Origin of the sequence: Vibrio sp. SCSIO 43136 (genome assembly GCF_023716565.1) — a bacterium.
GTDB lineage: Bacteria > Pseudomonadota > Gammaproteobacteria > Enterobacterales > Vibrionaceae > Vibrio.
Genome location: NZ_CP071849.1, coordinates 1,672,476 through 1,787,818, shown reverse-complemented (window position 1 = coordinate 1,787,818; position 115,343 = coordinate 1,672,476). Strand labels below are relative to the sequence as shown.

At 46.1% G+C, this 115,343-nt stretch carries 103 protein-coding genes (2 of these 103 cut by a window edge); 55 read left to right on the top strand and 48 right to left on the bottom strand.

From position 1 onward, the window contains the following. The 3 genes in view from J4N39_RS22880 to J4N39_RS22870 are tightly spaced (at most 6 nt apart) and all read right to left on the bottom strand, a layout consistent with a single transcriptional unit that may run on beyond the window. Positions 1 to 922, bottom strand: the 5' end (the start) of a protein-coding gene (locus J4N39_RS22880) for a bifunctional diguanylate cyclase/phosphodiesterase (RefSeq protein WP_252025290.1). Its footprint begins 995 nt before the window's first position; only the first 922 of its 1,917 coding nucleotides appear in the window; its start codon is at positions 920 to 922; the stop codon falls past the left edge of the window. Positions 923 to 927: 5 nt separating this feature from the next. Then, positions 928 to 1,602, bottom strand: coding sequence for a transglutaminase-like cysteine peptidase (locus J4N39_RS22875; RefSeq protein ID WP_252025288.1), 675 nt, complete (start codon positions 1,600 to 1,602; stop codon positions 928 to 930). Between the two features lie 6 nt (positions 1,603 to 1,608). Next, on the bottom strand, positions 1,609 to 3,000 hold the full coding sequence (locus tag J4N39_RS22870) for an HlyD family type I secretion periplasmic adaptor subunit (RefSeq protein WP_252025286.1): 1,392 nt from the start codon (positions 2,998 to 3,000) through the stop codon (positions 1,609 to 1,611). 456 nt (positions 3,001 to 3,456) lie between these two features. On the opposite strand from J4N39_RS22870, the gene pdxH reads away from it, so the two are divergent. Then, positions 3,457 to 4,092 (top strand): pyridoxamine 5'-phosphate oxidase, encoded by a 636-nt coding sequence (gene pdxH, locus J4N39_RS22865; RefSeq protein WP_252025284.1) that lies wholly within the window; start codon positions 3,457 to 3,459, stop codon positions 4,090 to 4,092. Between the two features lie 68 nt (positions 4,093 to 4,160). On the opposite strand, the gene J4N39_RS22860 is transcribed toward pdxH, so the two are convergent. Further along, positions 4,161 to 4,859 carry a helix-turn-helix transcriptional regulator gene (locus tag J4N39_RS22860; RefSeq protein WP_252025282.1) on the bottom strand — a complete coding sequence of 233 codons (699 nt, stop codon included), beginning with the start codon at positions 4,857 to 4,859 and terminating at the stop codon, positions 4,161 to 4,163. A gap of 358 nt (positions 4,860 to 5,217) precedes the next feature. Between J4N39_RS22860 and J4N39_RS22855 the strand changes: the two genes are divergently transcribed. From J4N39_RS22855 to J4N39_RS22840, 4 genes are read left to right on the top strand one after another with little or no spacing between them, the layout of a single operon-like run. Further along, positions 5,218 to 6,105, top strand: coding sequence for a metal ABC transporter substrate-binding protein (locus tag J4N39_RS22855; RefSeq protein WP_252025280.1), 888 nt, complete (start codon positions 5,218 to 5,220; stop codon positions 6,103 to 6,105). Next, entirely contained in the window at positions 6,095 to 6,973 is an 879-nt protein-coding gene (locus J4N39_RS22850) for a metal ABC transporter ATP-binding protein (RefSeq protein ID WP_252025278.1), read from the top strand. Before J4N39_RS22855 ends, J4N39_RS22850 begins: the two co-directional genes overlap by 11 nt. Positions 6,974 to 6,978: 5 nt before the next feature. Then, entirely contained in the window at positions 6,979 to 7,863 is an 885-nt protein-coding gene (locus J4N39_RS22845) for a metal ABC transporter permease (protein WP_252025276.1), read from the top strand. After that, on the top strand, positions 7,851 to 8,729 hold the full coding sequence (locus tag J4N39_RS22840; protein ID WP_252025274.1) for a metal ABC transporter permease: 879 nt from the start codon (positions 7,851 to 7,853) through the stop codon (positions 8,727 to 8,729). The genes J4N39_RS22845 and J4N39_RS22840 overlap by 13 nt, the downstream gene beginning before the upstream one ends. Here the strand turns inward: J4N39_RS22840 and J4N39_RS22835 are convergent. Further along, positions 8,726 to 8,968: a hypothetical protein gene (locus J4N39_RS22835; RefSeq protein WP_252025273.1), complete on the bottom strand. Its 243-nt coding sequence runs from the start codon at positions 8,966 to 8,968 to the stop codon at positions 8,726 to 8,728. The two genes, J4N39_RS22840 and J4N39_RS22835, sit on opposite strands and share 4 nt — an antisense overlap. A gap of 645 nt (positions 8,969 to 9,613) precedes the next feature. Here J4N39_RS22835 and J4N39_RS22830 point away from each other — a divergent pair. Next, positions 9,614 to 10,744, top strand: a complete 1,131-nt coding sequence (locus J4N39_RS22830; RefSeq protein WP_252025271.1) for an MFS transporter — start codon at positions 9,614 to 9,616, stop codon at positions 10,742 to 10,744. Between the two features lie 125 nt (positions 10,745 to 10,869). Here J4N39_RS22830 and J4N39_RS22825 read toward each other — a convergent pair whose 3' ends face one another. After that, entirely contained in the window at positions 10,870 to 11,910 is a 1,041-nt protein-coding gene (locus J4N39_RS22825) for an IS481 family transposase (RefSeq protein WP_252025269.1), read from the bottom strand. Between the two features lie 212 nt (positions 11,911 to 12,122). Further along, positions 12,123 to 12,911: a substrate-binding periplasmic protein gene (locus tag J4N39_RS22820; protein ID WP_252025267.1), complete on the bottom strand. Its 789-nt coding sequence runs from the start codon at positions 12,909 to 12,911 to the stop codon at positions 12,123 to 12,125. 405 nt (positions 12,912 to 13,316) lie between these two features. On the opposite strand from J4N39_RS22820, the gene J4N39_RS22815 reads away from it, so the two are divergent. The 4 genes from J4N39_RS22815 to putP all read left to right on the top strand — a co-directional run bounded on the left by J4N39_RS22815 (position 13,317) and on the right by putP (position 19,825). After that, complete coding sequence (locus J4N39_RS22815) at positions 13,317 to 14,108, top strand: AraC family transcriptional regulator (RefSeq protein ID WP_252025265.1); 792 nt, start codon at positions 13,317 to 13,319, stop codon at positions 14,106 to 14,108. Between the two features lie 334 nt (positions 14,109 to 14,442). After that, complete coding sequence (gene putA, locus J4N39_RS22810; RefSeq protein WP_252025263.1) at positions 14,443 to 17,538, top strand: bifunctional proline dehydrogenase/L-glutamate gamma-semialdehyde dehydrogenase PutA; 3,096 nt, start codon at positions 14,443 to 14,445, stop codon at positions 17,536 to 17,538. Positions 17,539 to 17,553: 15 nt separating this feature from the next. Next, the gene (locus J4N39_RS22805; RefSeq protein ID WP_252025261.1) at positions 17,554 to 18,237 is read left to right on the top strand and encodes a 1-pyrroline-5-carboxylate dehydrogenase; all 684 of its coding nucleotides are present in this window, start codon (positions 17,554 to 17,556) and stop codon (positions 18,235 to 18,237) included. Between the two features lie 97 nt (positions 18,238 to 18,334). Further along, positions 18,335 to 19,825 (top strand): sodium/proline symporter PutP, encoded by a 1,491-nt coding sequence (gene putP, locus J4N39_RS22800; RefSeq protein WP_252025259.1) that lies wholly within the window; start codon positions 18,335 to 18,337, stop codon positions 19,823 to 19,825. Between the two features lie 59 nt (positions 19,826 to 19,884). On the opposite strand, the gene cra is transcribed toward putP, so the two are convergent. After that, positions 19,885 to 20,883: a catabolite repressor/activator gene (gene cra, locus J4N39_RS22795; RefSeq protein WP_252025257.1), complete on the bottom strand. Its 999-nt coding sequence runs from the start codon at positions 20,881 to 20,883 to the stop codon at positions 19,885 to 19,887. A 269-nt stretch (positions 20,884 to 21,152) separates the two neighbouring features. Between cra and fruB the strand changes: the two genes are divergently transcribed. The 5 genes from fruB (at position 21,153) to J4N39_RS22770 (ending at position 28,247) form a co-directional block, all read left to right on the top strand. Then, a complete protein-coding gene (gene fruB / locus J4N39_RS22790; protein WP_252025255.1) occupies positions 21,153 to 22,289 on the top strand; it encodes a fused PTS fructose transporter subunit IIA/HPr protein in 1,137 nt (378 codons plus the stop codon). Positions 22,290 to 22,299: 10 nt separating this feature from the next. Beyond that, complete coding sequence (pfkB, locus tag J4N39_RS22785) at positions 22,300 to 23,289, top strand: 1-phosphofructokinase (protein ID WP_252025253.1); 990 nt, start codon at positions 22,300 to 22,302, stop codon at positions 23,287 to 23,289. Between the two features lie 18 nt (positions 23,290 to 23,307). Next, a complete protein-coding gene (gene fruA, locus J4N39_RS22780; protein ID WP_252025251.1) occupies positions 23,308 to 25,026 on the top strand; it encodes a PTS fructose transporter subunit IIBC in 1,719 nt (572 codons plus the stop codon). A 294-nt stretch (positions 25,027 to 25,320) separates the two neighbouring features. Next, positions 25,321 to 26,463, top strand: coding sequence for a Gfo/Idh/MocA family protein (locus J4N39_RS22775; protein WP_252025249.1), 1,143 nt, complete (start codon positions 25,321 to 25,323; stop codon positions 26,461 to 26,463). A 14-nt stretch (positions 26,464 to 26,477) separates the two neighbouring features. Next, complete coding sequence (locus J4N39_RS22770; RefSeq protein ID WP_252025247.1) at positions 26,478 to 28,247, top strand: sodium:solute symporter family protein; 1,770 nt, start codon at positions 26,478 to 26,480, stop codon at positions 28,245 to 28,247. Positions 28,248 to 28,432: 185 nt separating this feature from the next. On the opposite strand, the gene J4N39_RS22765 is transcribed toward J4N39_RS22770, so the two are convergent. Next, a complete protein-coding gene (locus J4N39_RS22765) occupies positions 28,433 to 28,852 on the bottom strand; it encodes a GtrA family protein (RefSeq protein ID WP_252025245.1) in 420 nt (139 codons plus the stop codon). Positions 28,853 to 29,144: 292 nt separating this feature from the next. On the opposite strand from J4N39_RS22765, the gene J4N39_RS22760 reads away from it, so the two are divergent. Both J4N39_RS22760 and J4N39_RS22755 read left to right on the top strand, forming a co-directional pair. Further along, on the top strand, positions 29,145 to 30,056 hold the full coding sequence (locus J4N39_RS22760) for a DMT family transporter (protein ID WP_252025243.1): 912 nt from the start codon (positions 29,145 to 29,147) through the stop codon (positions 30,054 to 30,056). Positions 30,057 to 30,260: 204 nt separating this feature from the next. Next, on the top strand, positions 30,261 to 30,812 hold the full coding sequence (locus tag J4N39_RS22755) for a hypothetical protein (RefSeq protein ID WP_252025241.1): 552 nt from the start codon (positions 30,261 to 30,263) through the stop codon (positions 30,810 to 30,812). 118 nt (positions 30,813 to 30,930) lie between these two features. Here the strand turns inward: J4N39_RS22755 and J4N39_RS22750 are convergent, their stop codons facing one another. From J4N39_RS22750 to J4N39_RS22700, 11 genes are all read right to left on the bottom strand, one after another. Further along, a complete protein-coding gene (locus J4N39_RS22750; RefSeq protein WP_252025240.1) occupies positions 30,931 to 32,241 on the bottom strand; it encodes a C45 family autoproteolytic acyltransferase/hydrolase in 1,311 nt (436 codons plus the stop codon). 256 nt (positions 32,242 to 32,497) lie between these two features. After that, positions 32,498 to 33,388 carry a LysR family transcriptional regulator gene (locus J4N39_RS22745; protein ID WP_252025239.1) on the bottom strand — a complete coding sequence of 297 codons (891 nt, stop codon included), beginning with the start codon at positions 33,386 to 33,388 and terminating at the stop codon, positions 32,498 to 32,500. Positions 33,389 to 33,553: 165 nt separating this feature from the next. Then, a complete protein-coding gene (locus tag J4N39_RS22740; protein WP_252025238.1) occupies positions 33,554 to 34,561 on the bottom strand; it encodes an AraC family transcriptional regulator in 1,008 nt (335 codons plus the stop codon). A 4-nt stretch (positions 34,562 to 34,565) separates the two neighbouring features. Continuing rightward, positions 34,566 to 35,348 carry an SDR family NAD(P)-dependent oxidoreductase gene (locus J4N39_RS22735; RefSeq protein ID WP_252025237.1) on the bottom strand — a complete coding sequence of 261 codons (783 nt, stop codon included), beginning with the start codon at positions 35,346 to 35,348 and terminating at the stop codon, positions 34,566 to 34,568. A gap of 207 nt (positions 35,349 to 35,555) precedes the next feature. Continuing rightward, complete coding sequence (locus J4N39_RS22730) at positions 35,556 to 36,251, bottom strand: fibrobacter succinogenes major paralogous domain-containing protein (protein ID WP_252025236.1); 696 nt, start codon at positions 36,249 to 36,251, stop codon at positions 35,556 to 35,558. Positions 36,252 to 36,312: 61 nt separating this feature from the next. Further along, the gene (locus J4N39_RS22725) at positions 36,313 to 37,257 is read right to left on the bottom strand and encodes an SDR family oxidoreductase (RefSeq protein WP_252025235.1); all 945 of its coding nucleotides are present in this window, start codon (positions 37,255 to 37,257) and stop codon (positions 36,313 to 36,315) included. Between the two features lie 243 nt (positions 37,258 to 37,500). Further along, entirely contained in the window at positions 37,501 to 38,754 is a 1,254-nt protein-coding gene (locus J4N39_RS22720; protein ID WP_252025234.1) for a sensor histidine kinase, read from the bottom strand. Further along, positions 38,754 to 39,437: a response regulator transcription factor gene (locus tag J4N39_RS22715; RefSeq protein WP_252025233.1), complete on the bottom strand. Its 684-nt coding sequence runs from the start codon at positions 39,435 to 39,437 to the stop codon at positions 38,754 to 38,756. Before J4N39_RS22715 ends, J4N39_RS22720 begins: the two co-directional genes overlap by 1 nt. A gap of 27 nt (positions 39,438 to 39,464) precedes the next feature. Then, a complete protein-coding gene (locus J4N39_RS22710; RefSeq protein WP_252025231.1) occupies positions 39,465 to 42,617 on the bottom strand; it encodes an efflux RND transporter permease subunit in 3,153 nt (1,050 codons plus the stop codon). Positions 42,618 to 42,620: 3 nt separating this feature from the next. Continuing rightward, positions 42,621 to 43,826, bottom strand: a complete 1,206-nt coding sequence (locus J4N39_RS22705; RefSeq protein WP_252025229.1) for an efflux RND transporter periplasmic adaptor subunit — start codon at positions 43,824 to 43,826, stop codon at positions 42,621 to 42,623. Continuing rightward, positions 43,823 to 45,175, bottom strand: coding sequence for a TolC family protein (locus J4N39_RS22700; RefSeq protein ID WP_353505629.1), 1,353 nt, complete (start codon positions 45,173 to 45,175; stop codon positions 43,823 to 43,825). Before J4N39_RS22700 ends, J4N39_RS22705 begins: the two co-directional genes overlap by 4 nt. Positions 45,176 to 45,607: 432 nt before the next feature. On the opposite strand from J4N39_RS22700, the gene J4N39_RS22695 reads away from it, so the two are divergent. Next, the gene (locus tag J4N39_RS22695) at positions 45,608 to 46,486 is read left to right on the top strand and encodes an NAD(P)-dependent oxidoreductase (RefSeq protein WP_252025225.1); all 879 of its coding nucleotides are present in this window, start codon (positions 45,608 to 45,610) and stop codon (positions 46,484 to 46,486) included. 333 nt (positions 46,487 to 46,819) lie between these two features. Here the strand turns inward: J4N39_RS22695 and J4N39_RS22690 are convergent, their stop codons facing one another. Then, positions 46,820 to 47,656, bottom strand: coding sequence for a DMT family transporter (locus J4N39_RS22690; protein ID WP_252025223.1), 837 nt, complete (start codon positions 47,654 to 47,656; stop codon positions 46,820 to 46,822). 179 nt (positions 47,657 to 47,835) lie between these two features. Between J4N39_RS22690 and J4N39_RS22685 the strand changes: the two genes are divergently transcribed. From J4N39_RS22685 to J4N39_RS22670, 4 genes are all read left to right on the top strand, one after another. Beyond that, on the top strand, positions 47,836 to 48,087 hold the full coding sequence (locus J4N39_RS22685) for a hypothetical protein (RefSeq protein ID WP_252025221.1): 252 nt from the start codon (positions 47,836 to 47,838) through the stop codon (positions 48,085 to 48,087). Between the two features lie 23 nt (positions 48,088 to 48,110). Continuing rightward, positions 48,111 to 48,575: an acyltransferase gene (locus J4N39_RS22680; protein WP_252025219.1), complete on the top strand. Its 465-nt coding sequence runs from the start codon at positions 48,111 to 48,113 to the stop codon at positions 48,573 to 48,575. 536 nt (positions 48,576 to 49,111) lie between these two features. Beyond that, entirely contained in the window at positions 49,112 to 49,552 is a 441-nt protein-coding gene (locus J4N39_RS22675; protein ID WP_252025217.1) for a PACE efflux transporter, read from the top strand. 202 nt (positions 49,553 to 49,754) lie between these two features. Beyond that, a complete protein-coding gene (locus tag J4N39_RS22670; RefSeq protein ID WP_252025215.1) occupies positions 49,755 to 50,585 on the top strand; it encodes a molybdenum cofactor biosynthesis F family protein in 831 nt (276 codons plus the stop codon). Between the two features lie 48 nt (positions 50,586 to 50,633). Here J4N39_RS22670 and J4N39_RS22665 read toward each other — a convergent pair whose 3' ends face one another. Next, complete coding sequence (locus J4N39_RS22665; protein ID WP_252025213.1) at positions 50,634 to 51,332, bottom strand: response regulator transcription factor; 699 nt, start codon at positions 51,330 to 51,332, stop codon at positions 50,634 to 50,636. Between the two features lie 198 nt (positions 51,333 to 51,530). On the opposite strand from J4N39_RS22665, the gene J4N39_RS22660 reads away from it, so the two are divergent. Next, on the top strand, positions 51,531 to 51,689 hold the full coding sequence (locus J4N39_RS22660; RefSeq protein WP_252025211.1) for a hypothetical protein: 159 nt from the start codon (positions 51,531 to 51,533) through the stop codon (positions 51,687 to 51,689). A 45-nt stretch (positions 51,690 to 51,734) separates the two neighbouring features. Here J4N39_RS22660 and J4N39_RS22655 read toward each other — a convergent pair whose 3' ends face one another. Further along, the gene (locus tag J4N39_RS22655) at positions 51,735 to 52,382 is read right to left on the bottom strand and encodes a glutathione S-transferase family protein (protein WP_252025207.1); all 648 of its coding nucleotides are present in this window, start codon (positions 52,380 to 52,382) and stop codon (positions 51,735 to 51,737) included. Between the two features lie 114 nt (positions 52,383 to 52,496). Here J4N39_RS22655 and J4N39_RS22650 point away from each other — a divergent pair, with 114 nt between their 5' ends. Both J4N39_RS22650 and J4N39_RS22645 read left to right on the top strand, forming a co-directional pair. Continuing rightward, positions 52,497 to 53,333 carry a LysR family transcriptional regulator gene (locus tag J4N39_RS22650; RefSeq protein ID WP_252025205.1) on the top strand — a complete coding sequence of 279 codons (837 nt, stop codon included), beginning with the start codon at positions 52,497 to 52,499 and terminating at the stop codon, positions 53,331 to 53,333. Next, a complete protein-coding gene (locus J4N39_RS22645; protein ID WP_252025203.1) occupies positions 53,334 to 53,681 on the top strand; it encodes a VOC family protein in 348 nt (115 codons plus the stop codon). Between the two features lie 59 nt (positions 53,682 to 53,740). Here the strand turns inward: J4N39_RS22645 and J4N39_RS22640 are convergent, their stop codons facing one another. The 5 genes from J4N39_RS22640 to J4N39_RS22620 all read right to left on the bottom strand — a co-directional run bounded on the left by J4N39_RS22640 (position 53,741) and on the right by J4N39_RS22620 (position 58,946). After that, complete coding sequence (locus J4N39_RS22640) at positions 53,741 to 54,784, bottom strand: 3-oxoacyl-ACP synthase (protein ID WP_252025201.1); 1,044 nt, start codon at positions 54,782 to 54,784, stop codon at positions 53,741 to 53,743. A gap of 410 nt (positions 54,785 to 55,194) precedes the next feature. After that, positions 55,195 to 56,154, bottom strand: coding sequence for a transposase (locus tag J4N39_RS22635; RefSeq protein ID WP_252025199.1), 960 nt, complete (start codon positions 56,152 to 56,154; stop codon positions 55,195 to 55,197). 189 nt (positions 56,155 to 56,343) lie between these two features. After that, positions 56,344 to 56,823, bottom strand: coding sequence for a nuclear transport factor 2 family protein (locus J4N39_RS22630; protein WP_252025197.1), 480 nt, complete (start codon positions 56,821 to 56,823; stop codon positions 56,344 to 56,346). Positions 56,824 to 56,831: 8 nt separating this feature from the next. Next, the gene (locus tag J4N39_RS22625; RefSeq protein ID WP_252025195.1) at positions 56,832 to 57,413 is read right to left on the bottom strand and encodes a TetR/AcrR family transcriptional regulator; all 582 of its coding nucleotides are present in this window, start codon (positions 57,411 to 57,413) and stop codon (positions 56,832 to 56,834) included. A 243-nt stretch (positions 57,414 to 57,656) separates the two neighbouring features. Then, entirely contained in the window at positions 57,657 to 58,946 is a 1,290-nt protein-coding gene (locus tag J4N39_RS22620; RefSeq protein ID WP_252025193.1) for a serine hydrolase domain-containing protein, read from the bottom strand. 196 nt (positions 58,947 to 59,142) lie between these two features. Between J4N39_RS22620 and J4N39_RS22615 the strand changes: the two genes are divergently transcribed. Further along, on the top strand, positions 59,143 to 60,066 hold the full coding sequence (locus J4N39_RS22615) for a LysR family transcriptional regulator (RefSeq protein ID WP_252025191.1): 924 nt from the start codon (positions 59,143 to 59,145) through the stop codon (positions 60,064 to 60,066). Positions 60,067 to 60,126: 60 nt separating this feature from the next. On the opposite strand, the gene eamB is transcribed toward J4N39_RS22615, so the two are convergent. Next, entirely contained in the window at positions 60,127 to 60,711 is a 585-nt protein-coding gene (eamB, locus tag J4N39_RS22610) for a cysteine/O-acetylserine transporter (protein WP_252025189.1), read from the bottom strand. 108 nt (positions 60,712 to 60,819) lie between these two features. Between eamB and J4N39_RS22605 the strand changes: the two genes are divergently transcribed. Both J4N39_RS22605 and J4N39_RS22600 read left to right on the top strand, forming a co-directional pair. Further along, positions 60,820 to 61,695, top strand: coding sequence for a LysR family transcriptional regulator (locus tag J4N39_RS22605; protein WP_252025187.1), 876 nt, complete (start codon positions 60,820 to 60,822; stop codon positions 61,693 to 61,695). A 102-nt stretch (positions 61,696 to 61,797) separates the two neighbouring features. Then, complete coding sequence (locus J4N39_RS22600) at positions 61,798 to 62,397, top strand: chromosome partitioning protein ParA (RefSeq protein WP_252025185.1); 600 nt, start codon at positions 61,798 to 61,800, stop codon at positions 62,395 to 62,397. Between the two features lie 130 nt (positions 62,398 to 62,527). On the opposite strand, the gene J4N39_RS22595 is transcribed toward J4N39_RS22600, so the two are convergent. Further along, positions 62,528 to 64,606, bottom strand: coding sequence for a DUF4962 domain-containing protein (locus J4N39_RS22595; RefSeq protein ID WP_252025183.1), 2,079 nt, complete (start codon positions 64,604 to 64,606; stop codon positions 62,528 to 62,530). Between the two features lie 375 nt (positions 64,607 to 64,981). Between J4N39_RS22595 and J4N39_RS22590 the strand changes: the two genes are divergently transcribed. Then, positions 64,982 to 66,364 carry a hypothetical protein gene (locus tag J4N39_RS22590; protein ID WP_252025181.1) on the top strand — a complete coding sequence of 461 codons (1,383 nt, stop codon included), beginning with the start codon at positions 64,982 to 64,984 and terminating at the stop codon, positions 66,362 to 66,364. A 55-nt stretch (positions 66,365 to 66,419) separates the two neighbouring features. On the opposite strand, the gene J4N39_RS22585 is transcribed toward J4N39_RS22590, so the two are convergent. Further along, positions 66,420 to 67,058, bottom strand: coding sequence for a hypothetical protein (locus J4N39_RS22585; RefSeq protein ID WP_252025179.1), 639 nt, complete (start codon positions 67,056 to 67,058; stop codon positions 66,420 to 66,422). A gap of 301 nt (positions 67,059 to 67,359) precedes the next feature. Here J4N39_RS22585 and J4N39_RS22580 point away from each other — a divergent pair, with 301 nt between their 5' ends. The 3 genes from J4N39_RS22580 to J4N39_RS22570 all read left to right on the top strand — a co-directional run bounded on the left by J4N39_RS22580 (position 67,360) and on the right by J4N39_RS22570 (position 70,596). Next, positions 67,360 to 68,547: a C45 family autoproteolytic acyltransferase/hydrolase gene (locus tag J4N39_RS22580; RefSeq protein ID WP_252025177.1), complete on the top strand. Its 1,188-nt coding sequence runs from the start codon at positions 67,360 to 67,362 to the stop codon at positions 68,545 to 68,547. A 186-nt stretch (positions 68,548 to 68,733) separates the two neighbouring features. Continuing rightward, on the top strand, positions 68,734 to 69,987 hold the full coding sequence (gene gltS / locus J4N39_RS22575; RefSeq protein ID WP_252025174.1) for a sodium/glutamate symporter: 1,254 nt from the start codon (positions 68,734 to 68,736) through the stop codon (positions 69,985 to 69,987). Positions 69,988 to 70,173: 186 nt separating this feature from the next. Further along, positions 70,174 to 70,596 carry a universal stress protein gene (locus tag J4N39_RS22570; RefSeq protein WP_252025172.1) on the top strand — a complete coding sequence of 141 codons (423 nt, stop codon included), beginning with the start codon at positions 70,174 to 70,176 and terminating at the stop codon, positions 70,594 to 70,596. A 44-nt stretch (positions 70,597 to 70,640) separates the two neighbouring features. Here J4N39_RS22570 and J4N39_RS22565 read toward each other — a convergent pair whose 3' ends face one another. From J4N39_RS22565 to kduD, 7 genes are all read right to left on the bottom strand, one after another. After that, positions 70,641 to 71,069, bottom strand: a complete 429-nt coding sequence (locus tag J4N39_RS22565; RefSeq protein ID WP_252025170.1) for a hypothetical protein — start codon at positions 71,067 to 71,069, stop codon at positions 70,641 to 70,643. A gap of 342 nt (positions 71,070 to 71,411) precedes the next feature. Continuing rightward, positions 71,412 to 72,110 carry an SDR family NAD(P)-dependent oxidoreductase gene (locus J4N39_RS22560; RefSeq protein ID WP_252025168.1) on the bottom strand — a complete coding sequence of 233 codons (699 nt, stop codon included), beginning with the start codon at positions 72,108 to 72,110 and terminating at the stop codon, positions 71,412 to 71,414. A gap of 182 nt (positions 72,111 to 72,292) precedes the next feature. Beyond that, positions 72,293 to 72,889 carry a short chain dehydrogenase gene (locus J4N39_RS22555; RefSeq protein WP_252025166.1) on the bottom strand — a complete coding sequence of 199 codons (597 nt, stop codon included), beginning with the start codon at positions 72,887 to 72,889 and terminating at the stop codon, positions 72,293 to 72,295. Between the two features lie 112 nt (positions 72,890 to 73,001). Further along, a complete protein-coding gene (locus J4N39_RS22550; protein WP_252025164.1) occupies positions 73,002 to 73,889 on the bottom strand; it encodes a LysR family transcriptional regulator in 888 nt (295 codons plus the stop codon). Between the two features lie 158 nt (positions 73,890 to 74,047). Beyond that, positions 74,048 to 75,973, bottom strand: coding sequence for a hypothetical protein (locus tag J4N39_RS22545; protein ID WP_252025162.1), 1,926 nt, complete (start codon positions 75,971 to 75,973; stop codon positions 74,048 to 74,050). Positions 75,974 to 76,208: 235 nt separating this feature from the next. Then, a complete protein-coding gene (locus J4N39_RS22540) occupies positions 76,209 to 76,847 on the bottom strand; it encodes an RpiB/LacA/LacB family sugar-phosphate isomerase (protein ID WP_252025160.1) in 639 nt (212 codons plus the stop codon). 124 nt (positions 76,848 to 76,971) lie between these two features. Then, on the bottom strand, positions 76,972 to 77,730 hold the full coding sequence (kduD, locus tag J4N39_RS22535; protein ID WP_252025158.1) for a 2-dehydro-3-deoxy-D-gluconate 5-dehydrogenase KduD: 759 nt from the start codon (positions 77,728 to 77,730) through the stop codon (positions 76,972 to 76,974). A gap of 530 nt (positions 77,731 to 78,260) precedes the next feature. On the opposite strand from kduD, the gene J4N39_RS22530 reads away from it, so the two are divergent. The 12 genes from J4N39_RS22530 (at position 78,261) to manA (J4N39_RS22475) (ending at position 93,003) form a co-directional block, all read left to right on the top strand. Beyond that, positions 78,261 to 79,133, top strand: coding sequence for a carbohydrate ABC transporter permease (locus J4N39_RS22530; protein WP_252025156.1), 873 nt, complete (start codon positions 78,261 to 78,263; stop codon positions 79,131 to 79,133). 1 nt (position 79,134) lies between these two features. Continuing rightward, complete coding sequence (locus tag J4N39_RS22525; RefSeq protein WP_252025154.1) at positions 79,135 to 80,073, top strand: carbohydrate ABC transporter permease; 939 nt, start codon at positions 79,135 to 79,137, stop codon at positions 80,071 to 80,073. A 9-nt stretch (positions 80,074 to 80,082) separates the two neighbouring features. Next, positions 80,083 to 80,691, top strand: a complete 609-nt coding sequence (locus tag J4N39_RS22520) for a DUF624 domain-containing protein (RefSeq protein ID WP_252025152.1) — start codon at positions 80,083 to 80,085, stop codon at positions 80,689 to 80,691. Positions 80,692 to 80,719: 28 nt separating this feature from the next. Further along, positions 80,720 to 81,955, top strand: a complete 1,236-nt coding sequence (locus J4N39_RS22515) for an AGE family epimerase/isomerase (RefSeq protein ID WP_252025150.1) — start codon at positions 80,720 to 80,722, stop codon at positions 81,953 to 81,955. Positions 81,956 to 81,965: 10 nt separating this feature from the next. After that, on the top strand, positions 81,966 to 83,048 hold the full coding sequence (locus J4N39_RS22510; RefSeq protein WP_252025148.1) for an ABC transporter ATP-binding protein: 1,083 nt from the start codon (positions 81,966 to 81,968) through the stop codon (positions 83,046 to 83,048). A gap of 156 nt (positions 83,049 to 83,204) precedes the next feature. After that, positions 83,205 to 84,209, top strand: coding sequence for a LacI family DNA-binding transcriptional regulator (locus J4N39_RS22505; protein ID WP_252025146.1), 1,005 nt, complete (start codon positions 83,205 to 83,207; stop codon positions 84,207 to 84,209). A gap of 177 nt (positions 84,210 to 84,386) precedes the next feature. Continuing rightward, positions 84,387 to 85,757 carry a phosphohexomutase domain-containing protein gene (locus J4N39_RS22500; RefSeq protein WP_252025144.1) on the top strand — a complete coding sequence of 457 codons (1,371 nt, stop codon included), beginning with the start codon at positions 84,387 to 84,389 and terminating at the stop codon, positions 85,755 to 85,757. An 87-nt stretch (positions 85,758 to 85,844) separates the two neighbouring features. Continuing rightward, positions 85,845 to 86,837 carry a glycoside hydrolase family 130 protein gene (locus J4N39_RS22495; protein ID WP_252025142.1) on the top strand — a complete coding sequence of 331 codons (993 nt, stop codon included), beginning with the start codon at positions 85,845 to 85,847 and terminating at the stop codon, positions 86,835 to 86,837. A gap of 77 nt (positions 86,838 to 86,914) precedes the next feature. Beyond that, complete coding sequence (locus J4N39_RS22490) at positions 86,915 to 88,087, top strand: glycoside hydrolase family 130 protein (protein WP_252025140.1); 1,173 nt, start codon at positions 86,915 to 86,917, stop codon at positions 88,085 to 88,087. Positions 88,088 to 88,388: 301 nt separating this feature from the next. Next, complete coding sequence (locus J4N39_RS22485) at positions 88,389 to 89,684, top strand: carbohydrate porin (protein WP_252025138.1); 1,296 nt, start codon at positions 88,389 to 88,391, stop codon at positions 89,682 to 89,684. A gap of 79 nt (positions 89,685 to 89,763) precedes the next feature. After that, entirely contained in the window at positions 89,764 to 91,749 is a 1,986-nt protein-coding gene (locus J4N39_RS22480) for a methyl-accepting chemotaxis protein (protein ID WP_252025136.1), read from the top strand. A 72-nt stretch (positions 91,750 to 91,821) separates the two neighbouring features. Continuing rightward, positions 91,822 to 93,003, top strand: a complete 1,182-nt coding sequence (gene manA / locus J4N39_RS22475) for a mannose-6-phosphate isomerase, class I (RefSeq protein WP_252025134.1) — start codon at positions 91,822 to 91,824, stop codon at positions 93,001 to 93,003. Between the two features lie 68 nt (positions 93,004 to 93,071). On the opposite strand, the gene J4N39_RS22470 is transcribed toward manA (J4N39_RS22475), so the two are convergent. After that, positions 93,072 to 93,962, bottom strand: a complete 891-nt coding sequence (locus tag J4N39_RS22470) for a sugar phosphate isomerase/epimerase family protein (RefSeq protein ID WP_252025132.1) — start codon at positions 93,960 to 93,962, stop codon at positions 93,072 to 93,074. Between the two features lie 56 nt (positions 93,963 to 94,018). Beyond that, positions 94,019 to 96,028, bottom strand: coding sequence for a cellulase family glycosylhydrolase (locus J4N39_RS22465; protein WP_252025131.1), 2,010 nt, complete (start codon positions 96,026 to 96,028; stop codon positions 94,019 to 94,021). A gap of 348 nt (positions 96,029 to 96,376) precedes the next feature. Between J4N39_RS22465 and J4N39_RS22460 the strand changes: the two genes are divergently transcribed. Next, positions 96,377 to 97,651, top strand: coding sequence for an ABC transporter substrate-binding protein (locus J4N39_RS22460; protein ID WP_252025130.1), 1,275 nt, complete (start codon positions 96,377 to 96,379; stop codon positions 97,649 to 97,651). A gap of 490 nt (positions 97,652 to 98,141) precedes the next feature. Here J4N39_RS22460 and J4N39_RS22455 read toward each other — a convergent pair whose 3' ends face one another. Next, complete coding sequence (locus J4N39_RS22455; protein WP_252025129.1) at positions 98,142 to 100,013, bottom strand: fructose-specific PTS transporter subunit EIIC; 1,872 nt, start codon at positions 100,011 to 100,013, stop codon at positions 98,142 to 98,144. A gap of 202 nt (positions 100,014 to 100,215) precedes the next feature. On the opposite strand from J4N39_RS22455, the gene J4N39_RS22450 reads away from it, so the two are divergent. Continuing rightward, the gene (locus J4N39_RS22450; protein ID WP_252026894.1) at positions 100,216 to 100,518 is read left to right on the top strand and encodes a PTS fructose transporter subunit IIB; all 303 of its coding nucleotides are present in this window, start codon (positions 100,216 to 100,218) and stop codon (positions 100,516 to 100,518) included. Continuing rightward, positions 100,515 to 101,297 (top strand): PTS sugar transporter subunit IIA, encoded by a 783-nt coding sequence (locus J4N39_RS22445; RefSeq protein WP_252026892.1) that lies wholly within the window; start codon positions 100,515 to 100,517, stop codon positions 101,295 to 101,297. Before J4N39_RS22450 ends, J4N39_RS22445 begins: the two co-directional genes overlap by 4 nt. Positions 101,298 to 101,315: 18 nt before the next feature. Here the strand turns inward: J4N39_RS22445 and J4N39_RS22440 are convergent, their stop codons facing one another. Beyond that, the gene (locus tag J4N39_RS22440; protein ID WP_252025128.1) at positions 101,316 to 102,155 is read right to left on the bottom strand and encodes an AraC family transcriptional regulator; all 840 of its coding nucleotides are present in this window, start codon (positions 102,153 to 102,155) and stop codon (positions 101,316 to 101,318) included. Positions 102,156 to 102,489: 334 nt separating this feature from the next. Between J4N39_RS22440 and J4N39_RS22435 the strand changes: the two genes are divergently transcribed. The 3 genes from J4N39_RS22435 to J4N39_RS22425 all read left to right on the top strand — a co-directional run bounded on the left by J4N39_RS22435 (position 102,490) and on the right by J4N39_RS22425 (position 107,273). Beyond that, positions 102,490 to 104,391 carry a PTS fructose transporter subunit IIABC gene (locus J4N39_RS22435; protein ID WP_252025127.1) on the top strand — a complete coding sequence of 634 codons (1,902 nt, stop codon included), beginning with the start codon at positions 102,490 to 102,492 and terminating at the stop codon, positions 104,389 to 104,391. A gap of 66 nt (positions 104,392 to 104,457) precedes the next feature. Next, positions 104,458 to 105,672, top strand: coding sequence for a mannose-6-phosphate isomerase, class I (gene manA / locus J4N39_RS22430; protein WP_252025126.1), 1,215 nt, complete (start codon positions 104,458 to 104,460; stop codon positions 105,670 to 105,672). Positions 105,673 to 105,875: 203 nt separating this feature from the next. Further along, complete coding sequence (locus J4N39_RS22425; protein ID WP_252025125.1) at positions 105,876 to 107,273, top strand: PTS fructose transporter subunit IIBC; 1,398 nt, start codon at positions 105,876 to 105,878, stop codon at positions 107,271 to 107,273. 99 nt (positions 107,274 to 107,372) lie between these two features. Here the strand turns inward: J4N39_RS22425 and J4N39_RS22420 are convergent, their stop codons facing one another. Then, on the bottom strand, positions 107,373 to 109,010 hold the full coding sequence (locus tag J4N39_RS22420) for a cellulase family glycosylhydrolase (protein WP_252025123.1): 1,638 nt from the start codon (positions 109,008 to 109,010) through the stop codon (positions 107,373 to 107,375). Positions 109,011 to 109,274: 264 nt separating this feature from the next. Beyond that, positions 109,275 to 109,946: a type 1 glutamine amidotransferase domain-containing protein gene (locus J4N39_RS22415; RefSeq protein WP_252025121.1), complete on the bottom strand. Its 672-nt coding sequence runs from the start codon at positions 109,944 to 109,946 to the stop codon at positions 109,275 to 109,277. A 143-nt stretch (positions 109,947 to 110,089) separates the two neighbouring features. On the opposite strand from J4N39_RS22415, the gene J4N39_RS22410 reads away from it, so the two are divergent. From J4N39_RS22410 to J4N39_RS22390, 5 genes are all read left to right on the top strand, one after another. Beyond that, positions 110,090 to 110,974: a LysR family transcriptional regulator gene (locus tag J4N39_RS22410; RefSeq protein ID WP_252025120.1), complete on the top strand. Its 885-nt coding sequence runs from the start codon at positions 110,090 to 110,092 to the stop codon at positions 110,972 to 110,974. A gap of 160 nt (positions 110,975 to 111,134) precedes the next feature. Next, positions 111,135 to 111,401: a DUF3081 family protein gene (locus J4N39_RS22405; RefSeq protein ID WP_252025118.1), complete on the top strand. Its 267-nt coding sequence runs from the start codon at positions 111,135 to 111,137 to the stop codon at positions 111,399 to 111,401. Positions 111,402 to 111,476: 75 nt separating this feature from the next. Then, positions 111,477 to 112,013, top strand: coding sequence for a CIA30 family protein (locus tag J4N39_RS22400; protein WP_503064168.1), 537 nt, complete (start codon positions 111,477 to 111,479; stop codon positions 112,011 to 112,013). Then, complete coding sequence (locus J4N39_RS22395) at positions 112,010 to 112,225, top strand: TIGR02450 family Trp-rich protein (protein WP_252025116.1); 216 nt, start codon at positions 112,010 to 112,012, stop codon at positions 112,223 to 112,225. Before J4N39_RS22400 ends, J4N39_RS22395 begins: the two co-directional genes overlap by 4 nt. Positions 112,226 to 112,458: 233 nt before the next feature. Then, the gene (locus J4N39_RS22390; RefSeq protein ID WP_252025114.1) at positions 112,459 to 112,749 is read left to right on the top strand and encodes a hypothetical protein; all 291 of its coding nucleotides are present in this window, start codon (positions 112,459 to 112,461) and stop codon (positions 112,747 to 112,749) included. A gap of 59 nt (positions 112,750 to 112,808) precedes the next feature. Here J4N39_RS22390 and J4N39_RS22385 read toward each other — a convergent pair whose 3' ends face one another. The 4 genes from J4N39_RS22385 to J4N39_RS22370 all read right to left on the bottom strand — a co-directional run. Continuing rightward, on the bottom strand, positions 112,809 to 113,231 hold the full coding sequence (locus tag J4N39_RS22385; protein WP_252025112.1) for a hypothetical protein: 423 nt from the start codon (positions 113,229 to 113,231) through the stop codon (positions 112,809 to 112,811). A gap of 217 nt (positions 113,232 to 113,448) precedes the next feature. Next, on the bottom strand, positions 113,449 to 113,817 hold the full coding sequence (locus tag J4N39_RS22380) for a hypothetical protein (RefSeq protein WP_252025110.1): 369 nt from the start codon (positions 113,815 to 113,817) through the stop codon (positions 113,449 to 113,451). Positions 113,818 to 113,920: 103 nt separating this feature from the next. Then, positions 113,921 to 114,910 (bottom strand): GGDEF domain-containing protein, encoded by a 990-nt coding sequence (locus J4N39_RS22375; protein WP_252025108.1) that lies wholly within the window; start codon positions 114,908 to 114,910, stop codon positions 113,921 to 113,923. Between the two features lie 147 nt (positions 114,911 to 115,057). Continuing rightward, a protein-coding gene (locus tag J4N39_RS22370) for a LysR family transcriptional regulator (protein ID WP_252025106.1) crosses the window boundary here: on the bottom strand, positions 115,058 to 115,343 show its final stretch. It continues 593 nt past the right edge of the window; 286 of the gene's 879 nt are visible here — the last part of the coding sequence; its start codon lies off the right edge, out of view; the stop codon is at positions 115,058 to 115,060.

Genomic DNA, 115,343 nt, shown 5'->3' with positions numbered 1-115,343 from the left:
TAATGTCTGGAGAGGCTAATGTCGTTTTTAAGTGATCGGCAAGGCTACGTACCTTGGCGTCACCCGCTTCATAGCCATGTTCTTCGTAAGCATCGGCAATAAAGGTGGATTCCAAAATGGCCACGCCACCAATAGCCGACTCTTTCAACCAAGTGTTGAGCTGCGCCATGAAGAAAGAGCGGTTACCCAGTTGAGATACAGGGTCAATGAAAGCACGTTGGCGAAGCTGCTCGGCTTCCTTAGCTTGCGCCTGAAAGCTCTTCTCCACTTGGGCAGACATAAAGTTGATGCCTTTTACTACGGCAATCAAGTCTTTAGTTCGAGGCAGAGGCAGTGGCTTCCCAAACTGGTGATTCGCCACGTCATTCATTTTTTGCACAATTTGGCTTAATGGTAACAGCGCTCGTTTGACTACCATGGTGATCACTAGCACACCAATCAAGAAGATGGCTGAGAAGATGGTGAGTAGATCCACCGCCGCTCCCCAAAGCTGCGCATTAGCATCGCCAGGGTGGCTGATAATCTCGACTTCAGCCAACTGCATCCAGCCGCTGGTCACGACCCGGCGATCGTGAATGGTACGAAACAGGTGAAGTTCGGTGAACCATTCAGGAACATTTTGACGATGAATAGGGTAGGTGCGCACGATTTCTTTGTCGTTGGCCAGAAAGATAAGGCGTACGGCTTGATATGAGCTGCCATCAAATAGGGCGTTAATCACTGACTCAACGGCGACCTCATCTTGGTCTTCAAGATATGGAGCCAGAGCCAAGCCTACCGTATTGATGGTGTTGTTGACCTCAGAGCGTTGCTGCTGCTCAAGAAAGTCTCGCGTGGTGTTAAACTCGATAGCAAATACTGAAGTAATCAGCATGATAAAGACGGCTAACATCCATGCGACAAGCTGTTTATATAGTGTCATCTTGTCTACTCGTCAAAATTGATGATCGGTTTGTTTAATTTAAGAGTCTTCTCTCGTGAGCGTAGATCGTTCCATAAACTCAAACGAGATGACTTCCCAGCCAACTTACCGGCACCACGTTCTTTCATTAACCACAGGTTGGTACCGTTAAAACTATAAATCGGCAGCAAATCGCGGCGTGTTGATGCACGGGTAATGTCGTATTTTAAGTTGTCGAGCAGTAACGGCTCGGCACTTGGGCTGGAGTAGTAGGCCAGCACCATGTGGAACTGATTAAGCTCGATGGCTTTTACATAGATAAGGCGTAGTTTTTTGTCTGGCACGCCTAACTCCAGCAAGGAAAAATATTTGGCAATAGTGAAATCTTCACAGTCACCACCTGCGCTACCGATGAACTCTAGTGGGGTTGCCCAGTAGTCTTTTTGGCCCCACATGTGGATATCGTCGATGAAGTTCATCTGGTTAAAAAAGCGGTTTACCGCTTCTAGTTGCTCAGATTCTGGCAGACCTTTGTAGCTGTGGATCACATCACGCCACGCATACATGCGTTGCGCAGCGCGATCGCCATAAGTACGCTGTACGGCATCAACCCAACGCTGCTCTTGGGTGTTGAGTGCGCCTGAGGCAAAGCTCAGAGCAAGCAATCCAAGAAGGGCGAGTTTAGGTCGCTTCCATGCCATGCCCGCTTACTCCCGCAGCGCCGTTTGGCTAGCTTTGGTGATTGGCTTGAGCAGGTAGTCGAGTACCGAACGCTTACCTGTGATGATGTCTACCGAGGCGGTCATACCCGGAATAATCGGTAAGTCGTCATTGAGGCCAAACTTATCTTGAGTGGTACGCACACGTACTAAGTAAAAACTGTTGCCCTCTTCGTCCTGAATGGTGTCGGCACTGATGTGTTCCAATGTGCCTTCTAAACCACCATAGCGAGTAAAGTCATAGGCGCTAAATTTAACCAAAGCAGATAAGCCCGGACGCAGGAATGCAATATCTTGCGGTGCAATTTTAGCTTCGACGAGAAGCGTATCTTCGGTCGGCACGATCTCAACTAAATCCATCCCCGGCTGGATAACCCCACCCACGGTATTGATGTAGAGTTTTTTAATCGTGCCAGTTACTGGAGAGACTACCGTGGTTCGATTGACTCGGTCTTCTAGGCCAACGGTTGATTCAGTTAATGCAGAGAGCTTATCTTGGGCCTGATTGAGCTTTTCTTGCTGCTCAGAACGGAAATCTTGAACCGCATTAATGCGGCTTAAAATCGCTTCTTGAATGGCGGAGTTGAGCACTGGGATTTTAAGCTCGTTAGAGGTCATTTCGCGGCGAGTATCATTCACTTGGCGCTCAAGCTTTAACAGTTCAATTTTTGGCACTACGCCTTCTTCAGCAAGCGGACGAGTAATGTCGAGCTCTTTTCTCGCAAACTGGTAACTCTGTTTTAAGTTATCGACCCGCGCCCGCAGTTCAACCAGATCTTGCTGTTTCTGTTTCACTTGTTGAGTCAATACTGATACTTGGTTGCGTAGGTTATTAAGATCTTGTCTATATTCTGCCATTTGGCGAGCAACCAGATCCGGAGCGCTTTCGCGGATCTGTTCGGGGAAGATCAGTTTGGTGGCATCGATCTTGACACTGTCTTGCCAAGTGGCCGGAGTGAAATCTTCATTGACGGTAATACTGGATAGGGAAGCAGTCAGCTGTAATACCGATGCGGTTAAGTTGGTGACTTGCTGCTCACGCTCACGAAAGTCACTGCGAAAACGAGTATCGTCGATTAATAGCAGCTGCTGGCCTTTGGTCACCGATTGGCCTTCTTTTACCAGCAGGCTTTTGACCAATCCCCCTTCGAGGTTTTGTACGATTTGCAGCTGGGAAGAAGGGATGACTTTGCCTTCCCCGGCGGTGACTTTATCGATTTGCGCCCATGCAGCCCATACCCCAGCACAGACGAAGAAAAGCACCACAACCCACAAAAGGATTCTGGCACTGGTTGGGGTGTTGAGCAGCAAGGCTGCGGTTTTGTCGTCAACGTAGTCGAGCTCGGTTGAATCTAACTTATTTAAGCCCTTCCTATCCATTTTCATTCCCTGAATAACAATTAATGCGGCGTAGTTTCATACCAATCCAACTAATTATCTGATCAGCCTAGCTAGTCCATATTTCCTCTAGCCGCGTCAGAAATCGTATCCCTAGTCCCAGCTAGGCATAAGATTTCTTCCCCGGAATGCCGGACCATGCTAGACAAAATCTGTCCGTCGCTATGCAAGATCACATAATTAGTCGTATTGGTATCGCTTTCAATCAGTTGATTTCATTACGCCTTTAACAGCATGTTAATCGATTCTGTTAAGTATAGGCTAGGGTTATATGGGTTTTGTAAACTAATTAAGGTTGGAATGAGAACCTTGCCGATGTTTGAGTCGTAGAAATTGTAGGTACTTAGCTAGCGAAATGCTTAGCCCAAGTAATTGATTTAACGCTTGAGTAAAGCCTCGGTTGATCGCACAATCGCAGCAACGACAAAGGAGCTTTCAATGGAACTTTCAGATATTCGTCGCGAGTACTCAAAAGGCGGTCTGCGCCGACGCGACTTAAAAGCCGACCCGATCGATCAGTTTAACCTTTGGCTTGAGCAAGCTGTGGAGGCAAAATTGACTGACCCTACGGCGATGACGATTGCTACAGTGGATGAAAATGGCATGCCTTTCCAGCGCATTGTTCTACTGAAAAGTGTCGATAAAGACGGCTTTGTGTTTTACACCAACTTAGGCAGTCGTAAAGCGCAGCAGTTGGAAAACAACACCAACATCAGTTTGCATTTTCCTTGGCATCCGCTTGAGCGCCAAGTACATATCACTGGTGTGGCGCAGAAACTGACAGCATTGGAGAACATGAAGTACTTCACCTCTCGTCCTAAAGAGAGTCAGATTGCAGCGATCGCTAGCCACCAGAGTAGCCGCATTTCAGCGCGCAGCCTACTATTAGGCAAGTACATGGAGCTGAAAAAGCAGTTTGAAGAAGGTGAAATCCCAGTTCCTAAATTCTGGGGTGGCTTTAGAGTTAAGCCGCAAAGCATTGAGTTTTGGCAAGGTGGTGAACACCGTTTACACGACCGTTTCTTATTTACTGAAAACGGTGGTGACTGGGATGTGGATCGCCTAGCGCCATAGCTCGTTATGGTTAAATTACTAGGTCAACACGCCCTAAACCCCTGATGTTTGTGCATTGGGGGTTTTTCTTACCCTAGTACCACGGATATCTGAGTCTGCAATAAACTTTCTGGGATCACCGACCCGTAGCCTGCATCCAGCGCCATTTCGATAAGCTCAGCTTTACTGTTGGCACCAAACTTAAGCCTAAGCCTTGCAACATGCCCTTCAACGGTTTTGACCGATATCTTCATGGCGTTGGCAATAAATTGTGGCTTCTTACCGTAAAGCAGTAAAAACAGCACCTGAGATTCTCTCTGATTGAGCTTTTGTGGCGCTTGGTTTGCCTGAGTGCTGAAAATATGATGCGTTTGGCTTAACCCCGTAGCGCGGCAGATCCAGTGCCCGACTTCCAAAATTGCTGTGTTTTCTAACTCTATACCATAGAAAATTGTGCCTTGAATCTCACCAGCATCATCAAACCAAGGGCACTTGGTAAAGATATGTGCTCGCCAATGGCCGTCAGGGTAAGGGTGGATATCAAGAATGCGCAGTGTTTGGCCGGTTTCCATGACCTGCTTGTCTTGTCTTTGAAAATCAGCGGCGCAAGCCGTGGTTGGGCTCGGCATCTCAAAATCAGTGAGGCCGATACAGTCTAAGTGATCATCAACGCCTATGAGTTCGCCATAGGCAACATTTGCATAGACAAAGACGGAGTTTTTATCCTTACATCCCCAGCAGCCAGGCAGTTGAGAAAAAAGGGATTCGAGCTGAGAAGTTAATGCCATTGATACAACTTAATGACGGCTAACGGGTGATAAAGCATGTTACCAGTCACATATTCAAACGAGCAATAGTCCCTACAAAAATAGTTGTTATTTATAGGATGGGGCGCAATTTAGACAAAAAAATGCCAGCCTGAGGGAGCTGGCAAATACAAGATAAAATCTTGTCGACGTGTAGAAGAGGTATAACAAGCTTAGGGTCCAAGTTGTCATACCTGTGAGACTTAACTATTCAGCAAGTTTCACTACAAATACGTTAATAGATATTTTCAGATCTCGAAAGGGGGGATTCCCCCCTGTTGACATTGTTACTAAATAGTCTTTTAATGAGAATAATTCTCAATGCTATTTAGGTCACACAATGAAATCGTGGATCATCGCAGCGGTGAGCGCTGCCCTTTTATCTGTCGCCACTCAAAGCCAAGCGAAAATCAAGGTCGTTACCACCTTTACGGTGATTCAAGATATGGCGCAAAACGTGGCCGGTGATAAAGCCGATGTCGTCTCAATCACCAAAGTGGGCGCTGAAATTCACGACTATCAGCCGACGCCTCAAGATATCGTAAAAGCACAATCGGCCGATCTGGTACTGTGGAACGGTATGAACTTAGAGCGTTGGTTTGAACGCTTTTTTGGCAATATCAACAAGGTGCCGGCCTTTGTCGTGAGTGATGGTGTAGAGCCATTGTCTATTTATGAAGGTCCGTATCAAGGCAAACCAAACCCCCACGCTTGGATGTCAGCTAATAACGCTCTTATCTACATTGATAATATTAAAGAGGCGCTGATTCAAGTCGACCCTGACAATCGTGCTGCATACCAAGCTAACGCACAAGCCTATGCCAACCAAGTCACAGCGCAGATTGAGCCCATTCGTCAGCGACTTGCAAGTATTCCGGCCTCTCAGCGATGGTTAGTGACCAGTGAAGGCGCATTTAGTTATCTGGCTAAGGACTACCAGCTTAAGGAAGCTTACCTTTGGCCTATCAATGCTGATCAGCAGGGTACGCCAAAACAGGTTAAGCAGCTCATTGATACCGTGAGGCAGCACCAGATCCCGGTGGTGTTTAGCGAAAGCACCATTTCTGACAAACCAGCACGCCAAGTTGCAACCGAAACCGGGGCTCACTATGGCGGCGTGCTATATGTGGACTCACTATCCAGTGCAAGTGGCAAAGTGCCTACTTATTTGGACTTACTGCGCGTGACCAGCAACACCATTGCCAAGGGATTTGATCATGAACATTAATCCCACCGCTCAACTAGAGATCAATGATGTTAGCGTTGTCTATCGCAATGGTGTGACGGCGATTGAACAGGTCAATGTTGCGCTGGAGGCGGGTACGATTTGCGCACTAGTGGGGATCAACGGCGGCGGAAAGTCGACCCTGTTTAAATCTATTATGGGGCTAGTCGAGCCTCGCAGCGGCTCGATTCGAGTCAATAACGTTGCCATCAAGCAAGCACTAAAATGCAACATGGTGGCTTATGTGCCTCAAAGTGAGGACATTGACTGGGATTTTCCAATTTTAGTCGAAGAAGTGGTGATGCAAGGTCGCTTTGGCTTCATGGGCTTTTTTAAAAGGCCAAGTGGCGAAGACAGGCAATTAGTATTGCAGGCCATGCAGCGTTTAGGTATTGCGCATCTAGCCAAACGGCAGATTGGTGAACTTTCGGGTGGGCAGAAAAAGCGAGTGTTTTTGGCTCGAGCACTTGCCCAGCAAAGCAAAATCATCTTGTTGGACGAACCATTTACCGGCGTCGACTTCACCACAGAGTCAGCCATCATGGCGCTACTGCAAGAGCTCAAATCGCAAGGGCACCTGATCTTGGTATCCACCCATAACCTTGGTAGTGTGCCTGATTTTTGTAATGAAGTGATTTTTATCAATCGCACCGTGGTGGCCTCTGGGCCAGTGGACACAACGTTCACCCAATCTAACCTTGCCAAGACTTTTGGCGGCGTATTGACCAAAGTGGGGATTGATGGTAAGCAGCTGCATACTGATGATGACCCTCGTGCGGTAACCATATTTTCTGACCACGATAAGCCCGCTGTCTTTTATGGACGAGACAAAGAGAGTGCGACTGTGGTCAGTGGCAGTGATAGGGGGTAGCGGTTATGGAGAGCCTATTCACCTTCCTGTTTGAACCTTTTGAGTATCAATACATGCAGCATGCCATGGTGGCTGCTACTTTAGTCGGCGCTGCTTGCGCTTTGCTGTCTTGCTATTTAATGCTTAAAGGTTGGTCGTTAATTGGTGATGCTCTATCTCACTCTGTAGTACCCGGTGTCGCTGCAGCCTATGCCCTTGGACTGCCGCTTGCACTCGGTGCTTTTTTCTCAGGATTCCTTGCTGCCCTAAGTATTGCGGCACTTAAAGCCTTCAGCCATCTACGAGAAGACGCCATTATTGGCTTTATCTTTACCACTTTTTTTGCCGCAGGCTTGTTATTGATATCGCTCAACCCGACGTCAGTGAATGTGCAGACTATTATCCTCGGCAACATTTTGGCAGTAAGTGCCAGCGATCAATGGCAAATTGTCATTATCTGTCTAACCACCATTGCCCTGATAGCGCTTAAGTGGCGAACCTTGATGCTGGTTTTCTTTGATGAACCGCAAGCAAGTGCAGTGGGGATTAATGTCAACGCTGTTAAGATTGGCTTTTTTACCTTACTGAGTGCTTGCACCGTAGCCTCTCTACAAACCGTCGGTGCCATCTTGGTGATTGCGATGGTGATTACACCCGGTGCGACGGCATATCTGTTGACCGACCGATTTGAGCGACTATTAGTGATTGCCTCTGCAATAGGCGCATTGAGTGGTTTGCTCGGGGTTTATTTCAGCTATTTCTTTGATGCTACGACGGGCGCTGTCATTGTGGTGTTGCAAACGGTCTCATTTATTTTGGCATTCTTGTTCTCTCCAAAGCACGGCATTGTCACCGCAAAACTCAATCGTTCAAGTGCGATTAAGCTGGAGGAAAAACCATGCAAGCTTTAATCGATTGGCTCGCTTTTCCCATGCAGTTTGGCTTTATGCAAACGGCACTGCTGGTGGGTGTTGCGGTTGGCATCGTGTGTGCTCTGCTGTCCTGTTTCTTGGTTCTAAAAGGCTGGTCCTTGATAGGGGATGCGATATCCCATGCGGTACTTCCGGGGATAGTAATTGCTTACTTACTAGGAATAGCATTGTCGATAGGCGCATTTGTTTCAGGCATTTTCTGTGCGCTTTTGACTGGGTTTATTAAGGACCACAGTCGGGTGAAACAAGACACGGCGATGGGCATTGTTTTTTCTGGCATGTTTGCGCTCGGCTTATTGATGTTTGCTAAGGTCGAAACTGACCAGCATTTAATGCATATTTTATTTGGCAATATGCTGGGCATCACCGAGTCAGTCCAAAACCAGATTCTTGCTATCAGTGCCGTGGTGAGCCTGCTAGTGGTAGTGTTGCGAAAGCCACTTATTGTTTACTGCTTTGACCAAGCACACGCTCGGGTGGTGGGGCTTTCAGTGAACTTTCTCCACTACGGTTTATTGGTGATGTTAGCACTTACTATCGTTGCAGCGATTCAAGCGGTAGGAGTTATCATGGTCGTTGCCATGCTGGTGGCTCCGGGGATCACTGGCTTTGTGGTTAGCAAGCGTTTCAACACCATGCTGGTCGTTGCCGTCACAGTTTCAGTGACGGCCAATGTGTTAGGTATTTGGCTAAGCTTTTACATTGATGGCGCAACCAGCGCTTGTATTGTGTTGGTGCAGGCTGCGATGTTTGTGGTGGCGTTATTGGTGAGCTATTTAAAAGGGTTTTCTGTCGATACCGCTTCGTTAGTTCGATTTAAGCGCAATTTTGATAAGGCACGTTAATCATCGGAGAGTGCTGATTGGTTGATGTTCCTCCAACCCGGTTGGTGGAACTCGTCCATGATCCGATCAAATGTGCCATCGAGCTTTAATGCCTCAATGGTTTGTTTGAGTTTTGGAATCTTGTCGAGATGTTTAGAGCCGTTGGCAATTTGTAGCCACTGCTCCTTTTCACCTAAAATGAATTTCTCTTCAAAATCGAGAATGTCGCTAACACCATAATGTTGCAGTTGATAATTCAAAATAAGTGCGCTGCCAGCGACTGCGCTTATCCGTTTACTTTTGGTATGTGTCCTGTTAAAACCTCGAAGATGACCATCAAATCGATAGGCTGATGGTTCATAACATCTCCAATTTATTGTTTGTGGATAATACACTAAGTTACACTACTTCAACTCGTAAAATATTTCAGGCATATGCACTTACTTTAAGTTTGTGTGAAGAGCTCATTTCTACTTGGAATATATAATCAATGAGAAGGTTGGCATGATTTATAAGTGGTAAGGGCTTTTAAGTTGTTTTACTTATATCAGGGGTGTTTTTTCGTTATATATTGATCTGACTCAATTAAAATAATCACCTTGGCCCTTACTTTAATTCTTCCTGCAATTGTTAGGTAACTTAAAATGGCATATAGCATGGAGTTAATTGAAAATGTCCATATTTGACGCAATAGCCGATGAAGTAAGTGTGGTTAAGCTGAACTCAGGCTATTGCAGTCTGTGCGATAAAAAACATCTGTGTCTAGGCGGATGTATGGCTTCACGCATAGGGGCTAAGAATGGAATGTCAGAGAATACATACTGTCTTAAAAGAGTGAAAGCTTTGTACTCTTCCATTGATGTGGTGAAAATGTGACTTCTAGATACTTTTTGCTGGGCGCTACAATGGCGTTTACTGCGAATGCTATCGTGCGCATGGCACTGTTTTGGTTTGCAGGAGCAATTTTGGGTCAGCAGGCATTGGTGCCAATTCTTGGAGTATGCTTGTTCCTACCAGCCATTGTATTAACCCCTTTTGTTAGCTGGTTAATTGATAACTTTAATAATAGGTTGATTGCTTTAGCGGTACAGTTAGTTTCAGCACTTGCATTTCTAATGGTGGTAAGTGTTGAGGAAGTAGAGGTTTCTATTTATTGGTTAATTCCTTTATCGCTACTCTTCTCGTTAGCTGCAAGCTACAACAAGTCATATATCTATAGCTTAGCGAAGCATAACTTTAACGATGTCGAGCCATTGATTATTAAGTTGAATATTGTATCAACTTCTATGATGGTAGTTTCTCCTGCTTTGGTCGCAATTCCGCTGATGTGGGATATTATCCCTTTTTCTTCATTGTTCTACTTTTCGGGGCTGTGTCACTTGCTATTTGCGTTTTCAATTTGGAATGCGAAAGATGGTGAAAAAGAACGGCTCCCCTTAGTTAACTATTTCGGACTTACCTATCGAGAAGTTTCACACTCTATAGAAATGCGTTACAGCTTTTATATATTTTTATTGTGTAACTTTAGTTTTGGTGCAATCGCTGTATCTCTTCCATTATTAATTACTCATCAATACGGTTCGGAGTTGGGAGGAGAACTATACTCTCAAGTGGAGATGCTCGGTGGGGCACTTTCTATTATTGTTAGCCGCTGGTTTAAGAAGTTCGAAGCTTATAACGTGTGGATTTCTGTTGCAGCAATAGCTTCGTTACTTGCGTGCTTCATTGAACTAAGTACTTTATTTCTTTTTGGGATGGCCATTGCAATATTTCCATACTCAGTACTCCAGATCGTTAGGACTCAAGTCAACTTCTTTAAAGACACTCCGAAGTCGCTGGGTGCAGGGCTTCGTGGTTTGCTCACTATGGGGCAAGCGCTCTCTGCTACATTATCTTGTGTTGTTGTTTATGGGCTCATTGAGCTAGATGCAAACGAGTTTAATCTTGTTTTTAGTGCAGCCTGTGTAGGAGGAAGTCTGGTGTTGGCGATGCGGTTAGATAGGCTAATGTGTAGCGCTTCCGAGGTAGCACTCTAAGCATTAGTAATGCAGCCTTAAACTCATTGAGGTGGATAATGGAGTAGCAGTCAGAGAGGAGCAATAAGGTGTAGTAATTCAGACCTGATCTGACAGTTACCCATTTTGATACGGTGCCTGTCAGATTAAATCTGGGTTAGATTCTTTTCAGCCCAGATTGATTTCCCATCAACTAATGTCTCTATTGGCGTTCGCCCACAACACATTTTTCCTTGATGAGTACGATGATTGTTGTAGTAGTCTATCCATTCGTCCAGATCTTTCTGCAACTCTTCCATCGAACCATACAGTTTCTTTCTGAAGGTAACTTGGTAATACTCATTCAGTATCGTTTTATGAAAGCGTTCACAGATGCCATTTGTCTGGGGTGACATAGCTTTTGTTTTTGTATGGTCTATATCATTGATAGCGAGGTAGAGCTGGTAGTCATGCTGTTCAACTCGGCCACAGTATTCTGTACCTCTGTCGGTTAGTATTCTCAGCATTGGTAGCTCATGAGACTTGAAGAACGGCAGCACCTTATCATTGAGCATGTCAGCCGCAGTAATAGGTGTTTTCGTTGTGTAAAGCTTAGCGAAGGCCACTTTGCTATAGGTATCTACGAAGGTCTGTTGGTAAATGCGGCCAACGCCTTTGAGGTTACCCACATAAAACGTATCTTGAGAGCCTAGATAACCTGGATGAGCTGTTTCTATTTCGCCACAAGCCTCATCATCATGTTTCTTGCGCTCTAAAGCAGCTACCTGCTCATCGGTTAAGATGATCCCATCTTCAGCTACTTTTTTCTCAAGAGCACTCAGGCGTTTTTTGAAGTTTTCAAGGTCGTTTCGGAGCCAGATTGAACGTACGCCACTCGGTGAGATGAATACACCTAGCTTACGCAGCTCATTGCTAGTTCTTACCTGTCCATGTGCAGGGAAATCGATGGCGTACTTGAGGACTGCTTCCTCGGTATCGCTATCGACACGGTTTTTTAAGTTGGGTGTTCTTCTGCTCTGGTTTATCAACGCATCAATGCCACCAGTCTCAACGAGCTCTTGGTAGCGATAAAAAGTGTTTCTTGATACACCCATAACCTTACAGGCTTTAGATACATTACCGAGCTCCTCAGCAAGATTGAGAAGACCCGCTTTGTGTTTAATGATTGGATTGCTAGTATGAAGCATGAGAGTTACCTCTTGTTCTTTGATTACGGATTAAGCACCTTTAATCAAAGCGGGTAACTCTCTTCTTTTCAAAGTGAAGTGTCAGATCTAGTCCGAACTAATACAAATAAGGACGGGAATTAAACACCCAGTTTTGTAACCTGTAAGCGTTTTAACACTGTGCTCGCCTTTGTCGCTTCGTTAGTTTGTTTGAAGCGCAATTTAGACTCGCATCAATCATCGGAGAGTGCTGATTGGTTGATGTTCCTCCAACCCGGTTGGTGGAACTCGTCCATGATCCGATCAAATGTGCCATCGAGCTTTAATGCCTCAATGGTTTGTTTGAGTTTTGGAATCTTGTCGAGATGTTTAGAGCCGTTGGCAATTTGTAGCCACTGCTCCTTTTCACCTAAAATGAATTTCTCTTCAAAGTCGAGAATGTCGCTAACACCATACTGTTGTAATTGATAATTCAAAATAAGTGCGCTGCCAGCGACTGCGCTTATCCGTTTTGCGTTGAACATTGCAGCGAGTTGATCGTAACTCGAAAACTCGATGACATTGAGGTTGGGGTCATTATCAAATTGCTTGCTTAGATGGTTACCACGCAGCTTACCTATTTTTAGGTCATATAAGTCATCAAATGAGCTGACTTTTCTTCCTTTAATAGGGATGACTAGCGTGTTGACGGTTCGGATTGATGCCACGTATTGCACGTATTGCACGTATTGTGAACGAGATGGGGAGCGAAAGACAATTCCACCATCATGGCGGTTATTTTTAATGCTGCTCCAGATACGCGGATAGGGCATCAGCAGCGGTGTGATACATAACCCTGAGTGCTTTTCAATTTCTTCAAGGTAACGCCACTGTACTCCGGTGGGGTTGTCGTTTTGGTCGAGAAAACCAATAGGCGCACTTTTGATTACGTGCAAACGAAGGCATTCGTGGTCATGGCTGTTGGCTAGACCTGTATGTGACAGAGTAAATAACGGAAGCGAAAGCAGCACGATTTTCCACATTTGAATAGGGCTCCCTTTAATTCTTGGCTCAACCACTTTTATAAAAATAGCTGAAGTTAGCCTTGCTCGCTGGGGTTTGAAACAAATTCTCGAAACGATGATCAAGGTAAGAAGATCGTTTTCAAAAGAATGATCAAGGAAATGCTGTCGATTGGCGCTTTGCTTGAGAGTTGGTAAGCAAATAGAGGCGCATGAGAGGACAAAATCGCTCTGTAGCCCTTTATTTATCACGGAACTATATCTATTCCGCACTGACCGTAATTTGTACGGTCTTGATCATCGTTCCGAGAGAAATAAAGGGCTACAGCGGCTTTGACGGCAGCCAGAATTGCAAGGTAACATAGCGTGCAATGATCCAAGGCGTGGACTTAGATCCGAATAAACGCTTCCCTACAGGTAAATGCCATGCAACCAGTATCGACACCTTCTGCGATGATCCCTGCTGAAATTCAAACGTTGAGCAGTGAGATGAATATCCACTCACATGATTACGTGCAGATCGTGATTGGTTTGAGCGGCAAAGCGGAATTTGATGTGGCTGGGGTTCACAACTTTATTGGCGCTGGGCAAGGGTGCGTGGTAAGTGCGTCGACGTTACATGCGTTTGGGGGCGTGGGTAAGTGTGACATCTTGGTGTTAAACAGTGCACCTAACCATCTGGCCGATCCACTGCTAAGCGAACGAGTGGAGCAAGTGGGACAGCAAGATATTTATTTCCAGCTCGACAAGCAGCTGCGTCAGATTATTGATTTGTTTGTGCAGGAGATGCGCAAAGACCCGAATGACAAACTACTTAGCCGAGCGTGCAACGATACGGTGCTTTCACTGTTGCAACGCCACATGCAAAACTACCACGCCCTAGAGCGAGAGACCCGCTTGGATATGGAAGTGGTAGATCGCTACATTGATCAGCACTTGGGCCAGAAAATTAGCGTCGCACAACTGGCTTCAAGCGTATTCTTGGGCGAAAGCCAGTTCCATAGTTTGTTCAAGGAGCAGACGAGCCAAACCCCCCATCAATATGTACTAAACAAGCGTATTCAAAGCGCAAAAACACTTATCGAGCAAGGTCACCTTACGCTCGGGCAAATCGCCGAACTTACCGGCTTCTCCGGCCAAAGCGCCTTCACCCACGCATTCTCTCGCCAAGAGAGCATCTCCCCATCCCAATACAAAAAACGCTTCCAACCCCGCTAAACGCAGATTCTGCGCTAGAAAGCTGTGAGAAGTTTGACACCAAGCCTAGGTTTGCCATTCTTTCTCCCTTTCCCCCTGTTACCCTGTTACCCTTCGCCCTTTACCGGTAGTTGTACGTTAATAACCCCCACCAAAAGTAACACCCACGCAAGTCAAACGTTTCCGTTTAATATGTGATTGTGTTTAATCTTTGTTAAAAATCCGACTTTTTCGCAAAAAACTCGGAGTTTTTGACAAGTATCTCTCTCGCCCTCAAAATACACTGCTAGTCATTGGATAGACATCCAGAGTTTTATCATGAAAAACGGCTCTGGAACGAGATAGAGGATGACGCATGTTCACAGCAACTGATGTGCTTAAACCAGAGTTTATCGAGCAGCCGCTGGATACCCTTTGGTCGCTGATCTCGCCATTGTATATGGTTGATGAAACCCAATGGCTAGAACAGTTATTACCTATGGCAACGCCAAGTGATGACGAAAAGCGAGCAACAGAGCAAAAAACTACCGCACTAATTGAGGCAATCCGAGCAGACAAAAAAGCGATTCAAATGATTGATGCGCTGCTGCTGGAATACAGCTTAGATACCCAAGAAGGGATCTTATTGATGTGTTTGGCGGAAGCTTTGATGCGTATTCCTGATGCTGCGACGGCGGATGCTCTTATCCGTGACAAGCTAAGTGTGGCGGATTGGAAATCCCACTTACAAAATTCAGATTCAGTTTTCGTCAATGCATCGACTTGGGGTTTGATGCTGACGGGCAGTGTGGTTGGTTTGAAGAATCCGGCCAAACAAAGCCCAACGTCGGCGATTAACGGTTTAGTGAGCAAGATGTCGGAGCCTGTGATCCGCAAAGCGATGCATCAGGCGATGAAAATCATGGGTCACCAATTTGTATTGGGGCGAACCATCGCTGAGGCGCAAAAAAATGGCCTCAAGATGCGTGAGCAAGGGTTTACCTACTCCTATGACATGTTAGGTGAAGCGGCGTTAACCGAAGCAGATGCCAATAAGTACTTCAAAGATTACTTAATGGCCATTGAAGCGGTCGGTAACGATGACTTTAGTGGTGAAAGCCCTGCGCCTTCGGTATCCATTAAGCTCTCTGCATTGCACCCACGCTATGAAGTGGCAAACCGTGAGCGTGTGATGGACGAGATGTACAGCACAGTACTAGAGCTGCTTAAGCGTGCTCGTGAACTGAATGTGGCAATCACTATTGATGCAGAGGAAGCGGATCGACTTGAGCTGTCACTGCATTTGTTTGAAAAACTCTATCGCAGTGACGTGGTGTCTGGTTGGGGCGGTTTTGGATTAGTAGTTCAAGCATACTCCAAACGAGCGCTCCCTGTACTGGGCTGGCTTGCAGCGCTTGCCAAGCAACAAGGTGATGTTATCCCGCTGCGTTTGGTGAAAGGGGCGTATTGGGACAGTGAAATTAAATGGGCGCAACAAGCAGGTTATGCCAACTACCCAGTGTATACCCGTAAAGAGTCGACTGACGTGGCGTACTTAGCCTGTGCTCGTTTTCTCACCAGCCCACATATTGCTGGAGTGATTTTCCCGCAGTTCGCTAGCCATAACGCACATACTGTGACAGCGGTATCTGTCATGGCGCAGCATGATCAGTACGAATTTCAGCGTCTGCACGGCATGGGAGATGCGCTTTATAACCATGCTAAATCAGCATACGGTCAATCTGTGCGTATTTATGCCCCAGTGGGTAGCCACAAAGATCTTTTGCCGTATTTGGTTCGCAGACTGTTAGAAAACGGCGCCAACAGCTCGTTTGTTCACCGCTTGGTTGATGCTCGATGTCCTGTGGCGTCGCTGACTCAGCACCCAGTGGATACCCTGCTAGCCAATGAGACTTTACACAATGGACGCATTCCGCTTCCGGGGGCGATATTTGATGATCGCAGCAACTCACTAGGGGTAAACATTGATGTTGAGAGCTCGGCTAAGCCGTTTGAGCTTGAGGTAGAGCGCTTTATGGATCAGCAGTGGCAAGCGGGTCCAATCGTTAATGGTAGCGAAAGCATGATCAAGGCTGAACCCGTATTTGCGCCATACGATCGCACCATTCAAGTGGGCAAGGTCTCTATGGCTAACCTTGATCATGTTTCCGAAGCGATTGAGTCTGCTTCACAAGGTTTTGCCGCCTGGTCATCGCAACCGATTGATCTAAGAGCAAAATGCCTAGAGCAACTGGCCGACTTGCTAGAGCGTGATTTAGCGGAGTTTGTTGCTCTGTGTCATCAAGAAGCGGGCAAGACCATTCACGACAGCATTGATGAAGTGCGTGAAGCGGTCGATTTCTGTCGTTACTACGCAAAACAAGCGCAGGGGCTAGCGCCACAAACGGTGAAAGGTTTTGATGACGTTGCAAGGCAAGTTTCTTACCAAGGGCGTGGGGTGTTTGTCTGCATTAGCCCGTGGAATTTCCCATTGGCGATTTTCCTTGGTCAGATCACCGCAGCATTAGTTGCTGGTAACACTGTGGTGGCCAAACCTGCTGAGCAAACCTCGCTCATTGCCGCAAAAGCGGTGCGTTTGATGTTAGAAGCGGGCTTTCCTGCCAATGTGATTGCACTATTGCCGGGTATTGGTGCTGAGATTGGTCATAGCTTGACGTCGCATCCAGCGATTGCTGGGGTGGCATTTACCGGCTCTACGGAAACGGCGCAACGTATTAATACCACTTTGGCGATGCGAGAAAATGACCCAGTGCCATTTATCGCAGAAACGGGTGGCCAGAATGCAATGATTGTCGATAGTACGGCGCTGCCAGAGCAGGTGGTTCGTGATGTGATGCGTTCGGCGTTTGCTTCGGCAGGGCAGCGCTGTTCGGCATTACGAGTGTTGTTTGTGCAGCAAGATATCGCTGAGCGGATCATTCATCTGATCAAAGGGGCGATGGCGCAGCTACACGTAGGCTTACCATATTTGCACAAGACCGATGTGGGGCCAGTGATTGACGCCAATGCTAAGGCCAAGCTTGAAGCGCATATTCAGCAAATGAGCGAGCAATACACTTTGGTCGCTCAAGCGCAAATAGATGAGAGTGGAGCGAATGGCGATTTTGTTGCCCCTAGTGTGATTGAAATCGATGGTATTTCAGCGCTCGACAAAGAACATTTCGGGCCGATATTGCATATCGTGCGCTACCAAGCGTCTGAGCTCGCTCAAGTAGTTGAGGCAATAAATCAAACTGGGTTCGGTTTGACCATGGGTGTGCATAGTCGCAACGAAACCACCTATCGCTGGATTGAGAAAAATGCTCGGGTGGGGAACTGCTACATCAACCGTGACCAAGTCGGTGCGGTAGTGGGTGTGCAGCCATTTGGTGGACAAGGGCTTTCTGGTACTGGCCCGAAAGCGGGCGGACCGCATTACCTGTTCCGATTCACTCAAACTCAATACGCCTAAGTTAGGAGAGCGACTATGCCACATTTAGCTACATGTTTTTCTGATGCGTATTCTGCGTGGGAAAACTGGAACTTAACCCAATTTGACGATCGCCGCGATGCGGTCAGCAGCTTAAAAAACGAATTAACACCTGAATTGGCCAAGGTGATGACCTTTCACCTAGAGCAGGCGCAAAGCTTGATCGGTGAAGTGCATTTGATGCCGGGGCCGACAGGTGAAACTAACGAGCTATACACTGCCGGACGTGGAGTGAGCTTGTTAATTCAAGATGACAACAGTGCGCCTGCCAGACAGGCCCTGCTGGCTCAAATGACCACCGCAATGTTAGCGGGTAACAGTGTGGTCATTTGCAGTGACGATACTGAGTTAGTTGAGGCGCTAGAGCCCAACCTCTCGATACTGCCACTAAACGTGTTGCAGCTTCAACCGCATGAAGCGAGCAGCCAAATTTTAGAGTGTGATATTCGCAGTTTGGGTTATGTCGGCACTAAAGAGGGTGCTCGTAACCTTAACCAACAGCTAGCGAATCGAAGCGGAGCAATTGTACCGCTGATCAGTGAATATGACTTAGTGATGATGCCAACAGCGCATGATCCTAACCTGTCACTGCGATTCATTACTGAGCGAACTCGCACCATCAATATTACTGCAGTGGGGGGGAACGCAACGCTCTTAGAGCTAGGAAGCGATACCCATTGATCCGCTTGCAGCCTTGGATGGCTGCAAGATATATCTCAATCCTGACTCCTCTTATCAGGTGTCTGGATTGCTATTACTATAACGAGGAGATTTTCCTATGATCGCTAATAGCTTTGCTATTACGGCAACCTTTATCACGTACCTTTTAGGTATGCTTGCCATCGGATACGTGGCCTATAAACGCACGTCTAACTCAACGGACTACTTCCTTGGTGGCCGTTCACTTGGGCCTTGGCCTGCAGCGCTATCGGCGGGTGCTTCAGATATGAGTGGCTGGCTACTGCTGGGTCTTCCTGGCTTTGCCTACGCCGCTGGTCTAGAAGCGATTTGGCTGGCAGGTGGCCTGTTGATTGGTACTTGGGCTAACTGGCTGGTTAGCGCAAAAAGACTGCGCACTTATAGTATCACGACAGATTCTGTGACACTGCCTGAGTTTCTGGCGCGCCGTTTTAAAGATGACTCTAACACCATTCAGCTGCTGTCGGCGTTTTTCATCCTACTGTTTTTCCTTTTCTACACCAGCTCGGGTCTAGTGGCGGGCGGTAAACTCTTCGAAACAGTTTTCGGCTTGGATTACACCGTCGCTGTGGTTATTGGTACGGCATGTGTGGTTTCTTACACCCTATTTGGTGGTTTCCTAGCGGTTTCTTGGACTGACTTAGTGCAAGGTCTGTTGATGGCTGCGGCGCTAATGATTGTGCCAATTGCGGCAATGGACGGAGGATTTTTCGCACTGGGTGATCAACTGCGTCAAATAAATCCAGAGCTTATGACCATCTTCAACAGCTCAACGGGTGAAGCACTGTCTGCGATTGCTATTATCAACCTCGCGGCTTGGGGTCTAGGTTACTTTGGTCAGCCACATATTTTGGCCCGTTTTAAAGCCTCTCGTAGCAACAAAGACCTGACAACAGCGCGTCGCATTGCGGTGATTTGGTCGGGTATTTCAATGTTTGGTGCCATGCTGGTGGGTGTTGTGGGTCTTCTTTACGTGACCAACAACAGTATCGACCTAGAAGATGGTGAGAAGATCTTCATGCTGTTGGTAAACGCTATGTTCCACCCTGTGATTGCGGGTATCCTTCTTGCAGCTATCTTGGCTGCGATCATGAGTACTGCCGATTCCCAGCTACTGGTTTCTTCTTCAGCGCTGGCGGAAGATTTTTATAAGCAAGTCTTCAATAAAGACGCAACGCCACAACAGGTAATGCTGGTGGGTCGTATTGCCGTTATCGGCATTTCAGTGGTGGCACTGGTACTGGCGATGAACCCAGAAAGCACTGTTCTTGGCCTAGTATCTTACGCATGGGCAGGATTTGGCGCCGCATTTGGTCCAGCAGTAGTGCTGAGCCTGTTCTGGGCTCGCATGAACCGCTACGGCGCGATGGCTGGTATCTTGGTCGGCGGTATCACAATCGTATTCTGGAAGCAGCTAAGTGGCGGCATTTTTGATCTGTACGAAATTGTCCCTGGTATCGTGCTATCAACGGCAGCGATTGTGATCACCACCTTAATCACCGGCGAGCCAGAAGAAGAGGTTGCCAAGCAGCACCAAGAGTACGAGAAAAACTTGGTTGAACTTGACTAAGATGATGACTTAGTAGTGAAAAAGCGCACTTTAGACAGTGCGCTTTTTTTATATCTTGGCTAAATCAGTTCTTTGGTCGGATAGCGGATTACTAATTTACGTGGGACCAACTCCACCCCCGGTTTATAGCGTTTAGCAGAAGCGTTGAGCGCCAGTTCTAAGGCACTGTCGGCGATGAGCTCAAATTGCTGGGGCAGAGAGTTGACTTTGATCGGGAGAAAATCGAGTAAGCGATTGTCACCAAAGGTGGCGAGTTTGATTTTATCCATTAGCTTTGGATGCTCTAGCATGAGGTCAACGATGCCTTCTAACAAAGTGTAGGACGTAGTGACAATGGCATCTGGGATCTGATCTTCTGCCAGCCAACGAGCAAATACTTTCTTGCCTTCATCACGGCTAAAGTGCTCCCCGTAGCCAGTTTGCGTGTTAAGAGTGTATTGCTTACAAACGGAGAGAAAACCTTGCTGACGCTCCACAGAAACACGTAGATCTGGCAATGCACCGATTAAACCAACCGATTGTATTTCTGGGCTGATGATGGAGTCGGTCAACTCATATGCGCTGTCAAAGTCTTCGCTTACCACACAGCTAAAATGTTCGTCGTCAAGCGGGCGGTCAATAGCAATGACGGGTGTGCCCGACTGTTGCAATTTAAGGTAGTAACTATTGGCGTCAGGCATGCTGCTGGCCACAAATAACGCATCAATACGGCGACTGACTAGAGCTTCAGCAACTTTGGCTTCAGTTTCAGGCTCATCATCTGAGCAACCAATCAAAATCTGGTAACCAGCCTTACGAGAGTTTTGTTCAAGCAGTTTGGCTAAGCGTGCATAACTGGTGTTTTCTAGGTCGGGAATAATCAAACCAAACGATCTCGAGTTACCTGCACGCAGCGCTGAAGCGGCGTGGTCTGGGCGGAAGTTGTATTGCTCGACCACGGCCATGACTTTTTTCTGCGTCTTGTCGCTAATTCGGTATTTTTGTGCTTTACCGTTAATCACGTAACTGGCTGTTGTCTTCGACACTCCAGCAATTTTAGCGATCTCTTCTAACGTCATTGGTTGATCCTTAATCTGTGCGCAGGATCAAAATTATAAACAGATGATCCATGGATGACTTGAATTATAAGCTGAATCGTTTCAGTATTAAAGCTGAAAGGATTCAGCAAGAAATTGAAACTAGATATCCGTCACTAAAATGACCAAATTGCTCTCAAATGACTAAGCTGAGCAAGGATATGTTTGCTGAATCCATTAAATTTGTCTTTTTGCTGAATCGATTCAGTTGTTCAGCAGAAGCACCCAAGACACTGATGCTGGAGAGCCTCATGCTTAAGTTAAATCACAATGACATTACGTTATCTCAAACCGCAACTGACAAGTTTGAGGCGATCAAAAGCCTCGCAGCTTCACTGACCAGCAAAGGGTTAGTTGAACAAGGTTATGTTGAAGGCATGCTCAATCGCGAAAACCAAAACTCGACATTTTTGGGTAATGGTATCGCGATACCTCACGGCACTACGGATACGAGAGCCATGGTAAAAACCACAGGTGTCGCAGTGCATCACTTTCCGCAAGGTGTGGATTGGGGCGATGGTAATACTGTTTATCTGGCTATCGGTATTGCTGCTAAATCAGATGAGCACTTAGGTATTTTGAAGCAACTAACTAAGGTCCTAAGTGCCGATGGTATCGAGCAGCGTCTACGTCAAGCCGCCAATGCGCAAGAGATCATCGCATTGCTTAATGGTGACGTTCAGCTAGACGTTGAATTTAACTCAGCGCTTATTTCGCAAGGCTTCCCAGCAACGGATATGACGCAAATGAGCGCCGTTGCCGCAGGGTTACTGAAAAATGCTTCGCACGTCGGTAAAGAAACGGTGGCGGATTTAGTAACTAAGACTCCTACATCACTGGGCGAAGGCCTATGGCTGGTCAGCAGCAATACGTTAGTGAGTCGCAGTGCTATCTCGGTGGTAACCAGTGACAAACCTTTTAAGTTTAATGACAGCGAAGTGAAAGCCTTGGTGGCGATTGCTGCTTGCAACGATGCGCATTTGAGTGCGCTGAAGACTCTGTCAGAGATAGTGTTCAATGGCGAGCAAAGCAAAGTAACGCAAGCCACTTCAGAGCAGTTGCTTGCCCTCTTTGGCGCACAAGAAATAGAAGCATCACAAACAGTGGATGATGGCACTAGTGGTGTTTTCACGATTAAAAACGCTCATGGCCTACATGCTCGTCCGGGTGCAATGCTGGTTGCTGAGGCGAAGAAGTTTGAGTCCAACATTCGCGTTTCTAACCTCGATGGTGATGGCAAAGCGGTGAATGCCAAGAGCTTGATGAAAGTGATTGCGCTGGGTGTGAAGCATGGTCACAAACTGCAATTTACCGCCGATGGTAGTGATGCCCCTCAAGCTATTGAGTCCATTGGTCAAGCGATTGCCGCAGGTCTGGGTGAAGGTTAAGGGGCGCAACATGATGCAGGAAAAAACGCTAAAAGTTGTCACCATAACTCTCAATCCAGCGCTTGATTTGACGGGTTCTTTAGATGTGCTCACCCAAGGTTCGGTGAGCTTGGTTAAGCAAAGTAGCCTGCATGCCGCAGGCAAAGGGGTGAATGTTGCTAAAGTGCTAAGCGAGCTGGGCGCAGAGGTCACGGTGACTGGCTTTCTTGGTCAGGATAACCCTGAACTATTTCATCAACTGTTTAGCAAGATCGGCGTGACCGATGAGTTTATTGAGGTTGAAGGTGCCACTCGTATCAACGTTAAGTTGGTGGAGGAAAGCGGTCAGGTTAGTGACATCAACTTCCCAGGCGTGCAAGTCAACCAACAGGCTATTGAAGCTTTCGAACGTAAACTCGAGCAGCTAGCACAAACCCATGATTATTTCGTATTGGCAGGCAGTTTACCTGGCGGTATTTCACCACAGCGGTGCGCTGGTTGGATTGAACAGTTACATCAACAAGGTAAGAAAGTGCTGTTTGATAGCAGTAAAGCGGCCTTAGGCGCTGGCCTAGATGCGCACCCTTGGCTTATCAAACCCAACGAAGAAGAGCTTGGTGACTTGCTAGGACAGGCACTTGATAGCGTTGAAAAGTGCCAGCAGGCAGCGCAATCACTCAGCGAAAAGGGTATCGAGAACATTGTGGTATCCATGGGCGCTGAGGGGGTGATGTGGCTTAACCAAGGTGAGTGGCTACGTTCACAACCACCAAAGATGGACGTCGTGAGTACCGTCGGTGCTGGTGATACTTTGGTTGCCGGGCTGTGCTGGGGTCACATGCAACAGATGCCAAAACCAGAACTATTACGCTTCGCCACTGCGCTATCCGCACTTGCGGTGAGTCAGGTGGGCGTAGGGCTAACCAGCCAACAAGAGCTGGCGTCAATTAAACAGCAAACTCAAGTGAGTGAGCTATTTCCAATTTCAAATCAAGGTTTGCCTGTTCAAGGCAATAACTAAGGAACAGAGGGTACAAGTATGAATATTGCGATCATTACCGCATGTCCAAGCGGTGTAGCAACCAGTGTACTAGCAGCAGGGTTGCTCGAACAGGCAGCAAAAAAGCTTGGCTGGAATGCAACAATTGAGTGTCAGTCGAGTGTGACTGAGGCCAAAACTCTATCTCAGGCAGAGATCGATCAAGCCGAAGTGGTTGTGGTTGCCGCAGATTGCGAGATCGATACCTCGCGCTTGGTTGGCAAAAAAGTGTACCAAACGGCGATCAATACGGTTGTTGCTGATGCGACTAGCCTGTTAGAGAAAGCAGCTAGTGAAGCTCAAGTATTAACTCAAGCTACAACGGTCACCGCAGCCAGTTCTGAGCAGAAGAAAATCGTCGCTATTACGGCGTGTCCGACAGGTGTTGCCCATACCTTTATGGCCGCAGAGGCGCTTGAAGAAGAAGGCAAGCGTCGTGGTCACCACATTAAGGTGGAGACCCGTGGATCAGTTGGGGCGAAGAACCAACTGACGGAGCAAGATATTGCCCAAGCGGATCTGGTGATCATTGCCGCTGATATTGAAGTGCCGTTAGACCGTTTCAATGGCAAGTTGATGTATCGCACTAAAACCAGCCCAGCTCTAAAGCAAACTGCGCAAGAGATGGATAAGGCATTTGAACAAGCGACGACTTACCAACACACGGGCGGTGCTAGCTCGGCAGCATCAGATGAGAAGAAGGGCGTTTACAAACACCTAATGACAGGTGTATCTCACATGCTACCTGTAGTGGTCGCAGGTGGTTTGATCATCGCACTCTCATTTGTATTTGGTATCGAAGCGTTTAAAGAAGAAGGCACACTTGCCGCAGCGTTAATGACCATTGGCGGCGGCTCTGCCTTTGCGCTCATGATCCCAGTGCTTGCAGGCTTTATCGCATTCTCGATTGCTGACCGTCCGGGCCTTGCTCCGGGTCTTGTTGGCGGTATGTTGGCAAGTTCCACAGGTGCCGGTTTCTTAGGTGGTATCGCTGCTGGTTTCATCGCAGGTTACACCGCAAAGTTCATCGCAGAGAAAGTCTCTCTACCACAATCGATGGAAGCGCTAAAACCTATTTTGATCATCCCGTTTGTCGCAACCTTGTTTACTGGTTTAGCGATGGTTTACGTGGTAGGTGGCCCTGTTGCTGGCATCATGACTGCGTTGACAGACTTCCTGAATAATATGGGCTCAGAGAGCGCAGTCCTACTTGGCATTTTGCTCGGTGCGATGATGTGTTTCGACCTAGGTGGCCCAGTAAACAAAGCGGCTTATGCTTTTGGTGTTGGCCTGCTTGCCTCAGAAACATACGCTCCAATGGCAGCAATCATGGCGGCAGGTATGGTTCCAGCACTTGGAATGGGCCTTGCAACCTTCATTGCGAAAAGCAAATTTGAACCTAGCGAGCAAGAAGCAGGTAAAGCCTCTTTTGTACTTGGCCTGTGCTTTATCTCTGAAGGTGCGATTCCATTTGCTGCCAAAGACCCAATGCGTGTTATCCCAGCATGTATGGCGGGTGGTGCACTGACAGGTGCTCTATCTATGCTGTTTGGCGCACAATTAATGGCTCCACACGGTGGTCTATTTGTACTCTTGATCCCTAATGCAATCTCACCAGTAGTGATGTACCTAGTCGCTATTGCTGCAGGTACTGCGGTGACTGGCTTTGGCTATGCGCTACTAAAAGGACGCTCCGAAGCTAAGTTAGCGCAAGCATAACCCCCCCTCCCCCTGAAAGAACAAGAGCCCGTTAGTTATCTAGCGGGCTCTTTTTTAACCATTTCAGAACAGCTGCTGAGTTACACCCCAAAGTGCTCCATTTTTGTGCAGTAAATCATAAAGTTTATCTATCAGGCCTTATAGATCTTCAAGATTGATAACTTCGTCAAATACGAATCTTGACATATTGTATGGCAAGCGTAATTTTGTAGGTACACCGATTTAGTAAACCGATTTTGTAGACCGGTTTACTTGTATAAAAAATATGTACCCAACAACTATCAAGGAACATCTATGACACATAAAGAAGTTAAGGTTCTGGTGTATGGCACTGGATTTGCGGGACAGGGGCACACAAAAGCATTTAGAGATGCGGGTGCGACCGTTGTTGGAATTGTTGGCCGAACCGAGTCTGTCGTAAACCAAGTTGCGAACGAACTCGATATTCCCTTTGCTAGCACGGATTGGGGAGCTGCGCTGAATGAGTGCCAGCCAGATATTGTTTCAATTGCCACACCTGGAGGTGCTCACGTTGAACCAATCAAATTGGCGCTGGAAAATGGATGCCATGTGTTTTGTGACAAGCCATTGTGTGAATCAGGCGAGTTGTCGGTTGAACTAAGAGATCTTGCACATCGCTACCAAAGAAAAACAGCATTTGCTTCGAGTTTCCGCTATATGCCAGAAATCATGCATGCTAAGCAGTTGGTGGCTGAAGGTGTTATTGGTGAACCGACTGAAGTTGAGTGCATTTCACATTTCAATTTAGACAAAAATATCCCCTTTGGATGGTCTCACCGAGCCGAGCATGGTGGTGGCCGTTTAAACAATAACTTTACGCATTTGCTTTCGATAGTTACCTCAATCGTCGGAGAAAATATTCTTTCTGTCTGTGGAGAGGTTCGTGACGATTTGAGAAAAGCACCGATTGTCGCTGGGGTACATAACTTCACGCAGCGCCGCAACTTCATTCCTGAAGATATCAATGACCCTAATCTAGAGTGGGGCGAGTCAAATGTGGAATGGTCATACACTGTGATGGCTAGTATCGAAAGCCGATTGCCTGCGAAGGCACCAGTGTCTGTGTTGTTTAAACATGGAGGTTTAACCCCCCGCTTTGATGATGACCATATCACTATTCATGGCACTGAAGGTTCTATTTATATTAAAGGCCATTATGGGGCTGGCCCACTCCAACTATGGACTCAACACACTGGCTGGAACGTTATTGAGCTTCCAAATCACATTCGAGAGTCCTTACCTGCCATTGAAGACGATACCCAACGAAGTTGGAGTCACTTGGCGACTCAATTAGTCAAGGATGTTTGTGGAGAGGTGGTCGAACCCTACCAGACATTTGATGACGGTTGCCGTTATCAGCAAATTATCGACATCATCCGTGAAAACAATTCTTGGGTCGACGTTCATCAGCTATGAGAAGGATCTCCTAAATGTTTTATGAGTATTTAGTAATTTTTGGCTACTTCATGCTGATTGTTGGTGTGAGTGTAGTGTTTAAGAAATTGGCAAACCGCTCTACCAGTGATTACTTCCGTGGAGGAGGTAAAATGTTGTGGTGGATGGTGGGTTCAACAGCATTTATGACCCAGTTCTCTGCCTGGACTTTTACTGGGGCAGCCGGTAAAGCTTTTAATGATGGCTTTGCTGTGAGCTTGGTTTTTCTTGGCAACGCCTTTGCTTACTTATGTGGTTATCTCTACTTCTCGCCTCGTTTCCGTCAGATGCGAGTCGACACCCCAACTGAAGGTGTGCGTCGTCGTTTTGGCAACCAGAATGAGCAGTTTTTTTCTTGGGCGCTGATCGTATTTAGTTTTATCGGAGCGGGCATTTGGTTAAATGCACTCGGTGTTTTTGCCAGCGCTGTTTTTGAAGCAGATATTCATATCACCATCATTGTTACTGGGCTTGCGGTGCTTATCGTCTCGGTAATTTCCGGAGCGTGGGGTGTGGTGGCTTCCGATTTCGTGCAAACTTTGGTTGTTGCTGTCGTGTCGGTGGCCTGTGCCATCGTAGCGCTTGTTGCTGTTGGCGGCCCTACTGAATTGGTGACCAAGTTCCCACACGATTTTGTGATGGGGCCAAACATGAACTACGGCCTGTTGTTGGTATGTTCGTTTGTCTTTTTCTTGGTTAAGCAGCTTCAGAGTATCAATAACATCCAAGACTCATACCGTTTCTTGAATGCGAAAGATTCCAATAATGCGCGCAAGGCAGCACTGTTGGCATTTGGTTTGATGATTGTCGGCAGCATTATTTGGTTTATTCCTCCTTGGGCTACAGCAGTGCTTTACCCAGATGCTGCCGAACAATATCCCGCACTTGGGCGCAAAGCTGCTGACGCCGTGTATCTGGTATTTGCTCGCAATGTGATGCCAGTGGGTACTGTAGGGTTATTACTCGCAGGCCTGTTTGCGGCAACCATGTCTTCTATGGATTCAGCGCTTAATCGAAATTCTGGTATCTTTGTCAAAAGTATCTATAACCCGATCATCGCTAAAGGCAAAGCAACAGATAAGCAGATGTTAGCGGTTGGTAAGGTGGTGAGCCTTGTCAGCGGTGGTTTAGTTATCGCTGTTGCATTGTTCTTCCACTCTTTAAAAGAGATGAGTTTATTTGAACTCATGATGTCCGTCTCAACGCTCATCCAAGTGCCATTATTGGTGCCACTATTTTTCGGAATGCTAATTAAAAAGACACCGAAATGGGCACCATGGTTAACCGTACTATTTGGCATGTTCGTTTCTTGGCTGATGATGAATGTATTTACCGCCGATGTCGTTGCCGGTTGGATTGGTATGGAGGAGTTAACTCGTCGAGAAGCGAGTGAGATGCGAGTCATGTTAACCATTGCGGCTCACCTGTTCTTAACAGGCGGTTTCTTCTGCCTCAGCTCTTTATTCTATAGAGCAGAGCGTGACGAACATAAAGAAGAGCTAGAAAAATTCTTCCAAGATGTTGAGACGCCAGTGGTGGTTGAACGCGAAGTTGATGATTCAGACCGCCAGCAGCGTGAAAAACTAGGCATGATGGTCATGTGCATGGGAGGGGGATTGTTGCTAATGACGTTGATTCCGAACCCAATGTGGGGACGCTTGGTATTCTTGCTATGCTCAATTACTGTACTTGCAGTGGGTTGGGCACTGCGAAAAAGTGCAGTCACGGAAGAGGAAACTCACAAGCCTGTTTCAACCCCAAGTTGATGAGCAGCACCTATGATGCCTAGTTAAGTTGTTGTAGGTATCTCGGCTGTATTATATGTTGTTAAGTAAGCCCAAACAGATAGCATAGCTAATTTGGGCTTACTTGTTATAGCGCTATGCCGATCTATAAATATTGACTCATGTCGCCATCCCTCCGCTACTTGCAAACCTAGTAATAGGCGAGGTTACTCTGAACGATGACCGAGCATTTTAAAATTCCAAACCAGATTAACGGTGAAGTTACCAGTACCAATCACTGCCCCCACTAACAGTCGTGCCAGCACAATAGACCAGCCTAATAAAGTGACCAACAGGTGCATGCTCAGGCTTATGAGGATCGCAGCCACTAAAGCGATAGTAATAAAGCGCCAATAACCCGCCAAAACACTGCGCTTTGATGCGGAAAATACGAAAGTTTTGCTGATCACATAATGGATGGAAACAGCAATGAGGAATGCCACAACAGTGGATACAGTAAGCGGCCAATCCAGCTGACTAGTCAACGCCCACAAGATCGCAATATCAATCGCCAATGTAAACGTACCAGAGGCCGAGTAGAGCGCAAAACGCTTCCATTGTGATGAAATTACCCGAGTTGAAGCCATTCATTTGCCTAACGAAACCTTGGAATATCGAGCAAGTGTAGGAGGTTTAAATGACAGTTCAAACCGTGTTTAGCGAGTTAGTAGCAAACAGTCGTTGAATCAATGTTGAAATCCATGTAGCTTAAAAAATATACGGAGAAACTAATTATGCATACCCAAAATCTATCACTCTGGCTCGCACTTCTTATGCCATTCAGTCGGTAGGTTTTCATGTGTCCGGCTGTAAGTTATGCAGTCGGGGTCAGCGCTCATTCCTTACAGCTTTTACCTCAATCAGTAAGGAAACTAAATTATGAGTGCACCCATTGCCACAAGCTCTACCCCCACTTCTCAAATCCAACAAGGTGTAGTTTTTGCGCTGCTTGGCACGGCACTGTTTTCTATCAAGCCAGTACTGATCAAACTTGCTTACGCACTTGGCGGTGATGCAACGTCCATCATGAGCTTGCGGGCATTGAGCTCTTTACCCGTTTATTTGGTGATATTGGTTTGGCTGTGTCGAGACTTGGATAATCGCAAGTTGACCGTAAGGTATGGCTGGCAAGCTGCAACGGTGGGTGTGCTTGGTTATTACTTTGCGTCTTTACTAGACATCATGGCACTAGAGCATATTTCCGCTCAATTGGAACGCCTGCTTATCTTCCTGTTTCCCTCTTTTGTCGTTTTGATTAGTTGGGTTTTCTTAAAAGAGAAAGCAACTAAAAGCACCTTACTTTCGATTGGATTAGGATACTTTGGTGTCGCATTGATCGTCTCGCATGACTTTAAACAACTAGGAGGCAATGTCTTGTTTGGCAGCGGTCTAGCGGTGGCATCGGCGTTAACGTTCGCTGTTTACTTGATCTTGAGTAAGCAACTTATCAATAAGTTAGGCAGTTCACTATTTACCAGTATTGGTATGGGCAGTGCAGGTGTGGCGATAGTCATTCAACATTTTTGGATGCAGGCAGACTTTTCAAGCATGTCTAATGAGCTCATCCTACTGGGTATTGCTATTGGCATTTTTTGTACTGTTTTGCCGTCCTATTTCGTCGCTGCGGCGATGGCTCGCCTGACACCAACTATGGTAGGGGTGACGAGTAATATTGGCCCAGTGGTGACCTCGATATTTGCTGTTACGTTACTTGGCGAGGTGTTTACTGTTTATCACGCTATTGGGATGGTATTGGTGGTGTATGCGGTAGTTGGGATAAAAAGTAGATGATTAAATACATATTTGGTTTTTCGTACTGAAAAAATATTTTAGGATTTGAGAGGACTATCGTTAACGCTACGTAACTGACAAAAAAGTAGGTTTCACCGTTTAGGTAAGTAGGTCAAGCATTTCACGATGTAATCGATGACTTCCCATTTAATACCCTACGCTTTGATCGTGTTTATTAATATTGATTAGTCCTCTTTATCCAATATGAAAGTTAATGTACTGCTAATTGCTCTGACAATGTTTGGGTGTTCAGAGGTAGTCACCTTTGAACTCTCGCAGGAGTTAAAAAACGAATTGAAATCAAAGGATATGGTTGGGGATCAGCTCCTCACCATATATGAAAACTATCAACATACATTAGATCGAAATAACAGCCTTCTAGGGCCAGATTTGGATGCTAATGGGGTAAGGGATGACTTAGATGCCTTTATAGAAGCCTTACAAATAGATGAAAATAAAAGGGGGTCTGTTAGGCAGATCGCTAGAGTCTTTCAACAGATTTTGTCTGAAGATTATAGTGGTGCGCACGAACGCCCACTCGTGGTCGTTAATCGGTTAGGGGAGATGCATATGAGAGCTCTGGCTTGTGCGATAAAAGTAAATCTAAACCCTGATGATATGGTGGCAGTAAATCGCACTATTAAGTCTTTGACGATGAATACAAAATCTAGGGCGCATAAGTACATTGGGTACAATATTGCTTCAGATGGCTCTATTTCGAGAGTTAAAGACCCCAATGGCGAAGTTTGTGATTAGATTTTTGCTTTTTTTAACCAATGTGCCTGGCTTTAAATTGGGCTTATTGTGACGATAAATTTAGGTCTAACCAAAAAGAGAAAGAGCCGCAACTGCGGCTCTTTTGCTGTTATCAAGCTTAGTTGTACTTGATGCGGTAGCTCTCAAGTTTGATGTTGCCCGGATTGCTTGGTGCAACATGGTAGTTGATGTATTCAGGGTCAATCTCAACCACATGCCAGAAGTTTGAGGTTTCCAGTTTTTCATCCACTGGCTTGTTCACCGGTTTTTGGCTGAAGATTTGGGTCCACTTCTCTGGGTTCATGTCTGTTGGTGTTTTGCCTTTGATGCTGTTGCTTAGTAACTTAAAGCGCTCAACACTGTCTTTGTTGTATTCCCAGTAGGTTGCTGGCAAAGCGTTCATGTCGATTTTCTTGCCTGCCAGTTTCAAATCAGCTTTGTAGCTAGCGCTCAAGTCGTTGTTAACACGTGCCACGTTTGCAGAAACCATTTGGTTTCCATCCATCTTAAACTCGACAACTTTGTTCGCCGATACTTCAAACGCACGAGTACCGTGGTAATCAGTGAGTGTGTACGTCAGACCTTCAGCAGGCTTAACGCTGTTTAGGAACTTAATGCCGTTTTCGACAGAGCCCGCTTCTAGCAGCTTACGGTAAACAAAGATTTGAGCAAGACCGTTCATGCTGTGCTCAAGTTGGAACTTTGAGTGCGGGCTGAAAGTATGTGCAGCACCATCGGTTGCGTAGATACCGTGGCCACCCACCATGCCCGCAAACGCAGTCATCAAGATAACTGAACCGTCATCATTTACGTGTTTGATAAGGCTTTGTGAGCCTTCCATTGCACGAATCCAGTCAAGCGTGTAGCCAACGGATGCTTTGTTGTCACCCCATACTGAAGCGTGAGAACAGTGACCAGGAATAGCGCTGCCGTGTTGTGCCTTTTCCATTGCAAGCATTGGATCAATGCCTGTCATATCTTCAATCACCCAAAACATTGCATCGTAAGACGTTGCGTTCCAAGTAAAGATGTCTTCAAACGAAAGGCCAGAACCATCAGCGATACCTTGCATCTCTTCTACTAGGTCAGGTACTTCTTTTTTCGCCGTTTCTAGCAGGCCCGTGTTGTTGAACACATGATTGTGGAAGTCTTGGTAGGTTAGGTCTGTGCCTAGTGTGCTTAGTAGGTTGCTCACCATGTCATATTTATAGCGATTCACCGCATGACGAATCACCTTGCGAAGCTCTTTACCGTGCTTGAAACCACGTTCGTAGTTTGTGCCTGAAACTTCAACAGTGAAGAACTCAGAAGTGTCGTTTGAGATACTTACTTGGTGTTCAATCGGTGGAACACCCGCCAGAGCAGCAGTCGAAACAAAAGCACCGGAAGCGCTTAACGCAAGAAGTGATGCTAAGATTGTTTTCTTCATATTTTTAATCTCTATTTATTTGTAAGTAATTAGTAGTGGCTTAGATCGGGATGAAACATCACGTATCAATGTAAGGCTCACTGGTTAGCGACAAGCGAATACTTGGTCTGTTGTCGCTGCTTTGGTCAAATACTAATAAACGGATTGGCTTGATTACGAAGGGGTGAACCGAAGTAAGAGCCAATTGAGCCGTGTTATTTGGGGGCTCTGTTGTTTAGATGGCTCTATATTACGTCGGATTTTCGAATGGTATAAATTAGTTATTATTCGATTTTCGAATAGTAAACTGTTCGATGACTGACTGACACACTTGGCCTATGTTGCGGTTAGCGGCCCAGACGAGGTCAAGCCCAGAGTACATTTGGGTTTGATTAAACTCAGGTTCAATAGCAACTAGAGATCCGAGTTCGAAACGTTCTGCACACCAGTCTGAGGGTAATATGCCCCAGCCCATCCCTAGCTCAATCAAGTGGCTGCATTGAACCATGTTGTCCGCTTCCCAAGTGTCTTGAGAAAAAATCGAGGTTTTACTCAGCACAGGGTGGTGTTTGGTTGATTCACTGACGATTTGCCTAGCAGCAAGCAGCTCTTCATTGCTAATGGTATTAAGGCTGGCAAGTGAGTAGTCAGGGCTGCAAACGCACTGCCATTCGTATTGTAAAATGGTGACAAAATTTAGATATTGTGGATAAGCGTCTGCACCAAAGTGAATGCCGAGATCGACCTTGTGGGCGATCAGCTCTTTTTGCAAAGTCGCATGGTCGAGAAGGCGGATTTCGACCTCGGTGTTTGGGTAGTGCTTATCGATATTTATGAGAATCGAATCAAGGCACGACATAGGTGCCATTGGGTCGATGCCTAGCACCACTTTACTTTCGACATCGTTATTCACGGCAAGCGCAAAGCGATTCATTTTATCGGCTTGACGTAGCAAAAGTTTGGCTTGGTGATAAAGACGTTCACCCGCTTCAGTGAGCGTTGGTTTTCGGGTGCTACGATCAAATAAATCAATGCCTAACTCATCTTCTAAATTACTGACTCCAATACTGACCGAACTTTGGCTTTTGCCTAGTTTTCTGGCAGCGGCAGAAAATGAGCCAGTTTCAACGGTGGTAATGAAAGCGAGAGCTTGTTCTAAGTTAATCATAGGAGGTGCTTAATCATTATTTCGAGCATTAATTGCCCATTACTTTATGATCGCTTAGCCAGAGTTGCGAGGATGCTGTGCAAATATTTTTTGTTAAGACGGTTCGATATAAGCGCCGAAGGGGGGCTTGTTTGGTTTCCCCCCATGGGCTGTTTTTGGCTTGTCTTAAGCGGCGGCACGAGCGGTGCTTGGTGATTGCCCCGTCCAAGCTTGATAGGCACGAATGAAAGAGTTGGACTCTTGAAAGCCGAGCAAGAAGGAAATCTCTTGCAGTGGCAGGTCGGTGTTTAGCAAATAGTGATTGGCGAGATCTTGTCTTACCGCTTGCAGCAGGGTTTGATACGGATGTTGTTCTGCTGAGAGCTTACGTTGCAATGTACGCTTGCTTACCGCCAATTGGCTAGCAACAAACTCGATACTGCTTTCTCCTTGCGGCAAGGCTTCGAACAGTATCCGTTTGACCTGCTCAGACACCACACTTTGCTCATCAATTTCTCCTAGACGCTTGTTCAGCTCAACCTCAAAGATGTCGAGCATGGCTTGGTTAGAGCTTAAAAAGGGCGCTTTGGCATCATTGGCCGAAAACTGGATCTGCGCCTGTTCACCTTGCTGTATTTGACAGCCAAAATAGCTTTGGTAAGCATCTAAGTTTTCTGGCATCTCGGGTACGACTAATTGGGTCGGCGAGATTGATTGACGCGTTGCCAAGCGGGCAAGCTGAGTGAAAAACACCATCTCCGATAAGGTCAGGCATTTAGGGAACGGCTGATCGTACCCATAACAACTCAGCGCCAATGAGGTGTGCTTGTCATCTATAGTGATCTCTAAGTGCATTGGGCCTATGAGCGGTTTATAGGCTTGCAAGCGTTTAACCGCCGCATTTAAGTTTGGGCTACAGATGGCGGCAAAAATCGGCACATCAAAAGATTCAAGGCTCATCACTTGCGCAAACTTAAGCGGCAGCTCTACACCATTTGCCGCCAGATCCAAACCTCGCCATAGCTGGAAGTACTGGCTTGGGGTGAGTTGTACCTTGGGCTGATTAAACAGCCCGATAGGTAACTCGGCATGGGCCAACACGGTCTCGAGTTCCAACCCTAAGTCTTTGAACAGGACTTTCCAATTCGGGGGAATGACAAACTTACTGGCCGTTTTGACTGGTTGCTTATTCAAGAGCTTACTTCCCTGATTTTTCCATCGCTTGACGAGAGATTTTAAGTACCAGTTTACGTGGCAAGAATGGGATGATCCAATTAAGCATGAATTTTAGTGATGACTCATTAAATGCCACCAGTTCGCCACGCTCCATGGCGTCGTAACCGACTTGTGCTACGGATTTTGGTGTCTTAGCATTTTTCCAGATATCGACACCTTCTAAGTTACCAGCCGCTACAAAACCAGTAGCAACCGCACCTGGACACAGTGCTGTGACTGAGATGTTGTGGTCTTTTACTTCTTCCGCCACCGCTTGAGAGAAAGAAGTAACATAAGCTTTAGTGGCATAATAAACCGCCTGCAAAGGCCCCGGCATGAATGAAGCTGTCGAAGAGACGTTTAGGATTTTACCCGAGTTTCGCTCGACCATGCCTTTTAAGTAATGGTGCGTTAGGTTGGTTAGCGTGACCATGTTGACTTGCATCATGGCCTGTTCGTCAGCAAGGGAGCGCTGGTGGAAACTGCCATGACCACCAAAGCCAGCATTATTGATCAGGGTATCAATTTGCAATCCTAACGCTTGGGTTTGAGCAAATAGTTGGTCTGCGGCATCAGGTTTCGATAAATCGGAGACGAGCACTGTTACTTGGACGGAATACTGCGCTTCAAGCTCCTGTTTTAGCGCTTCTAACTTATCTTTCGAGCGGGCGACGAGCACTAAGTCTCCACCTTTTTGCGCATGCAGTTTTGCCAGTTCTAAACCAATACCGCCTGATGCACCCGTGATTAATGCTGTGTTCGCCATGATATCCACCTTGTCAATTTAAGTTTGGGGTTGCCCCTTTGATGATGGATTCAGTATAGGGAGCAAATCACGCCACATCACATCAGATCGTGCCAGCATGCATTCCGATGGTGCCAAGTATTTTTAGATTCGTTTGGAAATAGGGTGAAGTGATGAAAAAGGACAAGAGCACGATAAGTACTTCGCTCTTGTCACTAGGTTGTGGTGTTAAATTTTTACGCAACGTACAGAAAACATGTACTCTTTTGAGCTGGTCGCTCGACGAATTTGCCCTTTGTGAGCATTCCACCAAGAGTAGGCAAGTGTCCGGATATAAGCTTTACTATCGCTTGCTGGGTCTGCGGTCCAAAACTCGGTGTATGCACCTTGCGTGATGTATAAGCCATGCCACTTTACACCTGCGGGTGTGGCTGAAAACTGGTACTTGTTGACCAGTGATTGATCAAATTTTTTAAACAGAGTATCGGGTTGTGCCTTTTTTAGTTGTATCGCAATGTCATCATCACCGCGCCAACCTTCGGTATCAATCTCCTCTTCTGCAATACCAAGCGTTCTTTCGAGCTTCTTCCAGTCTTCATCGCTGGCGACTCGCCACCCTTTAGGGCAGATATTTCGAGGGTCAGAGACGTCATGCCAATCGTAGAGTCGACCGTATGTGTGCAGATTCGTTTCATCATCGTCAGGTATAGCCGCACTATTTATCTTTGAACCATCTTGAAATTGGGTGGTTCTGAGGTTTTCGGCCAGCCAGACTTGGTCGCCTATCTCGACAGTGCGATAAACATTACCCTCGTGATCGTGCACCGTTGGCGATGATTGGGTATTGCTAGTTATTGAGGTACTAGCTATCGAGGATGTTGCAAGAACCATGGTGACTCCTAAGGATAAAAGATGCGTTTTCATGAGGTATCTCCACTGTCTCTGACCGCATTAATCAGCCAGAAGCATTGATGAAATCTAAGGGTTATATCGACCAGCTCAAGCCCGTTTGTTTTTCTGAAAGATCCCATAAACGAGTCAGTACGTTTTTATCCAGTGCAAATGACTCCAACTTACATTCACCCACTGGGCCCGCCCAGTTCATGCGACCTGATGGACCGTAGTAAGCACGTTGTTTCAGCTTAGACTCCGTAGCACACATCACCTCAGGATATGCCCCTTGCTCAGCGGTTTGAGCCAGACCAACTTTGACCATTAACGACCAAGTGACTCGAGTCGCCAAATTGGCACTGTCACGGATAAGTGAGGTGTTTGATGCACCAGGGTGACACACATATACCTTTACCGATTTGTTGGCGGCTTGGATCTTGTCTTGAAGCTCATAGGCAAACATCATTTGAGCCAGCTTGCTTTGGCTATATACCTTGTTGGGGTGGTAGTTGTTGTCCCAATTCATGTCGTCAAACTGCATGCCTCGAAGACCGTTTTTATACCCTTCACTCGCAACGACGACGATACGTCCCTGTGATGCGTCAATTCGTTCAAATAGCAGGCCGCATAGCAAGAAGTGACCATAGTGATTAACGCCCAGTTGGCTTTCAAAACCATCTTCAGTCAGCGTTTGTTTGGCAATTTGTGCGATCGCACCATTGCAGATCAGTGCGTCGATTTGTGGCACGGTTTCAAGGATTTCTGCTGCCGCTTGTCGTACAGAAGAGAGCTTAGCAAGGTCGAGTTGGATAAAGCTCACCTTCGCTTGAGCTCCAAACTCTTGCTTTAATTCTGCAATGGCAGCTTTAGATTTAGCTGCATTTCGGTTAAGCATGACGACGGTTGCCCCTTTAGCAAGCAAGATACGAGTCGCTTGAAAGCCCGCACCGGTGTTAGCACCGGTGATCAGGTAAGTCTTATTGCTTTGAGAGCCAAGTAACTCTGGAGTCCAGCCTTTAGGGCCAAATTGTGTCCTCATAATGCAAACCTCTTGATTGCTTCATCCCACATGTCGATGTGGGGTGTTGGTATGGAGGTTATATTAGTGAGGAACAACGTACGGTTCTTATACATTTCCCAAAAGTTGCAGTGTTTTTTTGGGGAGGTTCAGTGCCTTCAATGTATTGAATTATAACGACTAATTATCAAATGCCTGATGATAGTGCAGATCAGGAAAATCGATAAGTAGTGAGTAGGGTATTGATTTAGTTTGCTTTTATAGTTACCCAAACTCCACCTTAACGACCATACCACTCTCCGTGGTGTCACTGGTGTATTGCCACTGGTATTTGCTGCTCAGTTTCTCGACCAGTTCTAGTCCAAGCCCAAACCCTAGGGATTGAGTATGGTCGTGTTCAGCGCTGCATTGGTTATGGATAGTGAGCTGATTGCCCTGCTGAGTAATCTCAACACTGCCTTGTTGGGTGTGTTGGAAAGCATTGCGGATCAGGTTAGTGATAATGATTCGGCAAAGCGGTTCTGGTAACTCGGCTTGGTAGTCATCGCTTGTGATTGATACTTCAACATACTTTCCTCGTAAAAGGTAGGTGAGGTCGGTATTAAGTTGGCGAGTCAGCTCTCCCAGCTTAAGTGGGGCTGAAGGCAAATCTCGATCTTCTTGGCGAGTTAACCATAATAGTGTTTCGGTGAGATCTGTCATGGTAAATCCAGCACGTTCGATACGTTCTAGCACTTCGAGCTGTTTTTCTTTTCTGACTTCCTTCTCAATCATTTTTGCCAGCAGTTGGGTATTGGTTCGTGTGACAGCGATGGGCGTTCTTAACTCATGGCTCGCATAGCCGAGAAAACGCTGCTCTCGTTCTAGGCCTTGTTGCACCTCACTTAGACTTGAGCGAATAAGCTTCGCTAGTGAGTTGAGTTCGCTGTAGTGGAAATCTGGTTCTGGTTGGTTGAGATTATCTTTATTAAGGGATTTAGCCCATTTACCCAGTTGTTCAACAGGGGTTGCCACTTTTTTCATGACGAACATGAGCACCACAGAAAATAGCAGCAGTGCCGCTACGGCGGTTAGCAAGATAGAGAGTTGGTGTGGCAGTTTGCCTATTTTAATTTTGTCTCTGAGGTCTTGAGATAGATAGGTAGTGACATAGCGAGTTTTGCCATCAACATCGACTTTCATCAAAAAATACGCCTGCTCTGGTGGCGAGAAAATAGAGCTCTGTTGAATCTGTTTGGTGAGGACGCCAGTTTCCAATTCGTTGGGGTCGAACTGCTGACGTACCTGACTAGGAATATCTTGCCAGCGGTCAAACAGCCACAAATCTTCTTCAATCAGAGGAGCGGTATCTGGCTGTTTTTGATAAACGGCTTTGGTGACCATGGCACGTTTCATCGCAACGTCTAAACCAGAAAAGAAGTAGCCCACGCTTAGAAATGAGAAGCTTAGGATGGTAGTGATACCAGCGGCAAGCATTGCCACCAGTACATAGAGTTTGAGGCTGCGACCGATTTTCATTATTGAGCCTCTTTTCTTACCGCAAAGCCTCGCCCCGGAACGGTATGCACCAGCTTATGATCAAAGTTGGCATCAACTTGTTTTCGTAAGTTAAACATGTGGACTTTAAGGCTATTGCTGTCAGGGGTTTCGTCACCCCACACCGCGCTGATGAGCTTGTCACGGCTGACGGTTTCTGGACTTGCCCGCATCAGTGTTTCTAGGATTTTGAACCCTGTTGGGGAGAGCTTTAAGTGAGCGTTTGCTCGGGTGGCCGATTGACGCTTTAGGTTTAGCTCTAAGTCCGAAACTTTGAGTTTATTCATCTGACCGCTACGACGCTTAGCTAACACTTGTGCCCGTACGATAAGCTCTTCCATTTCAAAGGGCTTGATTAGGTAATCATCAGCCCCTTGGGCAAAACCCGTCAGTTTGTCATCCAACGTATCTCTTGCTGTGAGCATTAAGATTGGCACGTCATTGCCATCATCACGAACGACTTTACATACTTCTAGGCCATCCATTCCTGGTAAGTTGAGATCAAGGATAATCACGTCATAACAATGAGCACGGATAAGATTCAGACCAGTAGTGCCACTGGCGGCGTGATCACAGGTGATGTTTTCTAATTCCAAGTAATCGACAACCGCTGTGGCTAGGTCGATATCATCCTCAATCAGCAGTAACTGTAGGTTGGTTTTCATGGTTATATCCTTGATCTCTCTTACTGATTATTGTGAAGCAGCAGTGCTAGCTTGCAACGATTTTTTGTCACCAACGAGACGTTGTTTGATATTTAACAGTCCTTGCTTGGCTTCAGTCTGGATCATCAGCAGTGATGGGGTCAGCACTAAGGTGATGACGGTAGCAAATAGGATACCGTAACCCAGTGCCGCTGCTGCTGGGATCAAGAACTGCGCTTGAAGTGAGGTTTCACCCAAGAGCGGTGCTAGCCCCGCAAACGTGGTGACTGAGGTCAGTAATACCGCACGTAGTCGGCTGCTACACGCTTCTTCAATTGCTTGCTTGACGGAGAGTTCTCCTTCTTCCATAAGGCTGTTAAAGCGAGACACTAGCAACAGGCTGTCATTCACTACTACACCACTTAGCGCCAAGATGCCATTAAGTGACAAGATGCTGATCGCCAAATCGTTCCACCAGTGACCCAAGATTGCGCCTACGATACCAAATGGAATGGCGGTCATGATGATTAGTGGCTGTACATACGATTTTAGTGGGATAGCTAGTAGGGCGTAGATGGCAATCAACCCGAGCATAAAGGTTGATGACATCGAGCTTGTAGCCTCTGCTTGTTCTTCTGCTTCACCAGCGAAGCTGATATCTAGGGTTGGATATTGGGCAGTCAGCTGTGGCACCAATTCGGCTTTTAGCTTGGCAACCAGTTCATTAGAAGCAATGATTTCTTTGTCGACAGACGCTGAGATATAAATCGCTCGCTGGCTGTCGATTCGGGTAATGCTTACCGGTTGATAGTCGGCATAAACGTTGGCAACACTGCTTAGTGGCACGACGGTACCGTCGTTGGTTCTGACGTTACCCTGCTGGATGTCTGCCAGTGTTTGACGCTGATCTTCAGGGTAGCGCACACGTACTTTGACTTCGTCTTTGTCTCGCTGAAAGCGCTGCACGATATCGCCACCAAAAGATTGCAACACTTGGCGTGAGAGGGATGCAGTGTCCATTCCTAGAGCGCGGCCTTGTGGGGTAAGTTCAAATCGATATTGAGGCTGGCCTGCGTCAAGGTTGTCATCAATGCCGTTAACGCCAGCAATGCCTTCTAGTGTCTGTTTGAAGGTTGCACCTGCGCCCTCAAGGGTGTCGGTATCCCATGCGCGTAGCTCTACTTTAAAGTTGTCGAGCATCTCTCGCTTGGTCTGAATGCTCAGTTTTTTGATGCCTTCAGGAGAGCCTGCAAGTTTGGTCCACTCTTTGGCAAAATCTGTCGATAGGTACTGAGCATCTTCACTCAGTTCGATACGCACACTGCCTGAATCGTCTGCACTCGCAATCAATTGTAAACTGCCGATGCCTGTAGACTTATCACCACTCAGAAGAGCGTCGACTTGGTATGCTGTTGCTTCAAGCATCATTAGATTTTGCTCTGTTTGACCAAAGCTGGCATCGTTCTGCATGCTGATATTGGCCACTACGGTATCGCCGACGATATCAGGGAAGAAGGTCGTACGCACTTTACCTGTCATTGGCATGCTGATGACCAAGATAAGTACGGTGATGAAGCTCAAGATGACGGCGTAGCGAAAGCGTAGCGCCAGTTTGATTGCTTTGCGGTAGACGTTTTGGTTAAACCACTGCAAGCCAGAATCGGCACCGTGTTGGATTTTATTCCATAGCCCTTTGCTCGAATCACGATGAGTATCGATATGCGCTAAGTGCGCAGGCAAAATGAACTTGGATTCCACCAAGGAGAGCAGTAAACAGATGGTGACCACAGAGGCAAACTGGGCATAGATGGCGCTCATACGTCCCTCGACCATTGCGATGGATACAAAAGCGACCACGGTTGTGAGCACACCAAACACGGTTGGCGCCGCAACTTTTAATGTGCCGCGGATGGTGCTGTCGATACTGTCACCCTCGGTGCGGCGAGTGGTGTAGATACTCTCACCTACTACCACGGCGTCATCGACCACAATGCCCAGTGCCATGATAAAGCCGAAGGTGGTCATCTCGTTGATGGTTAAGCCAACAAACGAGTCTGTCATAAAGAACATGGTGCCAAAGAAGACAAACGGCAAACAAGAAGCAACCCAGAACGCAACTCTTAGGTTAAGAAACAGAGCAAGTACGATGAACACCATGGCGATACCCGTCATCGCATTTTTGATCAGTAGCTCCAAGCGTTCGCTGATCACTGTGCTTTTGTCGTACCAAGTTTCAATCTCTAGGTTGTCAGGCAACAGATTGCTGTTTTTCCAGTTTTCGACCACCTTTTCCGCTTGCTCAACAATGCTGATCACATCGCCATACTCATCCATCACAATTTGCAGTGCCATAGCGCTTTGCTGATTGTATCGAGATAAAGTGAAAGAGCTGTCTTCAAAGCCATTGGTGACGGTGGCAATATCCCCTAGGGTCAACTCAGTGCCATTGGTGGTCGTCATGATTGGGATGGCACGAAACTCAGCCAAATCGTAAGCTTGCTCAGTAACTTTGAGGCGCACGGTTTTTTCGCCGTTACGTAAACTGGTGCCATTTGAAGTGGAAGACTCTGCGTTGATGGCGTCAGAAATGTCGGTAATGGTCAGGCCATAAGCTTGCAGCATGACTTCATTGACTTCGACCGAAATCATTGGCTCAGCCTTGGCTTGAATGGTGACATCGCGAATTGCGTCTTGGCTTAAAAGGTCAGATTTCAATTGTTCAGCCAAAGATTGCAAGGTGTCACGGTCGCTTTCACCGTAGATCTGTACCCACAAAGCGTGTTCTGAACGACGCGATTTATCGATCACAGGGTTTTCCGCATCGGCTGGTAAGTTGTTGATGGCATCGACTTTGGATTTCACGTCCGTCAGTAGTGTATCGAGATCGTAATCGCTCTCTTTCTCGATCGACACGTGGCTACCGCTAGCATCTGAAGTGGAAGTGATACGCTTGATGCCAGACACCGTCTCTAGGGCTTCTTCAATCTTAATTGCTATACCTTCTTCAGCTTGAGTTGGGTCACCACTGTCATGAACCACGGAAACAGTCACCACGTTGGGCTCAAGGGCTGGGAAGGCTTCTTTACGCAATGAATCGACAGAAAATAATCCGACCAAAATCATGCCAACCATCAGCAGGTTAGCCGCAACAGAGTTTTGGGCAAACCAAGCGATCACCCCGGTATGTTTGGTTGTTTTCATCGCTTATCCCTCAACCTTTGGGCTCACTTTCATGCCCGCCTTAAAGCTGCTCAGTGGGCGCTTTACCACTTGAGCGGATTCAGATTGTGAACTGATGTAGACCTTGTCTTGTTTCTCAAAGGCAGTGGTGACAGCGGTATTGACCAGTACACCATTTGCGTTAACTGTCCAGATTTCGCCTTGCTGTGAAATGGCGGATGCTGGCAACTCCCAAAGAGTATCGATTTGTTCACCTTGGATATTGGCTTGGACAAAGGTACCAGGGTAAAGCGGTTGGCTTAGGGTGAGAGGGTTGTCGACCACAATTACCACGTCACGCTGACGAGTTTGAGTTGAAAGGTGCTGCTCAATACGATCAATATAGCCTTGCCATTGAGTTTGGCCGTCGGCGCTGATCAAGGTGACAGGCCAATTAGCTTCGGCGAACTCTTGATTAGTCATACTTGGCATCTTGTGCCATTGCGCTTCCGACAAAGGGATATCGATTTCGATGCTATCAATGCTATATAAAGACGCAATTTGGCTGCCGGTTTGCACATAACTGCCTGGCTGAATATCGCGACTGATTACCAGTGCATCAAAAGGTGCGCTGATGGTGGTCTTGGCCAAATCTGACTTAGCTTTTTTTAGCGACTGCTCAGCATTAGCGAGCGCTGCTTTTGCGTTTGCAAGTTGGGGCTCACGTAGCACAAGCGTGGAATCTGGTTCACCCGATAAGCCCGAGCTTTTCCACTCTGCTTTGGCTTGCATCGCTTGTCGCTCTTCTTCTAGATAGGCTAGTTTGGCTGATGCCACCTCGGCGCTAGCTTGGGCGACGGCTTGCTGATAACTGGTGGCATCGAGTTTGGCTAACACAGTCCCTTTTTTGACGATTTGGCCTGTTTTGAATGAGTCTCCAAGACTTAGTACGCTACCACTGACTTCTGCGGCAAAGTTAAGTTCGTAAGCTGCATGAGCTTCACCAAATCCAACCACCTCTGCGCGATAACTGGCAGAGGTGGCGGTTTGAACCTCGACTTCTGGAAGTACGAGGGTTGGCGTGGAACTCGGTTTTTGTATTTGCTCGGAAGCTTGTCGCTCACTTTGAGCTGGTTTTTCACCTTTGCCGCTAGGCGGCGGACCCATTTGTGCTGCTGTATAGGAAACTGCACCAAAAACAGTGCCAGCCGCTGCAAGTGTGATAACAATAGTGGTTGGATTCAATTTCATGATGAGACTCCTAGACCCAGTGCAAGGCCCAAATCGATGCGGTTGTTTAGTCGTTGATAGGTGGTGTTAATAAGTTGAGCTTCAGTGTCATAGGCTTGCTGCTGAACGGTTAGGAGGTCAAAAATGTCGACAAGCCCTTGACGGTATTTCTCTTCATAAGTCGAGACGCTGCGCTGCGCACTTTGCAGTGACTGCGTAAGGTGTAGTTGTTGTTGCTCAAGCGAATGCTCTTGCCCGACGGCGTTTTCAACTTCGTTGACGGCGGTTAGCAAGGTTTGTTGGTAAACCCAAAATTTTTGCTCGGTGAGGTACTCAGCCGATTGCGCCGCAGATTCAAGCTTGCCCCCTTGGAACAGTGGCGCTGAGATAGATCCTAAAACACTCCAAAGCGCACCGTTCATGAGTGCTTCTGACGGTGACTCAGCAATATCGGTTAAGCTGGCAGATAAATTAAATGATGGCAGCATGGCTTTGTACGCCGCATCAGTACGCAGCGATTCTGCCTCGATGTCGGCAAAGGCCGCTTTTAGATCTGGGCGGTTAGCCAAATCTTGGGTGCCAAGGGCGTCGAGCGGGTTTAACACTTTAGGAAAGCTATCCGCAATATCGGGCAGAACGGCGCTGTCCCCCCATTGGCCACTGAGCAGTAATAAACTGCGCTGGCTGGTGGCTAGGTTTTCTTGATAACTGGCCAAGGTGGCGCGAGACGAGGCACTGTTGGATTTGGCGTTGTCTAACTCTTGTAAACTGCCAAGGCCCGATTGATAACGTTGTAAAACCAAGGCTTCATTGTTTTCTAGAACCGCAAGACGGCGAGCTTCTATCTCCAGCAGTTGCTGATTTACACTCACTTCCAGCCAGCCACGCATCACGTTGGCCGCCACGAGATCACGAGCGCTTTCTACCGCCGCTTGACTGCTCAAAATGTCTTGCTGTGCCGCCGCACTGCTGTCTGATAAGCGCTGCCATAGGTCGAGCTCCCAACTTACGGTCACGTCTGAGGTATAGGTTTGCTCCGAGCCTTCGCTTTTATTACCTGTGAAGCTGGCATCAACACTTGGGAGCTGGTCGGCGCTGGTAATTCCTTCTTGGGCATAAGCGATCTTCAGAGCCAGCAAACTCTGCTGCAGGCTTGGGTTGTTGTCTAACGCAAGCTGTAAATAGCTGTGCAGTTCAGGCAGGTTGACAAGGTCGGTTAACGCGTTAGTTGTCTGCGTTTGTTTACCTTGTGGTCTGTTGTTTATAAGTTGCTCTAACAATGCTTGGCTGGTGGCACGGTTTACGTCGTCAGCTTGCTCAACATAGTTCATGTTGCTCGCTGAGCTGCATCCCATCAGTCCAATGATCATTAAGCTGAGAATCGTATGTCTCACGGTGGAATCTCCATTTAGTCGATGGAGCCACAATACCAACCGAGTGGTTAAGAGCAGGTTAAGGAGGGCTAAAAGCGGTTATTGGGGGTTATTTGGCTAATAGTATGACTAATAGAGGAGATTTTCTGCTTGAAAAAGCACCACCTCAAAATTCGGTATTTTCTGAGTAATTACTTATGTTTGGAGAGTTTAAACGGGTAAAACTCGCAAAATGATTAAGCTTGGACAAATTTGGCTCAACTATTTAAACCATTGAATAAAATGGATTTACCATGCTAGTGATAATTTGTATGATAAAAGAAAAGAGATCTAGCGCAAACTTTTCATTTTAGGCTATTTTCAACATCCGCTTTCGATGTATACTGAGGCCATATAATCATACAATATCATCATTCATTGGAGTTAGACATGACTAAACCAGTAATTGGTTTCATCGGCCTTGGCCTTATGGGCGGCAACATGGTTGAGAACCTTCAAAACCGTGATTACCAGCTAAACGTAATGGACCTTAACGCAGATGCAGTAGCAAAATGTGTTGAGCGTGGTGCGAAAAACCCAGCAACTGCAAAAGAGCTTGCTGAAAATTCTGACATCGTAATGCTATGTCTAACAACTTCTGAAGTTGTAGAGAAAGTAGTATACGGCGAAGAAGGTATCCTTGCGGGTATCAAAGAAGGCGCTACTCTAATCGACTTCGGTACTTCTATCCCAGCTTCTACTAAGAAGATTGGTGCAGCTCTAGCTGAGAAAGGTGCTGGCATGATTGACGCACCTCTAGGTCGTACTCCTGCACACGCTAAAGATGGTCTACTGAACATCATGGCTGCTGGCGACATCGAAACTTTCAACAAAGTTAAGCCAGTGCTAGACGAGCAAGGCGAGAACGTATTCCACCTAGGTGCTCTAGGTTCAGGTCACGTAACTAAGCTGGTAAACAACTTCATGGGCATGACTACTGTTGCGACTATGTCTCAAGCATTCGCAGTCGCTAAGCAAGCGGGCGTTGATGGTCAGCAACTGTTTGACATCATGTCAGCGGGTCCTTCTAACTCTCCGTTCATGCAGTTCTGTAAGTTCTACGCAGTAGACGGTGAAGAGAAGCTAGGTTTCTCTGTTGCAAACGCAAACAAAGACCTTGGTTACTTCCTTGCTCTATGTGAAGAGCTAGGTACTGAGTCTCTAATCGCTCAAGGTACTTCTAAGAGCCTACAAGCTGCAGTTGATGCAGGTCTAGGTCAAAACGACGTACCAGTAATCTTCGACTACTTCGCAGACCTTAAGAAGTAATTCGTAGATAACGAATAAAAGCCCCAGCAGAGCATCGCTTTGCTGGGGCTTTGTCGTTTCTGGATTAGTTAGGTTGATTTACTGAACCAGCGCTTGAAAGCGGACATGCCCCATAAATTACCCACCAACATTAGGGCGTGTTGACCTTTCGAGGTCAATTTTGCAGCGTTTGTCAGCTCTTTATCCAAGGCAGCACATATGCCGTATAGTCATTCTATACAAATATGTGATAACGCAGGAGAAAGGGCTGACAAACACTGCCCGAAGGGTTCATCTAGATGGCTCCTGCGCTGCGTCATTCGTCTCTCACATAGAATAACTATGCTACGTTCCTCATTCCTTGCTCAGAACCCATCTAGATTGAACAAAATTTGGCCTCGAAAGGTCAACACGCCCTAGTAACGTACCAATCAATAAAGAGATATCAAAAGATTCCTGATACAGCACGACGCCGACAACACCAATAATCGGCAGACGGAAAAAATCCATTACCACCACAGTAGTAACCTCAGTAAATCGCATTGCTTGTGACATTGAATAGTGAGCAACTAAGGCGGCGGTACTGATCACCATCAGCCAGAACCATTGCTCCATCGATGGCATCTTCCAGTGCCCTGTGGCGAACAGCAACCCAAGTGGAAGCTGGATCAAACACATAAAGAAGACAATCGTCAGCGCACTTTCTGAAGAGGAGAGTGATTTGGTGGCAGTGTGAGTAATGGCAAAACAAAACGCCGCACCAAGCATCACTAGCGCTGGCCATGAGATCACTTCAATACCCGGCTTGACGATCAAAGCCACCCCTGCAAGCCCTAGCAATATTGATCCCATTTTGCGCCGAGTTAATGTCTCGCCAAGAAATAACCAAGCGATCAACGCTGTCCATACAGGCACAGTAAACTCTAATGCAAAAACTTCTGCTAGGGGTAAAAAACCGATGGCAAAAAACCAGCCATATTGCCCGGTAAAGTGAAAGCTATTGCGAAAAATGTGTTGCATTAGCTTAGGTGTACGAAATGGTAAAGGCTGTTTTGTGACGAGCAAAATGGAACAGACAATTACTAGCCCAACAAAGCTTCTGGTCGCTAGTGTTTGAAAGATATTGATATCACCACTGAGTTCTCTTGCGCTCACCGCCATCAAACAGAAGAAGGTTAATGCAGACAACATCCATAAAATTGATTTGAGAATGGTGATTACCTCGATTTAGATGTGTATTTGTTGAGCATTATGCCAATAATGTCTGAATGAACAAAGGGTTAGACAGATCTCAGTTTGTACAAATAGCCTCGTATATGCTTCAAATAAGCAACTATTTTTATATTTAGATAATTTCAAGGATTGAACCCATGCGCTCACTGAAAATAGAGACTTTTCGTTTGAATAACAACCAACTCATGAACACCATTTCTATCCCATTAGTGTTGGTGAAAGGCATACTCGCACTGCTGCCTAAGAACATTGCCAGCAAGTTTGATGAAAACGGAGAACAACTGGCACACTTGGTCGAAGCGGTATCCAATGCTGATTATCAAGGGAAAATTTTAGAAATTGAAGATGTATCAGATGACGAACGTGTGATCTTTTCTATTCTTAGTTGAGCCCATTGCAAAGGAATCGATGAATGACCATAGTGAAAATTCGCAAAGCCCATATTGTTGACGTGAAGTTTGGCGCTAACGTCACCTTGATTGACCCGGTCAATCTTTACGGTTGTCATCTTGAAGATGACGTTTTTGTGGGGCCATTTGTCGAGATCCAGAAAAACACCACCATTGGGGCTGGCACTAAGGTGCAGTCCCACTCTTTCATTTGCGAGTTTGTCACCATCGGGCATGAGTGTTTTATTGGTCACGGGGTGATGTTCGCCAACGATCTGTTCCAGTCTGGCAAACCCGATCCAAACCCAGATAACTGGGGGCGTATCAAGATCGGCAATCATGTCTCTATTGGTTCGAATGCCACCATTTTACCCGTCTCAATTTGTGATGGGGCAGTAATAGGTGCGGGCAGTGTGGTGACTAAGGATATTACTGAAAAAGGTGTTTATGTCGGAAATCCAGCCAAGAAAATTAGAAGTTTAGATTGAGCTGTCACTTGATTTGTACACAGCAATTCTAGCTGTCGTGTATTTTCACTTGCCGATTGAATCGCATTTCGATACATTCCAAAGCGATTGCTCAACCATTTGTAAACGGTGTCGAGCAAGCGTCAATCAAACCTATTTTGGATAATCGATATGTTGCACTTTACAACAGGACAGATATTGGCTGGGGTGTTTAGCCCAATCACAGTCGCTGACTGGGCGTGTCCGCAGCTAAAATCTATCCATAAAGCAAAAATGTCTTCGGGATTTAGTTTGTTCCGAAGATTGGAAGAAGGTAACGCGAGTTAGAGTTTGTCTCGTATTCTGCTTACCCCTTTCTCCCCCCTTCCCGGCATTATTGCCACCCACTAAGGCAAACTAAGTCTCTTTCTTTATCGTCTCTGACGAGGGTTTCGCACGTCTGGTCAAAAGCAAACTGTAACCAGCTAAGCCTGACCCAAGTCTCATGAGACCTCAAACCAAACTTTTACTACTCATTCGGGAGATGAACTCCCAATCGAAATAAAGAGGCCATTAAAATGGGTACATTAGAGCGTGTTTTCCACGCAGTATTATTTGAAGTGTTAGCGGTGTTATTGTCGATAGCGCTTTTGATGTTAGCTACAGATCATGAGGTGGGGTCCTTATCAGGCACTATGATCATAGTGGCCACTATCGCTATGTGTTGGAACTTTGTCTTTAATTGGTTTTTTGACCAGCTTTACACTGGTGACAAAGAAAAACGCAGTATGAAGCTACGCCTTCTGCACGTTACTTTGTTTGAGATCGGGTTACTTGTTTTTACCATTCCTGTAATTGCGTACATTTTAGGCGTGGTGCTGTGGGAAGCGTTTATGATGGATGTGGGTATTACCATTTTTATAACCATCTACGCATTTACCTTTAATCTGGTGTACGACAAGGTTCGAGCGGTGATAGTAAAAAAGTCTCGCAAGGCTTCATCGGTATCAACGATATAGATTTCGCATTCGATGAAGACGACATTTGTTAACCACTAAGTTTTGTAAAGCACCCCTTGGGTGCTTTTTTATTGCATTAAGAAAATTATGGCCTCTCTCAACCTTAGGGTTGATATGCAGTATCAATGGGATCAGCGAAGATTACCTCATCGGCAAACAAGCCGGTTTATTTAGTAAATAGTTAATGATTATAGGTGGTTATATGACTAGTAAGACTGAATGGGTACAAGTCGATGCACTGGCAGAAGGCTTTGCTAAAGAAGCAAATACGTTAGAGCATGTCGAGGATTTAACAGGCAAAACATTTGTATTGAACTCGCATGGTCTTTCAATTGCTCATACCTTTGGTGAAAATCAGCACTTAACTTGGGAAGTGCTTGAAGGCGAAGAAAAAGGAGCTCGTGGTGAAGCAACTTACACCTCGACGTGTCTACGTGAAGGTATCTATTTTGTTGACTTCATTAAGCCAGAGGAGTTTGCAACCAGTGCCAGCATCGTATTGAACCTGAAGCAACAAACCGCAACGATTTTGGTTGGTCAGATGCCAACAGAACAAGAAGCGATGCGCCCAGTATTCCAAAGAGTGAAAGATGGTGATTACTTGACAGGGGTGAAGGCAAACTTTATCCAATGTACGGTTAACCGCCCAGTTGAAGGAAAAGTGGGTCACGAGGAAACCTTAGAATTGGTCGGTAAACGTGTACAGTACGAGTACAGCCCTCATGAGTTCTACGACCACATTTACCTGAGCTCTGGTTACTACACTTGGCACTGTTTGAAAGGTGTAGAAAAAGGACTGGCAGAGACAGAGATGTGCCATTACTTAAAGATCGATCAAAACTTGTTTTTCTTCGTTTGGCGAGAGAAAGTGATCCCAACGTTAGGCGTGATTATGATTGACCTTGAGCGAATGAAGACTACAGGTAAGATTCTCGGCTTTGATGGTACATCGTTCAGTTCGGTAAGTAACTTCCCTGTTGGTGCAAAAGCGACAGTGATGAACGCTGAACTTGCTCACAAAATGGACGGCTAATGTCCTTGCTAAAACCGCCCTAGATGGGCGGTTCTTTTGTTCTTATCGCTACTTAATAGCCCACATCGCAGCAAACTTAATGAGAAGTTGGGTTCGATTGATCACTTCTGTTTTACGATAAATATGGTTGATATGGGTTTTTACCGTGGCAAGTGACACGGCGAGAGTTTGAGCTATTTCATTGTTATCCATGCCTTTAGTGACGTATTCAAGTACATCCATTTCTCTATCGGTTAATGCATATTCTTCTTTCGCCACCTGTTTAAACTGTGCTTGCAAGGGAAGGAAGTAAGTCTTTAATGTGAACTGAACAAATTGGTGGATAGACTTCATAACGATCAATTCTTGTTCAGAAAACGGAGGCGATGTATTGGAGCGCAGCATGGTCAGCACAGCAACAATGTTGCCTTTAGCATCCCTAAAAAACATGTCTGCAACGTGCTCCATGTTCATCGGAGCGAGGAACTCTTGATAGTAGACCGAGCTTCTCCAGTTGGTATCTTTGTAAAGCTTCTCCAATATCACGACATTCTCTGTACTGCTTTCAAAATGCCTTGGAGCAGCGAGATCTAAGTCGAGATATTTGTCTCGGTACGCCTTATCTTTTTCTTGAGTGACACCATTGAGTGCAATACCGCGGGCATTCATGTGCTTGTCTACAAAATAGAAAGCGGAGCTGTCAATTGGCATGAGCCCATTGACGAGATCGAGAATTTCTTTGTGGAGATGGTCAAGCTGCTGGGACAATTCACTATCCATCCTGACAATTAAACAGTGCTGAATTATAGCTTAGCTTGTCAGGGTGGGGTACGTTTTTGGTATTGATAGCAAGACTTGGCACTCCGTTACGTAGTACATCACCAAAGTCTCTGGATTTCTCCCGAAATTAATGGCTTACTAGCGCCATCGGGCATCTAGACCATTAATGAGTGTAAAGAGAGAGTTATGATTAGGTTGATTGCGATTGCTTTGATTGCTGTGGGTATTTTTATCGGCGTTAAATACAGCGATGAGATCAAGGACATTGCAGAAAGTGATACCGTTGAGCAGCTTCAAGAAGGTGCTGAGAAGGTAGCAGATACAGTCAGTGACCTTGCAGGTTAATCGATACAAAACACCAGCCAAAATCGGCTGGTGTTTTTTTGTATGTTAGATATCCGTGCCTGCTTCATCGAGCTCGACAATATCTGTTTCGCTACTGGCTTCTTCTAGCCAGCGTTGGATCGCAGCGCTTTCAAACTGTTTTTGCTGATAGCGTTTTGCCCCTTCAGAAAGCTCAATGCCATAGGTTTTAAAACGCAGCGCTACTGGTGCATACATGGCATCTGCGATCGACCACTCGCCAAATAACCAGCCATCAGGGTACTGTGCCATCTGGGTAGACCAGATTTCATCAATACGAGCGATTTCTTTGAGTACGTCACTTGATAGATCGACTTTTCTTTGTGCGCGGCAATTCATAGGGAGGTCGTTGCGAATGTGGGTAAATCCAGAGTGCATCTCTGCGGAAATGGCTCTTGCTACGGCACGTTCTGATGGGTCACTCGGCCATGCTTGGTTATCCAGGTATGCCTCATTGATGTATTCAAGGATGGCTAACGAGTCCCACAGTTTGAGGTCGCCATCGACCAAAGCTGGGACTTTGGCAGCCGGAGTCACCTCTTTTAGTACCTGATAGAACTCTTCCGTGAATAGCTTAAGCTTTACCACTTCTGGCTCTAAGTTGTATTGAGCGAAAATGACCCATGCACGCAGTGACCAGCTTGAGTAGTTTTGGTTAGCGATGAACAGTTTCATAGTTACCTCCTCTGTAACGTCTTTGAATGGATTTAGCATAAGTGCTTGTTTTAAGAAAAACTAACGGATAGTTTTAATAGCAGGTATTTATGAAACCGATGGATTGAAACGCCAATGGATATTGATGGCCTTAAAGGATTTTTAGCTTTCGTGGAGACAGGCAGTTTCACTAGAGCCGCCAAACAAATGAACCGTACCCAGTCGGCTTTTAGTGTTCAAATGCGCAAACTTGAAGATGAGCTGGGCGTTAATTTGTTTGAAAAAGAGGGCAGAAACCTAACACTCACGGAAGCAGGATTATCACTTCGTAGCTACGCTGAGCAGTTGGTGTCTCTTCATAGCGATGCACTTAAAGGGGTGAGTGGGTTTCAAGAAAAGCGACCACTTCGATTAGGCTGTCCTGAAGATTACAACGAGAAAATTCTGCCTAAACTCATCAAGCATTTGTGCGCCGATAATCCAACTTACTCAGTGCAAGTGTTTAGTCAGCCAAGCGTTGTGCTGCGGGAATGGTTAGATGAAGGAAAAATCGATGCTGCCATCGTCACCCGAGCCATCGATAGTGATGAAGGGTATTGGTTAACCTCTGATACCGGAGTGTGGATTGCAAGCCCTGACTATGCACTTGATGCGTCAGAGACTTTACCCGTGGTGCTGTTTCAATCGGACTGTAAATACCATGCAGCAGCGATTGATGGCTTAGTCAAAAACAACTATTCCTACAAGTTACTTGCCTGCTGTGATACCTCCAGCGCACAGCGAGCCTTAGTGTCTAGTGGCTTAGCAATCGGTGCTTTAGGGGCTATCAGTGTGACAGATAATGTACGCATACTCGAACAGATGCCACCACTCCCCAGTGTGGATATTGTTCTAATTGTTGGGGCTCGTTCTCATCCATTGTTGGACAAAAATAGTATGGCGGAATTAGGCCGAGTGATGGGAGAGTGTTAAATGAAACCTGCGGCGCTGTTAATCCCAGTTCCCAATGTCAAAGTAGGTGTGGATTGGTACTTAAAGGCGTTTCCAAAGGCGAAGCCCCGCTACTTGCCCGACTTTGATTTTACCGTGTTGGATATTGGTGATTTTGCGATTGAAGTTGTGCAAGCGGATGACAAAGTGAACGCTGGAAAACAGGGCGTGGTGATGTATTGGCAGGTGCCTTGCCTAGATGATGCGATGATTCACTTTCGGTCGTTGGGAGCAAAGCTTTATCGTGGCCCTCTAGCGATAGAAGATGATTTGTACATGTGTCAATTTGAAGACCCATTCGGGAACCTGATTGGCCTAAGAGGAAAGTAGTTTAAACCTAACCCCGATTTTTACTATTGGGGTTAGGCTAGCTACATAGAACTAAAATCCTAGAAGCGCTCCTTAGCTTCTACTTCCCCCCAGCGTATCACCGATGACGCATAGGCAAAGCCAGTCCCCGGACCTGCAAGAACAACAGTATCCCCTTGCTTCAATAGCCCGCTTTTTTCCGCTTTCATTAGTGAAATTAATTGGTCAGGATGTCCACAGTGCCCTTCGTGGTCCAAATAGATGCACTTTTCTTCCGGAAGCTCTAACTGCTTAAGTAAAGAGTAGTGCATACCTGGGCTGACATGAGAAAAAGCGAGGTAGTCAATTTGGGTTTGGGAAGAGTTAATGAGCGATCGAGTAATCGCAGTATGCATGTTACTGACAGCTGACTCTCTCAGTATTTCCATTAGATTTTCCGGATTTTTTACTTTTAGCAGCTGGTAGTTATTTTGCAATTCAGGGTTCTCTATAACACTTCTATTAATTGGTTTTTTTGTCCCACCATACTCGATAAATACACTATCAGCACATCTTGAATCTGTGATGATAGCGCTTTCTAGAATTTCATTCTTAGGGTGGTTTTTAACCAGCATCATAGCCATGGCAGCAGGTGCCATATCAAAAAATAGCTGCTGATTTGGATCGTTGTAGTCAATAGCGTAAGCGTTAGTATTTCCTCCAACCAGCAACACATTATTCAGTGTTGAGTCGGATAGCATCATATCTTTAGCGACTTTGATGCCTAAAGCTGTACCCGCACACCTAAAACCGAGATCCCAAGAGTAGGCCGAATCAGCGCCGATCTCTTTTTGTACTTTTATTGCAGCAGTCCAACACTGGTACTCGCAGTAGGTCTCACCACAATATAGAATCATGTCAATGCAGTTAGGATCTATGTCATTACTTTTGATTAGCTCTTTAGCTGCTTTGATTGACATCTCTACTGCATGGTCATCGGGACCTCCGATATACTTTTCTTTGATGCCAATTTCTGATTCTACTCTTTCCTTACTAAACCCGATTTGCTTACCAAACTCCTCTGCACTTATTTTATTTTCTGGCACATATATAGAGTAAGCGGCTAAGCCAATATGTTTTTTCAATTTACACTCCTTTGTAATTTAGCCATTACATATGGCAGAGATATATTATTGAAATTTATAATTATTGTTGTGAGACATAGCGGCTTTATTCTATAGGCAGTTCTCGTTTTCAGGCTGACCTCTAGCATGATGGGATGTTATAACGTAAAAATAAAATGCCCCAGTAGAAGCAATTTCAATTTGGGGACAGGCACTCCAAATACCTATTCTGGGACAGGCAATCCAAATACCCCTAATGATTAAGGACAGGCAGTAAAAATTGACGCTTAAAGATGTCTGTATGGCTACCGACAAAGACCTAAAAGAGAAATTTGTTTACTATCGGATGCCTTGAATACACATGCACTGAGCAATTCCAGCGCTAATAGCCAGCGATGGCTGGCGTGAAGTTCGATTAGTGCGGAGATCAATTATTCTATTTGGTACAGGTGAAGTTTAGATTTATTCAACGCAACTTTTACGTGCTTAACAATAGATACATCGCCGATTGCAGTTGCTCCCCGCTTCTCTAACTGTGTACAAGCTTTGAGCCAGCTTACTCGACTGATATTGAGCCTGTTAAGTATGGGAGGTAAAGAACTGTCTATGGAGCATTTATCTGGTCGTAATTGCCTCGCACTCCAATCTACCAACTCAATATATTCGATAAGTCGAAAAGGCAAACCATCAACGGTTTTGTCATTTGTGATACCAACAAAGGGATGCAGGCATGGAGCAGTTTCAAGGTCGTTTCTTAGTGCCTTGATACGAGCTTTTATGGAGGTAAACTCTGAGCTTTCTGGGGTCTTAGCCACACCGGCTCGAACTGGGTTTAAGTCTACATAAGCCATAGCTGCAGCCAGTGCTTTTTCATCTAATAACGCTTGGCTTTTGAAACGGCTCTCCCAGAAGTGTCCCGAACAATTGTCTTCTTGGTTAGCACGGCAGGCAATGTCGTAATTAAGTTCTTTCATAAACCAACTTAGCGACCATAAACGCTCACGCCAAACTTCTACTATTTCTAGACATTTTTGATGTTCTGCTTTGTTGGTGATTTGATTCTGTTGCCATTTCTTAATGAGTTCGGGGATTTTGTGCGTCAGTCCCCAGCGCTCGATAACTTCCTCTGGAGTTAACATTTGAGCGCTGTTGCGATTGATGTGCAGAACGACATGGAAATGGTTGCTCATCACCGCATAGGCACATACATCGATACAGTATGTATGCGTAAGAGAGTAGATCTTGGCTTCAATCCAAGCCCGTCGGTGTTCATAACTAATGTTAGTGAGCTCGTCTACACCACATAAAAAACTGCGACGTACACAGCGAGATACGCAGTGATAGTATGGGGTGGCATCTACAGAAACCAGGTTTCTTCGAGCTGTGGTCATGATCGGCTACTGTGTTTAAGTTTGTCGTTAATTTAGCAGTAGACTGGCGGTGGTAATGGGAGCTTACGCACCCTAGATGAAAAATCAGTCTAGAATCATACTTTTTGGTGTGTGTCCTACTTAGGGGAATGGGGATAGCAGATGACGAGGTCTACTCAATTGCTTGAGTAGACCTCTGTTTAATGGTGCTTAAAACGGGCCGTTACTGTTGCGAATTGCGCCGCCAGTTAAGAAGGTATATAAGCGCATAAACCAGTCCAGTGGTTGCACCGCATCCCAATGCGCTTCGATGTTATTGCCACTGATTTTCCATGTATCAACGATGTTCATGCCTTTTTTGTCGTTGCCACGGTGTGCTTTTTTCAACGTCGCATGTGAGTGCAGCGTGACATAGTCTCCATCGACATAGATGTTTTTCACGCTGTACGAAAATTCTGGGAACTGTTTGGTGAAGTTTCGCAAGTATCCCAGTAGTCCGTTTAAGGTATCTGGTATCCCACGATTATGTTGTTTGTAGGTGCTCTGAGCGAAGGTTTTTTCAACGTAATCGTAGTCGTGAGTGTTCATCAGATTTTGTACCAGATCGACAATCTTCTCAGCGTTCTGGGTTTCGGTGTCAGACCAAGAGTCACGTTTGAACTGTTCTAGATTGATGGTTGGCTTTTCCATGTGATGCCTCACTTAGGGTTAGATTGATGAATAAGTTCGTCTAGCCAAGCTTCCATCCGCTTAGCCTGTCGCTCGACGAGCGACTGATCGTTTAAGGTACTCGCAAGCACGGCGGCACCCTGGTTTTGGGCAAGAATGTTGAGCGCCAGTTCGTCGGCCTCTTTAGCAAATCCAAGGGCGTCAAATTGTCTTCCCAGCCAACATCGAAATAGGGTGAAGAACCCTGCGACTTGCTCTTGTGCTGGATGCGACAACTTGTTGAGCTCGGTACTCAGTGTTCCAATCGGGCAACCATATTTTTCAGTATCTGACTGAGTAAATACCGCTGAATTGATGAAGGCTTTGATGCGCATTTGCGGAGTAGGGTTATTGGCCTCCCAGCTATCTAGGTAGCTTTTCACCACACTCATTCGCATCTCGATGACTGCAGCCAAGATTTCGTCTTTGGTTTTGTAGTGGTAATAAAAATTGCCACGAGAAATTCCAACCACGTCAGCGATTTGGGTAAAGGATGTGTGCTCGTAGCCTTGCTCGTAAAAAAGCTTATTGGCGGCTTCGACAATCTTGAGTTTGGTTTTTGAAAGCTTCATCTTTTTCCTGATTAGGATTGTTGTCCTAATTTTTATTTTAGGACTGTTGTCCTAAAAATCAACCAAAATGATCTTCTTATGAGGGGGGATGTTGTTAAGCTTTTGATTAATTTAATAATAAAGTTTGGTTTAGGCTGGTGTCACTGTTGATCTTATATGGATAAGAAACGGTATCTTTATCCATAAAAAAACGCCCCCTGAAGCGAAATCTTCAGGGGGCGTTTTGTACATCAATTCAGTTGGTTACTTGATGTTCGCCTTGATCGTTGGTACTGCCATATGCAGTACATCAACTGCCCAGCGAGCATCACTTGGCAGGTTGTAGTTACCCATCATTGCGATAACCGTCTTAGACTCTTTCTCTACCGCAATAACCTGACCGTTTACACCGATAGCCAGTAGCCACTCTTCACCACCTAGGTTTAGGACACGGAACTGGTCTTTGTAGAAACCGTCCGCTAGTGGGGCTTCTTTACCTTTCGCCCATGCCGCACGAACTTCGTCGTTACCTGCCCATACATTGTCAAGCCATGCTTTAGGCACAACTTGAGTACCGTTTTGAGACTTACCATCGTGTGCCCAGATGTCTCCCATGTTCGCGAAATCACGAGTTGTCATGCCCATAGAGCCACAAGCGATTACCGTGCCTTCTTTGTCCACCATGATAGAAGTATCTGAAGTGAACTGACCTTTATCCCATAGCTTCTCTTGGAAGTATTCTGTCCAGTGTTTACCTACGGCACGTTGAGTGATCAGACCTAGCGCTTCAGTATTGTATGAATGGTACTCGTACTTTTTACCTTGCTCGTAAGCCAGTTTGGTTAGGTGAGGAGTGTAATCTTTGATGCCTACCCACTCAGAATCGGTGTGACCTTTCCATGAGATAGCGTGCTCCATTGAGGTATCCCAGTCATCGCCGTACACGTTCTTAGCATCATCAATTAGAGCAAAGCCTGAACGCATGTCAGACACGTACTGGATTGGGTATGCACCGATCACTGTACCTTTTGCTTCAGGTAGCCACTTCTCAACGTTGTCAGTGAATTTGAAGTAACCTTCCGCTTCCGCAATACCTGCTAGAGAAGAGGTGAAAGACTTCGCCGCAGACATGGTTAGCTGCTTGGTATTTTTAGTAATGCCTGACCAGTAGTGCTCATGCACAAGTTTACCGTCTTGTAGGATAACCATAGAGCGGTTGTGCATACGGTCACGAAGTAGGTCGTTAAGAGATAGCTCCCAACCATCCACGTCTTGCACCATGATGCTGTTTAGGTCGATAGACTTTTCTGATTTATCAAAAGTACGTGGGTTTGAGCTTTTTTGCATCACCGCATGCTCACTCACACGCTGTGGCTCAATGAAGAACATCGACGCAAACTCGTTAGAGTCCCAGTTTGACTGAGAAATGCCAAGAGCGGCAACTCGCTCTAACATGGCTTTGTCTTCAGAGTGGAAGGTCACTTTATCGGTTGCTGCTTGTGCAGCGAAAGTTGTTGATAATGCAACAGCTACAGCGATGATAGTTTTTTTCATGATGCTACCTACAAATTAGTTGTAATGTTTTTGCGACTCTTGAACGAAAAATAACCTTATTAATTAATGTATTAAACACTTAGGTCATGTGTCTGCGTTCTCATCTTGTGATTTGATATTACGTCAAATCATGTAAGTGACAAACTCGACTATCGTGCGTACTATGCATTATAAATTCATTTTGGGAGCTGGAATCATGCTAGAAGCTTTGGAAAGTCTACATATCGCTAAACTCAAAGCCTTCACTCTGACCTATGAACTAGGAAGCTTTGCGTCTGCTGCTCATCAGCAAGGTAAACACTCGAGTACTTTTAGCCGTCGGGTGACGAACCTAGAGCTTGATCTTGGCGTTGAGTTGTTTGAGCGAAATGGCGTGCACCTTACTCCCACTGAAGAGGCGAAAGCTCTTTATCAACCTGCAAAGTCTTTGATCTCAGAAGCTGAGCATTTCTCACAGCGAGTTGAACTCTGTCTGGCAAAAAATGAAACGACCTTGAGCGTCGCAATTGATTCTGCTTTGCAATGCTTTGCCCCTGATGAGGTGATTAGCCAAGTATTACAAGAGTTTCCGGCCACTGAGGTGAATGTGCGAAGTGGCAATACCGCTCAAGTGATGGCGTTGGTTGAGCAACAGCAGGTGGATGTAGGGCTGGCATTAAGCTGCTTTAATACGCCTAGCACTATGATGAACAACAAGCTGTTTAAATTTGATATTCAGCGTGTGATGGCGCCTAGTTATGCGGAAAAAATCGGTTGGATGGTGAAGGGAGAGATTGAACCGGCCTTTATTCGCAGCATGACTCAGATCGTTTTGTCTCCACTCAATGAGCTAGGGGTCAATACTCAAAACTACAGCAGTCGCTTAGTGAATGTAGATAATTTCTCCATGGCAAAATCACTGGTATTAGGTGGGGTCGGATGGAGTAACTTACCTAAGCAGGAGTGCCAAGCGGAGCTTGAGTCTGGCGCTTTGATAGCTTTTAAAGGCACTCATGAAGGAGAATTGGAATGGTCGGTGGATGCGTTGTGGCCAATTGAAAAGCCTACTGGACCCGTGGCTCAGAAGTTAGTGGAACTGTTTGTGGCTAACGCAGATCGCTTGGTATTGGGCGGGAAGTAAGAATGACGGGAGTAAGCGCTCCCTCCTTGGAGCTTGGGCTCGAGTTGTACTAATTCAAACCTACACGAACAAACGCACGGCACAATAAAGCAACATGGCGGCCAGTGTTAGATTAATCACCTTAGCGTTTTTCTCAAACTGCGATTGCAGCAACTGACCCGCCGCCGCCCAGGCTAGATTGCTCGCTAGAGCAATAAACGCCAGCACTAAGCTCGCCCCTGTGATCCAATAAATGTCTTGGGTATATGGCAGCACAAAGGTCGAGATGGAAGTCACGCCATAAAGGATGATTTTCACGTTCACAAACTGCAAGCCGAAACCTTTAAGAAAACTCATCCCTTCTTGTTGTTCTGAGATGGCTTTACTATCACTGGTCGCAATACCCCACGCTAGCCAGACGATGTAAGCGGCTCCCACCCATGTCAGCCAAGGTGTGATCACTGGCAAGAGGTTAACCATGTTGTAAGTAAATGCGCCACACAGCAACATCAATACAACTTGACCACAGAACATGCCCGAAATGACCTGAGTGGAACGTTTGATCCCATGTTGAGAAGCAACACCTAAAGACAAAATGTTGTTTGGACCGGGGGTGATTGAAGTAATGATTACGTAGGTAAAAAATGCGCTGTAGATGGCACTCATATCTATCTCTCCTGTTTTTGCTGCACTATACTCTCGTCTAATAGATTTAAAAATTGAATGTATTTGAACTAAGAGTTCGAGTAATTGAAAGTGTCTTGTGAGGGGAGTATGAATCTAAAGCGTTTTATCACCTTTAAAACCATTGTCGAGGAAGGATCATTTCTCAAAGCATCGCAGAAACTCTACTGCACTCAGTCAACGGTGACCTTTCAAATCAAACAGTTAGAGCAAGACTTATCGTTGCAGCTGTTTGAGAAAATCGGACGAAAAATGGTGCTTACTCAGGCAGGAAAGAATCTTCTTCCTTACGTGCAAGAGCTGATTCGAGTAATGGAAAACATTGATAAAACCGCCCAACAGGAGAATGCAGAGCCTAGTGGTGAGCTTAGAGTGCTCATCGCAGAAACTCAGCTTGCGTACAAAATGGCCAAGGTGCTAAAGGAATTCAGATTAAGAGCACCGAAGGTAAAGCTCTCATTGCGGTCGCAAAACTGTTATCAAATTCGCGATTCCTTGATTGCCGATAAGGCGGATTTAGGGGTGTTTTACAGTGTAGGCAATGATGAAGCCTTAAAGCTGCACGAGTTTAAACAGGAACCTCTGGTGCTGGTGGCTTCTCCACTGCTGCAAGGGGTGGACTTTAAGCAGCCAGATCAGCATATCGATATCGGCTTCATCAGCAACGGCCCTATGTGTCTGTTCCGAATTACCTTCGAACAGATCCTACAGCAGCGTAATATCCACGTGAACAACACGATTGAGTTGAGCAGTATCAACACCATCAAAAACTGTGTTGAGAGCAATATCGGTATCTCTTATTTGCCCCGCTTTACGGTAGAGAAAGAACTGGCAGAAGGCAGCTTGCAAGAGCTAGCGTTTACCGATGAACCGCAATTGATCCAGCCGCTATGTGGCTATCATGCGGGTAAATGTGTGACGCCTGCGATGAAGATATTTATTGAGTGTTTGGAGGCTGCGGTGTAACAGAGATAATAGGCAATATCTCACATGGCTTTTTATTGAACTAGAGCTCTGTATAAAACTATAAGGGATGACTAGAATAGTAGAAAATAAATGGAGGTGACCGTGGCTAAGGGAATTATATTGTTGGCTTTGTCAGTAGGGCTATTGGGGGCTAATTTATCGACTGTTCAATCTGCATCTAAGGATAAAGGTGTAGTTGTAGAAAAAATTGAAAAATCAGAAGAGCTCCGTCAATTGCTTTTGGATCAAGAAAGTATTGATAGGCAGTTTGGAGTTTTGTATGAGCGATTTGAACATATATTAGACCGCAGTGATTCATTATCTGGTCCAGATGAGAATGGTGATGGAATAAGGGATGATATTGAAGCATTTATCGAAGCACTAGAAGTCTCGACTCCTATACGTAATGTAATCAAACAAAATGCTAGGCACTTCCAAGCTCACCTACAGTATGATCTAAGTGAAGATAGTGAAGAAAATAGAAAGTTCGCCATTAAACTGGGAGATGAATATTTGAAGGTTATATCCTGTATGAATTATCTAAAAATTCCGTCTAGAGAACAAACAAACATATCCAAGGTAATTAAAGCTCTAACTCATAATACTAAGGTTCGAACAAAAGCATATATTTGGTATAACCACTTACAAGATGGATCTGTTTCATTTCTGCTTCCTAACGAGGAGCGGTATTGCGAGAAGTAATCCCAATTCTGATATTATCTTCTTGTTTACAAAAATGCCCTGATTTATACAAATCAGGGCATTTGAATAGACACCTTCGCTAGGGAAATACGACTAACACCTAACGAAGGTTTTAATTCTTGTCCAGCGATTAAAGCTCGATAGAAACGGTCTCACCATCTACCGATAGCAGCAGAGTGTTGCCTTCAATCTTATGAGAAACCTCAACCTGCTCGCCTTCGTTCTTGTTAGGAACTAGAAGCGTTAGGATGTTGTGTTCTTTTGCAGCGCCGAACTCAACTTCTACGTGACGGTGGATCTCTAGATCTTGGTACTCGTATGGGTCAACTTCGCCGAAGCCTTCAACGTTCTTCACTGACAGAATGTTGTCTTGAGACTCGTTGATAAATTGAACGTTTAGGTTCGCTTTTTCACCACGGATAGCGAAAGATTTCTCAGCCACTTCGTTAGCGAAAGTCGTGTGCATTAGCCAAGTCATGTCTTTCTCTTCAGAAAGTGTTGCCTTGTCTTGCATTACGAATACTTTGCCCTGTACGAACCAGATCTTACGCTTGTAAGACTCGATCTCTGGTACGAAGTACTTGTAAGAAGCTGTCGCGTCACCTTCAACCATCTTCACGTCAGACTCAGTGTCGTAGTCAGAGATTGTGCCGCCCGCTTCGATACAGTAACGGTCTTGGTGGTTTTCGTAACCGGTGTTTTTGTTCTCGCCGTACTGACCTTTGCCACCGAATAGAGGCAGGTTCTTCGAGAACGTTTGACGACGCCACTTAGTGTGCATATCTACACCGAAGCCACCGTAGTAGCCAGTGATTGATGCTAGGGTCTCGCCAAATGCGTGTAGTGTGAATGCGTTCTGGTCACCGTGTGAGTGAGAGATAGAACCAAATGGTGAACATTTGAATACCATGTGGATGTGGTTATCACGCTCAGTCATCTTGTTGTGGAACGCCGCCCAACCCGTGATTGGGAATACTTTCAGTAGTGGATCGTTCGACGGAGCTTTCTCTTCTGGTGCATCCCATAGGATGTTGAAGCGAAGATCGTCGTAACCGAAGTCCCACCAACCGAAGTTGTAGAATTTAGTATGCGCTTCAGTATCACGACCTTTTAGCTGGTTGTAGTACCAAACGTACTCAGGCTTCTGGTTGACACCCGCGTAGTGCTTGATGTTGTAAGCCAGTTTAAGACCTGGGAAATCACCGATTGAAGACTGGTCACAGAAGCTCGCACGCTTTGAGTGAACAGGCATACAGTACAATGGGAAATCACCGGTGTTTTCGTAGAAAGTCTTGTTGAACATATCTACGCCACAGTACGCTTTCAGTAGGTCGAATGCTTCGCCTAGGAATGCTGTCTGGGTGTTCCAGTAGTCTGGACCTTCTGCCCAACCGCCGTCTTCACCGCCCCATGGTGGGTAGTGCACTGCGTAGTACTCTAGTGCGTATGCAATGTACTCGCCCGCTTTCGGGTGGTCATGGTATAGCGCAATACAAGTCGGAATGATTGCAGAAGAGATCGAACGAACACCGTGGCTGTTGAGTGGGTTGTTCAGTAGGTCAACCGTCACTTTCAGGTGGTGCATGATCTCGTCTAGACGCTCAATTAGTGCATCTTGAACTTGCTGACGCTCTTCAGCTGTGAAGTGAGCGTGTAGCCAGTCGTAACCCCAAGCCATTGCTGCGATTACACGGAATGCTGCTTCATCGTTGTAACCACGAGAAGTTACGCCTTCAGGATCGTACGTAGAAAGCTGTAGGGTCCAAGCTTTTGCTTTTGCAATTAGCTCTTCATCTTCCTTTACGATACCTGCAATTGCTAGGTTACGCGTTGCGTTAAGAGCCATCTGGCAATCAACGTACATTTGGCGCCAGTAAGGACGCCATAGAGATGCTTTACCCACAGTCTCTTCTGGGTATGGCTGTGGCTCTGCATATGGTTCGGTATCTAGGAACTTCTTAGTTGAGTTATTGAAGAAGTCATCGAACATGCAGTGTGATTCGTCTGCTTTTACTGCTGCTTTGAATGCTTCTAGATCATCCGCTTGAACAAGCAGACGCGGGCGTGCTTCGCTCAGGTTATCTAGGAATGACAAATCGAAATCACGCTTTTGTACTTCGATTGGTAGTAGATCGACAAGGTTTCCTGCTGAAGTATCATTCTCCAGCTTCATCTTCCTGATTGCATCAAGAGACTTTTGGCTGCTCATTGGCGGACTCTCTTATTCGGGTAATTGGGAAAGGTTTAAATCTTTAATGCTCGTATTGTATGACAATTGAATTGAAAAGATAAATGTCCCACATCACAGTTTTTGGATAAAACTTCAAATCAGCTTACTTCATTTGACCATTTTCGGACGGAAATACCTACACATCCCTCTCTTACTAACGTTTTAGTCATTATAACTTTGCGTAGATCACAGCTTTTTCGCAAATACTAGCGACTTTTGTGAGTGACCGTGGTTTTTTTGAACAAGGATCTCGCAGCCAAGGTTAACAGTCATTAGGATAAATTATGTTGCGTATTTAATAATACATTAATAAAATAACTCAAGAGTTCTGACCCTACAGTAAGGAATTAAAAAATGGATTTTAAATTGACGAAACTGGCTGCTGGCCTAATCACGGCAATGGCATTAGCGGGTTGTAATGGTCCAACCGTGATTTCCGAAAGCTCTGACCCTGCGGTGGATCCTGTCGAAACTAACTTGGTCGCTCAAATATTGGATACGCTTGGCAGTATTGAAGATGGGGACAGCAAAGATACTGGTGAACTGAGAATCAAGTTAGAAGAACAAGCATCAGTGGCTTCTATTGTGGAAGGTTCTCTCACTGCAACCTTATTGGTACAAGCAGATGAAGATACCGAGGCAACGGGTAGTGACATCGTTAATTCAGTATACGTTTCTCTATATTCAAGCGGCACTTCTTCTAGCAACATGCACGGTGACATTATTTTAACTGGGGGTGTTGTTAAGTATCGAGACAGTAGCGGTTCTCAACAGAATCTTCAGGTTAATGGAGAGAACGTTACCTATCCTACCGGAGAGGAAATCAAGTTCCAGGCTACTTGGGATCAGTTAACCTACTCATTCTCTCTTGATGGTGGCGTCACGACTTATGGTCCATTTGACAGTCGCGATCAGACAGCGGTAACTGTTGTTGCGTTTAAACTAGGCGACAATGACGGCGAGTCAGATCATGAGCTTTTAGTGGATGATATCGTTATATCAGATCAGGGTGTTGAAGTGTTCTCTGATGATTTTGAAAGTTATTCAGCTGGAGATGCTCTTACTGTTCATGGCTATAACAGTAACTCGAGCCAAGCAACGGTTTACTCACCTTCTGGTTCAAGTGGTGGCGGTGAAGTGGTAACGGAGGACTTCGATTCGTACACGTCTGGCACTCAGATTGATGCCGCTAGTTCCTCTTGGTCTGTCGCTAATGTCGATGGTACTAACACACTGGCAGCAGTAAGCAGCACATTCTCAAATAGTGGGGCGAACTCACTGCACATTGCAGACTTCGATAGCTCGACCAAACCATTCGCAATGCGTTCATTCACGAGTGGTGCAGCAAGCTCTGGCAGTGTTTCGTTTGATGTTTATGTACCAGCGGGCAACACTAAGGTGACATATATTAATGTTGGTACGGGCAAAAATAACTCGGATCGCTATTTTGAATTGAGAATTAATGGCGATGACCTTGAGTACGAGTCAGGTTCAACTGATACCGATATTGCCGCAGACCAAATTACCGCAGACACTTGGCACACTATTGACTTAGCGTGGTCTGGTGGTTCATTTGATGTCACTTTGAATGGTACTAAAGTGGGTGATGGTATCTCGCAATCGGCAACAGGCTTAGACTCGGCCAATATCCCGACTCAATTAACCTTGTATACGGGTGATAACAGCGGTAACGCTAACGAAGCTTATTTCGATAACATCAAATCAAGCTTGTTCTAATTGAGCAACTCTTGATAAAACAAAGCCAGCAATCGCTGGCTTTGTTTGTTGAAAATTACAAGTTATCACTATATTTGTCCGCCCACTCAGGCAGTTTTCTCGGATCCCCGAACGACTTAAAGAACTTGATGCACGACTGCGGTGCGCGGCAGTCAAGCTGATCTTTACACCAGTTATCGAGCTTGTAGTGGCTTGAATACCCATCACGCCACGCATCATACGCTAGGTGGGCGTTAGCCCAGAACTTCGGATCCCAACGGCCTTTTTCTGCCATCCAAGGAAAAGATGGGCGCTTATCTGAGTTTGATATCATGGTATTGGAAATCATGTTGAGGTACTTCACCATAATCTCGACACCAATATCTTCAATAGTAAGACTATTGAGCTTAGGTATGTCATCACCCACGAGCAAAGCCGCACGCTCTATTAAAAAGTCGAGTTTTTGGTCGTGATAGAGCCCTTGAGCAACTTCATAGGTCAACCAAAACAAACGTTCATCGTAGACGGCAAAGAACTCTTTCTTCTTTTCAGCACTGAGTTTGTGATAGGCATGAGTATTGGGGTTTTTCTTCGCAACATGGGCTTTTAGGTGAGGATAGTTATCTAATGCCGATAGGTTGTTCGCAAGAATGGTCATCAACTCATCTTGGGAAACGATCAGCTGGCCGAGCTCGGCAGCGGCGTCTTTATTCATTTTCTATCCTTTAGCACAAATTGCATGGTGTCTTAGCTGTCATTATATATTGAACGTTAAGCCACTTCATTAATAATGAACGGTTCAAAAGTAGCGATTTTGGGTATAAAGGTAAATTATGATACTTATAAGTAAAAAGTAAGGTTTCACAAAAGAATAAAGCCTAACTATTATCTAAAAAATGGAACTAATTTGATTTCTTACCTTTACTAGAGTTCACTAAAAACTCTAGTAAACATTAGTCGTAAATCCTCTTCTATGATGAACCCATCTTACAAAAACATCTCCTTGAGAGGACATCATGAAAAAGACGCTTCTAGCTTCGCTGTTATCTGTAGTTGCTCTAAACGCTAACGCAGAACTTATCCAACACACTGACCAAATTGGTGAAGTTCAATTCACAGGTTCTACTTACGAGCTAGGTAAGCACGTTGGTGAAGTAGCGGGTGATCAAGTTGAAAGCGCAATCGAGCGTTTCAGCGACACTCTAGGTCAAATGCTTCCAGGCCTAAGCGCTGAGTCTCTATCTAAGTCTTTTGATGACCAACAAGTATTCGCAAAGCTTGAAAAAGCTAGCCCAGAGTCAGCTTCATACATCCGTGGTCTTGCTGAGCAGCTAAACAAGAATCCTAACCTGCTTCTTGCAGTAGCGATGTCTGACGAAGCGATTCTAGAGTCTCAGCGCAACGGCGGTATGGGTTTCCTACAGGCTGAAAAACCAGCTCACGATGCTTCTGCTCCAGCAAAATGCACTTCTATGGCGGTAGCGGCTTCTGGTGATATAGCTTGGGCTGCATCTAACTTTGACTACATGGGTGTTAACTACACTGGTCTGCTGATGCTTAAGCACACAGACACCGACGGCAAAACTCGCCTAATCCAAACTTGGGCCGGTCTAATCCCTTACGGTGGTGTAACTAAAGGCGCTCAAGTAATGACGATGAACACCATGGCAGACCAAGGTACGCTACGTGAAAAAGACGGCGGAGAGATCCTAAGCGATACAGCAACGCCTTCTTTCTACCTAAGCTGGGATGTATATAACGCTGAAGATTACGCAGGCATCAAGTCAGTATTCGACAAGTACCCAGAGTACACAGCGTTCTTCACTTACACGGTAGCTTCTGCTAATGCGCCTGCGATGAACATCGAGAACACTTACGGCGGGAAAGTAAACTACTCTGAAGGCGAGTACAAAGCGCACGCTAACCACTCTATCTACAGCAAGCCAGCAAGCTTTGTTGATGAAGCATTCGCAGCGCACTCTCTTGCACGTCAAGACGCTGCTGAAAGCTTCATGGCGAAGGCATCTGTTGATACACCTGAGTCAGAAGTACGTAAGCTTCTTCAAAGCAAACCACTTTGGAAAGGCCGTGGCGATATGATGGGTACAGTAACTAACACTTACTACAAAGTAGACGGTAAGAAAGTCGACGTATACTTCCAAACGGATGCAGACCACAAACCTGTACACATGACTAACTACTAATTCTAGGTTAGATAGCATAGATATCGTTGAAGCCAGAGGCCTTAGGTCTCTGGCTTTTTGCTGTCTGGGAGAACTGGGTACCAAAGTAAGTAATAGATAACTAAAACAGGATGCAATTGATTGCATTAACGATATATTAAGATTTATAACTCCATTGATCAGTTTGCCAGCACAAAAGGAATTGTTATGTCTGACAGCGTAGAGATCTCTAATAATCTCGTCGAAATAGGCTCTTTTTTCACCGTTACCATTGGTATCTTAGTTCTGTTCATTGGCCGTCGAGTCAATAACGCCGTGGCTGCGCTCAAAAATTTTAGTATTCCTGAGCCAGTAACAGGGGGGTTGATCTTCTCCGTGTTGTTTTCACTCTTCTACGCCTTTACCTCTATTGAGCTTGAGTTTGATCTCACCGCCCGCGATGCGTTATTGGTCTATTTCTTCACCACCATTGGCATCAATGCAAGCTTGCAGGATCTGTTTAAAGGCGGCAGACCACTGATTCTTCTTCTATGTGTCACGATTGGCTATATGGTGGTGCAAAACCTGACAGGGATAGGCATTGCGTCTGCATTTGGGCTAGACCCGGTTTCTGGCTTGCTCAGTGGCAGTGTTTCTTTGATTGGAGGACACGGGACAGCGATTGCGTGGGCGCCAAGATTTGCCGAGGAGTACAATGTTGCAAGTGCCATGGAAATTGGTATCGCAAGTGCAACTTTTGGTTTGATTTTGGCAAGTTTAATGGGCGGGCCAATTGCGAAGTTTTTGGTGACTCGTCATAACCTAACGCCTTCAAACCCGCAGCCACATGATACGTCGATGTCAGAAATGGAAGACGAAGAGAATGCAGCGTCGAATACGATTACCAGTTACGACTTTCTAGATGCGGTATACGCACTGCATATCTGCATGGTACTTGGGTTTGTACTCAATGAAGTAATTTCCGAATTGGGATTACAGCTTCCTTTGTTCGTGACCTGCCTATTTGCCGGTATTTTGATCACCAACTTGATGCCAAAATCTTATGTTCGAATTACGGGGACAAAATGGCCTTCTCGTAGCAAAGCTATAGATTTGATCGCCGACATTTCATTGGGGACGTTTTTGGCTATGTCTTTGATGAGTATGCAGCTTTGGACTCTCATTGATTTAGCTGGTCCAATTTTTACCATTCTTGGCGCACAGTTCATCATTGCCGTATTGGTCAATATTTTCATTGTTTTCCCTGCGATGGGGAGGAACTATGATGCAGCGGTGATCTGTTCAGGTTTTGGCGGCATTTCATTAGGCTCAACCCCAACGGCAATGGCGAACATGTCCGCAGTGTCGGCAAAATATGGTTACTCTAAGCTTGCTTTTATCGTAGTGCCGTTAGTCTGTGCCTTCTTTATCGACCTCGTAAATGCTGTGATGATCCCAACATTTTTATCTTGGGCAGGGTAGTCGGAAAAACAACGGACACTTGAACACAGGGCGGTGGCAGTGGATGGCATCGCCCTTTTGTTTTGTCTGAGTTCTCAATAGTTTCCACCCAACAAATACGCTAAGTCTATTTTGCGAGTTGGGTACAAATATCTTTGCGACTAAGGAGATAACATCTATAGGGTGTTCTCTTTAGAGGGTAATGTTATGAAATACCGACATATCTTAGTTGCGCTGGAACTCGCCGAAGAATGTGATGTACTCCTTGAACGAGCAAAGAATATTGCCGAGTCCAATGGTGCAAGGGTTTCATTGATTCATATTGATAGTTTACATGGGGAAATCTATCCCGAAGTGGTCGATATTCTGGCGACACAAGACAATCTCCCATTCAATGCGGCCACAGTGGATAAACTGCATAGCGTGGCCCAGCAGTTTGAAGGCCCAGTGGCCCATCTATTCATGGGAACAGGCGATCTAAGTGGAAAATTGGAGCCAGTGATCAACGATAGTGGCGTAGATCTTCTGATTTGCGGCCATCATCATGACTTCTGGAGCCGTTTGATCTCTTATTCAAAGCAACTGATTAACGCCTCACCCGTCGATATCCTTGTTGTTCCTATCAAATAATCGGTGTCGATGCCACCTATTAAGCCAGAGCGTTATACTCTGGCTTATCTCCCTTGTTCAAACCAATGGTGCACGGCTTTTCTGTCCACGTGGATGTCGTGTTGTTCAAGAATATCTAAAGTGTCGTCAATGGTATTGGCGAAAAAATGAGGGGCGATAGTGGCCTCTTCTGGTGTCTTCATTCGATCAATCACTGTCTGTTGGATAGAGGTTGAAACCACAGTTACGTTGCACACTAAGTTCTTAACACCTAAATAGAGCTCTTCTAGTGGTGTTTGTGAATCCGGAACGGCTAACCCCCAATCTCTTGTATCTCCGATATAAGCCCAGCGTTCCTTGTTCATTAAACCGATGCTCGCTTCCAGCTCCTTGCTGAACTCGATAAACGCATCTTGATTCCAAGAGTCAAATACTTGAGCGACAAGAAGTGCGTCACTAAATGGTTGGATTCTCCACAGACCGTGCACCCGCATATCCATTCCTTTGCTTATCCTTGAATTAAAATTATAGACATAGTTACTTATGCCCCGTCGTTTGAATACGATCTACTTGCCTCGTTTGTGCGTATCAAAAGTCAACAAGGCAATTAATATCCATGAGGTGGGGTATGAGGATCTTAGTCGTTTCTTCCGTGTTGTTTGCATCGCTTATGTTGTTAACCGCAAAAGCAATGGCGATACCCGCCAGCGGCGCTTCTCCCAGCGTACCCTGTTATGTTGATGGGGGCTATATTGGGTCATTCTCTGTGAGTGAATGTTACCGAAGAGGCGGCGGTGTTTATAAGGATAGCCGCAGCACCATGCGAAGCTAATTTTCTAGAAATCTATGGGTTTGTCATCCCTGTAAAAGTTGCCAGTGTTTGAGGTATCTTCGAGCATGGCTGCCCATACGATGCCTTTCGCGCCTTCTTCCACAGGGCGTCCGCCAGCTCCGCCCATGTCGGTTGCAACCCAGCCAGGGCACACTGCATTAACCGCAATGCCGTTTGCCCTTAGCTGATTGGCCAGCATTAAGGTGAGAGCGTTCAAACCGATTTTGGACATGCTATACGCAGGTGTACTTCCGTTCATTGAACTTAGCGCTCCTGCACCGCTACTGACGTTTACGATTCGTCCAGCTGAACTCTTGCACAGTAAAGGTACAAACGCCTGCACCATACGCCATGCACCGTAAAGGTTAGTATCCATTGCCTCCTGAACAGTTTGGAGATCGGCGTTGAGCGCATTTTGCCAAGTGTCATAGTGAATCGCAGCATTGTTGATCAGAATATCGATTTGCCCATGGTGGCGAGCAACATTTTCAGCTAGGTGATTGATACTGGATGGGTCAGCGACGTCAAGTTGCGCGGCAATGAGGTTTTCCCCACCCAGTTCTTTGACCACTTGTTCGGCATTTTTTAGTGAACGGGCCGTGACGTACACTACGACGCCTTGACTGGCGAGCTGGCGACAAGTCTCTTTACCTAAGCCTCGGTTAGCACCTGTTACCACGGCGATGGTTGGTGTGTGAGTCATTACTACTTTCCTCAATTGGTATAAGCCTGATATGGAAGTAGTGTAGGTCGCTGGAAGAGGCTTCGATAGCACAATAGTGCTCAGTTTTTGGAAGGATATTGATCGCTCAAGGTAAATGCGATCTGGGATAATGAAATGAATGCAGGCTGACCATGAGAGTGGTAAGCCTGCATCAAGCGAGATTATTTTGCCGCCACGACTACTTCACCGCTGGTGCTTTGGTCTAGTAGTTCAATGTAGTGCTGCGCCACATCGCTTGCTGGTAATCCTGGCTCTGGGTCCATGCCCATTGCCACCATAGTTTCTGCAACCCAACCCGGTGAGATTGCGTTGAATCGAATACGTTGCTCTTCAACAGAAGCGGCTTTGACGGCTGCTTCAACCGCAGCGTTGACTGTGGTGACGATGCTGCTGCCTTGGATTGGGTATTGAGCCAAAATACCGCTGGTCAGTACAATCACTCCACCATCGTTGACATATTGTTGCCCAAAACGAAGGGTGTTAATTTGACCCATCATTTTGTTTTTGATGCCAAAATCCCATTCCGCATCACTTGATGTGTGCCAGTCAGCCATATTGGCAACGCCTGCCGTGCAGAAAATGGCGTCTACCTTGCCCACTTTTTCAAACAGTGCTTTGAGTGATTTAGGATCAGAGAGATCGAATGGATTTTGAGGGTGATTATATGAAGCTTCGATCACCTGCGTGGTCGCTTTTAGCTTTTCTACCAATGCGCCGCCGACAAGACCTGTTGAACCCAAAACTAACACTTTTTTCATGACTAACTCCGTGATTGTGTGTCGATGTGGGGTCATTATTGCGGAGGAGACCTATTCCCGGTAGTAGGTTAAAGGTTGATTTACTTTAAACCAAAAGTTGAAGGAAGCGGCGTTAGCGCATTTTGGCAACGATGAAATCAATGAACACTCTCGTTCGCATCGGAAGGTTATCTCTTGAAGAGTAGTAAATCCAAACGGGCTTTGGTTCACTCCAAGCCGATTCGAGAACCGGAACAATTTCTCCGGTAATGAGCTCCTTTTCCACGTGCCATCTGCCCATGTAGGCAATGCCTAAACCTTGCTTAAGTAGTGTCTTGGCGGCGCTGATATTCGAGATAGACAGTAGCCCTTTGGGAATAAATTGTCGGTGTTCACCATTACTATCTCTTAGCGGCCAAGTGTATGCCCCACCGCTAGAAAGCGAGCGATAAAGGATGGCTTGATGCGTCACCAAATCGTCAATAGTTTGAGGTGTACCGTGCGTTTCTAGGTAATCACGACTGGCGAAGATACCACTTTGCATCTGATGAATAGGACGAGCAACCAAGCGGCTATCTTGGTTGATTCGGTTACCAATACTGACATCAAAACCTTCATCTATAATATCCAGCACTCTATCGCTCAGCACGAGATCGAGCTCTATCTCTGGATAAAGCGATAAAAACTCTCCAATGTGCGGCACAATAAAACGCCGACCAAACCCATCTGGCAAATTGACTTTAAGCTTGCCTTTGGGATTACGGTTTTGCTCAGTTAAACCGTCGATACTCTCTTCAATCTCATTAATCAATGGTGAGATTTGTTGATACAAACGCAAGCCATCTTCCGTTAAAGAAACCTGCCGAGTGTTGCGGTGAAACAGTCTAACCCCAGTTTGATTTTCCAAAACAGCAATGCCTTTACTCACCGCCGCCGCAGAAATTCCCAGCTTTCGACCAGCCGCAGAAAAACTGCCTTCTTGGGCAGCAGCAGTAAATAAAGGAAGTTGCGAGGGCAGCATAAGCGCTCCGAGGATTAATCAGTGAGTGATTTGTAACTTGAAGTTATAGCACAAATGAGAGATTGACGAAGTGAGTAAGATGGAGAGATAAGTGTTTATATAGCGACTTAGCGAGCAGTCAGTTCGCTAAGTCGTATAACAGTGAGCTTACACTTAACTTAAGGGATCTGGGAATTAGAACGAATCTTGCCTGTCATGCTTCCGTCTTCGCAGCGCAGGGTAAAATCGATCGCCAGTTTGTGGTACTCGAATGGGTAAGTTGGCTCAGTAATAACTTCATGTTCAATTACATCCATTTGCATGCTTTTACTAGTACAATTGTATAGCATACTCCAGCCATCAAGATTGAAATAGAGGAAGTGGTTTTTGTTGGTGAAGTCGTCTATGTAGATATATCCATTGTGCACTCCTTCGGCACCCAAGCTGAAATTGTTATTCCAATCGCTGGTGGTGCTGTTAATTTCTAACTTGGAACCATCGAATTGAGCTCTAGTTTCAATGACCTTCATTTTCGATGTATTTGGTTGGTTGAACCACTTTTCGTCAGTTTGGTAAGAGATATAGGAGCTTCCTTTGACTGGGTCTTCACGCATTAGGAATACGTTGGCCTTGGTTTTTCTGCCATATACATCGGTAATATCTGCGAGGAAAGTGTATATCTCTCCCGGCGTCATTTGAGAAGGTTCGAAACTGGCTTCAGTAGAGTTAATCTTGGTTAAGTCGAGTGTGTTTATACCTGCAACTTGTGTCCAATCAATTGAAAAACTCTGAGATGAGTCGCCAACCTTGGTCGCCTTAAGGGTAAAAGTACTTAGGTCAGTGAGCACTTGATCTGCGGTCACTGTCACTTCGAGCGGTGCCTTTTGGGTTTCAATATAAATAGTTCCAACATGGCGGTCTTCGTTGTCGACAAATGATAAGCCAAAACGGTCATCTACTGGAAGATCTTTAAGCATGGTGAAAGTGATCCAAGGGCCATCGACTTCTAGCTGATAGTCTTCTTTGGGAACCGTTTCGTAACTCGATGTGTTTCTTAAATAACTTTTGTCCTTGATGCCGATGGCAGGTGCTGGAATCATCAATATAGTTTGAGTTGGCCTTAGTGGTGTATCGCTTGCCATTACCATTTGTGTGGATTGATTGCTGTAGATTTTTGGGTAATTCGAAGGAGAAGAAAACTCTCCTGAAGAAATACCTTGTCGAGCAGGGAATGCCAAAATGGCCCCTGATGTCATGTTAGACCAAAAAACATCGACAGTTTGCGAAGTTCCACTCGCTTCAATTTTTGCCCAGTAACCTGAACTCGCACTAACCGCAGCGTAACCTCCTTTATCACTATAAATCGTGTATTTACCACTGCTCGGGTAGCTCATGATCTTACCTTCCAACGGTGAAGATGTGCGTAATGAAAGGGTGCCTTCGAACAGATCAGGTGCTGTGATGTTGGCGTATGCTGTGGCTGAGTAATGCCCAGTCATATAATCTAGATGGCGCTCTATGCTGCCATTAACAAAATGGATAGGTATATGATCAACATAGATGGTTTCTTCCTCACCAAGGGTCATTGATGTCTTTACTTGGTGATTTGCTTCTATCGCTTGTGAGACTTGCGCAACGTAATCGATGTTATACAGACCACTCACCGCATTGTCTTGAACTAACTCTGCCTCAATCTTGGAATCAAACTCTAGGTATTGCCCTTGTTGCGATAGCTTGCTGAAAGTGAGCTTTACTCTGCCAGTTACCATTTCTTCGTAGGGGTGATTGGTACAGTTATCTATGGTAATAGAGAGTTCGGAGCCAGAAAATTCAGCGGAGTACGTACCATATCTTCCATTGTATTGTAGTAAGCATGTGCCTGATATTGTACCTGGCTGAAGGTCCAATTGGTGTAATAAGCTTGTTGCCAAATTGCTCATTGCCATTGGTAGTTCTAAGGTCTCTAAACTATTTGCAGCAACCGCAGCACTTCTCTCACTAAGTGGAACTGCGGAGTCGCTCTCTCCCCCTCCGCCACCACAGCCTGTTAGAGCACTAAGAAGAGCGATTGGTAGGAGCTGTTTGCTTGTTTTAATCACATTCATTTTTAACAAAAACCTTTTATTTTTTATTGTGTTAGCTAACTAACGATTATTTTCTGGGCAAAGGTAACCCAAGTAACCCTATACAATGTGTGATTAAGTTAAAGTTAAGTAAAATTAGTTATTTTTCTTTAAATCAACTAGATAAGTGACTGAGATGAGGAGAAGCGAGAGGTGATTTGAATGGAGTAGGTTCAGTGATGAAACGATATGTATCATCACTGAACACAAGTAGAGTTTAATCTAAAAGCGAGCGAACATACGCTTCAATCTCTTTGTCTTGGCAGTGATCGAAAAAGCATTGTTGGAATCTGGCACTGCCTACCGCTGTTTTAACTAGCTCTTGGTCGATGGCACGCAGTGAATCAACAACACTGTCTTTGGCGACGGCTGTTTTCACTTGGCTTAGGATGGCCGCATTTCGTTGTTGAGGCTCAGCGCGCTCAAGTGGATAGCCTTGGCCACGCTCACCAGTAAATGCTTTTTCGAAGATGTAACGAACGTTGAGCTCACCTGCCCATCCAAAGCCTTTTGCAAATGCTAACGCAAGTGCATTGCCATTGTTGATTTGGTTGAAAAGGAACGCATCTGATGGCTCCAAACAATAGCCACAAACGACACCGGGGTGAAGGTTTAAGGACATCAATGCGCCTTGCCCTGTGCCACAACCTGTCACTACAAAATCGACGGCTTTAGCGTTGATTAAGATGCTCGCCATGATGCCTAGGTGAATATAGGTCAGGTGATGATCATTCTCGTCAGTCATCCCAAGGTTGAACACTTGATGGCCCAGCGGCGTTGCCACGTTTTCTAGTTCATTGGCAACCATGGCATTTTTACCTGCTTGGCTGTTTTCCATCATGAGAGCGATTTTCATAGTTATCTCCTGCAGCGAAGCTGCTTTATCAAGATTTAATGCGGTAGATGAGCACCAGTAGATTTATTAAGCATCTCAATTTATGAGGCAATTACCGGCGAACACTCAAAGTATTTATTGCGGGTTAGCGTGCCAACCACCCGCCGTCAACGGCAATGGTGTAGCCGTTCACATAGTCTGAAGCTGAAGAGGCAAGGAAAATACAAGGGCCTACGATGTCTTCGGGTTTACCCCATCGATTTGCAGGAATGCGATCCAAAATTGCTTGGTTACGCTCGGCATCGTCACGCAATGCTTGAGTGTTATTAGTGGCCATGTAGCCTGGCGCAATGGCATTGACGTTGATATTGTGGCTTGCCCATTCGTTAGCCATGGCTCGTGTTACCCCCATGATGGCGCTCTTAGATGCAGTGTATGAAGGAACACGGATACCGCCTTGATAAGAGAGCATTGAGGCAATATTAATGATTTTCCCGCCACTTTCTTGGGCAATAAACTGCTTAGCAACTGCCTGAGACAAAAAGAAAACGGTTTTGGAATTGATGTTCATGACGTCATCCCAATCTTGCTCGGTGAAATCGATAGCATCTTGGCGACGAATGATTCCTGCATTGTTAACCAAAATGTCTACACGACCAAATTCAGCCAGAGTTGCTTCCAAAATGGCAGGGATCTCCTGTTGGTTTAGTAGGTCAGCCCTTACATCGAGAAAATCGTGGCCCGCTTGTGTCATTTTTTCTGCGGTTTCTTTTGGCTCACTACGGTTCACACCAACAACCTTGCAGCCCGCTTGTGCAAGCCCTATCGCCATTGATTGCCCTAAACCTGTGTTGCAGCCTGTCACGATGGCGACTTTGCCCTCAAGATTGAACGACTCTAGCATTTACGTATCCCCTCAATATCTGGTGAGGTAAAACAAGTTAATAGTCATACAATATAGCTAAGAGAGTGTCCCTTCAATGCAGCCAGAACAGCAATTAAGCGAATGGCATTCTTGGGTTGTCTATTTGTGATGATGATCATGATCCGTGTGGGAAGAGGGTAGATCTTCAACAAGCGATGTTTCTAGCTATTAGCACCCTGTTTATGGATTTATGGTTGATTAACTTCTCCACTCAAACCATTCATAGTGCGTGCAATTGGTACGCATTTCTTCGTAACGTTTCGGTTGACGAATGTTGCGTCGTTTAAGATGGTTTTCAGTTAAAGGTTGGCGTAGAACAGACCTTCTTGATCACACTTATAGCTGATTTTACCTACTCTTTGGTGATCTGATTCACAATCATATTGGTAACCGTGATGAGTGAATTGATTATCCAAAATCGTAACGTTAAGATTTTTGTCAGATAAAGAAAATTCACTCACTTAATGCTTCGATTTTGAGGTTGAGAGTTGGGTCCTAATGGAGTCCTTATGTTTGACATGACGTTGAAACAGCAGCAAAGGATGATAGTGTTTGCTTTCCTAGCAATCCCTCTTACGCTGTTATTTACCTTTTCCTACTATCCAGCGAGTCAGCTGTTCTATATGAGTGTGACTGACTGGGATGGTTACGCACCGGTCAAAGAGTTTATCGGCCTCGATAACTATACTTACCTGTGGGAAGAGCCTGAACAGTTACACCCTCTGCTGGTGACCTTGTACTACTTCGTTGGTGCTATTATTCAGCTCTCTCTTTCTTTGTGGTTTGCCGTTCTTGTGAACTCAAAACTTGCAGGTCGAAACTTATTTAAGACCTTGCTTTTCATTCCTTTCGTTCTCAATGCTGTGGCCGCTTCCATGGTGTTCCAGATCTTTTATCAAGTCGATGGTGCATTGGACAGCTTCTTAACCTTGATTGGTCTCGAAGGTTGGATTAAGCCGTGGCTTATGGATCGCGAAGTCGTGAACTGGGCGCTGGTGGCTGCCTCTATCTGGCGTTACCTAGGTTTCAACCTGATTTTGTTCTATGGCGTTTTGCAGTCTATTCCGCAAGACCAGTATGAAGCGGCGAAAATTGAAGGTGCGAGCGAGTGGCAACAGTTCCGCTTTATCACGCTACCGTCAATCAAGCTGGTGATTGGGCTTCAAGTGTTGCTAGCGTTTGTGGGTTCTTTGTCGGTGTTCGAAATTCCGATGATCATAACAAAAGGTGCAAACGGCACTAAAACGTTCGTGATGGCGACGTTAGAAACCGCCTTTAACTTCAATGACTTTGGTTTGGCATCGGCGATGGCGGTGTTGCTACTGATGATTGTGGTGTTGTTTATGATTCTGCAAAAAGTGCTGTTTAAGGAGGAGAACTAAAATGACCGAACAAAATATGATCCTAAGCCAAGACGAGCAGAAGATTGCAGAGCGAGTCGAACGATGTGAGCAAGAGTTTAAGAAAGCACGTTTAAGGAAGAACCTGTCTAACCCATCATGGGTATTTTGGACGGCTTTTAAGTACCTAACTTTGTTTTTGGCATCAGTGGCTGTGCTCGTGCCCCCTTATTCAGTATTAATGGCATCGTTCAAAACCTTGGATGAGTATTACGCCACCAGCAAAGTGGGGCTGCCAGAAAGTTTTGCTAACTTTAGCAACTATATCAAGGTGTTCACCGATGGAGACCTAGGGCTGGCTTTCTTCAACACCGGAACCATTTTGCTTGTTTCACTGGTTTTTACCATCATCTTTGGTACTCAAGTCGCCTACGTATTGTCTCGGTTTGAGTTCCGAGGCAAGAAGCTGGTTTTACTGGCGTATGTTATTGCAATGGTGATCCCAGCCGTTACCACGCAGGTAGCGACTTTTGAGGTGATTAAATCTTTGGGGCTGATTAACAATAAAGCGTCGGTGGTGCTGCTCTACATTGGTGCTGACGTGGTAATGATTTATGTCTTCCTCCAATTTATGAAAGGCATTCCCGTGGAGCTTGATGAAGCGGCAAAAATGGAAGGGGCGTCTTACTTCCTGATTTACAGAAAGATCATTTTGCCGCTGTTAAAACCGGCCATCGCCACCATCATCATTCTACGTACGATATTTATCTACAACGATTTTTACTTCCCGTTACTGTACTTACCAGAGTCATCTCAGGTCACAGTCTCGACGGCGCTGTATAAGTTTACTTCCGTGTTTGGTACTGAATGGACCACTATCTCAGCAGGTATCGTGATTATTTTGATCCCATCGATTGTGATCTTCTTAACTCTGCAAAAGCAAATATATGCAGGGGTGACTAACGGTGCGGTGAAAGGGTAAGGGGCCAATATGTTATCTCAATCTCCTCTCGTTATGGCATGCCAGTGGTTAAGTCGACTGGTTTGGTTGAACCTTATCTGGTGTCTGATGACTGTTGCCGGTGGTGGGATATTGGGAGCTTTTCCTGCGACTGTGGTGGTATGCCTGTTGGCTCGTCGCTACCTCAATGGTGCAGTGAAAGCGACTCTGCGAGATGCGTGGCAGCTGTTTAAACAGCAATTTGTGAGAGCCAACTTGGTGGGATGGAGTATTGCTCTGCCAAGCTTATCGGTAACTTGGTATGTGAAGTGGCTGGTAATGAATGCTGAAGGCATGATGTCGATATTGGCGCTATCCATTTTACCCATCGTATTGTTCGCTGCCGTGTTCACCCTGTGCTGCTTGGTACAGCTGAGCATTTACCAAACCAATGGTGTTAAGGCGGATCTGCTTAACGGTTGGGTACTTATCCAGCAAGAGCTCAACGTTGTTTCGGTCATGCTATTGGTTGGATTGTGCTGCGTATTAGTCGCACTAGTGACTCCTATTGTCACTGTATTGGTTGGTTTTATTCCCATGTTGGTGGCAGCGATCGCTTTGCTTTGGCACCAAAAACAAGAATTACATTCGCTGGCATAGCGATAAAAAATGAATTAGAGAGATGCTTATGTCTGAATTACATCAATTTAAGAGCCAGTTAAAACTGGAAGCTCAACAGATACTTGATTTCTGGTCTGAGCTGCAAGACCAAGATCGAGGTGGCTTTTACTGCTTCGCCGATTTTGAAGGCAATGTTGATAAAGAGCACCCAAAATCGGTGTTGCTGCATTCACGTATTTTATGGACATTCTCCAATGCTTATCGAGTATTGGGTGACGAGAAGTACAAGCAAGCGGCCGACCACTGTTATCACTTTATGACTGCTTATGCACTGGACGCTGAATTTGGTGGGGTCTATTGGATGCTGGATAAAAATGGTAACGTTACGGACACTCAAAAACATGTCTACAACCAAGGTTTTGCCATCTACGCATTCAGTGAGTACTTTCTCGCCACAGGTCACCTGTCAGCACTAGAGCATGCCAAAGTACTGTTTGAACTTGTTGAAAAACATGCATTTGATCATGGATACGGTGGATACCACGAAGCGTTTGATCGCCAATGGAGCCCGATCGCCAATCACCTTGTGTGTGATACTGCGGAAGGTGTATTGGCAGAGAAATCAATGAACACCCATTTACACATCATGGAAGCTTACACGACCTTGCATCAAGCTTGGCCTGACCTTCATGTGCAGCAGCAGCTCAAAGGGCTATGCGAGTTGATGATAGAAAAAGTGGTCGATTCCAGCCTCCATTTTGGACTTTTCTTTAGCCGTGATTGGAAGTGTGTGTCACGAGATGTCTCCTATGGCCATGACATTGAGGGTACTTGGTTAATGGATGCTGCCGCCGGACAGTTAGAAGACCGAACCTTAGCTAACGCAATCTTTGAGCTGACCAGTGAGATGGCGCAAGTGACTTATGACCAAGGCATGGAAAAAGACGGTGCAATTTTCAATGAATTAAGAGAGGGCCATCTGCTCGATTCAGACCGAATCTGGTGGGTGCAAGCCGAAGCAATGGTGGGGTTCTTTAATGCCTACCAAAAAAGTTTGAAAGCAGAGCAGTTCAGCGCAGCCCAAGGCTGTTGGAATATCATCCAGACTGAGCTTAAAGACGGTCGATTTGGTGAATGGTACTGGAAGGTGAATCGTCAAGGTCAGCCCTATACCAGTGAAGCCAAAGTCGAGCCTTGGAAATGTCCATATCACAATGGGCGTGCCTGCCTTGAGGTCTATCAGCGAATAGCGCCACTTGAGCAAGACGATCAAATCACTTTCACAGCACCAATTACGCACTAAGGATAGCAAGATGCACGCAGTAGAAGTTAAACAGTTAAATAAATCATTTGGTAAGACGGTTATCCTTAACGACATCGATCTAGAGATGGAAGCGGGTGGGTTTACGGTTTTACTCGGTCCGTCGGGTTGTGGCAAATCTACCTTGCTGCGTCTTATCGCAGGTCTAGAGGACGTTACCTCAGGCGAGATCTTAATCGGTGATAAAGACGTGACATTGGCCGACCCGAAAGATAGAGATATCGCAATGGTGTTTCAATCTTATGCGCTCTTCCCCCATATGACGGTGGAAGAGAACATCGGCTTTGGGATGAAGATCAACAAAAAGCCAGAGCATGAAATTACTAAGCGCGTTCAAGAAGTTGCGGACTTACTGCAAATTGGTCACTTACTGGATCGTACTCCAGCGCAACTTTCAGGTGGCCAACGTCAACGTGTTGCTATTGGCCGAGCATTGATGCGTGAACCAAAAGTGTTCCTATTTGATGAGCCATTATCGAACCTCGATGCGAAACTTCGTGGTGAGATGCGTCTAGAACTGAAAAAGCTTCATGAAACATTGAATTCGACCATCGTGTATGTGACGCACGATCAGATTGAAGCCATGACGTTAGCGACCAAAATTATTCTGCTTAACAAAGGCATTCCGCAACAAATTGGCACGCCGTACGAGATTTACAACCAACCGCAAAACGTGTTTGTGGCCAAGTTTGTCGGTTCACCGCAAATCAATCTGCTTAAAGGGGCACTGCACCAAGAGGGCGACCAGTGGGGTGTAATGGTGGAGGATGTGTGGATTCCGGTATCGCATTACCAGTTTGCAGAAAGCCCAACCCAAGGTCGCAAAGTATTGTTTGGTATTCGCCCAGAACACGTCACGCAGTCACCGTTAAACAGCGACTTTCAAGCTGAGCTTAAAGTGAATGCATTTGAGATGACGGGGTCCGAAACACTCGCTGAGTTTGACCTTAAAGGTCAGCCACTTCGTGCCAAGCTAGATGCAAACGTGGGTATCACCAATGGTCAATCACTGGGATTGCATTTGAATTTACAAAACGTTTCGCTTTTTTGCGCAGCAACCGAAAATCGCATTTGATTTTTAAACTGATTAATGAAAGTGAACGGGCCTTAGGGCCTGTTCTTTTAACTAGTTAAAAGAAAATGGTTTAATACTTGAGCTCTTTCTGTTTAGGTGAGAAAATTTCTTAACGATATGGAAGCTTCCCCAGAACCCCAGAATTAGTAGAACAATATGTCAAAAGCCACTCTCAAGACCATTGCTGAGTACACTGGACTGTCGGTCACGACAGTGTCGCGTGCGCTCAAAGATGGGGACGATGTAAAACAACCGACCAAGGATAAGGTAAAAGCGGCGGCGGAAAAATTAGGTTATCGCCCTAATTTGTCTGGCCTAGGTCTGCGTACCGGGATTAACTACAACGTCTGTGCGATTTTGCCGGTGACTAAACCAGGCGACATCGTCGGTGACGTCGGTACCCTAGCGCTTATCAGCGGCCTCACCGCAGGATTAGAAGGCACCCCCTTCCACCTCACCGTATTACCTTTAGAACCCGATCAAGACCCTCTAGAACCCGTTAAGTACGCTGTTGAAAACAATTTGGCAGGCGGCATCATCTTCAATCTTACCGAAACGCAAGACGAGCGTGTCACTTACCTTAATGAGCAAAACATTCCCTTTGTGAGTTTTGGTCAGACTGAAATGTCAGTAGAGCACGCTTATGTTGACATCGATAACTACGATATCGGTTATCGAGCGGCGAGTTATCTGTTCGAAAAAGGTTGCAAAAACATTCGCTTGATCAGCTCGTCGCAAATCTACACTTATGCTTGGCATAAATATTATGGTGTGAAACGAGCGTCAATGGAGTTCGGGGTAGATTTCAACAAAGATAGCGACATCATTTTCGATACCGAAGTTGATAATTATCGCCATTTCTCTAAACAGTTAATGGAAGGCGATAACCCACCCGATGGCATCATTTGCGGCTCAGAAATCAGTGCTTGTGGCATGATCTCTGGTTTCCAGGATGCGGGTAAAGAGATAGGTAAAGACGTCGATATCATTGCAGTGGAGACTTGTGACTTACCAAGTTTCTTCACCCCGCCTATCCCAGGCTTACGTCAAGACATGCATGGTGTTGGTCAAAAGCTTTCTAAATTCATCGTTAAGTTGGTAGAAGGGGGCGATCCAACCAAGCTCCAATACGTCGAGAAAACGACCCTATACCCACGATAGCCAAGCCTTAAAACTACTAATTCAATTCTTCACAGCCCCACCGAAACAAGGTGGGGCTTTTTCATGGTGATAAAAACTCGCGGTTGGTCACACTTATGGGTTAAATCCATTCGTCGTTCTTGAATTTAGCGGGCAAAACATCAAAAATGGTAACGTTACGATTTTGAGGGGAGAGTTATGGAAAACTGCGTAGATGCGTTTAAGGCATACGATATTCGAGGGCGATTGCCGGATGAACTGAATCCGAAAATCGCCTATTCAATCGGTCGAGCATACGCTCAATTACTGAAGCCAAAGAAAGTCGCAGTGGGATACGACATTCGTCTCAGCAGTGAAGAACTGGCTCAGAATCTGCGCTTTGGCTTGATTGATGGCGGTGTCGAACAAGTGCTAGATCTAGGTTTGGTCGGTACTGAAGAAGTGTATTTTGCCACCAGCCATTTAGAGTTGGATGGTGGCATCATGGTGACGGCAAGCCACAACCCGAAAGAGTATAACGGGATGAAGTTGGTACGCGAGCAAGCGAAACCAATCAGTGGTGACAGCGGCCTTAATGAGATCAAAGCACTGGTGGCCACACAAGCGTACACCTGTTCAGGAGATTTCTTTTTATATGAGCAAAAATCGCAACGTTACGATATTTCTCAAGAGTACACTGATCATCTGTTGGGTTACGTTAATCGTGACCAGCTTCGTCCATTGAGAATCGTGGTTAACGCCGGTAATGGTGCTGCGGGGCATATGATTGACAACCTAGAGGCTAGGTTGCCATTCGAGTTTATTAAGGTAAACCACGAGCCTGACGGCAACTTCCCTAATGGGATCCCAAACCCGCTATTGGTGGATAACCGTCAATCAACCATTGATGCGGTTATCGAGCATAACGCCGATTTCGGCGTCGCCTGGGATGGAGATGTAGACCGCTGTTTCTTGTTTGATGAAAACGGTGAGTTCATCGAGGGCTATTACATCGTAGGCATGCTAGCTAAAGCGTTTTTGAACAAACAGCCAAACGCCAAAATCATCCATGACCCACGCCTTACCTGGAACACGATTGAGTTGGTCGAGCAAGCAGGTGGTACAGCGATTCAATCGAAAACAGGTCATGCATTTATCAAAGAACGCATGCGTTTGGAAGATGCCGTCTACGGTGGTGAGATGAGTGCACACCACTACTTCCGAGATTTCGCTTACTGCGATTCTGGGATGCTGCCTTGGCTGTTGATTGCAGAGTTGGTGTCTGACAGCGGTTTGAGCCTGTCGCAATTTGTGAAAAGCGCGCAATCTAATTATCCGATCTCTGGGGAGATCAATCGCAGTGTAGCCGATGCGACAGCGGCCGTTAGTCGAGTGTGGGAAGCTTTTATCGAAACCGCCATTGTTACGGATGTAACAGACGGTATCAGCATGGAGTTTGAAAACTGGCGATTCAACTTGCGTTCGTCAAACACTGAGCCTGTTGTACGCCTAAACGTTGAAGCCAAGGGCGATGCCGGTTTGGTCGAGGAGAAGACCTCGCAAATCTTGGCGCTATTGGAACAAGCTTAATAAGAATTCGTCGCAACCAAAGCGGTTGTGACAGGTAAAAATTTGTCTGAGTAATCGACACTCAGCATTAATCAATTGGAGTGAAAAATGTCTGTAAGAATTATCGGTGAATCTATCCCTAACATGCCGTGGCAGGACCGTCCGCAAACTGAAGAAGGGGTGATGTGGCGCCATGATGCGAACCCTATTATCGGATGGAACCCATTCCCAGCCGCTGCGCGTGTCTACAACTCAGCGGTAGTGCCTTTCGAAGGTAACTTCATCGGCGTGTTCCGTTGTGACTACAAAAATGGTCGCCCACACCTACACGTTGGTACATCACAAGATGCGCTGAACTGGGAATTCACACCAACGCCAATTGAGTGGAAAGACCAAGACGGTAATGATTTCCAGCCAACGTACGCTTATGACCCTCGTGTAGTAAAAATCGAAGATACTTACTACATCACTTGGTGTACTGACGATCACGGTGCAACACTCGGTTGCGGCATGACAAAAGACTTTAAAACCTTTACTCGTCTAGAGAACGCTTGCGTGCCATTTAACCGTAACGGTGTACTGTTCCCACGTAAGATCAACGATCAATTTGTGATGCTTAACCGTCCATCGGATTCGGGACACACACCATTTGGCGACATCTTCCTAAGCCACTCTAATGACATGGAGTACTGGGGTAAGCACCGTCACGTAATGGGTAAAGGTGGTAACGGTTGGTGGCAAGGTACTAAAATTGGTGCTGGCCCAATTCCAATCGAAACCAGCGAAGGTTGGTTAATGATTTATCATGGTGTATCTGGCACATGCAACGGCTTTGTCTACAGTATTGGTGCTGCTTTACTTGATATTGATGAGCCGTGGAAAGTGCTTTACCGCACCCGTGATTACCTACTGACACCAGAAAAAGAGTACGAAACCGTTGGCTTTGTACCAAATGTCGCCTTCCCTTGTGCAGCACTAGCGGATGCAGATACTGGTCGAATCGCCGTCTACTATGGCGCAGCAGATACATACTCAGCAGTCGCTTACACGACGATTGACGCCATCATGGCAGAGCTAAAAGCGAACTCTGAAGTATTTTAATAGTTACAATTCGTAACGTTACCATTGGGCTGATGGGTGAGACTATCAGCTTAATGGGGTAAGACAAGGAACACCAAATGTCTATTTTTGAATATCGCCTAACAGCGCTACAAGAAGAGTTTGCTAGCCAAACTCAGTATCAAAATGCCCCAGTGCTTCCGGGCAATGGCATTTTTTGCCGTTACCAAAAACCCGTGCTTACAGCGCAACACGCACCACTGCATTGGCGTTATGACTTCAATCCAGAAACCAACCCATTTTTAATGGAGCGCCTTGGTATCAATGCGGTATTGAACCCTGGAGCGATAGAGCTTGATGGGAAGTTTTATCTCGTTGCTCGTGTAGAAGGTCATGACCGTAAGTCATTTTTTGCGGTCGCTGAATCTGATAACGGTATCGACAACTTCCAGTTTTGGGATGAGCCATGTGTGATCCCTGAAACCGATGAGCCAGACACCAATGTTTACGACATGCGCCTTGTTAAGCATGAAGATGGATACATTTATGGCCTGTTCTGCACAGAGCGTAAAGATCCGAATGCCCCTGCGGGTGATGAGTCTGCGGCCGTTGCACAGTGTGGCATCGTGAGAACTACCGATCTCAAAACTTGGCAGCGTCTGCCTGATCTGAAAACTCGCTCAGCTCAGCAGCGTAACGTCGTGTTGCACCCTGAGTTTATCGACGGTAAATACGCACTTTATACTCGTCCACAAGATAGTTTTATCGAGGCAGGTAAAGGTGGTGGCATCGGCATGGGGTATACCGACAGTATGGAAAACCCCGTAGTCGATGTAGAGCTTGTGATTGACCCTAAGACATACCACACCATTAAAGAGTCGAAAAATGGTCAAGGTCCAGCACCGATCAAAACGGATCAAGGCTGGTTACATATCGCCCATGGCGTGCGTATGACCGCTGCGGGTTTGCGTTACGTTCTGTACTCTTTCATGACGTCTCTTGAAGATCCAACCAAAGTGACTCACCGTCCGAGTGGTTACTTCTTAGCACCAGAGGGTGAAGAGCGTGTTGGCGATGTATCGAATGTTGTTTTCTCTAACGGTTTGATTGCTAAAGAAGATGGTGAGGTCTTGATTTATTACGCTTCATCAGACACTCGTTGTCATGTGCTGAAATCTAGTGTGGCTCAACTGGTCGATTATGTTACCAACACACCTGAAGACCCGCTGACCTCGGCTAAGTGTGTTGAACAACGTATTGCGCTTATTCAAGCAAATAAAGCATTTCTATAAGTAAAGCGAGGGGCATGAAAAAGTGCCCCTAAAACACCAAATATGTGATCGCATTAAGACTTTTGTCGCCAAATGTGACCTCAATAATTATTTTGAAATTGTAAATAATCCAATAAATCGAATAGCTCAAAGTTAGGATAAAAATAAACCATCAAAAGGTTTAATAGTGATCAAAATCGTAACGTTATCATTTTTTCGTTTGATATATTGATTTCGAAGTCGCCAAGGAAGGCTGTATAGGCTTGTGGCGTCATACTAACAACATATGAGTCTAACTTTAACGATACGAAAAGGCAGAAAGATGAAACTTAAAACTCTTAGCATCACCATTGCTCTAATCGCTGCATCAGCGCCACTGCACGCACTGGAAACCTCAGCAGAGCTTCATGGTTACCTGAAATCAGGGCTGTTGGTGAATGCAGACGGCACTCGCGCCAAGTCACTTGGCTTGATTGGTTACGGTAAATTTCGTTTAGGTAACGAGCAAAATACCAAAATCGAACTTTTACCAACGTTGAAAATGACCACAGATGAAGGAACGTGGGCAAAAGTACGCGCCAACTTAACTCATGAAACGCAATGTAGTGCTGATTGGAACTGTACCGATACGGATGGCCACGAGATCCAATACCGTGAAGGCTACGTAGAGATGGGTGGTTTTGATTTCGCACCAGAATCCGTGTTCTGGGCGGGTAAGCGTTACAGTTCTTCAAATAACTCAAACCACCAGTATGACTGGGAGTACATGCAGTCAAACGGTACTGGCGGTGGTATCGACAAGATTGATGTTGGTTTTGCCAAAATGGATATCGGCGTATACGCCTTTATGCCAAGTGACCGTAATGGTGAAACACCAGCAGACGGTACACTGCAAGGGTACTCAGAAGATTATTCATTAAACATGTGGCTTAAGAAGATCGGCGGTACAGGTCTTGACCTACAAGTTACAGCGCACACCATGAAAGAACACGCTTGGCACAAAGGTGCAGCAGAAAGTGGTGTTGGTCTAACGGGTGTTTACAACTTTGATGGTTTCTACAATCTAACCGGTGGTTACTCACGCTTTGTGGTTCAGTACGGCCAAGGCCTTGCTGCGGGTGATTCACTTGGCAAAAACGGTTGGGGCTTTGCCAACTCATCAGACACCAAATCTACTCGTGTTGTGTTTGATGGCTTAGCTAACCTGAATGAGAGCTGGGAAGTATCTACGTTTGCTTTCTACCAAAAAGATTCAGACTACGCTCCTTGGAGTGACTGGTCTAACTCATCGACGGTTGGTTATGACCGAGACGTCTACGCAGTGGGTGTTCGTCCACACAACCAAATCACCAAAAACTTCGCGATGCAATACGAAGTGGGTTACGAAAACGTCAACGAGAAGAAAGATGGTGGTGCAAATGGTGGCCTAGTTAAAGCGACTATCGCACCAACACTCATGCTGGAATCTGGCTTCTGGGCTCGTCCACAAATTCGTGCGTTTGCAACGTATGCTCAGTGGGAAGATGGCGTTGCAGGTAAACTGCAAGGTCAAGGTTATGCCCGCGATGGCCAAACAGATACTTGGAACTTTGGTGTTCAAGCAGAAGTTTGGTTCTAAGCCTATTAGTCACTGCTGTTAGAAATGGCGGGGGCAATAGTGCTCTCGCCTTTCTCTCCACAGAAGTAGAGGAGGGAATATGAAAATCGTTTCCCAAATTAAGCTGGTGTTTGCAACAATCCTAGTGGTGTTCGCAGGCACAACCTATCTCACTATTGAGCGTTCTAACCTTGCCAAAACTGAACTGGGACGAGTGATTAAACACTCCCAAATTCTCGATCAAAGTGCGATGACGCTTCGAAATCAAGCGCAAGCCTTAAAGTCATCTTTACTCGAAGTCCTAGCGACTCAAGAGGCTTCCAAAATTAACGCCTTGGGTGATGAGGTGTTTGCCAGAAATCACCAACTCAACACCAGCTTCACCGATATGCTCAGTCACCTAACGCCAATTGAGCGCGAGAGTATCGATAATAAACACACCTTTGAGCTACACCAACTGCTAGAAAATATCATCGCTTTACAGCGACAGAAAGTCGAACTCGTGCGCCAAACTCAACACGACTGGCAAGAGATGAATAACCGCATTGTTGCTTCAGATATTGCCATCAAGAAGGCGCTTAACCTTGTCGGAGACGACGAGTTTTTGCGCAAAGATGTCGAAAGCTACTTTGAAATGCGTAACGCAGCGGCCTCTTTGGTTAGCCGAGTGATGTTCGCCACCGATCTAGATGAAGCTAACAAAAGCGGAGTGGTGCTCAGAAACCTTGAACAAGGCATTGTTGATGAAGAGCAGTTTCTACTCGATGAGCTTGTACCTCTGCAAAGTGACCGAGACTACAAAGATAATCGTACGTTGCTACTCGACTATTTGTTTGGAGAACACTCGGTTGCAGTGCTCCGTATCGAACTGTTAGCGACGCAACTTGAACTTGAGCAAGCGACACAAGACTTTAATCAGTACGAAGTCAGCCTAGATGCGCTTAACCAGCAATTGATCCATATCGTTGAACGCAATAATCATAAGGTCGAGAACGATCTATCAACGGTATTCCACACCATTCAAAAGACGCAGCTGACGGTGCTCATCGGTGGCATTTTATTACTAGGTTTTGTTGCTTGGTATTTAACGTCACAAATAAAAAGGCCAATACGCTACCTCACTCAAGTATTCCAAAATCTGGTTGAGGGCGATTACACCCAGAGTATTCAAACCAAAGGATGGAGCTACGAGTTTAACCAGCTTAGTCGTCAACTCGAACAAGTAATCGAAGCCAATTGCCTTCTGATTGAACAGGTAAAAACGAACAATCTCAGCATCATTGCCCAGACGGTTGAGAACGATCAGGCGGTGGCTGAAGTGAATTTACTTGGTGATAAGCAAGTGGCGGCAATGGATGAAATTTCCACGGCAGTTGAGGAGCTCGAACAGATAAGTGATGAAACCGAGCGTTCGATAAGACAAAGCCAAGGCCACACAGAGCAAGTCCGTTCATTGGTGCAAAGCAGTATTGAAGTCGTTGATCGCAATGTTTCTGGCAATGATGCACTCAGCGGCATGATAGAGCAGAGCGTTGCCACCATTAAGACGGTTGAACATCGCTCTCAAGACATCAGTCAAATTATCAGTGTCATCGAAGATATTGCGAACCAGACCAACTTGCTTGCCCTGAATGCTGCGATTGAAGCGGCGCGAGCGGGAGAGCAGGGTCGAGGTTTTGCCGTGGTTTCTGAAGAAGTCGCAGAGCTCGCCAAACGCACCACCTCCGCAACTCATCGCATCCAAAACCTTATCGATAATCTTCAATCTGCGAGTCAAGAAGCGGTGAGTGAAATGGCGCTTTGTGCCGACAAAATGTCTGAAAATTCCCAACAAATTCAGAATGCTAAATCAGCCATTGGTCAGATTGAGGAAAATATGAATCACCTTACCCATGAATCTGAGGTGATCAGCCAATCGGCGTCGGAGCAACATCAGTCATGTACTCATATTGCCACCTCAGTTAACTCTTCGGTAGAACGAATGCACCTTGCTACCGAGGCATTAAATCAGGTCACGGCCAGAAGCCAAACGCTCAATCAACTGGTAGAAGGCCAGCAAAAGGCGTTGACCAAATTCACCACCTAGTGGTGTTGCTATTTCAAAAGATAACGAGAGTAGGCCGAGTATGCCTACCTGTATGAGTCAGGAGATATACAGATGATTGAAATTAAAGGCACGTTGAAAAACTATCCGTGGGGAGGTAAACACTTCCTACCAATGATGTTGACGGATGACAATGCCACTCAGCCGGTGGCGGAACTTTGGCTTGGCGATCACCCTTCAGGTTCGGCAACCTTGGTGGATGGCTCTTCCTTGGCGGAATGGATAACAGCAGCCCCCGATGTGAGGTTGGGGGAGCGCTCTGTGGAGCGCTTTGGCGCAAGGTTACCTTACCTGCTAAAAGTGCTAGACGTTAAAGAGCAGTTGTCGATCCAGGTTCACCCAACTTTAGAGCAAGCCAAGCAAGGGTATGCGTTCGAGCAGCGCCAAGCCATTCCGATGGAAAAGCGCAGCTACAAAGACGATAACCATAAACCGGAGCTGATGTTAGCACTGTCCGATTTTTATCTCTTGCATGGCTTTCGTAACGTTACGGGATCTGTGACTGAGTTGAATAAATACCCTGAATTCGAACGTTTGGCTCAGTTATTGAATCAACAGGGACTGGAAAAATTTGTCGCCACCATATTCCAGTTACCAACTCCAAACCTAATAGAGTTAATAGAGCCTGTTATTGAGCGATATGCTCAGGCTTATGATCAAAGTGAGCTGTCTAAGTCTGATCCTTGTTTTTGGTTCATGCGAGCCGCCAAACGCGCTGGTCGTGATGGCATGCCGTTAGATGCTGGACTCGTAATGATCTTCATCATGAATTTGATGTATGTGCCTAAGGGAGGAGTGGTTTATCAAGGTGCTGGCGTGCCTCATGCTTACCTGGAGGGGCAAAATATCGAGCTGATGGCAAATTCTGATAATGTGGTGCGCGGCGGACTCACGCCTAAACATATCGACATCAACGAACTGCTGAACATCACCACTTTTGAGCCAATCACACCAATATGCTTAACTGGTCGTCCAACCGAAGATGGTGGTATTGATTATCTAGTGCCGGAAGATGATTTCGAGCTCAGAGAGTACAGATTAGACGCTGGTGGTCGACTAAACACACCAGAAAGCCAGAGCCCATGTATTTGGTTTGTATTGAGCGGTGAAGTGAAGCTTGGTAACCAACGCCACTATTCTGGTGCTGGCAGCGCATTTTATCAGCGCCCAGGAGAGTTCTGTGTGTTTAACGCAAGCTCTGACTGCGTTCTGTATCGAGCTTCTTGCCGAGTGTAAAACCCCTAGCAGTCACATAAACTAAAGCCATCAATCGTGATGGCTTTTTTACTATTTCAGCTTGTTCACTATATCAATTGGCTTAGTAGCGCCAGTGTCGCTTGAGTACCTTCCATTTCAGACAAGTTGTCACCTTCAAATTCAGCAGCGTAGATACCCTTAAACTGATGTTTGTTCAGCGTCTGAATACAAGCGGCGTAATCGACGCTGGTTTCTTGCCCATGTTGGTCAAAATCATAGGATTTAGCGCTGACTGCAAACGTATAGGGGGCGAGATCTTCAATACCTTGAATTCGGTCGTAGCGGCGCTGAGGGGTATGGTGCCACCCTCCCATGAAGAAGTTGTCCAGGTCTAAGTAAACCCCAACATTGTCCATATCGACGGCTTCAATCAACATTGCAAGCCATGCCGCATTGCTCGATGGGTGACCATGGTTTTCTATTACCAGTTTCACTTGAAGAGTTTTTGCATAGATGGCTAATTCGCGCAAACTATCACGGTTGGCGTACAGTTGTTGCAGGTAGCTACCACTGCCGTAGGTGTTCACTCGAACCATTGAGCACCCAAGGGTGGCAGCGGCGTCTATCCATGGTTTATGCATCGCAATGGCGTGCAAGCGGGCAGCTGGGTTTGCATCGCCAAGGTTACCTAACTCGTCACACATTAAGCACTCAAAGCGGATGTTTAAGTTTTGTGCGTATTGCTTCCATTGATTGAGCCAATTCCGGTCATTGACCTTGGAAAAAAACAGGATATTGACAGGATCAACGTGGTTCACATCGAGTAGATAGGCCAGATCCAAAAACTCAAAGCAGTTGAGATCCCCTTGCAGCACTTGATCGGGATTACTTGAGTGAAGTAGGGATAAGTACTGTTCATAGTTGTCTCGCACTTGACCAAGAATAGAGCGGTGAAAAGACCATTGAGATAAACCCAGTGTGTTTGCAGTGGTGGTCATGTTATTGCCTTGTGATAAGCACCCCAAGCCCACAGAGCTGCTTGGGGTGAAGGGGACTAGTAAACAGGTTTTAGTAGTTCGATGTTGTCGATAAAGACCGAACCTGTCAGCGGGAACTTATCGCCAACGATACATAGGAATAGATCGGGTAGCTTGGTAGATACATCACCTAGGTCAATTTCAACTGGCTGCTTGTAGTATTGCTTGCCGCCTAGAGTCACCTTTTCAAGCTTGTCGACAGTCGTACGGTGGGTATCTGTACCTATCTTCACCCAGCCATCGCCAAGAGCGGCATAAGGGCGAACACCACCTTTGTCCCCTTCATTCACTGGGACATAAAGGACGTATTTGAGCTTGGTGTGTTGACCAAATTTCGGGATAGACATGTTACGCAACTTGAGCTCTTCCCAATCATTTTTGCCTGACCACTCAATATTGAGTTTTAGCATTGGGCTACCCAGTTCATCAGATACTTCCAAAGAAGGGTTTTGCCATTTTGCTTGCCATGTACCTTCGCTTTCCCAGCCGCTTAATTTGCCGTCAGCAAAATCGTACGCAGTGCCTACTTCATAGCCCTTGATTGGGCGATCTACCTTGATGGTGATTTTATCGGTTTGACGTGCACCTTGTTCAAAGGTGGCCACTGTGACTAAGCGACGTTCACCATAGCCAGTGGTTTCTGCGCTTAGGTCGAGCTCGTAGTAGCCGTCGCCATCGCTATCGAGCATTTCAAAGCTTTGGTCGCTATCAGGCAGGCGTAACGTGACCGATTTCACTTGGTTACCTTCACTGGCCATTGGATAGCTTTTCACGGTGAAGTTAGGCTCCGAAACGGTGAGTTGGTCGACCGGGTAGGTCAAAAATACTGAGTCGTTATCTTGGTATTCGAAGCCACGCATTTGTTTCGAGTGATTAAGCAAGATCTGAGTGGTACGACCGCCGTCATTCAGCACACGAAAGCCATCGTAATCTGGGTATAGGTTCTCTTTTTGATCTGGCTCATAGCTGGTTAAGATCCAGAACATGCTGCCCGCAAGGCCCTGTTCATAGGCTGTTTGTGTCCATTTACGGTAGATGAAATCACGATTTTGTGGCTCATTTTTGCCGATGCCGTATTCCTCTAGCACAGCCGGCTTATTGGCCGCTTTGGCTGCCTGAGCGTGCTCAATGATCCACTGCGTACCCCATTGTTCCGCATCGTGCTTGCCCCAGTGCTCTGGGTAAAGGTGGAAGGTGCCGTAACTGATGTTCGGTAGGGTAAGGATGCGCTCCCAGTCCACTCCTTCGTTTCCATTGTATGCCCAATCCTCGTGACCAGGGCGGGTGAAAAAGCCTTCGGAACCTAACGCTATGAGTTGATTCGGCGCAAGGCTACGCACGTAATCACTCATCTCTTTGGTCCACTGGTACAATAGTTCACCAGATTTATCCGACTGGGCTCTTGGCTCGTTACCCAGTTCCCAAGTCATGATCGCAGGCTCTTCTGAGTTAGGGACACCTGTATAGCGGTTGGTATGGCCGATGATGTGTTTAACGTAATCTTTGTAGCTTTGCTTGATCTCTGGGTTGCGGTAGAAGTCATCATGGTGGCTGCCACCAAACCATTCGACGTATTGAGGCATACCACCAAAATCACCCCAGTTATTGGTTAGTGCCACGACGACGCGGATGCCACGTTTCTTTGCTTCTGCAATAGTGAAATCAAGACGTTCAAGCGCACTTTTTACCCCAGCTGGTGGCGTATAATCGCCCGCTTCAGGTTGCATGGTGTGATTGTGGCTGATGCCCTCCATGAAACCCCAAACACGGATCGAGTTAAGCCCCATCTCCTGAGCATCATCAAGCACTGCAGTGATCATATCGTTGCTTTTATAGTGCATGTAATAGTTGTTGGTGCCAGCAAAACGGAAAGGTTGATTGTTTAACAGGAGCTGGTCTTCTTGCTGCACAACAAAGCTATCCATTGGGTCAAGAGCGAGCGATGTGACCTCTTGATTCATAGTCGTGGTGCTATTGCATCCGGCGAGCCCCAACATGATTGGCATCGCTAGGTAGGCTGGTTTCATCGTTACATCCTTAGTATCTGTTCATATAACACGCCTATATTGTGTCCAAATGTGCTTTTGTTTGTAATGGTAACGTTTCGATTGTGTGTTTTAGCTCTCTAATATAGTGATTTCGTGATCACGATCTATTGTCGTACAAGAATCTATTTTAGGTGTTGTTTGTTGGTTAAGTTATTGTAATAAAGCGTTTTATCTTGAATTTATGAAATTTTTGATTAAAAACCATAGTGACTGCTATCACGGAGTTGAATGATAGGCATGGAAAGTCTAAAAACGTAACGTTATTATTTTTGACGATGAAACAGACAACACGCCTTTGTTTATAAGGGATGATAACGGAGAATCATAATGAAAACGTTTGTACCTACACTATCGAAAGCCTTGCTTGCTGGCTCTGTATTACTGGGACTGAGCACGATGGCGCAAGCTGGTGTCACCGATGGCATTAATAAAGATCTAGTAAAAGGGGATATCACCTTTTACACCAACCGAACTGACTTAGTAGAAGCGGGTGTTTATGACCGCTACGAGCAAGAGTTCAAAAAACTATACCCTAATGTGGATAGCGTAAAAGTTGTCGCTTTTGCCGATTACCAAGGTGGCTTGCGTCCACGTATGAATACTGGCGATTACGGTGACCTAGTGCTTATCTTGCCTTCGGTACCTTCTGAGCAATACTCCAATTTCTACGAGCCGTTGAACGACATATACTCAGATGAAGAAGTGTACTTCTTCGATGCGTGGGAAAACGACGGCAAATCTTACGGTGTTTCCATGGGTAACTCGGTAGAAGGTTTGGTCTACAACAAAGACGTATTGAAAAATGCAGGTGTTGAGGTGCCAATCCAAACGCTATCGGGTTTCTTTGAAGCAGCAGATAAAATTAAAGCGCAGGGTCAGATCCCAGTATATGTAAACTTTGGTGCCCAGTGGCCACTGCAACAGTGGGATAAGTTCCCGCTAGTGGTTGAAGGCAACGACGGTGTTTACGAGAAGATGCTTACTCAAGATAAACCATTCTCGGGTGATACGGCATACAACCAGTCATTGAATGTGCTCAAGCGTCTTATCGACAACGGTTACACAGAGAAAGACTTGATCACTAACTCTTGGGAAGATTCAAAAGCATCGATTGCTAGCGGTAAAGCGGGCATGTACTACCTAGGCAACTGGGTGATCCCACAAGTTATCGAACGTGGCGCAGCGCCAGATAACATTGGTTTCATGCCAATTCCTTCGGACGACTCTGGCCAGCTAAAAGCTCAGATGAACCATGACTGGGGCTATGCAGTTAGTAAGCACTCAGACAACAAAGAAACAGCCAAAGCTTACCTGAAATACCTAATTGAAGGCTCTGATTTCGACGAAGTTGCAGGTTTCATCCCAACACTGAAATCCAAGCAACCATCGCTGCCTCAGCTTAACGAGTTCATGAGCTACGAGCCAACTGTGATCCAAACACCAGTAAGCTCTTCAACCTTCATTGAAGTCACCAACCGTTCGAAGATTGATTTCTACTCAGGTGGTTACATTCAAGACATCATCACATCAAAAGATTTCGAAAAAGCACTAGCTAAGCTAGACGCTCGCTGGAATCGCGCTAAGAAGCGAGTGATGAAGTAAGCCATTTTTGTCCATTGTTTAGCAGCTACACTTTTTTGGGGGCATAGAGGGATGCCCCCCTTTTTTTTATGCGTTAGCCAATTAGTTCTCCTACCATATCCACTGGCAAAAACGGACGAGCATGTCTGTTTTGAACAGGTCAAAACTCAAACTATATCTCGCATAAACCTGAATCTCCGACTTTAATTAACTTTTCCTAAGCCCAAACCAAGAAGCTCATCGTGGGTGATGGGCGTGCCCGAAGAGAAACGGTGATATCAGCTTCTCGTCCGAAGGTTAAACAAAGCTCAAGATAACTGAACTATTCTCTTGCACTCCTTGCTTGCCCCTACAAAATCTCGTACCGAGTACCGAGTACCGAGTACCGAGTACCGAGTACCGAGTACCGAGTACCGAGTACCGAGTACCGATTACCGATTACCGATTACCGATAAAAAAAAGCCCCATCAACCGATGGAGCTACCCTTCATAGCCGGGGGAGACTACGCTTTCAGGATTTACGGAAACTAGTGAGTAGGTTGCCTGGGTTGATCAATGCTTCTTTGGTCGTGACGTCAACAACGGTTAAGTTGGCAAATCGTTCAGGTTGTTTGATGGCAACATCGTGGGCGAAGATAACCAAGTGAGCATTTCGGATATCCTTATCGGTGATCCGGTTCTCGATGCCATTGGCTCCTTGGGTTTCGATTTTGATCGGGATGCCAAGCTCAAGAGCGGCGTTTTCTAAAGACTTTGCCGCTAGGAAGGTATGGGCGACGCCAGATGGGCATGCGGTCACGGCAAGCACCTGGGCCTGTCCTTCTTTGGTTAGGCGATTTGCGGTGTAATATCTCGGCTCAGAATCTTCATTAGCTACCGTCTTTTTGAGTGAAACTACGATAGCGGCTGTGGTGAATGCGCCGATGGCGATACCGAGCAAATAGCCAAACTTGCCATCAACCACTGGCAACACAATCAGCCCACCCCAAGGGGCATGGTTGATGACTTGAAAAGCAAATCCAATCACATTACCGACGATGCCACCTGCAACGATGGCCGGTAAGACTCGAGCAGGGTCTGAAATAGCAAAAGGGATTGCACCTTCGCTAATACCAATCATGCCCATGATGCCAGCGGCCTTGCCAGCCTGTCGCTCATCGCGCTTAAATTTATTGGGTGCAATCCACGTGGCGAGCGCCATGCCTAAAGGTGGAGTACAAATCGCAATAGCGACACCACCCATCAGCCAAGGTTGTGTGTTGACCTGAGTTTGTGCAAACAAGGTGGCGACCTTGTTAATTGGCCCCCCCATATCAAAGGCGGTCATCGCCCCTAACACTGTGCCTAAGAAGACTTTCCCTGTCCCTGCAATTTCTGACAGCCATCCATCTAAACCAGACATAACCAAGGCGATAGGACCGCCAATCAGCCACATGACGGCACCACAGGTGATGAAGGTGCCAACCAGTGGATAGAGAAAGATTGAGCCTACGGATTTTAAATGGGTCGGCAGTTGGATCTGTTTCAGTCCATGGACAGTAAGCCCTGCAATAAACCCGATGATAATCGCACCGATAAAACCAGTGTTGTAATCATTCACGCCTATCCAGCCACCAATCATGCCTGGTGCCAGTCCTGGCTTATCAGCGATAGAGTAGGCAATGTAACCTGCAAGTACCGTGGTAAACAGAGTAAGCCCTGCGATCCCCATACGGGCGACATCGGCCAAGAAGCCTTGTTCAGGTTGGCCGATGTGGCCAGATAGCATGATGGACAAAGAAAGCAATACTCCCCCGGCAACAATAAACGGTAGCATATGTGATGTGCCGTAGAGCAAGTGAGATTTGGTCACTTGCACTTTTTGCTGCCAACGAGTAGCGGTCTCAATCGGTGTTTGGTCGAGCGCAACCTCTTGGTCAGCGCTAGGGGTTATCTGTTCTTCCGTGACTATCTTGTAGGCCTGCTCAGCGCTTTGCGCTTGGCGCAGGCGCACTATAAAGCTTGGGTCGATAAGCTTGGTGGAAAGCTGTGCCAGTACTTCAATATGCTGTTTATCGTTTTCGGCAGGGGAGGCGAGCATAAAAAACAGGTTAGACAGTTCCCCATCTTCTGCGCCGTAGTCTATACCCGCTTGGCTGATACCGATGGCAACTGTCGGGGTCTTGACCGCTCGACTCTTGGCGTGCGGTATTGCAATACCGTCTTCAAACCCGGTATTGGCAATTTCTTCTCGTTGCCACAAGTCATCCATAAACAAAGATTTATCTTCGAGCTTGCCCGCATTGTCGAGCATCTCGACGAGCTCGTTAAAGACTTCCTGCTTAGTGGTGGCTCGTAGGTCTAAACAAATGACTTGAGGTTCAATTAGGTGAGTAATATCCATATGCTCTTTACATTGCTTCTCAACGCACAACGCCAGATTAACGTGCGAGGTGCTTTGGGGGTATAGGAGGAAAATAACCGTAACTGGATTAATGTACCACAGATGGCAAAGTGTGAAGTTGGTCTTTTAAAACCCAGAGCCAATAAGGCTTTACTCACAGTAGCTATGATAAAATGCCCCAAAAGATGTTTTGGAATAAATGATGAAAATAGTCGCTGTGACAGCATGCCCAACAGGCATTGCTCATACTTATATGGCTGCAGATGCACTGCGAAAAACAGCGCCGAAGTATGATGTGCAACTAAAAGTTGAGACTCAAGGTGCTATGGGCATTGAAGACCAGCTGTCTCCAACGGACATTGCACAGGCGCAAAAAGTGCTGATCGTATCCGATATTGAAGTTGAACAGTCAGGCCGCTTTGAAGGAATGGAACGCGTCCAGATACCCATTGAAGAGGTACTGCTTGACGTTGATAAAGTGTTCATCAAACACTGCCGCCGCTGATGTTTGAGTACCAGATAACTTTTATTGTCGCCGACGCCAGTGCGAATGCTCGGCTCTCTCCTCACTTGTGTAAATTGGCCAGAAAGTTCAAAAGCGATCTTTCGATTCTTAATCTGACCAGAAATCGCCGTGCCAGTCTTTCCCACTCACTGGCCATCATGCAAGCGGCTTTGGTTGATGGCGACTTGTGTCAGATCACCGCAGTTGGCATAGACGCTGAGCTTGCATGCTTTGTGCTCAAAGATATTATCGCCGATCATCACACCTTAATTGGCTCCAAGGTGAGTTATGAGTTTTCATCACAATTGGCGCAGCGAGTACCTGCCTTGCAGCTCCCTATAGCCACTCAGTGGTCTTATGCCAAAGCGCAAACCCAATTGACTAAATTTGCTGGGCTTAAAGCAGTGGCACAGCTTATTTATCCTACCAACCCCGATGAGCTGATTTTGGCGATGATCAAAAGGGAAGAGCGCTCATCCACTTGTGTGACAGCTGGTATCGCTTTGCCCCATGTGATGTTTGATGATGTCGATCAGATCAACATTGCCGTGATCAGCAGTGACAGCCCGATCGATTGGGACTCCCGCTTGGGCGAGGTGAACTTAATTATCGCTATCGTAATGCCCACCAGCCCAACTCGAGATCAAGTGATGGCAGCCACCAATCTCACTCGTAATTTGCTCACAGGCGACCTAGCGCAACGGCTGCTACTGACTCGGAGCGGTATCGAGCTTCAAGCGATTTTGATGTATTCGATGACACGACTGCTTGAGGCGTGAGGGAAAACCCTTCCGAAGTTAGTGCGCCGTGCGATATTGGGTGGGGGTTTTGCCTGTACGGCTTTTGAATACTCGGCAGAAGTAATTAACGTCTCTAAAGCCGCAGCGCTGCGCCACATCACTCAGTTTGAAACTGTATTTCTTGAGCATGAACTTTGCTCTCTCGACTCGTACCCAAGTGATGTAATCTGCGAGTGTCATGTGACCTTGCTGACGAAACATTCGGGAAAGGTGGTTAGAAGAGATATTGAACCGCGCAGCAATACTGTCTCGACAGATAGGGCGATGGAAGTTCTCTTGAATGTAGATACAGATCCCTTGGTAAAGGTCAGTGACTCGATTTTGAGCGTGTTCTTGCGGTGAAGCGAGCATGGTTTTGCTGTACTCCAACAGAGCTTTAAGTAGCAACTCATCCATCGGCTTCTTGTGAGGTTCCCTTGCTAGCGCATTTAGCGCTTCAAGGATATTGTCGATAGCGAAGCCAGAGCGGGTTTGAATACTGTGCTTCTGAATGTCGTAGAACTGGGTTTCTCCTTTGTGTTTACTGACTAAGCTCAGCCCCATTTGCTTGCGCCCAAACAAAATGCTTAAGACTGAAACCTCGTTGTCCCAGTCTGGTTTATTCCAGCAGTTCGGTGGGATATATAACGCATCACCTATGGTGGCAGTGCGCGTGACCACTTTGCGATCGTGATCTTCCATTTCATTGACATACTCTCCCCCAAGCACAATTTCCAGACGCGGGAAATTTACCTGGTAACTGAATTTTGGAGGCGTGTGAAAGTCCCCCGCAAACCAGATGTTTTTTAAGGGCTCGCCTTCATTCAAAATCGATGAGAGCAATGCGTCAAAGGTCATGTTGGGTGCCGAAGTTAGAAAACTTAATTCACTATAACCCTAGTGGTTCCAGTAAAGCTATTGAGCAAAGTCACAGTTACTTGATGGAGTTACAATAATCCAGTATTTGATACGTATTTATAGTTAATGTAGTGCCAAAAATTCATAGAAAATCATGTTTATCATTGATTTTATTTGGTTTTTAACTTGTTAGGGCGTGTTTTGGGTGATCTGGGTCACGCAACAATATTGCTGTTACAAATGTCTAGATAATGCATCAAAAGTACACTACAACCGAATCTCTAACCCTTCCAAACTGTATGTAAAACATCAACAGCAGTATTAGGGGTTCGCAATGATCACCAAGCTAATTAACGAGAGTTTAATCCATCTCAACTTACAAGCTACGTCCAAAGATGAAGTCTTTGATGAGCTTATCGACGTCCTTTTCGCCCAAAGAAAAATCAGCGATAAACAGCAGTTCTTAGCTGATATTCAGGCTCGAGAAGCGCAGGGCAACACCGGATTCGAGGATGGTATTGCGATACCCCATGCAAAAAGCTCGGCGGTGATTGAGCCTGCGGTTGTGATTGGGGTTAAACAGTCGGGCATTGAATACGGTGCTGAGGATGGTTTGCCTTCCAAATTGTTCTTCATGATTGCTTCACCCGATGGTGGCGATAATCACCATATTGAGGTGTTGGCAGAGCTCTCTTCTAAGCTGATTGAAGATGGTTTTGTTGAGGCCTTTATGCAGGCGTCATCACCAAAACAAGCGCTGGATCTATTGCTAGATAAACCACAGCAACAAGAGCCAACCAATGTGGCAAATAAAGGGCTCATCATCGGTGTGACCGGCTGCCCTGCAGGGGTGGCTCATACTTATCTTGCGGCAGAAGCTTTGGAGAAAGGTGCACAATCACTTGGCTATGAGGTGATTGTCGAAACCAACGGTTCAATTGGGGTGAAGAATAGCCCAACGGCCGAGCAAATTGAGAGTGCCGAGGCGATTATCGTGGCGTGTGACAAGCAAGTGGACATGGCTCGCTTTGCGGGTAAGCGCCTGATCCAATCGGATGTAAAAGCACCAATCCGAGATGCGCAGGGATTGATCACTAAGGCACTCGACGCTCCAACCTATCAGGCAGACAACTCTCAACCACAACAGTCGGTGGCGAGCAAAGCGACGCAAGCCCGCTCAGATCTGTATCGCTATTTGATGAATGGGGTATCTCATATGATCCCGTTTGTGGTGACTGGGGGCCTATTGATTGCACTGGCTCTTGCGATAGGTGGTGAACCGACCGAAGCAGGTATGGCGATCCCTCCTGGTAGCCTTTGGAACCAAATTCTAGATGTTGGTGTGGTTGCCTTTACTCTGATGATCCCAATTCTGGCGGGCTATATCGCATATGCCATCGCCGACCGTCCTGCGCTTACACCTGGTTTGATTGGTGGTTGGATTGCAAACAACGGTTCGTTCTATGGCGCAGAAGCTGGTACTGGGTTTATCGGTGCCATCGTTGCAGGTTTGCTGGTGGGCTACTTTGTTAAGTGGATTACCTCGATTAACTACCACAAGTTTATTCAGCCACTTGTGCCGATCATGATTGCTCCAATCACGGGTTCCCTATTCATCGCAGGTGCATTCATCTTTGTTATCGGTGCACCGATTGCTAACTTGATGGACGGTCTAACTGCACTATTGACCTCAATGAGCACAGGTAATGTTGTCTTGCTGGGTATCGTGCTGGGTGGCATGGCCGGCTTTGATATGGGTGGTCCATTTAACAAAGTCGCTTTCTTGTTCTCGGTTGGCATGATTGCTAGTGGCCAGACGCAGTTCATGGGTGCGATGGCATGTGCTATCCCAGTTGCACCGCTAGGCATGGCATTAGCGACAGTGCTTGGACGTAAGTTCGAGCTGTTCGAGTCATCTGAAATTGAAGCAGGTAAGGCTGCGGGCGCAATGGGTCTGGTGGGTATCTCTGAAGGTGCTATCCCATTTGCCGCTCAAGACCCAATGTCAGTGATCCCTGCTAACGTACTGGGCTCAATGGTGGCAGCGGTGATGGCATTCTCTATTGGTATCACTAATAGCGTCGCACACGGCGGCCCGGTCGTGGCTCTACTTGGCGCCATGAATAGCCCACTACAAGCACTACTTTGCATGGCGACAGGCGCTGTGGTTACTGCTCTAGTGTGTATTGCTTTGAAAAATCTTCGTAAGGCCAAGCTTTCTGCGGCAGCCGCTTAACTCCTCTCGGAATTCTTTTAAGCCCAGGCTGTAGCGGTCTGGGCCCTTTAACGACCGGATATTTCTATGCAAAGCACTCAATTTCAATTACTCGATGAGCATCGTCCTCCATTTTTGGCGATGCATAATGTCATCCAAAATTATCCATGGGGTAGTAAAACATCTTTAAACTCGCTATTTGGATTAGATAACCCAAAGGGCGAGCCACAAGCAGAGTTGTGGATGGGCGCTCACCCCAATGGCTGCTCGAAAGTTTCCTATCAGGGAGAGCAGTTTTCTTTAGCTAAGTTCATTCAAGCTGACCCAAGCGGTGTGCTTGGAGAGGCCAATCAGCACTTCGATGGGTTACCTTACCTGTTTAAGGTATTGGCTGCGGAGAGCGCACTATCGATTCAAGTGCACCCGAATAAACATCAAGCAGAGTCTGGATTCCTTCGAGAGCAGCAGGCAATTAAGCCAAATGAAGCGGCACTTAACTACAATGATCCCAACCATAAGCCAGAACTGGTGTTTGCGCTGACGGAGTACCATGCGCTCAATGGTTTTCGAGCATTTGACGAGATCTTGCATTTTTTCAACTTGATTGCGATTGAAGAGTTACAGCCAATAGTGACTCAGTTTGAAGGCGATATGTCTTCCAATGGGTTGGCTGCGTTTTTCTCGGCGCTACTAAAGCTAACTCCTGATCGGCGCTCGAACGCTCTCTCTCAATTGATAGATTTTGCTCACACTCAGCCAAACCATGATGTGTTCAAACTGATATTGGAGCTGGAAAAACAGTATCCAGGGGATATCGGGTTGTTCGCTCCTTTAATACTTAACCTAGTTGTCTTGGCGCCCGGTGAAGCAATGTATCTTGCCGCCCAAACTCCTCATGCCTACCTACGAGGGACAGGCCTTGAGTTAATGGCGAACTCTGACAACGTATTGCGAGCAGGCTTAACCAATAAGCACATTGACGTAGATGAGTTGGTAGCGTGCACTTTGTTTGAAGAAAAACCCACTCATTCGATGCTCATTGAGCCCATCATCGAAAAGGATCAAGCCACATATCCCGTCCCCGCGAACGACTTTAAGTTTGCTGTGCTTTCGTCGCCAAGTTCCACGCAAGTTACGGTGACCAGCCCTGAAATATTGATTGCTTTGGACGAAGAGTTGGTGATTAGTCATGCGTCTGGAAAAGAGAGCCGATTTGGGAAAGGTGAGTCGGTATTTATACCTGCCTATTGCAAGCAATATGAAATAAGCAGTATTGGTCGAGTGGCCAGAGCGTATTGTTAGTCCTAAAAGTAATAAAAAACCTCGCTGCGGCGAGGTTTTTTTATTTTAGCAGATATGACGCCAGTCACATTCAATATTTGTGGTTACAAATGTACTGCTGTTGCACTTATTTTGCTATTTATAAGTCGGCGAGTTATTCCTAAATTAATAACAAGAAAAACAAAGTAACAAATTAAATATAATCCAATACAAGGAGTCGTATTATGAGTACCTTAACCGCTCAAACTACGAATGAACGTGATATAAAAAGTACACTGAGCACCCTTAAAGGGCATCTATTATTTGGTACCTCGCACATGCTGCCTTTCATTGTAGCTGGTGGGGTATTATTGGCGTTGGCTGTGATGATTTCCGGTAAAGGCGCAGTGCCAGCCGATGGTATTCTGGCTGGCATCTCAACCATTGGCATCAAGGGTTTGGTGCTGTTTCCGATTATTCTTGGTGGTTACATCGGTTACTCAATTGCCGATAAACCAGGACTTGCGCCAGCAATGATTGCCTCTGGCATCATGGCGGATATGGGCGGTGGCTTCCTAGGCTGTATTGTTGCCGGTTTCATCGCAGGTGGCGTGGTTTATCAGCTTAAAAAAATCCCACTACCAGCAAACTTAACGGCGCTAGGTGCTTACTTCATTTACCCGCTTGGCGGCACATTAATTTCAGCCGGTTTGGTGCTTTGGGGCATCGGTGAACCAATTAAACTTTTCATGGGCTCAATGAATGAGTTCTTAAACTCTATGGCTGGTGCATCGAAAGCAGTATTAGGTGCGATTCTTGGTGGTATGACAGCCTTTGATATGGGCGGTCCAATCAACAAAGTTGCAACTCTATTTGCACAAACTCAGGTCGACACCCAGCCTTGGCTGATGGGTGGTGTGGCTATCGCTATCTGTACACCACCACTAGGCTTAGCACTTGCGACCTTCTTGTTTAAGAAGAAGTTTACTCAAGAGGAGCAAGAAGCAGGTAAAGCGGCAGTGATTATGGGCTCGATCGGTATCTCGGAAGGTGCGATTCCATTTGCTGCGAATGACCCACTACGTGTTCTGCCTGCCATTGTAGCGGGTGGTATTGTCGGTAACGTTATCGGCTTTATGGCGAATGTTTTGTGTCATGCACCGTGGGGCGGTCTGATTGTTGTGCCTGTGGTTGAAGGACGTATTTCCTACATTATTGGTATTGCTGCGGGTGCATTGACTACGGCGCTAATCGTCGGACTATGGAAGCCGACCGTCGACCAAAACCAAGCCAGTGCTGATTCAAGCCCAGCTCAACCAGAACCTGCAGCCATTAGCGCAGGAGAGGGCGAGTATGATGTCGTTGCGGTGACCTGTTGCCCATCTGGCGTAGCGCATACATTCATGGCAGCCAAAGCATTGGAAAAAGCAGGCGCAGCGGCGGGGCTGAAGATTAAAGTGGAAACTCAAGGGCAAAATGGTATTCAGAATCGACTGTCAGCGGTTGATATTGCCAACGCAAAACTTGTAATTTTGGCACACGATATTCAGGTCAAGGATGTCGATAGATTCGCTCATTCAAATGTGTTTGATTGTACGACTAAACAAGCGATGAAAAGTGCTGTTGAAATAGTTAGAGTTTAATATTCTCACTTAAGTGATAGAAATATTAACTATATTTTGTTTTTCGAGTGTAAAAAATAAAAAGGCGAGCTAGATAGCTCGCCTTTTTTATTTTTTTTGTTAATCACCGATAGTAACGCTATCAATATAAAACGAGGTATTTAAATCACTACCCGACGCATCACCATAAAGCTGGAAGCCTAGCTCATTGAGTTGAGTCATTGGTTGTGATGGTGTCCAAGAGACTAGTGTCCATTGCCCCGGTGTGATGTTAACCCAAGGTCCTTCACTCCAATTCCAATTGCCATCTTTAGCGAACAGTTTGCCTCCGTTCACTCCTGCATCAGCAAGTGATTGTGGGTAGTACACCCAAACATCTAACTTACTCACCTGCGCGACGGCATCGGTGGCAAAAGTAACGTACACTTTTTTCTCACCCGTTGGCTCATCTAGGTCGATTTTAAGTGATTGGCTGCCCGCTTGCGCTTGATCGCTTGACTGAGACATGGCACTGGTCGAGCCCGTTTCAGAGTTTACGTTGACTTGAACTAAGTGGGCAGCATCTTCAAAGCTAAGTGTGGCACTTGGCTCCTGTTGGTCGTTACCAGCGGCAGCGGCGACGCAGTTTAAAGTCGATTGGCGATATGTATCGTGTCCCCACTGCCAGCTAAATGCACCAGCGTATTGGTAATTTTTCAGACGAACACAGAGCTCAGCTTCTTCGATAGGGTCGTTATAGTAGTTAAAACTCGCCGGTTTGTAGGCATCATTGTCAGCAAAAAACTCAGCTACCACGACGGGTTTGTCTAGCTCCCAGTAACTTGCATAGTGGTAGAAAGGAGACCAAGCGCCTTGCTTGCCCATGTCGTCATAATAGTGCGGGGCGTAGTAATCAAGTGGCGCACTAGCGCCGCCAAGATTGATCATCTGGGCATCCGAGTAGTAGTTGGTTCCACCAAATCCATCAGCATTGTATAAACCAATCGACTTAGGACCTGTCGTAACCAGTACCTCTTGGCCTAGATCTTTAGCGTAATCGTGAATGGCTGCGCTTAAGACCGCAGTGGTGGTGTGAATGTCATTTAGCGTAACATGATACTGGCTAGCCAGACTTTCTCTGTCGAGGAACCAGCTTTCGGTCATGTTTTCTGGTTCATTGAACAAATCGATACCAATGAGCGCTGGGTGTCCTGCGATGGAGTCCAAAAGAGGATTGAGGAAATTGGTGATGTAACTTTCTCTCATCGCTTGATCAGTCAGTAGTGCGTAGTTGGCACCAATCACATTGTTAACGCCGTATTGAGTGATCGCCAGCATATCGAATGACCAGAGATTAAGCATGATATACATGTCTTTGCCTGCTGCGATATCTAGCGCTTGTTTGATGTCAGCAATGATTTGAGCTTGCGCACTTGCGTCTGCAACCGCATCTACGCTGGCGTTCCACACTGGGCTCATGGTGCCATTGGTATGTGTCCACCAACGAACCGCATTACCACCAGAGGCTTTGACTTGATCCAGAAGTTGATTGGTCTTACTTACATCTAAGCCGTTACCGAAGTCAGAAGCGAAATTCAGCCAAGCTACGTTTACCCCATTTAGGTAAACATCTTTGTCTTGATATCGTATCGTTGCGGCTGAGGTACCATTTCCTCGAAAGGTGGGAGAGATATCACCACTCATGGTTTCCTTAGAACTGTCCATACAAGCGGTAATTGCAAGACTGATGGTAGATATGACTAGCGTCCTTTTAAGCATAGGTTATCCTTATTTGTGTATTGTTAGGGCACCTAACTATTGTTGCAATCAAGGATAATTAGTTCATATGCGTAACGTTACGATTGTGGATTGGGTAGAATTTTGTACTTTTTTGTCGGGAAAAATAGGACTTGGAGCGCATTAGATTCGGTAAAAATTTGATGTTCGTCGGGGTTGGAATGGTGATAGGAGCATCGAACATGCATGAGTAAGGTAGCAGAACGGCGCTAATTGCGCCGTTAGTCAGTATTTTGAGGGGCAGAATTAGGCGAGCAGTTTTACGATCGCTTTACCTACACCGTGAGCACTGGTTGGGTTTTGGCCCGTGATCACTCGGTCATCTTCTAGTACCAATTCTTGCCAAGGCTGCACTTTCGTGTATCGGGCGGCGCTACGAGCAAGCGACTCTTCTAGTAGGAATGGAATGTCATTGATGGTGCCAAAGTCGACTTCTTCTTCACGAGTAAATCCAGTGACGGACTTAGAGGCCAACAGTTTCTCACCATTACTTAGCGTGATTGGCAGCAAAGCACCTGGGCCGTGACAAACTGCCGCTACAATACCGCCACCTTCGTAATGCTTGGCCGCAATTTGGGCAAAGGCATCATTGTTTGCAAGGTCAGATAGAAGGCCAAATCCACCCGGGTAGAAAATAGCATCGTAGTGATCACCATTCACCTGAGAAACGGGAATGGTGTTGTTGATTCTGTTTTGGAAATCAGCACTGGCGAGGATTTCTGAGTTAACACTGTCTTCAGCGATGTCCGTACCATAAAGAGGTGCTTCACCGCCTTTGATTGACGCAATGTCGTAATCTAGTCCAGCTTTTAATAACTCGCTCAGGGCATGAGTGAGTTCTGGTGCGTAAGTGCCGTTCGATTGGTCTGTTTCACCCAAAGTGGCGTGGTTGGTAACAACAATTAGTACTTTCTTCATGGTTCAATCCTTTACGAGTCGTTCTCATTTTGACCATTTGATTCTAATTTGTGTTCAATTGAATGATAATACGCCTAAATTGCAAATCAATATTGCTATATAGCAATAATTTCAATGGTAGAAATTTCGTATCGGGGACTCTCATGGACAGTTTTGAAGGCATTAACGAATTTGTTGCTGTGGCTGAAAGCCGAGGGTTCTCTACTGCGGCGAAACAGTTGGGTTGCAGTACCAGCCATGTCAGCCGACAAGTGACTCGCCTTGAGGAGCGTATAGGCACTGCATTGTTTGCTCGTACGACACGCATGGTCAGTTTGACCGAAGCGGGAGAGATCTATTACCAACAGTGCAAAGAGTTAGTTATTGGTCTGCAACAGGCCAACGAGCTAGTGACTTCACAGCAAACCCAGCTTAGTGGAACACTGCGAGTGAGCGCTGCGGGTGCTCTATCGGAAAACCATGTTGCACCTGCCTTGATGGCGTTTGCAAAGCAACACCCCAAACTGAGTATCGATATCGATTTTAATACCAAGATGGTGAATTTCGTGGAAGAGGGTTTTGACTTCGCCATCCGGTATGGACGACTAAATGATTCCGGTCTTGTGGCTCGAAAGCTGATTGACCGCCCTATGGCTGCAGCCGCAAGCCAAGCGTACATCGACCAGTTTGGTCAGCCCTCCCACCCTGAACAACTTAAACAACACAGTTGTATTATTGCCAACAAAGATGTGTGGCTGTTTGAAGAGAGTGGTCAGGCGTTAAATGGGGTAAAGGTGCAAGGCCGCATGCGTAGTAACAACCCTAATGTGGTATTAGCGGCATGTGAGCAAGGATTGGGTATAGCATATCTACCCAAGAGTTCATTTAACGGTGCGCTAGCCGATGGTCGCTTGCAACCTGTTCTTGAACCATACTGGGGCAGCGGCTCAAGCAGTTGGATCGTCTATCAAAATCGCCGTTTTCTTCCAATGAGAGCCCGGCTCGCTATTGATTATTTACTTGAGCATTTCGCCAACTGGCAGGAGTAGGGGTAATTAATTCCAAAGTTTTTTGCTTGTTGATAGAAGCGGACAACTCCCCACTTTTTGACTACGTTTTCAATGATTACAGTAGCTTGGAAAACTAGAGTGATCGAGCGTGTCATGTTCTACGTATGAACGCAGTAAACCCAATACGTGGAGTTATTCGATGGACAACAAGCTCACGGTAAAAGATTTCCTTCAAGTTTTTGATTTTATTCGCTCAAGAGGGGAGAGACACGATCACAAGTTCCAATTGGGTGACATGCAGGCTTGGCACGATTATGACGGCTACACCTGCTGGTTGGGTTTTAAAGATGTCACCGTGACCTTGATGTTCCATGGTTCCCTGAAAATTGACTACCGCAAGGAAGCCAGCTTTGAAGAATTCACTCAGCAGTGCTTGGCGCTAAATGCCCATAAACTCGTGCACTGAGGAGGTACCGTGAGTAACGTTTTACAACCCTCTCCTTTCGCATCGATAGCATCTTGGCTAACTCTGGTTATCTTAATGCTTTGCTCCGTCAGTACCATGGCCTCAGAGAATTTTATGATTGATTTTACCCAGCGTGAAGAGCACGACGCTTGGCGCACAACTAACGATAATGTCATGGGTGGTATCTCCCAAGGCACCATCGCTTTTAATGGCGTGACGAGTCACTTTGTTGGCAGATTGTCTTTAGAGAATAATGGTGGGTTTAGCTCTGTGACCCGCCAGATCTCTGCGCTTGAGAGCAAGGTAGATTCTGTGGTTCTGGAGTTTGAAGGTGATGGGCGTACTTATCAACTACGCTTGGCAACTTGGAAAGGTGGGAATCGGATCACCTACAAACATGAGTTTTCAACCACGGAAGGCCAGCGCATCAAGCAATCTTTTTTACTGAACGATTTTATTGCGGTGTTTAGAGGGCGGTTAGTAGAGGGGGCTCCTGTATTGGTGGCTGCTGATATAGAACAAGTTGGCTTGCTGATTGCGGACAAACGTTCTGGACCTTTCGAACTCAAATTATTCCATTTAGATTTTGCAGCTTCCAAGGAGACCCGATGAACAAGATCAGCCCAAAGGCTCTACTCAATAGTAAGTGGACCAAAGTCGTGGTCGAGAAAAAGGAAAAGCATTTTGCCGTTACATCGGTCAGCTTTGATGAAGAGCAGCGGATCACCGATTGCGTCATTCAAGCGGTCATTTCTGGAAACGAATATCACATAGAGTGGCGAGAGCTAAAAGACAGCAACACTTGGCGGCTTGGCTGGCAATAGCACGTCAATCTTCTTGTCGTTTGATCTAACTATTATTGGTTTTTTTCATTTTCGCTAGTTTGAACTCGTAGCGAGCCATTTGAGCAAAAGCAAAAATAGCTAAACAGTCAAACATTATCGGTTATCTCGCCCAGCGACTGAGTGAGATTTTCTAATCACCACTTTTGGGTATCTTGACCGTGTTCAGTGGTCTGTTAGTTTATGAGCCACCATTTAGCCACATTAAGTTAACTATGCCTACATCGAGCCAAAAGCCTGACCGTATCACTGCAATGCAACAGATCATTGATGCAGTAAAAGCGCAGTTTCCTTTGTATCAGGAAGAGACGTTTAAATGTGGCGTGGATAGCTTATGTACGGGGTGTCCTAAAAAGCTGATGGAGCTTGTCGATTCAGAGCTTCAATACTGGCAGCATCAGATCGATCAAAACATTTCCCCAACCTTCGATGAATTAAGACGCTTTGGCAAGATGTGTAAGAATGTACGTCGAGCCTTGGTGCGCAATGGATTGATAGCGGCATGAATGGCGACACTTAGGGTGCCGCCATTTAAAGTTAACCGTCTTTAGGTCAACATGTCCAATTACTCCATTTTCGGCGTAACCGCAGCCTGCTCGCCAACTTTGATTACTTTCCCGCCGTGCTCTTCGCTGTAGCGATTTGCTTCGCTTAGCGAAGAGAACCATAACACTGGGTAACCTGCTTCTTTCAGTTCCAGGCTATTGGGTAGTATCGAGCCTTGTGGGGCAGATTCTATTTGTTGTTTAAACTCGGCCCAGCAACGCTTACCATTCTCGGCCGCCAGCATATGCAATAAGTGTTTACGCTGAATGATCTCAGACTGGCTTTTGAGTTCAGGCAAAGAGATACCCTCTAACACTTTTGCACTGAGTAAGCGCCGAAGTACGGGTAGGGAATTTGCCAAAGATGGTGATAACGCGGCTTTGTGCAGAACCTTGGCTTCTCGAAGCCATAATTGAAGATCAGGGTTGTCTTGATGACGCATATCGTCCTCCTAACAGTCAACCTACTCGCTATCGGTTGCGGGATGATATGCAAGTGAAATGCTTGCTTAGTTTGTTTGTCGTGTTGGTACTATCGCTTTTGCGAGGTAGGCCCCCAACTTGCCTAGCGACAAGGCTACTACTGTTTTGGTGATTTATCAACCGTGCACTCGATGGATAAAAAGGATGATGCGAGCGTATGAGAAACGTTGTGGAAGGCTAGGGCATCTGGCCAACAACGTAGTCTGGATAGTGTTTTGCTACCTTGTTTTGGAGTTCGAAAACGTCCTGATACCATGCTTTTGCATCAGCCTCTTGGTCTGTACCACGGCACGATTTGACTAGGCTCATCAGCTCCAACCCCGATTGAGTCAAGGTCTCTAATTCAACATTAAGACTCTGTTGCCATTCGCTGTCGCTGGTGGGCCGACTTTCTAACAGTGCCATTGCCTTTTGATGGGCCATGAATGCGTGTTCATGGGAGATATTGGCGTCATCCCAGTTTTGCGGTTCACAGCCTGAATGGCTTTGAGGGGCTGCTTGGCAGCCGACGATGGTAAGCAGTGCGAATAGGCTGCCACTTGTCATTAAGTTCTGCATAAAAATGGGTTAACTCGCTGGTTAATAAACATGGTTTAAGGTTTGTGTACTTTTTAAGAAGTGAATTCTTAAATAGGCTTACCCAAAAATGTTAGCTCATTTCAGCGCTATTACTAATGATCTCGGCTTCAGTACAGGTGCAATCTATGGTCTGGTTTCTGCCATTGGTTTTTGCTTGATAAAGCCCACAATCCGCTTTCTCAATTAGAATTCTTGAGGAGGTACTGTCATTGGGAACTAAGGATGTAAAACCTGCGCTGACCGTTACGATATCGACATTCGGCGACGGGTGGGGAATGGCAAGATCGGAAACCCCGATACGAATGCTCTCCGCAAGTGCGGACACGCTTTTGTCCTCCCCATAAATGATGACTGCAAACTCTTCCCCGCCGTAGCGGCAGACGATATCGGTTTCACGACAACAGGTTTTCTCCAATGAGCGGGCGATCTTCTTAAGGCACTCATCGCCAGCATAATGACCGAGCTCATCGTTGTATTGTTTGAAATGGTCGATATCGCAAAAGATCAGTGAGATAACCTTACGCTCTCTTTTGGCAAGGTTAATTAAAAACTGTAATTGGTTATCGAACTCCCTGCGATTTCTAAGCCCCGTGAGGCTGTCATATAACGCTTGTCGATAGAGTATTTCGCTGACGGTTTCAGGTTCAATGATGCCAAACAGGAGGGTTGCCTTGCCTTCTTCATTGCGATCCAGCGCTTTGGCACAACTTGTGAAGTAAAGAATTTTGTCCTTTGCTTCATCGTAATACGGGAATCGATTTTGGTACTCGCTGAGGGTGTTGTCTTTGAGCGCTTTAAAGTCACTAAATACTTTCTGTGCTCTAGTGGTGTTTTTTATGGCGATGAATTTGTTGAAATCCCCCGCAATGGGGCAGGTCTTGCTGACCGAATGCCCAAGCAGACCATTATCAAGGTCAAAAGTGTCACACATGGTGCGGTTGCAATAAAACGTGTCTGGGTCTTCTTCTAAGTCGATGATCCACCATGATAAACCTGAAAAACTCAGCAACTCATTACATTGCTGATAGTATTTTTCAATTCTTGCGTTTGGAAATATCACTTGGCAATCCCTGCTCATGCACCCAATAGATAAAGTATAGATGGTAATTTGTACCTACTTGGTAACATCACTTGTTAATTATGGGGTTTTTGGTGCGCACAGTATTTCTTGAGCAGACACGGTATGACCCAGCGTATAGATTGATATTTAACGCAATTTCGGTAGCCTTTGCACTTCATCAATAAACATCTTCATCGCTGGGTTAGGGACTTTTTGTTTCTGCCAAACGATGTTGGTGGTCCACTCGGAAACACTGTCTTCCACTGATTGATAAAGGCGCACCTGTTTGTCCTCAATGGCTTTTTGGCAGATAAAGCCCGGTAGGGATGCCCAGCCAACCCCAGCTTTTATCAGGTTTAATGTCTGTATGGCGTTGTTGCAAAGCATGAATCGGTGGCTAGTCACGTCTGCACTTCTCATCCCAATATCTGAC

What these genes read in the sequence shown, in the direction of transcription:
- J4N39_RS22505 (WP_252025146.1), top strand. Translation starts at nt 83,205, where the DNA reads ATGTCAAAAGCCACTCTCAAGACCATTGCTGAGTACACTGGACTGTCG.
- J4N39_RS22690 (WP_252025223.1), bottom strand. Translation starts at nt 47,656, where the DNA reads ATGTTGTCTGCATTAACCTTCTTCTGTTTGATGGCGGTGAGCGCAAGA.
- J4N39_RS22580 (WP_252025177.1), top strand. Translation starts at nt 67,360, where the DNA reads ATGAAAAAGACGCTTCTAGCTTCGCTGTTATCTGTAGTTGCTCTAAAC.
- J4N39_RS22700 (WP_353505629.1), bottom strand. Translation starts at nt 45,175, where the DNA reads ATGATCATTGGACTGATGGGATGCAGCTCAGCGAGCAACATGAACTAT.
- J4N39_RS22560 (WP_252025168.1), bottom strand. Translation starts at nt 72,110, where the DNA reads ATGACTCACACACCAACCATCGCCGTGGTAACAGGTGCTAACCGAGGC.
- J4N39_RS22830 (WP_252025271.1), top strand. Translation starts at nt 9,614, where the DNA reads ATGGCGTTTACTGCGAATGCTATCGTGCGCATGGCACTGTTTTGGTTT.
- J4N39_RS22420 (WP_252025123.1), bottom strand. Translation starts at nt 109,010, where the DNA reads ATGCTTAAAAGGACGCTAGTCATATCTACCATCAGTCTTGCAATTACC.
- J4N39_RS22675 (WP_252025217.1), top strand. Translation starts at nt 49,112, where the DNA reads ATGGGTACATTAGAGCGTGTTTTCCACGCAGTATTATTTGAAGTGTTA.
- J4N39_RS22755 (WP_252025241.1), top strand. Translation starts at nt 30,261, where the DNA reads ATGAAAGTTAATGTACTGCTAATTGCTCTGACAATGTTTGGGTGTTCA.
- J4N39_RS22480 (WP_252025136.1), top strand. Translation starts at nt 89,764, where the DNA reads ATGAAAATCGTTTCCCAAATTAAGCTGGTGTTTGCAACAATCCTAGTG.
- J4N39_RS22515 (WP_252025150.1), top strand. Translation starts at nt 80,720, where the DNA reads ATGTCTGAATTACATCAATTTAAGAGCCAGTTAAAACTGGAAGCTCAA.
- J4N39_RS22550 (WP_252025164.1), bottom strand. Translation starts at nt 73,889, where the DNA reads ATGCTGCCCTCGCAACTTCCTTTATTTACTGCTGCTGCCCAAGAAGGC.
- J4N39_RS22685 (WP_252025221.1), top strand. Translation starts at nt 47,836, where the DNA reads ATGCGCTCACTGAAAATAGAGACTTTTCGTTTGAATAACAACCAACTC.
- J4N39_RS22860 (WP_252025282.1), bottom strand. Translation starts at nt 4,859, where the DNA reads ATGGCATTAACTTCTCAGCTCGAATCCCTTTTTTCTCAACTGCCTGGC.
- J4N39_RS22570 (WP_252025172.1), top strand. Translation starts at nt 70,174, where the DNA reads ATGAAATACCGACATATCTTAGTTGCGCTGGAACTCGCCGAAGAATGT.
- J4N39_RS22735 (WP_252025237.1), bottom strand. Translation starts at nt 35,348, where the DNA reads ATGGCGAACACAGCATTAATCACGGGTGCATCAGGCGGTATTGGTTTA.
- J4N39_RS22725 (WP_252025235.1), bottom strand. Translation starts at nt 37,257, where the DNA reads ATGAGGACACAATTTGGCCCTAAAGGCTGGACTCCAGAGTTACTTGGC.
- J4N39_RS22805 (WP_252025261.1), top strand. Translation starts at nt 17,554, where the DNA reads ATGCCACATTTAGCTACATGTTTTTCTGATGCGTATTCTGCGTGGGAA.
- J4N39_RS22405 (WP_252025118.1), top strand. Translation starts at nt 111,135, where the DNA reads ATGGACAACAAGCTCACGGTAAAAGATTTCCTTCAAGTTTTTGATTTT.
- J4N39_RS22500 (WP_252025144.1), top strand. Translation starts at nt 84,387, where the DNA reads ATGGAAAACTGCGTAGATGCGTTTAAGGCATACGATATTCGAGGGCGA.
- manA (WP_252025134.1), top strand. Translation starts at nt 91,822, where the DNA reads ATGATTGAAATTAAAGGCACGTTGAAAAACTATCCGTGGGGAGGTAAA.
- manA (WP_252025126.1), top strand. Translation starts at nt 104,458, where the DNA reads ATGCAAAGCACTCAATTTCAATTACTCGATGAGCATCGTCCTCCATTT.
- J4N39_RS22710 (WP_252025231.1), bottom strand. Translation starts at nt 42,617, where the DNA reads ATGAAAACAACCAAACATACCGGGGTGATCGCTTGGTTTGCCCAAAAC.
- J4N39_RS22645 (WP_252025203.1), top strand. Translation starts at nt 53,334, where the DNA reads ATGAAACCTGCGGCGCTGTTAATCCCAGTTCCCAATGTCAAAGTAGGT.
- cra (WP_252025257.1), bottom strand. Translation starts at nt 20,883, where the DNA reads ATGACGTTAGAAGAGATCGCTAAAATTGCTGGAGTGTCGAAGACAACA.
- J4N39_RS22485 (WP_252025138.1), top strand. Translation starts at nt 88,389, where the DNA reads ATGAAACTTAAAACTCTTAGCATCACCATTGCTCTAATCGCTGCATCA.
- J4N39_RS22770 (WP_252025247.1), top strand. Translation starts at nt 26,478, where the DNA reads ATGTTTTATGAGTATTTAGTAATTTTTGGCTACTTCATGCTGATTGTT.
- J4N39_RS22815 (WP_252025265.1), top strand. Translation starts at nt 13,317, where the DNA reads ATGCAACCAGTATCGACACCTTCTGCGATGATCCCTGCTGAAATTCAA.
- fruB (WP_252025255.1), top strand. Translation starts at nt 21,153, where the DNA reads ATGCTTAAGTTAAATCACAATGACATTACGTTATCTCAAACCGCAACT.
- J4N39_RS22510 (WP_252025148.1), top strand. Translation starts at nt 81,966, where the DNA reads ATGCACGCAGTAGAAGTTAAACAGTTAAATAAATCATTTGGTAAGACG.
- J4N39_RS22460 (WP_252025130.1), top strand. Translation starts at nt 96,377, where the DNA reads ATGAAAACGTTTGTACCTACACTATCGAAAGCCTTGCTTGCTGGCTCT.
- J4N39_RS22465 (WP_252025131.1), bottom strand. Translation starts at nt 96,028, where the DNA reads ATGAAACCAGCCTACCTAGCGATGCCAATCATGTTGGGGCTCGCCGGA.
- J4N39_RS22655 (WP_252025207.1), bottom strand. Translation starts at nt 52,382, where the DNA reads ATGAAACTGTTCATCGCTAACCAAAACTACTCAAGCTGGTCACTGCGT.
- J4N39_RS22380 (WP_252025110.1), bottom strand. Translation starts at nt 113,817, where the DNA reads ATGACAAGTGGCAGCCTATTCGCACTGCTTACCATCGTCGGCTGCCAA.
- pdxH (WP_252025284.1), top strand. Translation starts at nt 3,457, where the DNA reads ATGGAACTTTCAGATATTCGTCGCGAGTACTCAAAAGGCGGTCTGCGC.
- J4N39_RS22415 (WP_252025121.1), bottom strand. Translation starts at nt 109,946, where the DNA reads ATGAAGAAAGTACTAATTGTTGTTACCAACCACGCCACTTTGGGTGAA.
- J4N39_RS22775 (WP_252025249.1), top strand. Translation starts at nt 25,321, where the DNA reads ATGACACATAAAGAAGTTAAGGTTCTGGTGTATGGCACTGGATTTGCG.
- J4N39_RS22850 (WP_252025278.1), top strand. Translation starts at nt 6,095, where the DNA reads ATGAACATTAATCCCACCGCTCAACTAGAGATCAATGATGTTAGCGTT.
- J4N39_RS22455 (WP_252025129.1), bottom strand. Translation starts at nt 100,013, where the DNA reads ATGGATATTACTCACCTAATTGAACCTCAAGTCATTTGTTTAGACCTA.
- J4N39_RS22820 (WP_252025267.1), bottom strand. Translation starts at nt 12,911, where the DNA reads ATGTGGAAAATCGTGCTGCTTTCGCTTCCGTTATTTACTCTGTCACAT.
- J4N39_RS22680 (WP_252025219.1), top strand. Translation starts at nt 48,111, where the DNA reads ATGACCATAGTGAAAATTCGCAAAGCCCATATTGTTGACGTGAAGTTT.
- fruA (WP_252025251.1), top strand. Translation starts at nt 23,308, where the DNA reads ATGAATATTGCGATCATTACCGCATGTCCAAGCGGTGTAGCAACCAGT.
- J4N39_RS22530 (WP_252025156.1), top strand. Translation starts at nt 78,261, where the DNA reads ATGTTTGACATGACGTTGAAACAGCAGCAAAGGATGATAGTGTTTGCT.
- J4N39_RS22825 (WP_252025269.1), bottom strand. Translation starts at nt 11,910, where the DNA reads ATGCTTCATACTAGCAATCCAATCATTAAACACAAAGCGGGTCTTCTC.
- J4N39_RS22760 (WP_252025243.1), top strand. Translation starts at nt 29,145, where the DNA reads ATGAGTGCACCCATTGCCACAAGCTCTACCCCCACTTCTCAAATCCAA.
- J4N39_RS22540 (WP_252025160.1), bottom strand. Translation starts at nt 76,847, where the DNA reads ATGAAAATCGCTCTCATGATGGAAAACAGCCAAGCAGGTAAAAATGCC.
- J4N39_RS22615 (WP_252025191.1), top strand. Translation starts at nt 59,143, where the DNA reads ATGCTAGAAGCTTTGGAAAGTCTACATATCGCTAAACTCAAAGCCTTC.
- J4N39_RS22635 (WP_252025199.1), bottom strand. Translation starts at nt 56,154, where the DNA reads ATGACCACAGCTCGAAGAAACCTGGTTTCTGTAGATGCCACCCCATAC.
- J4N39_RS22520 (WP_252025152.1), top strand. Translation starts at nt 80,083, where the DNA reads ATGTTATCTCAATCTCCTCTCGTTATGGCATGCCAGTGGTTAAGTCGA.
- J4N39_RS22745 (WP_252025239.1), bottom strand. Translation starts at nt 33,388, where the DNA reads ATGATTAACTTAGAACAAGCTCTCGCTTTCATTACCACCGTTGAAACT.
- J4N39_RS22525 (WP_252025154.1), top strand. Translation starts at nt 79,135, where the DNA reads ATGACCGAACAAAATATGATCCTAAGCCAAGACGAGCAGAAGATTGCA.
- J4N39_RS22595 (WP_252025183.1), bottom strand. Translation starts at nt 64,606, where the DNA reads ATGAGCAGCCAAAAGTCTCTTGATGCAATCAGGAAGATGAAGCTGGAG.
- gltS (WP_252025174.1), top strand. Translation starts at nt 68,734, where the DNA reads ATGTCTGACAGCGTAGAGATCTCTAATAATCTCGTCGAAATAGGCTCT.
- J4N39_RS22765 (WP_252025245.1), bottom strand. Translation starts at nt 28,852, where the DNA reads ATGGCTTCAACTCGGGTAATTTCATCACAATGGAAGCGTTTTGCGCTC.
- J4N39_RS22730 (WP_252025236.1), bottom strand. Translation starts at nt 36,251, where the DNA reads ATGAAAACGCATCTTTTATCCTTAGGAGTCACCATGGTTCTTGCAACA.
- J4N39_RS22605 (WP_252025187.1), top strand. Translation starts at nt 60,820, where the DNA reads ATGAATCTAAAGCGTTTTATCACCTTTAAAACCATTGTCGAGGAAGGA.
- J4N39_RS22750 (WP_252025240.1), bottom strand. Translation starts at nt 32,241, where the DNA reads ATGAAGAAAACAATCTTAGCATCACTTCTTGCGTTAAGCGCTTCCGGT.
- J4N39_RS22395 (WP_252025116.1), top strand. Translation starts at nt 112,010, where the DNA reads ATGAACAAGATCAGCCCAAAGGCTCTACTCAATAGTAAGTGGACCAAA.
- J4N39_RS22715 (WP_252025233.1), bottom strand. Translation starts at nt 39,437, where the DNA reads ATGAAAACCAACCTACAGTTACTGCTGATTGAGGATGATATCGACCTA.
- J4N39_RS22845 (WP_252025276.1), top strand. Translation starts at nt 6,979, where the DNA reads ATGGAGAGCCTATTCACCTTCCTGTTTGAACCTTTTGAGTATCAATAC.
- J4N39_RS22650 (WP_252025205.1), top strand. Translation starts at nt 52,497, where the DNA reads ATGGATATTGATGGCCTTAAAGGATTTTTAGCTTTCGTGGAGACAGGC.
- putP (WP_252025259.1), top strand. Translation starts at nt 18,335, where the DNA reads ATGATCGCTAATAGCTTTGCTATTACGGCAACCTTTATCACGTACCTT.
- J4N39_RS22385 (WP_252025112.1), bottom strand. Translation starts at nt 113,231, where the DNA reads ATGCGTCATCAAGACAACCCTGATCTTCAATTATGGCTTCGAGAAGCC.
- J4N39_RS22870 (WP_252025286.1), bottom strand. Translation starts at nt 3,000, where the DNA reads ATGGATAGGAAGGGCTTAAATAAGTTAGATTCAACCGAGCTCGACTAC.
- J4N39_RS22585 (WP_252025179.1), bottom strand. Translation starts at nt 67,058, where the DNA reads ATGAATAAAGACGCCGCTGCCGAGCTCGGCCAGCTGATCGTTTCCCAA.
- putA (WP_252025263.1), top strand. Translation starts at nt 14,443, where the DNA reads ATGTTCACAGCAACTGATGTGCTTAAACCAGAGTTTATCGAGCAGCCG.
- J4N39_RS22565 (WP_252025170.1), bottom strand. Translation starts at nt 71,069, where the DNA reads ATGCGGGTGCACGGTCTGTGGAGAATCCAACCATTTAGTGACGCACTT.
- J4N39_RS22545 (WP_252025162.1), bottom strand. Translation starts at nt 75,973, where the DNA reads ATGAATGTGATTAAAACAAGCAAACAGCTCCTACCAATCGCTCTTCTT.
- J4N39_RS22855 (WP_252025280.1), top strand. Translation starts at nt 5,218, where the DNA reads ATGAAATCGTGGATCATCGCAGCGGTGAGCGCTGCCCTTTTATCTGTC.
- J4N39_RS22490 (WP_252025140.1), top strand. Translation starts at nt 86,915, where the DNA reads ATGTCTATTTTTGAATATCGCCTAACAGCGCTACAAGAAGAGTTTGCT.
- J4N39_RS22670 (WP_252025215.1), top strand. Translation starts at nt 49,755, where the DNA reads ATGACTAGTAAGACTGAATGGGTACAAGTCGATGCACTGGCAGAAGGC.
- J4N39_RS22400 (WP_503064168.1), top strand. Translation starts at nt 111,477, where the DNA reads ATGCTTTGCTCCGTCAGTACCATGGCCTCAGAGAATTTTATGATTGAT.
- kduD (WP_252025158.1), bottom strand. Translation starts at nt 77,730, where the DNA reads ATGCTAGAGTCGTTCAATCTTGAGGGCAAAGTCGCCATCGTGACAGGC.
- eamB (WP_252025189.1), bottom strand. Translation starts at nt 60,711, where the DNA reads ATGAGTGCCATCTACAGCGCATTTTTTACCTACGTAATCATTACTTCA.
- J4N39_RS22625 (WP_252025195.1), bottom strand. Translation starts at nt 57,413, where the DNA reads ATGAAGCTTTCAAAAACCAAACTCAAGATTGTCGAAGCCGCCAATAAG.
- J4N39_RS22470 (WP_252025132.1), bottom strand. Translation starts at nt 93,962, where the DNA reads ATGACCACCACTGCAAACACACTGGGTTTATCTCAATGGTCTTTTCAC.
- J4N39_RS22435 (WP_252025127.1), top strand. Translation starts at nt 102,490, where the DNA reads ATGATCACCAAGCTAATTAACGAGAGTTTAATCCATCTCAACTTACAA.
- J4N39_RS22495 (WP_252025142.1), top strand. Translation starts at nt 85,845, where the DNA reads ATGTCTGTAAGAATTATCGGTGAATCTATCCCTAACATGCCGTGGCAG.
- J4N39_RS22720 (WP_252025234.1), bottom strand. Translation starts at nt 38,754, where the DNA reads ATGAAAATCGGTCGCAGCCTCAAACTCTATGTACTGGTGGCAATGCTT.
- J4N39_RS22840 (WP_252025274.1), top strand. Translation starts at nt 7,851, where the DNA reads ATGCAAGCTTTAATCGATTGGCTCGCTTTTCCCATGCAGTTTGGCTTT.
- J4N39_RS22630 (WP_252025197.1), bottom strand. Translation starts at nt 56,823, where the DNA reads ATGGAAAAGCCAACCATCAATCTAGAACAGTTCAAACGTGACTCTTGG.
- J4N39_RS22555 (WP_252025166.1), bottom strand. Translation starts at nt 72,889, where the DNA reads ATGAAAAAAGTGTTAGTTTTGGGTTCAACAGGTCTTGTCGGCGGCGCA.
- J4N39_RS22660 (WP_252025211.1), top strand. Translation starts at nt 51,531, where the DNA reads ATGATTAGGTTGATTGCGATTGCTTTGATTGCTGTGGGTATTTTTATC.
- J4N39_RS22390 (WP_252025114.1), top strand. Translation starts at nt 112,459, where the DNA reads ATGCCTACATCGAGCCAAAAGCCTGACCGTATCACTGCAATGCAACAG.
- pfkB (WP_252025253.1), top strand. Translation starts at nt 22,300, where the DNA reads ATGATGCAGGAAAAAACGCTAAAAGTTGTCACCATAACTCTCAATCCA.
- J4N39_RS22450 (WP_252026894.1), top strand. Translation starts at nt 100,216, where the DNA reads ATGAAAATAGTCGCTGTGACAGCATGCCCAACAGGCATTGCTCATACT.
- J4N39_RS22705 (WP_252025229.1), bottom strand. Translation starts at nt 43,826, where the DNA reads ATGAAATTGAATCCAACCACTATTGTTATCACACTTGCAGCGGCTGGC.
- J4N39_RS22875 (WP_252025288.1), bottom strand. Translation starts at nt 1,602, where the DNA reads ATGGCATGGAAGCGACCTAAACTCGCCCTTCTTGGATTGCTTGCTCTG.
- J4N39_RS22440 (WP_252025128.1), bottom strand. Translation starts at nt 102,155, where the DNA reads ATGACCTTTGACGCATTGCTCTCATCGATTTTGAATGAAGGCGAGCCC.
- J4N39_RS22425 (WP_252025125.1), top strand. Translation starts at nt 105,876, where the DNA reads ATGAGTACCTTAACCGCTCAAACTACGAATGAACGTGATATAAAAAGT.
- J4N39_RS22695 (WP_252025225.1), top strand. Translation starts at nt 45,608, where the DNA reads ATGACTAAACCAGTAATTGGTTTCATCGGCCTTGGCCTTATGGGCGGC.
- J4N39_RS22620 (WP_252025193.1), bottom strand. Translation starts at nt 58,946, where the DNA reads ATGAAAAAAACTATCATCGCTGTAGCTGTTGCATTATCAACAACTTTC.
- J4N39_RS22410 (WP_252025120.1), top strand. Translation starts at nt 110,090, where the DNA reads ATGGACAGTTTTGAAGGCATTAACGAATTTGTTGCTGTGGCTGAAAGC.
- J4N39_RS22590 (WP_252025181.1), top strand. Translation starts at nt 64,982, where the DNA reads ATGGATTTTAAATTGACGAAACTGGCTGCTGGCCTAATCACGGCAATG.